Genomic DNA, 103808 nt, shown 5'->3' on the forward strand with positions numbered 1-103808 from the left:
TCGCCAGCCACTCGGTATCAGTGTGGCGGGAGGTTTGATCTTCTCTCAATTTGTAACCCTGATTATTACGCCAGTCATTTACCTATATCTTGATAAATATGCCGGCACTGGCCCCATGGAAATCCCCCCATCTGTTTTAGAAGGCACCTAATGCGTCAAGTTATTCTCGATACTGAAACTACCGGACTGAATCCCGCTACAGGCGACCGCATTATTGAAATCGGGTGCGTTGAAATGGTGGGTCGTCGATTAACCGATCGCACCTTCCATTACTACATTAATCCTGAGCGTGATATCGATGCGGGTGCTTTTGCCGTTCACGGACTCTCCCGTGAATTCTTATCCGACAAACCTGTATTTGCCAATATTGTTGAAGAGTTAATTGAATTCGTTGATGGCGCTGAAGTAGTCATTCATAACGCAGCGTTTGACTTGGGATTCTTGGATAACGAATTTGCTTTGCTTAAGCGCCCTCCTTTTAGGGGTCTTGCATCTAAAGTGACCGATACCCTTTTGGATGCTCGTCAAATGTTTCCAGGTAAGCGCAACTCCCTAGACGCCCTCTGCGAACGATTTGCTATTAGCAATCAACACCGTACTTTGCACGGCGCTTTACTTGATGCCCAGCTATTGGCTGAAGTCTATGTAGCAATGACACGTGGTCAAGAAGATCTCTCGATTGATCTGATTGATTACACCGTTGGCACAGATGCATCCGGCCAAATGAAAGCCCTACCTACGAAGCTCAAACTCATGACAGCTAGCCTAGAAGATTGTGAGCTCCATGAAAAGATTTTGGGTGAAATTGCCAAGGCAAGTAAAAAGGACCCCGTTTGGAGTCCTTCTGCTGTTACCAGTTAAGTTCTAACTAGCTAATGGCGCGGCGGATTTCATCTGCCTTTGGTTTTGAGCCAGTAACAGATTCTGTATCGTGCTCGGTCGTATTTTCAATCGTTTCAATAACCGCCTCTTGCATCCGAATATTGTCTTTCGGGCAAATCGGAGCTCCATAGGTAGCCCACTTCTTTAATAGCGTTACTTCATATCCACACTGACCGCATTTGGCCTTATTGCGACTTGCGTTGCTTGGTCTTGGCGGTGGAAAAACAATAGCTTGATGTGGATATGGGCCAAGCTCTTGACTAATCATCATCAGACGCACCATCAACTCTTCAGTAGCATGTGCCATTCTGGCGGGACCTTCTAGGCCAACAGTCTGAGCAATACCTTTAAAGTCTTCACCATGACCGCTAAAGCAATCATCTACCGCGTGGCATAACTCATGCACTAAGGTATCCAATAGCTGCACGGGATCATCTAACTTGGGCGAAATGAAGATCTCATTAACACCCCCGCCAGAACGCTCGCGAGGCCAGCACTGCCCTAGCGTTGTTCTAGGACTACTGGAAGCTGGAAAGCCACAAGACACTCTCACTGGCGGAATGGCATACCCTGCTTTTGAAAACACAGGCTCTAGATGTCTAACGGCGTCTTCCAGCCAGGATTCTCGTACAGAATGTTGCTTCATGAATGACTCATTTATGTTTTTAGTTCAAAGGCTTGTTGCTGGGTAAGACTCTATTATCGCTGCCCTACTTTGACATCACCAAATATGGCTTGAGCCTCGCGCGGTAAGCAGCGCCAGTAACGCTCATTAGAGGGCACGGTACCACCTAAAGCTGCAGCCGCTTCCCAAGCCCATCTTGGCTTATATAAAAATGCTCGGGCTAAGGCAATTAGATCCGCATCCCCTTTTTGCAAGATATCCTCTGCTTGCTGTGGCTCGGTAATCAAGCCAACTGTCATTGTGGGCAAACCTGACTTGTCTTTTACGATCTTGGCAAATGGCACTTGATAGTTTGGACCTATTGCAATCTTCTGCAATGGTGAAATGCCTCCTGATGAAATGTGAACAAAATTACATCCGAGTGGTTTGAGGCGGGATGCAAAGTCAGCAGTTTCTTCTGGAGTCCAGCCACCCTCAATCCAATCGCTTGCAGAGATCCGAATGCCTAATACGCCTTGATAAGCCTTGCGTACTGCTGCAAATAATTCCAAAGGGAAGCGGATGCGATTTTCATATGAGCCGCCATATTCATCGGTACGTTGATTAGCGATCGGCGATAAGAACTGATGCAGAAGATAGCCATGCGCCCCGTGTAACTCAATACCATCGACACCGACCCGCTTAGAACGCTGCGCTGCAACAACAAATGCGTCAATCAGCTCAAGCAACTCCGCTTTGGAGAGTTCATGCGGTAATCGCTCATCTTTGAGCTGTGGAATAGCTGAAGGAGCAACCGTCTCCCAGCCACCCTGCTCTTTAGACAGTAATTGACCGCCATCCCAAGGGGTCGCGCTGGAGGCCTTCCGACCGGCATGTGCTAATTGGATGAAAACGGGGGTTTCTGGCGCCAACTTACGTGCTCTGCTGAGCTTGTCTTTGAGGGCTGCCTCAGTACGGTCATCCCATAGTCCCAGGCAAGCAGGGGTAATACGACCCTCTGGCGTCACTCCGGTAGCCTCAATAATGAATAGAGCTGCCCCGCTGTTGAGGAGGTTGGCCCAGTGCATTAAATGCCAGTCCTGAGCCTCGCCATTGACAGCTGAGTACTGGCACATTGGGGCCACTACGATGCGATTAGGGAGCGTTAAATCGCCCTTGGGAGAGCTAAGCGTGTAACTAGAGAATAAAAGACTCATGGGGGGCTCTGGGATCCTGAAATGCGTAAAAGTGATGAAAGCGATAAAATAGAAGGAGTAGGATAAACGAGACCATACACTTGTGCGATTCCGTCGCAATACAAGTCTATTGAACCTAAAACTAGACAATTATTATTTAAGCAAAATACTATGAGCGCACCACAAGCCTTTGAATCAAAAGCAGATATTGGCCACTTTGTTGGCGGCAAAGTCGTCAACCCGAAAGACGGCCGTTTCGCCGACGTATTTAATCCCTCTACTGGAGCAGTTGCAAGACGGGTTGCTTTAGCCAGCCGTAAAGAGGTTGATGATGCTGTTGCTGTGGCGCAAACCGCTTTTCAGACTTGGAGTCTGACCCCTCCACTGCGCCGTGCGCGCATCATGTTTAAGTACCTTGAGCTGCTCAATGCCAATAAAGATGAATTAGCTGCCATCATTACTGCCGAACACGGCAAGGTATTTACCGATGCCCAAGGTGAAGTGAGCCGTGGTATCGATATCGTGGAATTTGCTACTGGTATCCCTGAACTTCTCAAAGGTGATTACACCGAGCAAGTATCTACTGACATTGATAACTGGGTCATGCGTCAGCCTTTAGGTGTTGTGGCTGGCGTTACACCATTCAACTTCCCAGTCATGGTTCCAATGTGGATGTTCCCAGTAGCTATTGCCTGTGGCAACACCTTCATTCTTAAGCCAAGCCCAACTGATCCATCAGCATCCCTGTTCATGGCCAAGCTTTTAAAAGAAGCGGGCTTGCCTGATGGCGTATTTAACGTGGTTCAAGGCGACAAAGAAGCTGTTGATGCTTTGATTGAAAACCCAGATGTCAAAGCAGTGAGCTTTGTGGGCTCCACTCCAATTGCAAACTATATCTATGAGCGTTGCGCACACTTTGGTAAGCGCTCCCAAGCCTTAGGTGGCGCCAAGAACCATATGGTAGTCATGCCTGATGCAGATATCGATAAAACAATTGATGCGCTGATTGGTGCTGCTTACGGATCTGCTGGTGAGCGTTGCATGGCGATCTCTGTTGCAGTATTGGTTGGTGACGTTGCAGAAAAAATCATGCCAAAGCTGATTGAGCGCACCAAGACGCTCGTAGTGAAGAACGGCATGGAACTCGATGCAGAAATGGGTCCAATCGTTACGAAAGCCTCTTTAGATCGAATTACCGGCTACATTGAGAGCGGTGTTGCTTCAGGCGCTAAGTTATTGGTAGATGGCCGCGGATTAAAAGTTCCAGGACATGAAGATGGCTTCTTCATCGGAGGCACCCTCTTTGATGGTGTTACTCCTGACATGAAGATCTATCTTGAAGAAATCTTTGGACCAGTCTTATCTTGCTTGCGCGTGGCGAACTTTACTGAGGCATTGGATCTAGTGAATTCCTGTGAGTTTGGTAACGGTGTAGCCTGCTTTACTAGCGACGGCAATATCGCCCGCGAATTTGCTCGCCGCGTTCAAGTTGGAATGGTCGGCATCAACGTACCTATTCCAGTGCCAATGGCTTGGCATGGTTTTGGTGGCTGGAAGAAATCCCTCTTTGGCGATATGCACGCCTACGGCAAAGAAGGTGTTCGCTTCTACACCAAGCAAAAGAGCGTGATGCAGCGTTGGCCTGAGAGTATTGCTAAAGGCGCAGAGTTTGTAATGCCTACCTCCAAGTAATTAGTATTACTAAGCTTCATAAATAAAAATAGCGGCCTTCGGGTCGCTATTTTTTTGTGCTTCAACTAGCAATACTCAAGCAGGAATAAAGTAACGCCTCTCAATGGCTCTGGCGAATAACACAATTACTGATACCAGCGCTAAGTAGACTAAAGCGGCCAATAGATAGGCCTTGAAGAATTGGAAATTCGTTGCGGCCAGCTCCTGCACTCGAGCGAAGAATTCGGTGTACTGAATCAAGAAAGCAACTGAACTATCTTTGAGGTTAGCAATAACTTGATTCGTTAGTGCAGGAATAGAAAGACGAATCACTTGCGGCAAGGTAATCAATTTAAAAATCTGGAGCGGGCTGAAACCTTGAGCGCTAGCTGCCTCCAGTTGACTCTTATCCAAACCATTAAAGGCAGTCTTTAAATAGGCGGCGTTATAAGCTGCTACGTTGAATGTGAATCCAATGAAGGCAACCGTAAATGGTGAGAGTCGAACGCCCCACTGCGGCAATCCGTAATACATCAAGAACAATAAAACGATTAAGGGCATTCCAATAAAGAAGGAGATGTAGCCATTAATTGCGCTGCTGACATACTTGTTTTTACTCAGCGTGAGATAGAACACCACAATTCCTAGCAGCAATCCAGACACGCTAATCAAGCCTGCTAATTGCAGAGTCTTCACAAGCCCAGCTAAGATCAAGGGCATCTGCTCCGTGAGATCACGAATAAAGGATGACCACCCTCCCATTAGAGCTTTTCCTCGGACGCAAAAAAGGCTTTAATTTCTGGATCGGAATGCTTGCTCAACACATCGATGCGATCATCGGCCCGAATCACGCCGCGATCTAAGAACATGACAGTATCCGCAATATTGCGGGCCAAGTTGAGATCATGGGTAACGCAAATCATGGTGATGCCTTCGCTATGCAAGCGATTAATGAGATCAGCTACATCCCTAGACATGACTGGATCGAGTGCAGAGGTTGGCTCATCGAGAACAAGGACTGCTGGATCCATCGCCAGCGCCCGAGCTATAGCAACTCGCTGCTTCTGGCCACCCGAGAGTTGTGAGGGGTATTTATCTTGATGAGGCGTCATCTCAAAATGAGACAACTCCAGTAAGGCCTTCTCTTTAGCCTCAGCCTTACCCATCTTATGCAACTTACGCAGACCCAATGAGACGTTATCCAATACTGTGAGGTGACTATAAAGAGCGAATTGCTGAAAGACAAAACCAATTTGCTTGCGTAACTCACGCACATCAACACCGGGCCCCAATACTTCTTGCCCCCTGAAAATAATTGATCCAGAGGTGGGCTCGACTAGTCGATTGAGACAACGCAATAAAGTGGATTTGCCAGAGCCAGAGGCGCCCATCAATACCCGAACATCACCCTCTTTTAAATCAAGATTAATATTCGACAAGACAGTTTGCCCATCAAACTCTTTGACCAAATCCCGTACTTGAATTAATGCCACGAACTTGCCTCTTTAGATAATGTCATATTGATAATCATGCAGGAGCCATTCCTGGAATTTGATAACGCTTAGTCAGCAGTTGAACGCCGAATAAACAGATTCGGTAAATCACGAAATACAAGATACCCACTGCGAGGTATATCTCTATGCCGCGAAGCGTTGTTGAGGTCAGAGTCATGGCCTGCTTAGTAATCTCTGGGATTCCGACCGTATAGGCAAATGGCGAATACTTTAAAACTGAGGTGAACTCGTTGACCATGCCTGGAATCGAGAATCGCAACATCTGCGGCAACTCAATAAACCGGAGAACCTGTATACGTGTCATGCCCATGGCCTGAGCAGCAATTACTTCCACTGGATCGACAGAGTTAAACGCACCTCGGAATACCTCGGCCAAATAGGCGGATGCTACTAGACCTAAACTGAGTGCCATTGCCATTAGTGGCGGAACCTTGAAACCAACTCCTGGTAAGCCAAAGTAAACCATGAATAGCAAAACCAAAACTGGCACGCCCCTAAAGACATAGGTGTAGAAATCAATTGGCGGGATTAGCCAAGGAATATCGAGGCGACGCAGGCTGGCTAGAGATAAACCCACTACCAAGCCCGTCAGTGAGCAAACCAGCGTTACTAAAACCGTATAAGAAATGCCCTGAGCTAACTGGGCAAGAATATCCAGAAAAGTCACAGGGCAGGCTTTCGACTACAGATCAGTAGGTTTAGTGGTGATTGCTTATTTCATCCACTTATCAAGAATAGCTTTGATTTTTTCTGGTCCAAGCTCATTCAGATATTTATCAAAGTCATCACGTAGCTTGGAACCTTTGGCAAAAGCAAAGCCAAGCTTATCAAAGCCCTTGAAGACATAACTACTCTGAATCGGCAGCTTGAGTTTATTTTCATAATTCAGAAATACAGGCTCTTCAATGAAAGCCAAATCTAAATTGCCATTCTGAAGATCGGTAATCACTTCAGCGTAAGAAGGATAGAGTTTGACTTTGCTTAAGGAGTAATAACCTTTTGGCTCAAGCTCATTCTTAATGAGATCGTCATAAGCCATGCCACGTGGATAGCCAATGGAGTATTTCTTGAGTTGATTCAAATCGGTAATCTGAATATTTTTATTCTTCATGCTCACTAAATGCCAAGCATTGTCATAGTACGGCTGTGAAAAATCCATTACCTCTTTACGCTTATCGGTAATTGAGATTCCTGAGAAGGCAACGTCAGCCTGACCACTAGATACAGCGCCCAACATGCCAGCCCAGTCATACGGCGTTACTTTAAAAGTGCAGCCACGAGATTGGCAGTAGCCCTGAAAGATATCCATATCAGCACCTACGATCTGACCTTTGTCATCAAACAACATTGGAGGAGATGCGGGTGATACGGCAACCTTAATTTCTTTGGTATCAGAGGACTTGGAGCAAGCCACAATGGTGAGTGCCAGAACAGCGGCAAACAATGCCAGAAAAAAGCGTTTCATGGGTATTTCTCCTATCCTAATAACTTAGTCATACCCAGGCTCTGGGTGCACACCAAGTATAGGGGAATTAGAGGAAAGCTGGCTACTGCAGCGTGTTTTTAAAGGCGGGCATCATGGGCATTGCCATGACTTCAATCCCCTCTTCACGCAAAGCTTCAGCCTCATCCAATGTAGTTTGGCCACGAATACTCCGCTCAGGAGATTCCTTATAGTGAATTTTGCGAGCCTCTTCAGCAAAAGAAGTTCCAACATCCTCAGAGCGCCCCATCAACTCACGCATACCCTTTAAAAAGGCCGCCTGTACCTGCGCCTCCAATTGAGAATGATCGCTTCCAGTCAAGGCAACAACATCGCCAGTCAGCCCACCACTCACGCCAGAATTATCCGTTAACGCAGGGCTAGCAACAGTCAACTCAGTTGAAGTTGGAATATCTTTGCTGGAGCTCGATTTAGCAATATGTGGAGCCGATGGCATCCGCGTAATCTCAATACTGTCGCAAATAGGGCACGCCAGCATCCCCTTGTCTTGCTGGGCAAGGCAATCCTCCTCAGAGGCGAACCATCCCTCAAAGCGATGATCCAGTGGGCAAGCGAGGTTATAAACTTTCATAAGACCTATATAGGGGCAAAAATACCAAATTCAATAGCCCTATTTTAATAGGATTACGGAATTAGCCTGGAATGGGCTTAGGACTCACTAAGCCGCGGCGATAGCGGTCCAACCAATAGGCTGCAATTGTTGTTTTGACATCCGTAATTTCGCCCTGCTCTACCCACTCTAGTAATTGATCCAAAGGAGCGGCGAATACATCCAAAAACTCTTCATCATCTAAGTGGCTTTTGCCAGAGACCAGGCCTTCAGCAAGATAGATATCAATAAACTCCGTCGAATACGAAATTACTGGATGGATACGACGGATAAAACTCCACTTACTTGCGGAGTAACCTGTTTCCTCTTCCAATTCTCGCTGAGCGCATACTAGATGATCCTCTTTGGGATCCAACTTCCCTGCAGGAATCTCCAGGCAAGCCTTTGCAACAGGGTATCGATACTGACGCTCCATCAGCACCCTGCCATCATCCAAGATCGCCAAAATGGCAACTGCGCCAGGATGAGTGAGGTATTCACGCACCGCTTGATTGCCATCAGGCAAGCTGACTTGATCGCGCTTCATATTCAGAAAGATTCCGCCGTAGATATCCTCACCTGAGAGACGCTCCTCTCTTAAATGGGCATCACCAATGGGTAGGTCTTTGAATGATTTTTCAGTCATAGCGCTCTTTCATTAATTGAATATCCATCATACAAAACTCAGATGACAGAAAAGAGAAAGGCTCCCATTAGGAGCCTTCATCAAAAGTCAGTAGAGATGCTTACTTATGAGCCCAATAAAGTGCGGCGCATTGCATCAAGGCACACCGCCATCAGCCCGGCCGGGAAAATCCCCAAAGCCAAAACGAATATCGCATTCAAGCTCAATAATCCACGAGCAAATCCTGAGCCAGTGATCTCGGAAGCATGCTCTTCTTTAGGCTCATCAAAGTACATCACCTTAACTACTCTGAGGTAGTAGAAAGCACCAATCAATGAAGCGATCACAGCAATGATGGCCAAGAATGTATGCTCGCCATCGACTAAGGCTTCGAGTACACCTAACTTCGCAGCAAAACCTACTGTTGGTGGAATACCGGCCAAAGAGAACATCATTACCAAGCCAATAAAGGCAAACCATGGGTGGCGCTTATTTAAACCCTTGAGATCATCGATGGTTTCGCAGTCATGACCTTTGCGTGACAACATCATCAAGAGACCGAAGCTTCCCAAGGTAGTCAATACATAAGTGATGGCATAGAACATCGAAGCGCTAAAAGCATGATCATCAAATATAGACAGCATGCCTAACAACACAAAGCCCATCTGCGCAATCGCAGAGTAAGCCAACATACGCTTCATATTCGTTTGCGCAATCGCAGTGACGTTACCAACAACCAATGACAAGACGGCTAACAAGACCAACATCGGCTGCCAGTCACCCAAGAGTGGCAATAGAGTATTAACAAGCAAGCGGAAGAGCAAGGCAAAGGCTGCAATCTTCGGGGCCGCAGCAATCATCAGAGTTACTGCAGTTGGCGCACCTTGATAAACGTCAGGTACCCACATGTGGAATGGCACAACACCCAATTTGAAGGCTAAGCCAGAAACAATGAATACCAAACCAAAAGCCATTACCAAATGATTTACACGAGGATCGGCAACTGTTCTGAAAATTTCGATTAGATCGAGGGAGCCAGTGACGCCGTACAACATGGACATGCCGTAAAGCAGGAAACCAGATGCTAATGCGCCCAGAATGAAGTATTTAATACCCGCTTCAACACTCTTCTCATTGCTATGGCGCATTGCTACCAAAGCATAGGTAGGCAAGGCCATCAACTCCAGACCCAAATACAAAGTCAACAGGTTGGCACCAGAGATCAACACACACTGCCCTAGCAAGGCCAACAAAGCCAAGACAATAAAGTCTGGACGGAACAATGCGCGATCTGTGAGGTATTGCTTTGAATACACCAAGCTCACCAATACAGCGCCGCATGAACACGCCTTCAATAGGTTTGAAATAGGATCTGACTGAAATAAGCCATTCATGGCAACAACAGAAACATCTCCGATGCGCCCGACAAATGCAAAGATCAAGTAGACCAGCAAAATGATGGAGAAAAAGTAAACAAAACCAACACCACGCGGTGTATGGAAAATATCTTGCTCGACACCAGGGGTCGCTGGCTGATGCTCGGGAACATAAACGCTTGCTACCAATAAGAGGCAGGCGGCTAGGAGTAAAACGAGTTCCGGCAGGACGGCGTATAGGTCAAATGCTTGCATTAGCTTTTACTCAGAGTTTGCTAACAGCAACGTGCTGTAGCAGATTAATCACGGCTGGATGAATGATGTCAGTAAAAGGCTTTGGATAAACACCCATACCGATCACACAGATGGACAACACTGCCATCATGAAATACTCACGCGCATTGAGATCTTTTAATTCCTCAACATGCTTGTTAGTAACCGCACCAAAGAACACACGCTTCACCATCCACAGGGAGTAAGCGGCACCAAGGATTAATGCAGTAGCTGCCAAGATGCCGATCACGAAGTCGTAATCAACTGCAGCGAGGATCACCATGAACTCACCAACGAAACCAGAGGTAGCAGGTAAACCGCAGTTAGCCATTGCCATCAAGACTGCAAATGCCGTGAACGCAGGCATACGATGGACAACGCCACCGTAATCAGCGATTTGACGGGTATGCATGCGGTCATACAACACACCAATAGAAAGGAACATCGCACCGGCTACAAAGCCGTGAGAAATCATCTGCACAATACCGCCCTCAATACCCAGAGGGCTAAAGAGGAAGAAGCCAAGAGTTACAAAGCCCATGTGCGCCACTGAAGAGTAAGCAACCAACTTCTTCATGTCTTTCTGAACCAAGGCTACCGCACCGACATAGATAACAGCCACCAAAGATAAGAAGATTACAAATGGGCCTAGATACTGACTTGCATCTGGGGCGATTGGTAATGAGAAGCGTAAGAAGCCATAAGCACCTAACTTCAACATGATTGCAGCCAACACAACTGAGCCGCCGGTTGGCGCTTCAACGTGAACATCTGGCAACCAAGTATGCAAAGGCCACATTGGCACCTTCACAGCAAAGGCCATGAAGAAAGCAAAGAAGAGGAGGATTTGCTCAACGATATCGAGGCGTGCATTGTGCCAAGCCAAGATATCAAAGGTATTCGTTACGTTGTACAGATACAGCATGGCGATCAAAGTGAGTAATGAGCCAAGCAAGGTGTACAAGAAAAACTTAAATGCTGCGTAGATGCGGTTATGACCGCCCCACACACCGATGATGATGTACATCGGAATTAAGGTTGCTTCGAAGAAGACATAGAACAGCAATGCATCTAGAGCAGCGAATACACCAATCATTAATCCAGAAAGGATTAAGAAGGAAGCCATGTACTGCGAAACCTTTTTATCAATCACTTCCCATGCTGCAATCACCACAATAATATTAACGAATGCGGTCAATACGATGAACCATACAGAAATACCGTCGATTCCTAAGTGGTAGTTAATGTCGTAGCGTGGAATCCAGCTGAGTTTTTCAACAAACTGCATACCTGGGTTAGCAATATCAAAGTGAATCACCAGTGGCAGAGTTGCAATGAAGCCAAGAACGGAGCCAACGAGGGCCAACCAACGAACACCGGCAGTCGGCTTCTCCGAACCGTAGAACAAAATAATGATGCCGAAGAAAATCGGGATCCAGATGGCGTAAGAAAGAATCATGATGGCTACTTAAGTAACAAAGGCCTAGCGAACAAAAGGCAGGTAAGCGTACAAAACCCAAGCCAACAATACCGCCAAGCCCGCAATCATTGCGAAGGCATAGTGATAGAGATAGCCGGATTGCAAATGGCGAATAACACCGGAGAAGCGCCCTACTGCATGCGCACTACCGTTCACCAAGAAACCGTCGATAACCTGCTGATCGCCGCGATGCCATAAGACACCACCGATCCACAGCAAGCCCTTAGCGAAAACTGCTTGGTTTAAATCGTCGAGATAGTATTTGTTATCCAATAGCTTCTTGATTGGTGCGAATGCTTGCGCAACAACACCCGGCAACTTCGGTGCCCAGAGGTAACCAATCGCAGCAGTCAATACGCCCAGCACAACTAATAGCAATACTGGGGACGTCAATGAGTGCATTGCCATGGCAATCGGGCCATGGAACTCTTCAGCAAGTTCCTTCATAGCTGGGTGCTTGCCAATATCCACAAAGATCGAATCGCCAAAATAAGTGCCAAACAACAAAGGCGTAATTGTGTAGTAACCGATGATGACGGAAGGAATAGCCAACAAGATCAATGGCAAAGTCACAACAAATGGTGACTCATGTGGTTTTTGACCGGGAGCTAAACCATGATGTGCATGATCGTCGCCCTGCTCCGCATGATCATGGTGGTGATCGTGCGCATGAGCATCATCATGACCCCAGCGTGCTTTACCGTGGAATACATAGAAGTACAGACGGAAAGAATACAAAGCCGTTACAAAGACGCTAGCCATTACTGCAAAGTAAGCAAAGCCTGAGCCAGGAATATGGCTAGCAGCTACCGCTTCGATGATGGAGTCTTTTGAATAGAAGCCTGAGAAGAAAGGTGTTCCGATCAGGGCTAAATTACCTAGCAACATCATGAGGCAAGTAATAGGCATGTATTTCCAGAGACCACCCATCTTGCGCATATCTTGCTCGTGATGCATACCCAAAATCACGCTACCTGCGGCGAGGAATAATAGCGCCTTGAAGAATGCGTGTGTCATCAAATGGAAGATAGCTACTGGATAAGCGGATACACCCAAGGCGACAGTCATGTAACCCAGCTGAGACAGTGTTGAGTAAGCAACCACCCGCTTGATATCGGTTTGGACAATGCCCAAGAAACCCATGAAGAGCGCAGTGATCGAACCAATCACCAAGATGAAGCTTAATGCTGCATCAGACAACTCAAACAATGGTGACATACGTGACACCATGAAGATACCGGCAGTCACCATCGTTGCAGCATGAATCAATGCAGAAATTGGGGTTGGGCCTTCCATTGAATCAGGCAACCAAACATGCAATGGGAATTGGGCTGATTTACCCATCGCACCAATGAATAAACAGATACAAGCAACCGTCACCAGATTCCAACTCGTACCAGGCAATGTTTGCGCAGCAAGTGCTGTGTTCTGGGCAAAGATCACGTCGTAGTTCATGGAGCCAGTGCTGGCTAAAAGCAAGCCAATGCCAAGAATGAAGCCAAAGTCACCAACACGGTTAACTAAGAAGGCTTTCATATTGGCGAATACAGCAGATTGACGCTCAAAGTAGAAGCCAATCAGTAAATAAGAAACCACACCCACCGCTTCCCATCCGAAGAAGAGTTGCAAGAGGTTGTTACTCATTACCAACATCAACATCGCGAAGGTAAAGAGTGAGATGTATGAGAAGAAGCGGTTGTAACCCTCTTCGCCCTGCATGTAACCGATCGTGTAGATATGGACCATCAAAGATACAAAGGTCACCACACACATCATGGTGGCTGTCAGCGGGTCAATTAAGAAGCCAATATCCAGATTGAGTTCACCCAATTGCATCCAGCGATACACGGTACCATTGAAGTAGAAGCCATCCATCACCTGAACAAGCACGAAGCAGGACAAGACGAAAGCGATCATCACACCAAGGATAGTTACGAACTGGCAAGCGCCGTTGCCGATGCGGTTACCACCTAATTTGGTGCCGAAGAATCCAGCAATCGCTGAGCCAAATAATGGCGCCAGCGGAATTGCGCAGAGAACAGGAAGAGTTAAGGTCAATTGCATGACTAGCCTTTTAGGTGGTCAAGGTCTTCAGCATTGATGGTGTCTACCTTACGGAAGAGAACAACCAAAATTGCCAGACCGATTGCTGCCTCAGCAGCAGCCACAGTCAAAATAAAGAATACGAATACTTGACCAGCCATATCACCCAAATAATGAGAGAAGGCTACAAAGTTTATGTTCACCGAGAGGAGCATCAATTCAATTGCCATTAAGAGCACGATGATGTTCTTACGATTCAAGAAGATGCCGATCACGCTAGTCGCAAACAAGATTGCGCCAAGCACTAAGTAGTGAGCCAGAGTAATAGTCATTTCTTCTCTCCGCGTGTATCTTGCTTTGCGGCCATATCTGAACCCATCTTCACGATACGCATGCGATCCGCAGAATTTACGTTCACTTGCTCGTGAATATTCTGGGACTTCGAATCTTTACGATTACGAAGAGTTAAAGCAACGGCAGCAATAATCGCAACCAAGAGAATGACACCGGCAACTTCGAAGGCATACACATAGTCAACGAAGATCAACATACCTAAAGCCTGGGTATTGCTTGTAGCCATCTCTTCGAGCATCGGCTGTACTGGCGCATTGGTACCAATAAAGCTGCGAATTAGGACGATGGACAACTCCAATACGATGACCGCACCCATTAAGAACGCTACAGGTAAGAATTTCTTGAAATCACGACGTAAGTGCTCAAGATCAAGATCAAGCATCATCACTACGAATAAGAAGAGCACCATCACAGCGCCAACATAAACGAGGATCAAGGCCAAACTCAAGAACTCCGCCTTCAACAGCATCCAAAGGCCGGAAGCGCAGAAGAAAGCCAAAACCAAAAACAGTGCGGCGTGCACTGGGTTACGAGCAGTAATCACGCGCAAAGCTGAGAGTACTAAAAGGCCAGCAAAGGCGTAAAAGAAAGCTGCAAATAATGTAGAGGTATCGAATGTCATATGTCTTTGTGCTTTATTCGATTAACGGTAAGGCGCATCAGCTGCGCGGTTAGCGGCAATATCTTTTTCATACTTATCGCCAACTGCCAAAAGCATTTCTTTAGTGAAATACAAATCGCCGCGCTTATCACCGAAATACTCAAAAATATTGGTTTCAACAATCGCGTCAACTGGGCAAGCCTCTTCGCAGAAGCCACAGAAAATGCACTTTGTTAAATCAATGTCGTAGCGGCTGGTGCGACGTGTACCGTCATCACGCTCAGCGGTTTCAATCGTAATTGCGTAAGCAGGACAAACTGCCTCGCATAATTTGCAACCAATACAACGCTCTTCCCCGTTTTCATAACGGCGCAAAGCATGTAAACCACGGAAGCGGACAGACTGAGGAGTCTTCTCTTCAGGGTATTGAACAGTAATTTTTGGTTTGAAGAGATAACGACCGGTAATCGACATACCGACCAAAATATCTCTGAGCATCAAGCTATCGAGGAATTGGGAAATTTTCTTAAACATGATTAATCAACTTATTTCCAAATATTCAATGGGGATACAACCCATGCGCCAACGACAACTACCCAGAATACGGAGATGGGAATAAAGATCTTCCAACCCAAGCGCATGATTTGGTCGTAGCGATAACGTGGCAATGTCGCACGCAACCAGATAACGCAAGACAAGAGGAAGAAGGTTTTAGCAAACAACCAGAAAAAGCCTGGGATATCACGAAGGATTGGCAAATCAACGATAGGCAACCAGCCGCCTAAGAACATAGTAGATGCTAGTGCAGCGATCAAGATCATGTTGGCGTATTCAGCCAAGAAGAACATCGCAAAGGCCATACCGGAGTACTCAACCATGTGACCCGCAACAATCTCAGACTCACCCTCCACCACGTCAAATGGGTGGCGGTTAGTTTCAGCAACGCCAGAGATGAAGTAAATCACGAACATTGGGAGCAATGGCAACCAATTCCAAGAAAGGAAGTTCAATCCCATGCTGGCGAAGTAGCCCTGCTCTTGTGAAGCCACGATCGTGCTCAAGTTCAAAGAGCCAGAAGTCAACAACACAGTAACTAAGGCAAAGCCCATAGCGATCTCATAAGAAATCATTTGGGCTGAAGCGCGCATAGCACCAAGGAATGGGTACTTGGAGTTAGATGACCAACCCGCCAAGATCACGCCATAAACACCAATAGATGAAATTGCCATTACATATAGCAATCCAGCATTGACGTCAGCCAAAACCATTTTGGCCTGGAAAGGAATCACAGCCCAAGCAGCAAATGCCGGCATGATCACCATCACCGGTGCAATGAAATACAGTACTTTGCTTGCTTGAGTTGGGGAGATGATCTCCTTCATCAAGAGCTTCAAGGCATCAGCGATTGGCTGCAGCAAACCTAAAGGGCCAACGCGGTTAGGTCCAAGACGGATATGCATCCAGCCGATTAACTTACGCTCCCAAAGCGTCATATAAGCAACGGCGCCAAACATCGGCAACACGATGATCACAATACGCACCAAAGCCCAAACAAGCGGCCATAGTGAGCCAAAGATGGCCTCACCCTGGGTGGTAACGAGGTTCAAGAAATTATCCATCTCGTCCCTTATGCCTTGCTAACTGTTACAGGACCAAACATCGATCCCAATTTAGCGCTAGCCATAGTGCCCGCAGAAATTCTGACAGCACCCTGAGCTAAGTTCGCCTCTAATGTGACAGGCAAATCTACGGACTGACCACCTTGGGTCACTCGCACAGCATCGCCCTCTTTCAGGCCCAACTCATTAAAGAGTGCCTGACCTAATCCAACTTGATTGCCACGCTTAGCATCACGCGTTAACTGCAAGGCAGATGAACGGCGTACGATTTGATCGCCGGCATAAATGCCAACGTCAGATAAGCGCTCTAAGCCTGCTGATGAAGCTGCGTTGCCATTAGTTAAGCCAGAAGCTGTAGATTGATTTGACAACTTAGTGCAGTAGTTTTCACCCAACGCTTCACCCAATACTTCTTCAGGCATGTTGTAGAGGAAACCATCTAAATTCAATAAACCACCTAGAACACGGAGAACTTTCCATGCTGGACGTGAATCGCCCAAAGGTTTTACAGCTGGCTGAATCGTTTGCGCACGGCCTTCTGAATTAACAAAAGTAGACACTGTCTCTGTGAATGTAGAGATCGGCAGAATCACATCGGCCACCTCAAGGAGATCAGCGCTCTTATAAGCACTTAAGGCAATCACTGTATTAGCCTTAGCCAAAGCAGCACGAGCTTGCGCAGGGTTTGGCAAGTCGGCATCTGGCTCGATATTCATCAAGATCACAGCGCGGCGATCACCGGACAACACGGATTCAACACCAGCACCGTTGGCATTCACCAAGCTAGCACCAACAGCGTTACCGCCAACAGGCAAGAAACCTAAAGTTGCACCAGTTTGCTCGGCAATAAATTGCGCTAAAACATGCAAATCAGATGCTTGTGGATGTGCGATTGCGGCAGAGCCCAACAATACTGAAGCAGATGTACCGGAAAGCAAGTTATCCGCAATCTTTTGCGCAGTAGCGGAAATTGGTAAGTTAGGCGTGCCGGTAGGAGCAGTAGCAGATTTCGCTTTGGCTATAGCCAATGCAACTTCACTCAAAGTATTGAGCCATGCGCTTGGAGTAGCAGCAATACCAGTATTAGGAATTAACCAATCGTCGCCGCCCGCATCAATACGTGAAACCTGTAAGCCACGCTTAGCTGCAGTACGTAGACGCGCAGCAATCAATGGCTGCTCTTTACGCAAGAAGCTACCGATTACCAAAACACGATCCAACTCACTTAATTTGCTAATCGGCATACCCAACCATGGGGCAGAGGCAGCACCCTTCACGTCAGTTTGACGCAAACGAGTCTCAACCTGCTTAGAGCCCAAACCACGAATCATCTTCTGGAGGAGATACAACTCTTCAGTACTAGAGATTGGATGCGCTAAGGCACCAACAGCCTGCGGTCCACTCTCGGAGGAAATAGTTTTAAGTGAATGCGCAACATAATCCATTGCGGACTGCCAATCTGTCTCCAACCACTGACCGCCCTGCTTCACCATTGGTGTAGTTATGCGATCAGCACTATTCAAGCCTTCGTAGGCAAAGCGATCACGGTCACTAATCCAGCACTCATTGACAGCATCATTTTCTAAAGCAACAACACGCATGACTTTGTTAGCTTTGGTTTGAATAGTAGTGTTCGCACCAAGACTGTCGTGCGGACTTACTGAGCGCTTGCGACCCAATTCCCAAGTACGCGCTGCGTAACGGAATGGCTTGCTTGTTAAAGCGCCAACAGGACAAATATCAATCATATTTCCAGATAACTCTGAATCAATGGTTTGACCTGCAAAAGTAGTGATTTCAGAATGCTCGCCACGGTTGACCATACCCAATTCCATGACGCCGGCCACTTCTTGACCAAAGCGTACGCAACGGGTGCAGTGAATACAACGTGTCATCTCTTGCATGGAGATGAGTGGACCTACATTCTTATGAAATACAACACGCTTCTCTTCTTCGTAGCGTGAATTCGATTTACCGTAACCAACTGCTAAATCTTGTAACTGGCACTCACCACCTTGATCGCAAATTGGGCAATCTAAAGGATGGTTAATCAGCAGGAACTCCATAACAGAACGCTGAGCCTCAACTGCTTTAGCAGAATGCGTAAATACCTTCATGCCTTGAGTCACTGGAGTTGCGCAAGCTGGTAAAGGTTTTGGAGCCTTCTCTACTTCCACCAAACACATACGGCAGTTAGCAGCGATAGATAATTTCTTGTGATAGCAGAAGTGAGGGATATAAGTACCGATCTTGTTCGCGGCATGCATCACCATCGAACCTTGCGGAACTTCTACAGCCTTACCATCTAATTCGATTTCAACCATGCTCACTTTAAGATGTCCCGTGCTCAATGTCTTATAAAGGTTTCGCAGAATCTAAGCAGCGCTTATGTTCTACGTGATACGCAAATTCATCCATGTAATGCTTCAACATGCCACGAACTGGCATTGCAGCTGCATCACCCAAGGCGCAAATAGTGCGACCTTGAATATTGGCTGCTACATCATTCAATAGATCCAAATCCTCTGGACGTCCTTCGCCATGCTCAATTCGACTCACAATGCGCCATAACCAGCCAGTACCTTCACGGCATGGGGTGCACTGACCGCAAGATTCTTCGTGATAGAAATAAGACAAACGCTCTAAGGCGCGAACCATGCAGCGTGTTTCATTCATGACGATGACTGCCCCAGATCCCAACATCGAACCTGCTTTCGCAATGCTGTCGTAATCCATTGTGAGAGTCATCATCTCTGCACCAGGAACGACCGGTGAAGAAGATCCGCCAGGAATTACCGCTTTCAATGGAATGCCGTCACGCATACCGCCGGCAAGCTTTAACAACTCAGCAAATGGAGTGCCCAAAGGAATCTCGTAGTTACCTGGATAAGTAACGTCACCGGAGATAGAGAAAATCTTCGTACCGCCATTATTTGGCTTGCCCAACTCTAAATACGCTGGACCGCCAATAGCCATGATGAATGGCACAGCAGCAAATGTTTCAGTGTTATTAATCGTAGTTGGCTTGCCATACAAACCAAAGCTTGCAGGGAATGGTGGCTTAAAGCGTGGCTGCCCCTTCTTACCTTCAAGCGATTCTAAAAGTGCTGTCTCTTCACCGCAGATGTATGCACCCCAACCTGGAGCAGCATGCAACTGGAAGTTGAAATCACTTCCCATGATTTTGTCGCCAAGATATCCAGCAGCACGGGCTTCTTCAAGAGCCTCTTCGAAACGGGAATAAACTTCCCAAATTTCGCCGTGGATATAGTTGTAACCCACAGTGATGCCCATAGTGTAGGCACCAATAATCATGCCTTCAATCAAAGCATGTGGGTTGTAGCGCATGATGTCGCGGTCTTTAAATGTACCCGGCTCACCTTCATCACTATTACAAACTAAATATTTTTGGCCAGGGAATTGACGGGGCATAAAGCTCCACTTCAATCCCGTTGGGAAGCCTGCGCCTCCACGACCACGCAATGATGAAGCTTTTAGTTCAGCAATGATCGCATCTGGCGCGATCTTGTCGTTGATGATGCGACGCAACTGTTGATAGCCACCGCGGCTTTCGTAATCTTTTAAACGCCAGTTCTCGCCATTCAGTCCAGCAAGAATTAAAGGCTTAATGTGTCTATCGTGCAAGCTGGTCATGCTGCTTTCCCTTCTGCACGGAGCTCATTTAAGAGAGCGTCAATCTTTTCATTACTCATGAAGCTACACATGCGCTTGTTGTTCACCAACATCACTGGAGAATCACCGCAAGCACCCATGCACTCACCCTCTTTAAGAGTGAACCTGCCACAAGGCGTTGTCTCGTTATAGCCAATGCCAAGAGTTTCTTTTAAATACGTTGCAGCAGTTTCACCATGCGTTAATTGGCAAGGTAAGTTCGTGCAAATTACCAACTTATATTTGCCAATTTTCTTGGTGTCATACATATTGTAAAAAGTAGCCACTTCATCTACTGCAATCGTTGGCATTTCTAAAATTTGCGCGACTGTTTCAATCACCTCTGGTGAAACCCAGCCTACTTCAGTTTGGGCGGCAATCAATGCAGCCATCACAGCAGATTGCTTTTGTTCTGGCGGGAATTTCGCGACATTGCGCGCAATGTCTGCGAGCGTCTTGTCTGAAAGTTGAAGAGTTGTTGTCATGAATTAATCCTTGGCGCGCTGTATTAGCGGTCAATCTCCCCGAACACGATATCTTGGGTACCAATAATGGTTACAGCATCAGCCAACATGTGGCCACGTGACATCTCATCCATTGCTGATAGATGCACAAAGCCTGGCGCACGAATCTTCATGCGGTATGGCTTATTCGCACCATCAGAAATTAAGTAAATACCAAATTCACCTTTTGGATGCTCAACAGCAGAGTAAGCCTCGCCGTTAGGAACGTGCATACCCTCAGTAAAGAGTTTGAAATGGTGAATCAACTCTTCCATATTGGTCTTCATATCTACACGCTTCGGTGGAGATACTTTGTGGTTGTCACTCATGACAGGACCGTCGTTTGCTTTGAGCCAAGCTACGCACTGTTTAATGATGCGATTGGATTGACGCATTTCTTCCATGCGAACTAAATAACGATCATAAGAGTCGCCATTTACGCCAACTGGAATATCAAAGTCGAGTTTGTCGTAAGTTTCGTAAGGTTGCTTTTTGCGCAAGTCCCACTCAATACCAGACCCACGCAGCATTGGACCAGTGAATCCGAGCTGTAAAGCGCGCTCAGGAGTGACAACACCAATACCCACCAAGCGTTGCTTCCAAATACGGTTATCCGTCAAGAGATTGCAATACTCATCTACGTTAGCGTCAAATCCATTGGCGAATTGCTCAATAAAGTCTAGCAATGTACCGCTACGGTTTTCATTTAAACGCTTGATTGCTGAAGCACTGCGAATCTTCGACTTGGAGTACTGAGCCATCTCTGTTGGCAGGTCACGATAGACGCCACCCGGACGGTAGTAAGCAGCATGCATACGAGCACCAGAAACGGCTTCGTACATATCGAAAATATCTTCACGGTCGCGGAAGGCATACAAGAACACGGCCATAGCACCCACGTCTAGACCGTGGCAACCAATCCACAAGAGGTGATTCAGTAAGCGAGTTAACTCGTCAAACATCACACGAATATATTGCGCGCGCTCTGGTACGTCTACTTGTAGCAATTTCTCAATCGCCATTACGTAAGCATGCTCATTTGCCATCATCGATACATAGTCCAAACGATCCATGTAAGGAACGTTTTGAATCCAAGTACGTGTCTCTGCTAATTTTTCTGTAGCGCGATGCAGTAAACCAATGTGCGGATCTGCGCGTTGAATTACCTCACCATCGAGCTCCAACACTAGACGTAATACGCCGTGGGCCGCAGGATGCTGAGGACCAAAATTGAGGGTGTAGTTTTTAATTTGTGCCATGACTTAAACCGGACCTCCGTACTGCTCTTCGCGCACGATACGCGGCGTGATTTCACGCGCTTCAATCGTGACAGGCTGATACACCACACGCTTTAACTCGGGGTCATAACGCATTTCTACGTTGCCAGAGATTGGGAAATCTTTTCTAAATGGATGACCGATAAAACCGTAATCAGTCAAGATACGACGCAAGTCTTCGTGACCATCAAATAAGATGCCGTACAAGTCAAATGCTTCGCGCTCAAACCAGTTAGCAGCAGCCCAAACCGGTGTTAGTGAAGCAACTACTGGATAAGCATCTTCGGGTGCGAACACGCGCACACGCAAACGCCAGTTGTGGGCCAAAGATAAGAGATGGGTCACAGCAGCAAAGCGCTGACCACCCCACTGCCCCTCGCGGAAATCCTGGTAATCGACACCACACAAATCAATCAGCTGCTCGAAAGCCAATGAAGGCTCATCGCGCAACAAGATGGCGGATTCAAAATAGGTGTCTGCATTAAGAACTGCAGTCACTTCACCCAAAGCAATCTCAATTGATTGCGCGCGCTTACCTAAAACTTTTTCTAGATTGGCGGCGAGTTGAACTAAACGATCTGACATGGTTTAAGCCTTCCGCGCAATCGTGCTGGTGCGAGCGATCTTGGATTGCAACTGAATGATTCCATAGATCAACGCTTCTGCAGTTGGAGGGCAACCAGGAACATAAATATCGACTGGCACAATGCGGTCGCAACCGCGAACTACTGAATACGAGTTATGGTAATAACCACCACCATTGGCACAAGAACCCATTGAGATAACCCAACGTGGCTCAGGCATTTGGTCATAAACCTTGCGGAGCGCTGGGGCCATTTTGTTGCACAAGGTGCCAGCAACAATCATGAGGTCCGACTGACGTGGAGATGGACGGAACACCACACCAAATCGATCTAAGTCATAACGGGATGCGCCTGCATGCATCATCTCTACAGCGCAGCAAGCGAGACCAAACGTCATTGGCCATAAAGAGCCATTACGCGTCCAGTTAATCAACTGGTCTGCAGTAGTGGTAACAAATCCTTCTTTGAGAACGCCTTCTAATGCCATATCTATCACTCCCAGTCGAGAGCGCCCTTTTTCCAGATATATACAAAGCCAACGATGAATTCCAATAAGAAAATCACCATAGAGGCGTAGCCGAACCAGCCGATATCACGAAGAGCCACACCCCATGGGAATAGGAATGCAGTCTCTAAGTCAAACAAGATAAACAGGATGGCGATGAGGTAGTAACGCACGTCGAATTTCATACGCGCATCTTCGAAAGCTTCGAAACCACACTCGTATGGAGACAGTTTTTCAGCGTCTGGCTTCGAAGGAGCCAAGATTTTTCCGAGGAACATGGGGACTAAACCCACCCCAATACCTACGAGGATAAAAAGAAGAACAGGAAAGTAATTAGCGAGATTCAAAATGGCCCTGAGTCGTTCGTCTGGTAAGTCCTAAGAAGCTACAAATTATCAATTATTCCAGCAGATAAATCCTTGATTTACAGCATAAACCTTACAGTTTTTACAATTTGGTGCCGACGGCGAGACTCGAACTCGCACAGCCTAAGCCACTACCCCCTCAAGATAGCGTGTCTACCAATTTCACCACGTCGGCATCTTGTAAAACCTGTCAATTCTACTGCATTGCACCACTTGGCTACCCCAAAAATAGGGGTAGAAAACGCTTAAAACCTACTTTTTTACTTTGGAACCGCTGGCTTCGTTGGGTCTTGAACTGGCGCAGCTGGTGCGGCAGCAGGAGCTGCGGCAGGAGCAACGGTGCCAGACAAAACACCGGGACTAACTTCCTTCTTATTGCCAATCCAGGTAATCCCCAAAGTACAGACAAAGAAAACTGCCGCAAAAATGGCGGTTGTGTGGGACAAGAAGTTAGCTGAGCCGCTGGCGCCAAAAAGGCTACCGGAAGATCCTGAGCCAAACGCAGCGCCCATATCAGCGCCCTTACCCTGCTGAAGCAACACAAGCAAGATCACAGCCAAAGCTGAAATAACCTGCAAAACGATCAATAAAGTCTTAAACCATTCCATGGCTTATCTCCAAATAAAAAATCTAGGCCTGACAAATAGCAAGAAAGTCCTGAGGGTTTAAAGAGGCACCCCCAATCAATCCGCCATCAATATCTGGCATTGCAAACAGTTCAACGGCATTGTCAGGTTTGACGCTACCGCCATACAAAATTCCCACATGGGAAGCTACATCTTCATCAAATTCCGCTAACTGCAAGCGAATTGCTCGGTGCATGTCCTGAGCCATCTGAGCGCTTGCCACCTTTCCCGTGCCAATCGCCCAAATAGGCTCATAAGCAATGAGACAGTCAGCCAAACGATCTTGCAAGACAGCAACCTGTCTTGCAATTTGACCTCTAACTACTTCAACCTCGCGACCTGAGTTGCGTTCATCCGCAGACTCACCAACGCAAATCACCGGAATCATACCGTTATCCAGCACCTGAAGGGCCTTCTCAGCAACCTGCTCATCAGTCTCCTGATGATGTTGACGACGCTCAGAGTGTCCAACAATCACGTAAGTGCAATACAACTCTTTGAGCATGGATGCGGCAACTTCGCCGGTATAGGCACCAGCAGCATAAGCCGATGCATCCTGAGCGCCCAAACTTAAAAAAGCGAGGGAGCAATCTTGAATCAGCTCACCACACTGCGACAAATAAGGCGCTGGAACGCACACTGCATACTTGCGACCTGCAGGCATTCCCTGCTCCATGCCACGGCAAACGGTCTTGACCCAGTCTGCATTGCTTGCAAGACTGCCGTTCATTTTCCAATTGCCGATAACAGTGAGTGGACGCATTAAATCGAACTCAATACTTAAACAGTTAAAACAATCTTGCCAACGTGCTCAGAAGACTCCATCAAACGATGGGCATCAGCAGCTTGGTCCAAGGTAAATGTTTTATAAATCACCGGCTTTAACTTGCCCGCATCTAATAAAGGCCAGATACGCGCATGCAACTGCTGGGTAATTTGTTTCTTAAATGACACTGGACGTGGGCGCAGTGTAGAACCAGTAATAGTTAAACGACGACGCAAAATTTGCCCAGTATTTACTTCCGCCTTCGATCCGCCCATGATCGCAATGATCACGATACGGCCATCATCAGCCAAACAATCAATTTCTTTTTGTACGTAAGCACCAGTGACCATGTCGAGCACTACATTGACGCCTTTACCATCTGTGGCTTTCTTAACTTCTTCCACAAAGTCTTGTGTCTTGTAATTGATCGCCAAGTCAGCACCGAGTGCAACACAAGCTGCGCACTTCTCATCAGTGCCAGCAGTAACAAATACTTTATGACCTAAAGCTTTTGCAATCAAAATGGCAGTGACACCAATACCACTCGAGCCACCTTGCACCAACAAAGTTTCACCTTCAGACAACTCACCACGCATGAAGACGTTGCTCCACACAGTGTAAAAAGTTTCAGGCAATGCAGCCGCTTCTTGATCGCTAAATCCTTTTGGGTAAGGCAAGCATTGCGCAATAGGAGCAGTACACAATTCTGCGTAACCACCACCCTGCACAAGCGCGCACACCTTATCACCAACTTTGAGACCAAACAGATTATCGGCGTGAGCTAAATCACCACCGACAATCTCACCAGCTACTTCGAGACCAGGAATATCAGATGCACCTGCAGGAACTGGGTAATGGCCTTTACGTTGTAAAACGTCTGGGCGATTAATCCCGGCAGCAATTACCTTAATCAAAATCTCACCCGTACCAGCAGCCGGAGCTACTGGATCAGGGCGAGTGGCAGACACCAGCATTTCTGGTGCGCCAAATTCTTTGATTTCCATTACGCGCATATGAACTCCCGCTCGCTGACTTTACTTAAGCAGATTCGCCGGATGCAGGAGCAGCTTCAGCAGTAGCTTCAGCACCCGCCAAAGGAGCAATCGTGCCACCCTCATCAGCCATTGCAGCTTTCAGAGATAAACGCAAACGACCGCGCTCATCAGCAGCCAATAACTTCACGCGAACCACTTGGCCTTCTGCTAAGTAGTCTTTAACTTCTTTTACACGCTCATTAGAAATTTCTGAGATGTGCAAGAGACCGTCTTTACCTGGAAGGATGTTTACCAAAGCGCCAAACTCAAGCAACTTCACTACTGGGCCTTCGTAGATCTTGCCTACTTCAGCTTCAGCAGTAATGCCTTCGATGCGTGCTTTTGCTTCAGCCATGCCTTCAGCAGAAGTAGAAGCAATAGTTACTGTACCGTCGTCTTTAATATCGATACTGCAACCAGTTTCTTTGGTCAAGGCTTGAATTGTTGCGCCGCCCTTACCGATCACTTCACGAATCTTATCTGGATGAATCTTGAAAGAAACCATACGTGGAGCATGTGCAGACAATTCAGTACGAACTGAACCCATTGCTTCTTGCATCTTGCTCAAAATATGCAAACGGCCTTCTTTAGCTTGGGCCAATGCAACTTGCATAATTTCTTTAGTGATGCCTTGAACTTTAATGTCCATTTGCAAAGCAGTAATACCGTTAGCAGTACCCGCTACTTTGAAGTCCATATCGCCTAAGTGATCTTCATCACCCAAGATGTCTGTCAATACAGCAAAACGATTGCCATCCAAGATCAAGCCCATTGCAACACCAGCAACGTGAGCTTTAACTGGAACACCAGCGTCCATCATTGCCAAACAGCCACCGCAAACGGAAGCCATGGATGAAGAACCATTGGACTCAGTGATTTCTGAAACTACACGAATGCTGTACGCGAAATCTTCTGCGCTTGGTAATACTGGAATCAATGCACGTTTAGCCAAACGACCGTGACCAATTTCACGACGCTTAGGGCTACCTACGCGACCAGTTTCGCCAGTGGCGAACGGAGGCATGTTGTAGTGGAACATAAAGCGATCACGGTACTCACCTTCGAGCGCGTCAATGATCTGCTCGTCACGTGCAGTACCTAAAGTAGCTACTACGAGAGCCTGTGTCTCACCACGGGTAAACAATGCTGAACCGTGTGTACGTGGCAATACGCCATTGCGAATTTCGATCGGACGAACAGTACGTGTATCACGACCATCAATACGTGGCTCGCCATTCAAAATTTGGCTACGAACAATCTTCGCTTCGATTTCAAACAAGATGTCGTTAACGGCAACAGCGTCAACATCACCCTCTTCTTGTAACTTAGCTACAACTGTCTTAGTGATTTCTTTGAGCTTGTCTGAACGAGCACCCTTTTGACGAATCTGATAAGCCTCGCGCAATGGCGCTTCAGCTAATGCAGTTACCTTAGCGATGAATGGCTCATCTTTAGGTGCAGCAGTCCAATCCCATTCTGGTTTGCCAGCTTCAGTCACTAATTCGTTAATTGCATTGATTGCAGTTTGCATTTGGTCATGACCATATACAACTGCACCCAACATGATTTCTTCTGACAACTGATTAGCTTCTGACTCAACCATCAATACAGCAGCTTGTGTACCAGCAACAATCAAATCCATCTCGCTAGTAGCTTGCTCTGTACGAGTAGGGTTCAAGAGGTATTGACCGTTAGCGTAACCAACGCGTGCTGCGCCAACTGGGCCAGCGAATGGAATGCCTGAAACAGCCAAAGCTGCAGAAGCGGCGATCAATGCAGGAATATCAGCAGGAACGTCTGGGTTGATAGACAACACATGAACAACAACTTGAACTTCGTTCAAGAAGCCTTCTGGAAATAATGGACGCAATGGACGATCGATCAAACGGGAGATCAATGTCTCGCCTTCTGATGGACGACCTTCACGACGGAAGAAGCCACCAGGAATTTTTCCTGCGGCGTAAGTTTTTTCGAGGTAATCAACAGTCAATGGGAAAAATGACTGGCCTGGCTTGGCTGATTTAGAGGCAACTACTGTGCCCATTACTACTGTGTCATCCACATTAACGATGACAGCACCACCAGATTGACGAGCAATCTCGCCTGTTTCCATTGTTACTTGATGGTTGCCCCATTGAAACGTCTTTACTACTTTTTTAAACATAGTCATTCTGATCTTCTCCAAATTGTTCACGTAAAAGCCACATGGATTTCACGCTTGCCGTGGGATAAAGCAGTGTCACGACAACACTGGAGCGTTTGAAGATCACAAGGGATGCCATTCCAGGGAGACACTGGATTTAATGATCCAGAAACTCATTGGAATGACACGATCCCCTACACAAATAATCTTGAAGCGCTCAAAAAACATGCCATCTGCTTAAGACTGATTCTGTTACGAAACAACCCTAAGAAAGATGGCATTGCAATACCGATAAGAATTACTTACGGAGACCTAATTTCTCGATCAATGCGCGATAGCGACCCAAATCCTTGCCTTTGAGGTAATCCAAAAGGCGGCGACGGCGTGAAACCATCTTCAACAAACCACGACGGCTGTGATGATCTTTAGCGTTAGCTTTGAAATGGGGGGTTAATTCATTGATACGGGCTGTTAGCAATGAAACTTGAACTTCAGGGCTACCTGTATCGTTTGCGCTGCGCGCGTTTTCTTTGACGATTTCCGCCGTTTTAATATCAGCAACTGCCATTTTCATACTCCTTACTTGCGAACACCTGAGCTTTCACCCAATCCGTGTCGTGCATTTATTAATCAAATAAAACAAAAAAGCTTTAAAAATCAAAGCCATCGAATTGTAGCAGATCCACCTTAAATGCTTCACCCTAAGGCTAGACGCCTTGGGGAGCTTTAAGCAGTAAAAATCACCTAAACAATTGATTTAATTGATTATTATCATAAAAATGAGCAAAAATGCCTATTTTTTAGGCAATTCCTCATCAAACCCCCGCTTGTAGCCTGGAGGATACTTTTGCCACTCCTTGCCACTAAGGCCCTGTTTGTAGCCGTAATCAAAAAGAGCCTGCATATAAGCCGTATCAAACTCAGTCTTATGGGGGAATTTGAAGTCTGGACCGATGTAGGCCAAGTTAAAACTGACGCCATCAAGCTGGGTGGTGTGATAGATACGATATAGATCACCCAAGCCTTGAGTCTGAATGAGGCTGGCAATAGCGCGCTGAATGATACTCAAGGTACCCCGCTCCGTCTCTCGCCACTCAGGGTCTAAGCGGGCATTTCGAATAATGTAGGCGTTGCGCTGCTTTTGCAGATTGAGCTTTAAGTCTTTAGCGCGTTGGGACAATGCGCTGGGATACAAAAATACCTGGGTGATGGCCCCGCCATCCACATGCATCTCATGAAAGCTTTGACCAGACACCTCAAAGTCAAACATCACCGGAGAAAATGCACCCGGAATCGACGCAGATGCCAGCATCACTTTTCTAAACAACTCAAGTGCTTCAGGAGTCCCGATACTAGCGATCTTGCCCATATTCCAGACCACTGGCACACCCGCATCCAGGTTGGTGGTGCCAATTAACAACCAACGATTTTTGGTCGTGTACTCGCTTGCCACCTTATTCAAGAAGTCTTGATCAACATATTTAGATATCAATTGAAATAATGGCGTTGTATCGGATAGTCCATCACTCAAAATGCCGGAAATCAATCCACGCTCAATAAAAATGTCTTGAGGTCCTAATTGCGTATAGACCTGGCGTAAGACGGGGTCGTATTCCTTTCCAACAAAGGCAAAAGGAGCAATCAATGCGCCAGTGCTAATCCCAGTTACCAAGTTAAATTGCGGGCGATCGCCACGCTCAGACCAACCGATGAGCAGGCCAGCGCCATAAGCGCCATCGTCACCTCCACCTGAGAGTGATAGATAGTTCGCTGCAGAATTCAATGTCTTCTGATCTCTGACCTTAAATCCCGCCTGAATATCCATGGCCATCTGGTCTACGCTAGCTTGACTAGCCACCATATAGCGCACCCCAGTGAGGCCTGCTATTTGAGCCTGTCCCATCTGCTGGGATGGCACTGCTGCTTTGCGCTGCAAGCTGCCACACCCCGCTAACGAGAGCGCGAGGAGAATGCAGCTGAGACGAATAAGTGAATGCATAGTGGATATCAAGGGGTCAATGAGGCTGATTGGAGTATAAAGATGGAGTTCATTGATTGCGAAAAATAAAGCGAAGGAAAATTCATGCAAGCCAAACTCATTCACGTATTAGCTTATGGTCTATTAGCTCTCTCTCCTGCACTGAGCTATGCACAATTTTCAAATCCCTTTGGCCCACAAAAAACAGTTGCACAACAACGTGAAGACATTCTTAAAACGAGTACTTCTACTCTCAAGGCCCTCTATCAGGTTCAGCCTAAGGCAAAAGAGTTGATCGAGAAATCTGTTGCTTATGCCACTTTTAGTAACTTTGGAATGAAGATTCTGATTGCTGGTGGCGGCACTGGCAGCGGTGTTGTGATTGCAAAAGATGGTGCTAAGCCAATTTACATGAACATGGCTGAAGTTCAAGCTGGTCTAGGTCTAGGAATTAAATCCTTCCAAAACATTTTTGTTTTCCAAACTCAAGCAGCTATGAATGACTTTGTTAATTCCGGTTGGACTTTTGGAGGCCAAGTAACGGCTGCAGCCAAGTATGAAAATAATGGCGATGCTTATCAAGATGCAGTGGTGGTAGCACCTGGTGTACTGATGTACCAATTAACTGACTCAGGCCTTGCCGTAGAAATCACCGGCAAAGGCACCAAGTATTACAAGAGCACAGATCTCAATAAGTAAACCGATTACGCGGATACTGCAGATGTCGCCGAGAACTTCTTAAGGCGTCATCTGCGCATTGAGCTTAGCCTGACTAGGATCATGCAATTTATTCAGTGCAGATAAGTAAGCTTTTGCTGATGCCGCAATGATGTCTGGATCAGTACCAACACCATTGACGATACGCCCACCCTTAGCAAGTCGCACAGTAACCTCACCTTGAGATTGCGTGCCTGAAGTGATCGCATTCACGGAATAGAGCAACTGTTCCGCTCCACTCTTCACAATTTCTTCAATCGCATTCAAGCTAGCATCAACTGGGCCATTACCCTCAGCCTCAGAGCTCGCTTCTTTATCCCCAACTCGGAAAGTGACCTTAGACTTTGGGCGCTCACCCGTTTCAGAATGCTGGCTCAAAGAAATAAATTTATAAAACTCACCCTCTTCCGCTGCTGCAGAGTCTGACATGATGGCAATAATATCTTCATCAAAAATTTCTGATTTTTGATCAGCTAATGCCTTGAAGCGAACGAATGCTTCGTTCAAATCAGCTTCAGCTTCAATTGCAATACCCATCTCTTGTAAGCGCTGCTTAAAGGCATTGCGGCCAGACAACTTGCCCAACACAATCTTATTGGTTGCCCAACCCACATCTTCTGCGCGCATGATTTCATAGGTATCGCGATTCTTCAAGATGCCATCTTGGTGGATACCGGAAGTGTGCGCGAAAGCATTGGCGCCAACGACTGCCTTGTTTGGCTGCACTACGAAACCAGTAATTTGAGAGACCAACTTCGAGGCAGGAACAATTTGGGTAGCATCAATACCGCACACCATATCAAAGTAATCTTTGCGAGTACGTAAAGCCATCACAATCTCTTCTAATGCCGTATTGCCAGCGCGCTCACCCAAGCCATTGATGGTGCACTCAATTTGACGGGCACCACCTATCTTGACACCAGCCAATGAATTGGCAACAGCCATGCCCAAGTCATTATGGCAATGCACGGACCAAACCGCCTTATCTGAATTCGGGACACGGGTGCGTAAGGTCTTGATGAATTCACCGTACAACTCTGGTGTGGCATAACCTACGGTGTCAGGAATATTGATGGTGGTCGCACCTTCGTTGATAACCGCCTCCACCACTCTGCACAAGAAATCCATTTCTGAGCGGTAACCATCTTCCGCAGAGAACTCGATATCCTCAGCTAAGTTTCTGGCAAAGCGGATAGAACGTTTAGCTTGCTCTAAAACTTCTTCTGGAGACATGCGTAATTTCACAGCCATATGCAATGGGCTGGTAGCCAAGAAGGCATGAATGCGTTTTGCGTTAGCCGCTTTCAAGGCATCTGCAGCGCGAGTAATGTCTTTGTCGTTGGCGCGAGCAAGTGAACATACGATGGAATCTTTCACGGCCGCTGCTACAGCTGAGATAGCCTGAAAGTCGCCCTCAGAACTCGCAGCAAAACCAGCCTCGATCACATCAACCTTGAGACGCTCCAACTGGCGAGCAATGCGAACCTTTTCATCCTTGGTCATTGAGGCGCCAGGCGATTGTTCACCATCACGTAAGGTGGTATCAAAAATGATTACTTTGTCACTCATCACTACTCTCCGGTTCAATATTGCTTAATTATGTTTGCTACTCAATTGCGAATCTAGAAACAAAAACCCCAGCAATTTGCTGGGGCTGGTATGTCGTGGCTAATGAATTACTTTAATCTCATTAACTCAGGCCTTACCTGCCCCAAGCTGTAGGCTTAGTGCTAGTAGAAGCAGGTTCGAGATAAGTGAGAAATTCATCAACATGGATTAAATATAACCTAAATATTCCAAATTAGCTAAAACGGCGGCCACTCAGATGCTCCCAAGCCCAAATGACATAGCCTGAGATGGAATACACCACAAAGAGACCAAATAGGGTTAAAGGCGGATTGGAAGAGATCAAAACAAAGGTGAGGATCATTAAGACCATCACGCCAAAAGGTACGCGGTAGCGAACATCCAGGGCTTTGCCGCTGTAGAAGCGTGCATTAGACACCATGGTCAAGCCAGCATAAACGGCAATAAAGAAAGTAATCCAAGGAATTGCAGTGTCACGGACCGGGATCTTATTGTCATCAGCCAGCCAGATAAAACCAGCCATCAAAGAACCGGCCGCAGGGCTTGGTAAACCTTGAAAAAACTTCTTATCAACAACGCCGGTATTGACGTTAAAGCGGGCCAAGCGCAAAGCAGCGCCAGCACAATAAGTAAAGGCAGCCAACCAGCCCCACTTACCTAAATCTTTTAGAGCCCACTCATACGCAACTAAGGCTGGGGCAACACCAAATGACACCATATCGGCCAAAGAGTCATATTGCTCGCCGAAGGCGCTCTGGGTATTAGTCATACGTGCTACGCGACCATCCATACCATCCAAAACCAAGGACGCAAAGATGGCAATAGCGGCCATCTCAAACTGGTGGTTCATCGCATTAACAATGGCGAAGAAGCCGCAGAACAAAGCTGCAGTTGTAAATGCGTTAGGGAGTAAGTAGATTCCTTTGCTGCGTTGACGCGGTTTATCCGCATGCAACTCTTCTACCTCGTAATCAACGTCATCAGCAAGGTCTTCTGCCCACTCATCTTGAGTGCGATCAGTGCGGGTACGCGCTAAGCGACTGCGATCAATACGGCCACGACGACGAAATGTACTCAAAGAATGTTCCCAGTTAAAGCGGCTTAATTAATCTAAGCCGGGTACGCGAGCTAATGCAGTGTTCGTAGCAAAAACTTTATCACCAACACTGACCAAAGGTTCAGCTGTTAATGGCAAATATACATCTACACGGGAGCCAAAGCGAATAAAGCCATAACGCTCACCTGCCTTAAGTCTATCGCCAACATGGATATAGCAAAGAATGCGTCGCGCAATCAGGCCTGCAACCTGCACTAAAGTGACGATTTGGCCGTTGGCATCAATCACAACCGCATTACGCTCATTCTCAGTGGAGGCTTTATCTAAATCGGCATTCACAAACTTGCCAGGGAAATACTGAATCTCTTTTACCAAACCGTTCACTGCGCTGCGGTTGGAGTGAACGTTAAACACGTTCATAAAAACACTAATCTTCAAAGCTTCACGACCGGCATAAGGGTCATTGGCTACTTCCACTACGACGATACGACCATCGGCTGGAGATAAAACTAAATCACGACCAAGAGCGGCAATGCGCTGTGGATCGCGAAAGAACTGCAGAACAAAGATAAAGATGATCCACAAAGGCCATGACCATGCAATGCCACCAAGATAGTGGACTAGCAAAGTAACAGCCCCCACCAATGCCAAATACGGCCAACCTTCTTTCGCAATAATGGGGTGCGGATACATCATCTTTGTTCTGAGCCTTATTTAATGAACTACTTATTTCGTCGATTAACTATCGTCTTGCTTAGTTCTTAGTTTGGTCAACTAACTTGTTCTTCGCAATCCAAGGCATCATGGCGCGCAACTTAGCACCAACCACTTCGATGTCATGCTCAGCATTCAAACGACGACGTGAAATCAAAGTAGGCGCACCTGCTTTGTTTTCCAAGATGAAGCTCTTAGCGTACTCACCAGTCTGAATGTCTTTCAAGCACTGACGCATTGCGTTCTTAGTATCTTCAGTAACAACACGTGGACCAGTCACATACTCACCGTACTCAGCGTTGTTAGAGATAGAGTAGTTCATGTTGGCGATACCACCTTCGTAGATCAAGTCAACAATCAACTTGAGCTCATGCAAGCACTCGAAATAAGCCATTTCAGGAGCGTAACCAGCTTCAACCAAAGTTTCGAAACCAGCTTTGATCAACTCAACCGCGCCACCACAAAGAACAGCCTGCTCACCGAACAAGTCAGTTTCAGTTTCTTCACGGAAGTTAGTTTCAATGATGCCGGCACGACCGCCGCCGTTTGCTGTTGCATATGACAGAGCAACATCACGAGCAGAGCCAGATTTATCTTGGTACACAGCGATCAAATGGGGAACACCGCCACCTTGAGCATAAGTACCACGAACAGTGTGGCCTGGTGCCTTAGGAGCGATCATGATCACATCTAAGTCAGCGCGTGGCTGAACTTGACCGTAGTGAACGTTAAAGCCGTGAGCGAATGCCAATGCAGCGCCCTGCTTAATATTGCCATGAACTTCTTTGCTATATACATCAGCAATTTGCTCATCAGGCAAGAGCATCATCACTACGTCAGCATCTTTAACTGCTTCGCCAACTTCTTTTACTGTCAAGCCAGCATTTGCAGCTTTGCTCCAGGAAGCGCCATCTTTACGCAAACCAACAGTAACGTTGCAGCCTGAATCTTTCAGATTCAATGCGTGTGCGTGACCTTGTGAACCATAACCAATGATGGTTACTTTTTTGCCTTTAATGAGGGACAAATCAGCGTCTTTATCGTAAAAAACTTTCATGCTCTTTCCTTGTTTTGAAAATGTAGTTAATTCAGTAATCAGTTAAAAAAATTAAACCTTGAGGATACGCTCGCCGCGCCCAATACCAGAACCACCCGAACGGACAGTTTCCAGAATCGATGCACGATCAATCGAATCAATAAAGGCGTCTAATTTGGCACCATCACCAGTTAATTCAATGGTGTAACTCTTATCGGTCACATCGATGATGCGACCACGGAAGATATCCGTTGTACGTTTCAACTCTTCACGCTCTTTACCTACAGCGCGAACTTTAATCATCATGAGCTCACGCTCAATATGAGGACCTTCAGTCAAATCAAAAACCTTTACCACTTCAACTAAGCGATTTAAGTGCTTGGTAATTTGCTCAATCACATCCTCAGAACCAATCGTGACAATCGTCATGCGAGAAAGAGATGGATCCTCAGTAGGTGCAACACTTAAGGTTTCAATGTTGTAACCGCGTGCGGAGAATAGGCCAACAACCCGGGACAATGCGCCTGGTTCGTTCTCTATTAATACAGAAATAATATGTCGCATTAGAGATCCTCGCTACCCAAAAGCATTTCAGTAATACCCTTACCTGCTTGAACCATTGGCCAAACGTTTTCTTCGGGGTCAGTCTGGAAATCCATAAACACCGTGCGATCTTTCAAGCGAATTGCTTCTTTAAGGGCGCCTTCAACATCAGACTTCTTCTCAATACGCATACCAACGTGACCAAAAGCCTCAGCCAACTTCACAAAGTCTGGCAATGAATCCATGTACGAGCTGGAATAACGCTTGTTATAAGTCAGCTCTTGCCATTGGCGAACCATACCGAGATAACGGTTGTTCAATGACACGATCTTTACAGGCGTGTTGTACTGCTTACAAGTGGATAGCTCCTGAATACACATCTGAATAGAGCCTTCACCGGTGATAGCAAATACATCTTTATCCGGGAAAGCTTTCTTGATGCCCATGGCGTATGGCAAACCAACACCCATAGTTCCGAGACCACCAGAGTTAATCCAGCGACGTGGCTTATCAAACTTATAGAACTGTGCAGCCCACATTTGATGTTGACCAACGTCGGAAGTAATGAATGCATCACCACCAGTGAGCTCCCACAACTTTTGAACCACATACTGTGGCTTCACAATCTGGGATGCCTCGTCGTACTTTAAGCAATCTTTTTTACGCCACTCATTAATCTGCTCCCACCATGCGGCTAACTTAGCGTCATTCTTGCGTGGGCCAGCAGCTTTAAGCTGAGCTGTCATCTCTTGTAAAACTTCTTTGAGATTGCCAACAATAGGAACGTCTACCTTCACCCGCTTAGAAATCACAGATGGGTCGATATCAATATGAATGATCTTACGTGGATGACTTGCAAAGTGCGCAGTATTACCAATCACGCGGTCATCAAAACGTGCACCAATCGCAATCAACACATCACTGTGCTGCATCGACATATTGGCTTCGTAGGTGCCGTGCATACCAAGCATGCCCACAAACTGTGGACTGGTACCTGGAAAACCGCCAAGGCCCATCAAGGTATTGGTCACTGGGTAACCCAACAAATCAGCAAACTCTTTTAACTCTGGAGCGGCGTCAGCCAAGATCACACCACCACCGGTATAGATGAATGGGCGCTCAGCTTCTTGCAATAAAGAAACCGCTTTACGAATTTGTCCGCTATGCCCTTTTACAACTGGGTTGTATGAGCGCATCTCCAATGTTTCTGGGTAGACGAATGGTCCTTTAGCTGCAGAGACATCCTTAGGGATATCAATCAATACTGGGCCTGGACGACCTGTCTGCGCAATATGAAAGGCCTTCTTAATTACCAAAGGTAGGTCTTTAACATCCTTCACGAGGAAGTTGTGCTTTACCACCGGGCGAGTGATACCAACGGTATCAGCCTCTTGGAAAGCATCTTCACCAATTGCGTATGTCGGCACGTTACCGCTGATGACTACCAGTGGTATGGAATCTGTGTAAGCAGTAGCAATTCCGGTAACCGCATTGGTTACACCTGGACCTGAAGTAACTAGAGCGACACCAACCTTACCGGTTGCACGCGCATAGCCATCGGCCGCATGAACTGCTGCTTGCTCATGACGAACAAGAATGTGCTCAAACTTGTCCTGCTTGAAAATTTCATCATAGATAAAGAGAACAGAACCGCCCGGGTATCCCCAAACGTATTCAACACCCTCTTTGTGCAAAGCCTGTACCAACATCTCGGCGCCAATCATTTCAGGCGCATTCGCTGTGGAATTTGGATTTGCTGTGTCTTGGTTAGCTTTAGAAGCTAAAAATTCGGCGCTGCTTGTATTCATTTTCTTTCGTCCTTTGCAATTTTCGGCAAAAAATTGTTTGGTCTGTTCTGTCTCGTGCTTGTGGCCTGAGTTCGAACGGCGCTGCTACCGGAAAAAACCACTTCTTGAATGAGATTCTAGGTAGTAAGCCCTATATTCTATAGCAATCACCTAAAATAGACGAATTCCATCTGATTCAGGTCTAATCTACTGAATGGCTTCACCCCAAGAACTTTCTGACTTTCTAAGCAGTGTTGAGCAGCGCGCTTTCAAGCAGGCGGTCTATGCTGTGCGGGATGACGATGCTGCCCTGGACATTGTTCAAGATGCCATGATCAAGTTAGCTGAAAAATACGGTGATCGACCCGCAGCTGAATTACCCCTTGTTTTCACCAGAATTCTGCAAAACCGTATTCATGACTGGTTTAGACGTCAAAAAGTCCGCAATACCTGGGTCACCCTATTTTCGAATATGGGCAAGAAATCGGATGAAAACGATGATTTTGACCCTCTGGAGTCACTTTCAGCCCCAGACGACAGTGAAATTCACCAAGATGGTGCGTTTAAGTTGGAACGCAGTCAGTTATTGCAGTCACTGGAGTCAGAAATATCAAAATTGCCTGCCCGTCAACGAGAAGCCTTCCTGATGCGTTATTGGGATGAGCTGAGCATTACTGAAACTGCCCTTGCCATGAGTTGTAGCGAGGGAAGCGTCAAAACCCACTGCTCAAGAGCCACCCAGGCTCTAGCTAAAGCATTGAAATTAAAAGGAATTACGCTGTGAACCGCAATGAAGACATCCTAAGCCCAACAGAAGCAGATCAATTTGGTCTGAGTGCTGCCGCCCTGCTCCGCCAAGGATCCCAATCCTTGCCAACAGGCATTAAAGACCGTCTATATGCAGCGCGCCTCAAGGCTATTTCTGTCAAAAAACCAGAAAAAGTACGTGTTCAGCAGCATGTTTTGGCCAGCCCCACTGGGACCTGGTCTTCAGGCTCACGATCTTTTTGGGATAACGTGGGTTGGGTTGCCCCGCTGGTTGTCCTCGTATTTGGTCTGATTGGTATTGCTCAATGGCAGCAAGACTCCCGCATTAACGATATTGCTGAGCTGGATGTCGCCCTCTTAACGGATGACGTACCTCCAGATGCCTACGCTGACAGCGGCTTTATGGGATTCCTCAAAAATGGTCCTTTAGCTGAATCCGATCAAGATAGCCTTGATTCGGCCAAGTCACCTTCCTAAAGCGAATAACGAATCCTTTAGCGAATGCTGAACCACCCACGATCTTTAAGTGCCCTACTCAGCATCAGCATGATGTTGGTGCTGGGCACATTCGGATCGGTACAGAGTTCAGGCGCGCTTGCTCAAACACCTGCAGGCGCTCATGGAAAAGCCACTGGCATTCCGGAGAAAAAACCGGATGGTACGTGGGAAGGTCTTAAGCCAGAACAACAGAAAATCTTAGCCCCACTGGAAAGTGACTGGGATTACATGCTCCCTGAGAGTCGCAAGAAATGGATTCAGGTTGCCAATCTCTATCCTAAGATGAGTGAGACCGATCAACAGCGACTGCAGTCTCGCATGACTAGCTGGTCCAATCTCTCTCAAAAAGATCGTCGCCTAGCGCGCGAAAATTACCTTAGCAGCCTCAAGTTCCCTGCAGAGAAAAAAGCAGAGGCTTGGAGTGCGTATCAAAAACTGAGTGATGAGCAGAAAAAGAAATTGGCTCAAGCGGAGGTGAATAAGAAAAAGCCAACAGCCGCAAGCGCACCTACATTGCAACAGCACCCCATTACGCAAAAATCAAATCTAGCTCCGACCCTACCGGCAAGTAGCACACCGACTCCAGAATCCTCGACTCCGAGCACAAGCTCGGATACCAGCTCAAACAATCCTTAAGCTGTGATTACTCCCGCTGAATTAAACGCACTACCTGCCCCGCAATTTTGGCGGAGAGTCTCCTGCGGTCTCTACGAGCAATTGGTTCTATTGGGCGTCATCGCACTAACATTCCTAGTTCCCAATTTAGGTCTAGGCATGCTATTTGGATTAGCCCTACCAAGCTGGCTCACTTTTCTTTATCTGTACCTTGTCCTGGGTATTTACTTTGTTTGGTATTGGACCAAGTCTGGTCAGACCCTGGCCATGCAAACATGGCGGGTTCGCATGATTGGTCCTGGTGGTTACAACCTAAACCGCAAGCAGGCAATCTGGCGCTATGTCTATGGATCCCTGTGGCTGATACCTTGCGTCCTACTGCAATGGCTCTTTGAGTTGCAGAAGTGGCAAATTATTGAAATGCTATTTACGGTAGCTTTATTTCTGTGGCCGCTCAGTATTTACTTTGATCGCGTTAGCCCTCTACTACGCCAAAGTCTGCCAGACCGTTTTTCTGGAAGTCGTTTAGTGGAATTGCCAAAGAACTTGGTGACGCTCACGTAAGAGCGGCAGTACGTGAGCCCTAGATCTCGCGCAAGCATTCCATAGCGGTAGCGGTTTGAATTTTTCTCTGAAAACGAAAACCTGCCAAGAGACAAGCAATTACCCCAAAGCAAATTCCCATCGCCAAAGACTGGGCGAATGCATTGAACTCAATCTCCAACACAAAGCGCCCAAGTGCCCATGCGGCGATTCCGGCGGCTAGTCCAGCTAATGCGCCTGCCAGCACCCCAATGATTAAGAGTTCAGCTAAAGCAATCTTCCTCAACAAGGCACGTGATGCACCTACCGCCTTGAGTAAGGCTGCACTTCTAAAGCGCTCGTCTTGCGTCGCTGCAATGGCAGCCACTAGCACCAATATCGCTGCAGCAATCGTGAAAGCAAACAATAGACCCAGCACGGAAGATAGTCGATCCAATACATCTTGTATTTGTCTCAATGAGGTCGCGACATCAACAATGGTCAGATTAGGATAAGTCTGTGCAAGCTGGTAGTCCAATCCCTCAATTGCAGCGCTTTGGTAATAAGAGGTAATCCATGATTGAGGCATTTTCTCAAGCATGGCAGGCGGCATGATGACGAAGAAATTCACCTTCATGGAACTCCAATCCAGCTTACGCAAGGAAGTAATTGGCGCAGTCACTTTTTCACCGGCAAGCTCAAAGGTCATTTGATCGCCCAGCTTTAACTTCAAGGTTTTCGCAATCCCCGCCTCCAAAGAAACCCGTGGTGCGCTACCTTCAATCCATTTTCCAGCAGTAATCCGATTGCCCTCAGGCAATTGCTCGGTATAGGAGAGGTTAAATTCTCGATCCACTAGGCGACGCGCATTTTCATCAACATAATCATTGGGGCCAATGGTCTTTCCATTCACTTCAACCAAGCGTGCACGAACCATAGGACTAAAGCTGGGCTTTGCCACACCCGCATCGAGCAGTGACTGAGTAATGCTTGGCTTTTGATCTTCCTGAACATTAATCATGAAGCGATTGGGGGCATCAACTGGAATGTTTCCCTGCCACGTGGATAGTAAATCCTGCCTAAGCAAGAGAATCAGCAGCAAGGCCATCAAGGCAATACCGAGAGCGGTAATTTGCATAACTGCAAATCCTGCGCGTCGTGCTTGTGCAGTTAATGCAAAACGCAAAGCAAAGTTCTGAGCGCCCCACTTAGAAAACAGAATATTGAGAATTCGTAGCGAGCTCCAGGAGACCAGAGTAAAGAGTGCTACGGCTGCGCCAAAGCTCGCAGCAACCCAAGAGGCTAGCTTCCAGTCTTGCGCTGCAATCGCAATTAAGACGAGACAGGTAATGAGCCCAAAAAGCGCCACCCAGATCACTTTGATACTTACCGAACCCAACTCTTTGCGAATGAGTCGCACCGGTGAAATCATGACCAAACTTATTAGAGGTGGCCCAGCGAAACCTATTAACAAGCATGAGGAAAACAAAACACTCCAGGCCAAAGGCCAGAGGGACAACGAGGGCAAATTGGCAAATACCAGGTTACCCAAAATACGAATCAATACTTCTTGCACACCGTAAGCAATGGTAGCCCCCATGATGGCTGCCAGTAGACACAAAGCACCCAATACTTTGACTTGATTTACCAGAATCATCTTTTGGCTTGCGCCAAGGCATTTCATCACAGCACAAACATCAGCTTGCTTCAAGACATAACGACGTGCCGATAAAGCAATGGCAACTGCAGCTACCATTGCAGTCAGCAAGGCAACCAAAGATAAGAAGCGCTCTGCCCGCTCTAAGGTTTTACGCATCACGGGCTGCGCATTCTCTAAGGTCTCAATGCGCAATCCCCTCAGGCCTTCGGATTCAATCCATTGCGTTGCCCACTTTTCATAATCAGAGATTGCTTGATCCTTGCCCGCTAGCAGCAGACGATAAGTCACGCGACTACCTAGACCAATGAGACCTGTTGCAGGTAAATCATCAAGCGACATCATGACGCGTGGCGCAAAGTTCATGAATCCAGCACCCCGATCGAGCTCACGCTCCAAGACACCGCTAATCAGGAAAGTCTTATCCCCCAATGACATGCGATCGCCCACCTTAGCTTGCAGTGCGTTGAGCATTCCAGGATCTACCCAAACCGAACCAGACGGCGGAGTTCTACTTGCTTGTTGAGGTGATACTTGTAATGAGCCGCGTAAGGGATAGGCACCACTCACCGCCTTCAGAGACGCCAACTTGCTTTGAGTGCCAACAGTGGCCATGCTTGGGAAAATAATAGTTTGAGCTGAACTCAGCTGCAAGCTCTTGGCCTCTTGAATAAAACGTTCAGGCAAAGGCTGATCAGCAACCAGCAATAAGTCCGCGGCCAGAAGTTGGCGAGCATCAAACTGAAAAGCCCGCTGCATTCGGTCCGCCAAGAAGCTTACGCTAGATAAGGCTGCGACAGAGAGCGTCAGCGCAACCAGTAAGGCTACCAACTCACTAGAGCGAAGGTCTCGCCTAGTGGCCCGAAGAAAGCTTGCTAACACGGAGATTAAATTGCCTGAATCTGGCCACCATCAACACGGATCACTGACCCAGTGATAAAGGAAGCGTTTTGACTAGCTAAAAACGTTGCGGTATCACCGTACTCTTGTGGGTCCCCATAACGCCCCATCGGAATCTGCTTCAGGCTGGCCTGCACGACAGAGTCATAGCTGACGCTTTCTCTTTGGGCACGCGCTTCATCTAATTGACGCAAGCGATCTGTTGCCACGCGACCTGGCATGATGACATTGACTGTAATTCCTTCGGCGGCTACTTCTGCTGCTAAGGTTTTAGACCAAGCTAGCAGCGCAGCTCGCAAGGTATTGGAGATCGCCAAGTTTTTGATTGGGGCAATCGCCCCTGAAGTGGTGCTCGTAATGATGCGACCCCATTTACGTTGACGCATTCCTGGAAGGACTCGATCAGTAATGCTGATGAGCGACAAGACCATATCGTTAAAACTCTTTTGCCATAGCGCAGGGTCTTGCCCGGTTGCCAGGGTTGGAGGCGGTCCGCCAGTGTTATTAATCAGAATATCAATCGGTCCGAGCTCTTGCTCTACTTTAGTCACTAACGCATCAATGACCGAGCTGTCCGATAAGTCCCAGCTTAAAGCTAACGCTTTACCGCCAGCCGCCTCAATCAACTCCACTGATTTTTTGAGACCTTCAGCATTACGTCCAGTGACGGCAACCTTCACGCCTTCACGCGCTAATGAAACGGCCATTGCCTGACCTAAACCGCGACTAGATGCCATTACTAAGGCAACCTTACCTTTGAGTCCTAAATCCATGTCTACTCCATTATTTTTATAGGCACTGCAATTTCAATATGACTACTGGCCAAGAGGTGGCGGCAAATTACCAGCGTACTTATAGAGCACTACCTCGTACTCCTTCAGAATTTGCGCCAAGGCCTCTTGCTGACCTAGCACCAAGGCTTGGGGTGTATTGTCTTTAAGAGCAATTCTCTTGGTATAGCGGTTTTTACCAATCACGGGGTTACGTTTTTGAGGATCTGTCGCGGTCAGGAAAAACTCGACAGTGACCACAGCCTCTGGACGAACTCGGTAATCGCCATAAAACTCCTCTACAGAAGCCTGCAGGATGTAATAAGGAAAGAAGCTGTTGCCCTGCCCCACAGTCATGGAGAAGATCTGAGCATTATTGAGCCACTGACGGGTCGCATTGCTCACCATTTCATTGGGTAGCGCAGAATAAATATTATAGAAATCCTTTTCATAACGCTGATCGCCCAAGCGGTAGACCAAAGACTTGCCATCAAAAGGTGGGGTTGTTGAGGCAGGTCCCATCTTGAGCCACAAATCAGTACGAGGCTTATAAGGTGTGCCTGTACGTTCTGGTGCCACCATCCAGCTGGTTGTCTCTAATGCTGGTCTTTTAGGTAAGGAGCAGGCGCTTAATGCGGCCACAACAAATGTGAAGGCAGCGAACTTAATGAGGCGTGAGTTTTTCATCATCTGAATTTTCATTGATGTCATTTCTGAGCTCCATTCATTGGAGGCGTAATGCGTGCAGGCGGGTCACCCCAAATCAAAGTAGACGGTGATTGACTTGCTACGCGAGTGAATTCATTGAGCTGCTCACTAGCCTGACGGATATTCTCCAAGGTGGCAGTGGTATCGCCCTGAACACTTGTAACGGTTTGACGTAAAGACACCATGGTTGCTACCAACTCCCGCATCAGAATATTAAGCTGATCCTTATCGGTCGCCTTAGCAATGCGATCCAGTATGCCGTTCAGATCCTTAACCGAACTAATCAGACCGGCATTATTCTTTCCATCGCCAGCCATCAACTGATTAAGATTGCCTAACAGCGCATCAAATTTCTTTTGAGTTCCATCGACATCTAAGCCGTTTAGGGCGCCAATCAACTTCTGGATACCAGAAATAATTTCATCCGCTTGGTTTGGCATCGACGGTACTACCGGATACTTAGGCGACCATGTATACGCTAAAGGCGAGTACTGACTCGCGCTAGAGTAAAAATCTAACTCAACGTAATTGACGCCCGTAATACCCATAGACTTAATACGAGCACGAAGATTGTCTTTGAGGTAGGTTTGTAAATGATCGAGCTGAACTTTATCGCCAAAAATTTGCATCCTCACCACAACGTATTCATGGCGCTGTGGCATTGGTACTTCGCTTTCGTACACATCACCAGACAAATTAATAGAAGTTACCTGGCCGATCTTGACACCCCTAAAACGCACAGCAGCACCAGCATCTAATCCTGTCACTGATTGCTTGACGTAGGTCTCAATCATGAAAGACTGCTTAAAGAGCTGTCCCGAACCAAATATCAAAATAATGGTGAGCAAGACGCCGATTGCCGCCAAGACAAAAAGGCCTAAGCGGAAATAATTGGGATTGGAGTTATTACTCATGCTGCGTCCTTACTCATGATGCGATTAAAGAATTGATGTACTCGGGGATCTTTGCTAGTGTCTCTTAATACCTTAGGGTCACCCTCAGCAATAATGCCCTTGGCATCCTTGTCTAACATGATCACCTTATCGGCAATGGAATAAATACTCGCTAATTCATGGGAGACGATCACAAAGGTAAATCCCAAGTTTTTAGAGAGATCCAAAATCGTACTATCTAGGTCAGCTGAAGTGATGGGATCCAAGCCTGCTGATGGCTCATCCAAAAATAAGATCTTCGGATCTAGAGCCATGGCGCGGGCAATCGCAGCCCGCTTTTGCATGCCGCCGCTAATCTCGCTCGGCATATAAGTTTCGTATGGGAGTAGCCCTACTAGATCTAATTTGCAGCGAGCCAATAGATTCATTTGATCCCTAGTCAGCTGGGTGTACTCCTCCATAAAGAGTGTCACGTTATCCAGCAAATTCATGGAACCAAATAAGGCGCCCTGCTGATACATCACCCCAAAGCTTGTCATAATTTTTTGACGCTCTGCGCCTTGGGCAGTAGTGATGTTTTGACCTTCGATCAACACATCTCCAGAAAGCGACTGATATAGGCCAAACAAATTCTTTAGGAGGCTCGATTTGCCGCAACCGGATCCACCCAAGATAACAAAGATCTCTCCATTTTTGACAGAGAAATTGAGGTTCTGCAAGAGTACTTTTGAGCCATAGCCCACCGTGAGGTTTTGAACGTCAATTGCGTTATCAACTGTACTCATCAGAAACCCGTCCTGTAAGAGATGTACGCAAAGATGCCGTCTACTAAAACAATCATGACAATACTGCTCACTACCGCGCGGGTTGCTGAGATACCCACTGCTGCTGCACCAGTACCCGTTTGCATACCGCGCAAACAACCCATCGCAGAAACCACCACACCAAATAAAGTGGCCTTCACTAAGCCAGACAAAACATCCTCAACATCCACAGCAGCCAACATGCCGTTGTAGAAATTAATGAATGGGACCCCATAGATTTGCATTGTCAGCATCGAAGAAAAGATACTGACGACATCAGCAAACAAGGTCAAGATTGGAGCTACCAAGATTCCCGCCAATACTCTGGGCACCACCAAGAATCGAATTGGACTTAATCCGCCGGTAACCAATGCATCGACTTCGCTATTGACTGTCATGGTGCCAATCTCGGCAGCAAACGCAGCTGATGAGCGACCAGCGAGCAAGATCGCCGTAATGAGTGGTCCCATCTCGCGCACGATCCCCAGGGCAGCGAGTGGCCCAACAAATGAAACAGCGCCAAACTGCTGCATACCAATGGCTGCTTGGAACGACAGAATCACACCAATCAAAAAAGCAACCAGGCCAACAATTGGTAGTGCAGAGATGCCTGCCTCGACTGCGGCGTTCACAAAATCACCCCAACGCACTTGCTTAATATTCCGCATTGACCAAACTAAATCAGAAGATAGATGGCCGATAAAAGTAATGAGTCCACGACCATCATCGATAAGATCTTGGGCGGCCATTCCAGTGCTCACCACAAAGTTAGGTTTTTGCTTTTGACCTGGAACTGGAAAGAGATTTGTAATTGGATCGAATTCATGCAAGAGCGGCTGATATTTCGGATCTAGCCCCTGAATATCAAACTGTCCACCTGCTTTTTTCTGAGATTCTTCGACATCAATCAAGAATGCAAAAGCAGATCCATCCAGAGAGACTACTTTAGATGCATCAAAAACTAATGAGTGAGCTTGAGCATTCCCCGGCCCGAGCCAAAGGCTTTGTTTTTGTCGAATATCACTCCACACACCCGCCAAGGAATACACATTGACGACACCACTCAGAGTCACTTGCGCATGCGTTGCGTCAGTTTGCGACCAAATAGCGACCGGAGCTGGTGAATTCGTGGAATTAGCGTCTGAAATGCCCATAGGCAAACTATAAGGGATTCGTATGAAACCGCCATGAAACGGCTAAAAAAAGAAAAAGGGCCCAGTTTTTCAACTAGGCCCTGAATGGGTTGGTGCGGCTGGCAGGAATTGAACCCACGACCCCTTGGTTCGTAGCCCCTACATCTGAGTGACACTTTATCTATATAAATCAATGAGTTACAGACTTGAGATTGTGCAATAGAATTGAGTACTGATCGCTTGTAACCCCTTGTTTATATTGGTTTAGCATAAGTTCTATTGCACAAATTTAGGGTCGAATTTTCTCACTGCCTTCGAGTAAGTGATTGCCGGATTTAAGAATAATTTTCAGCTTCAATCTCGCCATTAATCTCTTCGACAAATCACAGGTGCGCTGGACTCCTTTGAGGCTCAAAGCAGTCTGTCGCCCTACTTGATCACGGATGACTGAGCCCGACCCATAAGAGACAATTGATGACAAAGAAAAACCACCCGAAGGTGGTTCAAAATAAATAATAGCAAGCGTTAATGCCCAAAAGGCTCAAGATCTCCTGGCTTACGAAGCATCTTATTTACCTCATCCAAATGTAGCTCCTCTTGGACAATCATCTCTCTTGCGTACTCTTCCAGCAATATCGAATGAGTTTCTTCGGCAACTTTAAGTAGTTCATAGTACGCAGACAAAGCTACTTTTTCATGCGCAAGGCTCTCACGCAATATGTCGCCGATGTCGTGCTGCTCTGTTTCCAGCAAGGATCCAATCTTAAGGGATGGATGCCCACCCAATAAAGTAACCAACTCTCCCGCCTTGTGCGCATGAACAAGACTCTCGTCAGCATTTCCTTTTAACCAAGAAACAATAGGAATGCGGTTGTAGCCATAAACCATTAGGGAGTAGTGGGTGTATTTAACGACTCCCGCCAATTCAAGCTCCATGATTTTATTTAAAGCTTTGATAGATATTTCGTTGCTCATATTCACTCCTTAGTTGTTTGAGATCTCAATACGTTTTTTGGGTGGAACTACCCAATTTTTGTCTAAATGCCCATTTTTATCAAATTATTCTAAATAAGAACATTTCTCATTTATGATATATTAATGCAAATGATTCTCAATAACTTTTAGACAATATCCATCAATTTATGAAGTTCACCATCAAAAAAGCAGTCTTTGTTTTAGTCCTGCTAGCTACTGCACCCTACTATTCCTTGGCGAATGCAGGAGAAGGTGCATTTGGCTGGATCTACACCCTAGATCTTCAGCCCAAAGGAGAGCTAGAGTTCGAGCAACGACTCCAATTAACAAAACAACAAGCCGCAGGATCCTATAACGCTTGGGTCTCAAGATCTGAGCTGGAGTATGGGGTCACCAATGACTTTCAGGTAGCGGGATATCTGAATGCTTATTACGTCAATGCAAATCAGAACTACACTAACCCAGAGGCGTGTGGTGATAGTCCTACTTGCACCGGGGGGCAACCGGTTCCAGCGAGCCATAATCCAGCAACACCTTACAGAAGAAGTGGTGTCGAAGGCGGATCACTGGAGGCAATTTACCGCATAACCAATCCAGTAACCTCCCCTGTTGGAGTTGGCCTTTATTTTGAGCCAACTATTGGTGTAAATAAAAATGAACTTGAGGCTAGGTTGCTACTTCAATCAAATTTTATTGACGATAAGCTTATCTTAGCTGGCAACGTTGTTGTCGCAAACGAGCAATTGAAATTTGTAGGTAATGGCAATGTCCCAGAATCCATGATGGATTTTTTAGTTGGGGCAAGCTATCGATTTGCACCCAAATGGTTTGGGGGAGTTGAAGCGCGGTTTCATAATGATTACTCAAGCTATAACCTGCAAAACCAAACCCAAAAAGCCACCTTTGTTGGCCCAAATTTACATTACGCAGCTAAAGATTGGTGGTTTACCGCTGCATGGCGCTATCAACTTAAAGGCAATTCCTGCATGGGAGATGGAACAGCAGAATGCTCCAATGCCCGCGTTTGGGACTCCCATGGGCTTAATGAGTTTATGTTCAAGTTTGGCTTTCCGCTAACTAAGCTATAAATCTCACAATATTCTAAGGACATCAAATGGAATCGCAAAATTTATTAATTGCAGCATTGACCTATATGGTCAGATTTCAAGCTACGCATTGTGAAACCGCAAAAGAAAGAGCGCTAATAATGTTTGATGCACTAGCGGAATTAAAGGGCTGCAGTCCGGAGCTTGAGTTCTTATGTAATGAAGCAAATCAGCTATTAATAAGTTAAACCTACTGTAGCTGAAGGAAATAATAATCATGAATTGGAAGCCAAATCCTCTTTTAGTGCTAACTAGCATAGCGCTTACAAGCGCTCCACTAGTCGCATATTCCAAGATATACGTTAGCACTGAGCAAGCGCAGCAGCTTATTTTCCCAGGCAAAAAATTTATATCAGCACCTATGGTCATCACTGATGACCTTCAAAACAAAATGAAATCCGCTTCTAGTGTCAGTGAGCCCCTACAAGGAAATCGAATTTATAAAGCTGCCGATGGAAGCTGGCTCATCGTTGATGAAGTCGTTGGTAAACACGAAATGATTACTTATGCGATTGGAATCTCACCAAGTGGCGCAGTCCAAGGCATAGAAATCATGGAATACAGAGAATCCTATGGCTATGAGGTAGCAGATCTTAGCTGGCGTAAACAGTTCTTTGGCAAAACAGCCGCTGACCCTATAAAACTAAACAAGGATATTGAAAATATCTCTGGCGCCACCCTATCAAGCAAGCATTTAACTGATGGTGTAAAGCGTGTTCTAGTGTTTTATGACTTAGCCCTGAAGAGTAACAATCAAAAATGATTCGCTGCAAACCCTTACTTGGAACTTATGTTGAGATCTCTGTTGATCAGGGCTCGAACGAAGCTATTGAGAATGCGTTTATTGCTATTAAACGAGTTGAGTCTTTAATGAGCTTTCATAACCCAAATTCTGAGTTAAGTCAGATTAATGCCCGTTCCCATTTTGAGGCTGTAGAAATTCATGATTGGACTTTCGAAGTGCTATCGATTGCAAAGGATATCCATCAAGCATCTAACGGCTTATTTGACTGTGGTGTGGGTGCCAAATTACAAACTGCCGGCCTATTACCGAACCATCATGACAATGAGTCCACCGAGTATGGCGGCTTAGAGGATCTAATCTTAATTAAACCAAACATAGTTAGCTCAAAAAAACCTCTTCAGCTAGATCTTGGTGGTATTGCAAAAGGTTTTGCGGTTGATAAAGCCGTTGAAACACTTCAAGCGGCTGGCGTGAACTCAGGCTCAGTTAATGCAGGTGGAGATTTAAGGGTATTTGGCTCGATACCACAAGCAGTTACAGTTCGCCATCCGAGTAATTCTAAAGAGCTTGTAAATGCAGGCACGCTTGAAAATGGCGCGATCGCTAGTAGCGGCCTCTATTACACACATTCTCATCTAAGCCACATCATCAACCCTGCTGACATGCAACATATTCAATTTGGTGAGTCGTATTCAGTTGTAGCTCCGCAATGTGTACATGCAGATGCTTTAACTAAGGTGATTGCGATTTCGCGCAACATGGAACATTCCTGCCTTACTCAATTCTCTGCTCAAGCACTAAGGATTGCCGCATGAGAAAACATGGGCTTGGGAAAATGCCAATATGGCAGCGCTGGTTCACAATCACCAGCCTTAGCATTTGCTCCTTATCTGGAATTGCATTTTTAGTTGGGCATGAATTCCGTATTTCAAAGGCAATGCTGGGGGATCATTCGGTATTGGCTCTACATGGAATCGCAGCAGCCTTCGCGCTCATGGCCTTTGGAACAGTGATGCCGTTTCATATTAAGGCCGGCCTTAAGGCTCGCAAGAACTTGATAAGCGGAATTTCGCAATTAGCTATCTTGGCTATATTAGTGACTACCGCTCTTTTACTTTATTACGGCCCAGAAGAATGGCATGAAGGCAGTGAGCTTACCCACTGGGTGCTTGGTCTGGCCTTCTTTGGCTTCTTTGTATTTCACATCATTAGCCGACCACCAAAACAGTAGCCGAAATGGAACCCTGAATAAGAGGCTATTAAGGTCGCTTATTGGCCGCTCTCTGCCAGTCAGAATCAATAAGGAGAGGCCTTTTGAGTGGCCGCAATAGGCATGTAAGCAGTCAAATGTAATGATGCTTGCAGAGCACAACAACCCAATTAAGTGATGGTGATGTGATTGCGAAGAGTCAGACTAATGACAAAAGAACGAATTAACTCTATTGCACAAGCTAAAAATGCGGGCTAAAAGGTAGGCCCTTATTCTATATGGCTCTGATGGCGGTAAATTTGGATAAATAACGATAAAAACCTGATTCTATTGCACAAATACAGTTCTATTGCACAAATAAAAAGGGCCTCCCTGACGGGAGACCCTTATGTAGCTTGGTGCGGCTGGCAGGAATTGAACCCACGACCCCTTGGTTCGTAGCCAAGTACTCTATCCAGCTGAGCTACAGCCGCAACAGCCATAATTATGCCATGGAAGAGAAGAACTACATCACACCCGCTGGTCACGAGCGTATCAAAAGTGAGCTTTTACAGCTCCTGAACCTTGATCGGCCTGAGGTTGTCAAGGTTGTTCACTGGGCGGCATCCAATGGCGACCGCTCAGAAAATGGGGACTATATCTATGGAAAAAAGCGACTTCGGGAGATAGATCGCCGGATTCGCTTCCTAAATCAGCGCCTCGAATTTGCCGTAGTAGTCGATAACCAAGCCCGAAAATCGGGGGATGCTGATGCCGAGCAGGTCTTTTTTGGGGCTACTGTCACCTATGCCAGTCTAGAGGGGCCTGAGGCAGGTAAAGAGACAACTATCACGATTGTGGGAGTTGATGAGGTCGATTTGGACTTAGGTCACGTCAGCTGGGTCTCGCCAATTGCCAAAGCGTTAATCAAGGCGCGCTTGGGTGATTGCGTCAAAATCCAAACCCCTACCGGCCCTAGCGAAATTGAAATCCTAGACGTCCAGTACCAGTAATTGCACTGAAAGGAATTTAGCCGACCCGCACCCGGGTCACGCGCATCACATCATGATTGGTGCGCAAGCTACGCATCACCTTGGAAAGGTGCAAGCGATCTGATACTTGGATCGTAAAGCGAATAGTGACGGCATCTTCTTTGTAGCGATCATCCATCGACACGTTCATGATGTTGGAGTCAGCAGCAGTCACACTACTGGCCACTCTAGCCAATACACCTTTACCTTGGCGCGTATCGATTGCGAGATCAACTTCAAATTCTCGATTAACCTCTTTGCCCCACTCAACCTCTACCCACTTATCACTATCCTTGGAGAGCATTCTGAGGGCTACTGGGCAGTCATTAGTGTGGACCTGTAGGCCTTCACCCTTTCCGAGGTAACCAATAATATTGTCTCCCGGAATCGGATGACAGCACGTTTGGAAACTAATTGAGTTACCTTCGCGTCCATCGACCAAGATAGCCTGACGCTGATGATGGTGCGAGGCAATTTCTTGTTGAGGAGATACCCAGTCTGCCGCGCCCAAGCGCATTTGCTCTGCGCCGCCCTCATCATCAATCAAAATCTTCAAACGAATTGCCAACTCCTGAGCGGATCGACGACCCAAAGCAATATTGACACAGGCTTCTTCACGCGTTTTATCGCCAGTCCAATGCAATAACTTTTCCCAGATCTCTGGGGATAGCAGTCCAGCATCAACGCCCTGCTGTCTCAAAGCATTAGCTAAGAGACGCTCGCCCAATTGCAGAGACTCAGCGTAGTGTTTGGTCTTGAGTGAATGGCGAATGGAGGCACGCGCTTTACCAGTTCTTACAAATGCTAACCAGCCGGGATTAGGCTGAGAGTTAGATGAAGTCACAACCTCGACAATGTCGCTATTTTTTAATTCGCTACGCAGAGGTAATTGCATGCCGTTGATCTTCACGGCTACACAGGTATTACCTAAATCACTATGGATGGAGTATGCGAAGTCCAAGGCAGTGGCGCCACGCGGCAAAGCTCTGATCTGACCCTTCGGTGTAAAGACATAAACCGCATCCGGGAACAAATCAATCTTGACGTGCTCTAAGAATTCTTGCGAATCTCCACTGCTATCCTGGATATCAATCAAAGATTGCAACCATTGATGCGCGCGGTTTTGCACCTCGCTCATATCTGGAGTGCCATCCTTATAAGCCCAGTGTGCAGCAACGCCTGCCTCAGCAACTGCGTGCATATCACTCGTACGAATCTGAAACTCTACCGGCACACCGGATGGACCTAATAGTGTGGTGTGCAGCGATTGATAGCCATTGAGCTTAGGAATCGCAATGTAATCCTTAAACTTACCAGGCATTGGTTTATAGAGTGCATGCAAAATTCCGAGAGCGCGATAGCACTCGTCAATCGAATGTACCGTGACCCTGAATGCATAGACATCTAGCACCTGAGAAAAACTCAAATGCTTGCTGCGCATTTTGCTGTAAATACTGAAGAGGGTTTTTTCTCGGCCTTGCAGATCAACTCCGAGATTGGCTTTTGCAAATGCCATCCGCGCATTCTGCAAAATCTTCTCGACCATTTCTTTGCGATTACCACGCGCCCGCTTCACTGCACCCTCAATGACTCTGAAGCGCATTGGCATGGAGTAACGGAAACTCAAATCTTGTAAGTCGCGATAAATAATGTTCAGGCCGAGACGGTGTGCGATGGGGGCGTAGATCTCAATCGTTTCAGCGGCTACCCTGCGACGCTTCTCCATTGGGACAGCATCCAGCGTCCGCATATTGTGCGTACGATCAGCCAACTTCACCAAAATGACGCGCACATCTCGCGCCATCGCCATAAACATCTTGCGGAAGCTTTCAGCCTGCGCCTCGGCATGGCTTTGGAATTCCAACTTATCGAGCTTGGTTAGTCCCTCAACGAGCTCTGCTACTTTGCTACCAAACTTACCAACTAGGTCTGCTTGAGTACAACCCGTATCTTCAATCACATCATGCAATAAGGCCGCCATGATGGAGGAAGCATCTAAACGCCAAGTGGCGCAGAGTTCAGCTACTGCTACGGGATGGGTAATGTAAGGCTCGCCACTATGCCGGTACTGACCAAGGTGAGCAGCATCAGCAAAATGAAAGGCCTGCTTAATGAGATTAACCTCATCAGACTTGAGATAGCCTAATTTAGAAATGAGGCCATCAATAGAAACAACTTGATGCTTTAAAGGTAATGTTGGCGCAGAGGTGGGGCCAAATAAATGTCGGCTCGACTGAGCCAACAAGGTGGCGATGATGGAAGACTTATCGCTCTTAGCAGTCTCTTTAGGCGAGACCTGACCTTTGGATTCCGAAGTGTTTGGGTCGCCTAAGGGGAGCTCCACAACGGAACCCCTGAATTACAAAGGTACTTTGGTCAACATGTCACGGTCAGTTACACCAGCAGCAACTTCACGCAACGCAACAACAGTTGCTTTATCTCTGGACTCAACACGTGGGGAGTGACCTTGAACCAATTGACGTGCGCGATAAGTCGCGGCCAATACCAGCTCAAAACGATTTGGAATAGTTTTTAGACAATCTTCTACAGTAATACGGGCCATGCTGAACTCACTTAAATTTAGCTTCAATACCTATAGGATAACTGATTAGACCCCAAGACGCCTTAAAAGCGCAGGGTTGCGAGCCATAATCGGCCCTGAGCGCAGGCGGCTGGCTGCAACCACGTGGCGTAAATCAATTAATGCTTGCTCAAAATCGTCATTGATAACAATGAAATCCGCCTCATGGGCATGCTGAAGCTCTAAATGGGCTGCAGCTAACCTTCTCTGAATGGTTGCCTCGTCATCCTGCCCTCGTTTGCGCAAGCGCTCTTCTAGAGCCTCAAACGATGGTGGGAAGATAAAGATCCACTGCACTTCCGGAATGATTTGGCGAATCTGCTGAGCACCCTGCCAGTCGATCTCTAACATGACATCGCGCCCGGTTTTCATCTGGGTTTCGATCCAAGCTTTGGAAGTGCCGTAAAAATTACCGTGCACTTCTGCATGCTCCAAGAAATTACCTTGGTCGCGTTCAACTATAAATTCTTCTCTTTTGATAAAGCGATAGTCCTTGCCATCAACCTCACCCGGCCTTGGTGCACGCGTTGTAGTTGAAAGAGAAAGTTTGAGTGCTGCATCTTCTTGCAATAAAGCATTCACCAAAGAAGATTTGCCAGCGCCTGATGGGGCAACAATCATCAACATGCTGCCTTGGTAGGCAGGGGATAAGTTAGCTTTAGGTTTGGGACTGGCCATAATAATTTGTGTGAATATCAGTTACTCTAAATTTTGTACTTGCTCACGCATCTGCTCAATCAAGAGCTTAAGCTCTAAAGCAGCTTGTGTGCATTCCTCTGAAACCGATTTGGAGCTTAAGGTATTGGCTTCACGGTTCAACTCCTGCATCAAGAAATCCAAACGCTTACCTACTGGTCCTTTGCCTGCAAGCGCAGTGTCTACTACCTGCAGATGGGTCTTTAGGCGTGCAAACTCTTCCGCGACATCAATACGAACTGCATAGAGCACAACTTCTTGACGAATACGCTCCATCAACTCAGTACCAGATCCACTGCTACCTTTGCCTTGCTCTTGAGCAGCCAATGCTTCCGCCAGACGCTCAGTCAGCTTCTCTTGATACTGGGCGACATAGACAGGAACCTTAGGCTCAATCACCTTAACAATCTCACGCATCTTGGCAGTGATGTTGGTAAGTACCGTAACCAAGGCTTTACCTTCTGCATGGCGACTATCCATGAGGGCGGCTAAAGCAGCACGACCTGCTTCTACTGTGGCAGCAATCCAGCCTTCTTCTTCGCCTCTGGGCTCAGAAACAATTCCGGGCCAGCGCAAAATATCAGCGATACGTAATGCTTCAGCATTCGGAAACGCGACTTGAGCATGTTCCTGAAGGGTGTAGAGAGCATCTAGGCGATCTTTGTTTAAGGCGCCTAAGGCATGGGGGTTAGCTTTAGCAGCCCCAGCAGCACCCGAATTAACACGCCAGGCAGCCCGAAACTCGACCTTACCCCGAGAAAGGCTTTGGGTAGCCATCTCTCGTAAGGCAGGCTCAGCCCCGCGACACTCGTCCGGAAGACGAAAGCCCAAATCCAGAAAGCGGCTGTTAACAGCCCGACATTCCACTTGCAGATCAGCTACAACGCCAGCTCCTAGGGAGACTTGGCGAGAAGCGCTGCCATAACCAGTCATGCTCGATATCATATGGACATTGTAGATCTTTAGGACCACAGCCCATGACTCAGCACAACATCACCCGCCCTAGTGGCCGCACCCCCACTGAATTACGCCCTGTGAGCATCAGCCGCGCCTTTACCAAGCATGCGGAAGGCTCAGTCCTGATTGCCTTTGGTGACACCAAGGTGCTCTGTACGGCCAGCGTTCTGGAAAAAGTGCCGCCGCATAAAAAAGGCTCTGGCGAAGGTTGGGTTACTGCTGAATACGGCATGCTCCCCCGCTCCACCCATACCCGTAGCGATCGTGAAGCGGCTCGCGGCAAACAATCTGGACGCACACAAGAGATTCAGCGCTTGATCGGTCGCGCGATGCGCAGCGTCTTTGATCTAAAAGTCTTGGGTGAAAGAACTATTCATTTAGATTGCGATGTCTTACAGGCTGATGGCGGAACAAGAACCGCATCGATTACTGGCGCCTATGTAGCAGCGCGCGATGCAATTAATACCCTCTTGCAAAGTGGTGCACTTAAAGCCGATCCGATTATTGATAGTGTTGCAGCGATTTCTGTTGGCATCTATCAAGGCGTCCCTGTACTTGATTTAGATTACCCGGAAGATTCTTCTTGCGATACCGATATGAATGTCGTTATGACAGGTAAAGGCGGCATGATTGAAGTGCAAGGTACCGCTGAAGGCGCTGCCTTTTCCCGCACTGAATTAAATGCACTACTCGATTTAGCAGAACAAGGCATTGCGGATTTAACTCAACTACAAAAAGAAGCGTTTAAATAAAAGATTAAAGGTAGATGGTGCAAAAACTCGTTCTCGCCTCTAACAATGCCGGTAAGGTTCGGGAGTTTCAGGAACTCTTGGCGCCTTTTCGCTTTCAGGTTATCCCTCAAGGCGAGTTAGGCATTCCATCGGCAGAAGAGCCGCACCATACCTTTGTTGAGAACGCGCTGGCTAAGGCACGTCATGCCAGCGCTGCCAGTGGCTTACCCGCACTTGCCGATGACTCAGGAATTTGTGCTCATGCATTAGATGGCGCTCCAGGAGTCTACTCAGCTCGTTATGCAGGTCTTGATGGAGACAGTGCGGCTAATAATCAAAAGCTGATTGCATCATTACAAGGTAAAGCGGATCGTGGAGCGCATTATGTCTGCGCACTCGTCATGGTCAATAGCGCTAATGATCCAGAGCCGCTGATTGTGCAAACCCGCTGGTATGGCCAAATCATTGATGACGCCAAAGGCAGCCATGGTTTTGGTTATGACCCCCACTTCTTTTTACCTGAAATAGGGACTACCGCTGCTGAACTAGAGCCTTCCGAGAAAAATCTCATCAGCCATCGTGGCCAAGCATTGCGCGAACTGATCGCCGAACTTCAAAGCCGTGCTCAATCCGCTTAATCCGGTTTTGGCGACACAGCCAAAACTCACCGCCCTTCCTCCGCTATCTTTGTATATTCACTTTCCGTGGTGTGAAAAGAAGTGCCCTTACTGCGACTTCAACTCGCATCAAATTAAAGATACGGCCGAAGGTGGGAAAGTTTCTCAAGGATTTGATGAGGCGCGCTATATCAACGCCCTCATTGCTGATCTTGAGACAGAATTACCTCGTACCTGGGGTCGTCAAGTACATAGCATCTTTATTGGTGGTGGCACTCCAAGCTTGATGTCCGCTAATGGCATGAATGAACTCCTCTCAGCCATTCGAGCACGTGTGAACTTAGAGCCTGATTGTGAAATCACCATGGAAGCTAATCCCGGTTCAGTCGAAGCAGAAAAGTTTGCTGGCTTTGCTAAAGCAGGTATCAATCGAGTCTCTTTAGGTATTCAGAGTTTTCAGGATCAGCAGCTCAAGGCCTTGGGACGCATTCATAACGGTGAAGAAGCCAAGCGCGCGATTGCGATTGCCTTGCAGCACTTTAAATCTGTCAATCTGGATTTGATGTTCGGTTTACCGAACCAAACTTTGGAAGCTGCTAAAGCGGATATTGAAACCGCCCTCTCGTTTAAGACTCCACACCTATCCTTTTACAACCTCACACTAGAGCCCAATACTTACTTTGCGAACTTTCCTCCGAAGCTTCCAAATGAAGATGAGATTGATGCAATCTTTGAACAGAACTTGGCACTATTAGAAGCAGCAGGTTATCGGCGCTATGAGGTATCTGCTTATGCTAAAAAAGATCAGGAGTGCAAACACAATCTCAACTACTGGCGCTTTGGGGATTACATTGGGATTGGCGCAGGTGCACACGGAAAGATTTCCTTCCCAGACAAAATCACCCGCCAAGTGCGAGAGCGTCATCCAGAAACCTATATGCAGGCAATGGAAAATAAAGGCAATGCCCTAATTGAAGCAAGAGAGATTCCAGCTAAAGATCTTCCATTTGAATTCATGCTCAATACATTGCGCCTGACGGACGGCGTGGATACCGTTACCTTTAGCGAGCGTACTGGCTTGCCACTGAACGTGGTTTCAAAAGGATTGGAAGAAGCTAGTAAGAAAGGTTTGTTAGATCCCAATCCAAACAAACTCAAGGCCACTGAACAAGGTTTGCGCTATCTCAACAATCTGCAAGAGATGTTCTTATAAGTCTAAAGATTGTGTTTGCGGGCCAGGGTTACTTTCCAGCCCAGACAGGTGGCTGGCCATCCAAGAATGCAGAAACACCATTCTTAAAATCTTCACTGCCATAGCATTCCCGAATGAGATCGCTGCAGTCTGGTAAATTATTTTTAATCAATCTAGCTAAAGTCAACTTGGTCGATTTTTGTGTAATGGGCGCTAATTTTATTAAGCGCTCAGCCAATTGATTAGCCTCAGCCTCAAGATTCTCAGCTGGATAAGTCGCCAAGAGATAACCTTGTTTAAGCAACTCAGGCGCAGTAACTAGCTCGGCCAATAACAACATACGCTTAACGATATTGATGCCTAGATGCGTAACGAGCCAAGCAACGTTACCGGCAGATAGGCAATTGCCGAGTGTCTTTGCAATCGGAACTCCAAAGCGAGCATCTGATGAAGAGATCCTGAAATCACAACAACTGGCGATTGCTAGGCCCCCACCGACTGCCATGCCATCAATCACCGCAATCGTCGGGATAGGCAATGTTGCCAGGGGAGCTAAATATTGATCGATACCCTCTTCATACGAAATCCCGTCCTCACCAGAAGTAAAGCTAGAGAACTGAGCGATATCACTTCCAGAGACAAAAGACTTCCCACCAGCACCACGCAAGATAGCAACTTTGGCCTTAGAGTTCTTGGCTAAATCTTCACAAATGGATTTCAGGCTCTGATACATCCCTACTGTCATTGCATTACGAGCAGCAACGTGATCAAAAGTGATGTACGCAATATGATTGCGAAGCTCTAAGCGAACTTCAGCAATACGTTCTGGAGTGGAGTTATTTTCTGCTGTCATGAAATAAAAACCCCCCCTCATTCAAGAGAGAGGGTCTGTAAATACTATAACTGAATAAGCCGATTCTAGAAATTATTCAGACTTGATGTTCAGACTCTTTACCAAGCGCTGATACTTTGCCAACTCACCCGCCAAGAACAAGCTGAAAGCAGCTGGTGTTGTTGGGCCTTCAGGCTGTAGACCCTGAGCATCCAAAGTTTTCTTAATCTCTGGATCATTCGTAGCTGCTTTAACTGCTTGGTCAATCTTATTGACTACAGCTGGATCCATGCCTTTTGGCCCCATTACGGAGTACCAATTAGTCACATCAAATCCAACGATGCCTACCTCGTTAAATGTAGGTACGTTTGGTAGTAGTGCCAAACGCTTTGGTGTTGAAATTGCTAATGCCTTCAAGTTACCCTGCTTAATTTGCTGCAAATTGGGTGGCAAGGTATCAAAGTTCATAGTGATTTGACCACCTAGTAAGTCCACAATCGCTTGACCACTCCCCTTGTAAGGCACGTGATTCATTTCTACACCAGCAATCTTGGAGAACAGGGCACCAGCGAGATGCTGCGTACTACCAATACCGGATGAGCCATAAGTCATCTGACCTGGATTCTGCTTGGCCAAAGAAATTAATTGCGCTACCGAGTTCACTGGAAGTGTAGATTTAACAACCAAGACGTTTGGCACATAACCCAAATAGGTGATTGGCGTAAAGTCTGTTGCTGGGTTGTAAGGAACGTTCTTCAGAACATAAGGCGAGATTGCATTGGAGTTGGAATGCCCCATCAATAATGTGTAGCCATCTGGATTGGATTTAGCAACGAGGTCTGCGCCAATAGTTCCCGCAGCACCAGATTTATTTTCAATGATGACGCTTTGACCCAAAATCTCGCCCATCTTTGGAGAGATAGCGCGAGCCACAATATCGGTACCGCCACCAGGAGCAAATCCGACAATTAAACGAATAGGTTTAGTTGGGAAGGCCTGTTGCGCGCTCGCAGAAAATGGCAAGGCACTACAAATACCTAGGGCCAAAAAAGCGAATCTACGCAAAATCCTTTTAGGGGATTGATTGGTCATACGGTCTCCATTTTTTGTTTTATATTCAAGGCTAGTATTTAGCAGATCAATATAAACATATAAAAACAATTGAGACAATGATGAAAACACCTACCGGCAAGCCTTTACCCCTGGCTGGCGTCCGAGTTCTTGACGTGAGTCAAGTAATGGCCGGACCCTACTGCTGCATGTTGCTTGCGGACTTGGGTGCTGATGTCATCAAAATCGAACCTCCTGGTACTGGAGACCAGACTCGTGGCGCAATGGGATTCAAGATGAAAGGTTCAGACAGCATGGGCTTTCTGAATATGAATCGCAATAAGCGCAGCGTGACGCTCAACCTCAAAACTGAAGCTGGAAAAAAGGTATTTTTTGAGCTGGTTAAAACTGCGGATATTTTGGTTGAAAACTATCGCCCAGGTGTCATGAAAAAACTGGGCATTGATTACCACTCATTAAAAGAGATTAATCCAGGGTTGGTCTATGCCAGCATCTCTGGATTTGGGCAAACGGGTCCATGGGCAGATCGCCCTGGTTTTGATTTGATGGCACAAGCGATGTCTGGCGTCATGAGCGTGACAGGCTATCCGGATGGTCCTCCTGTAAAAGCGGGTGTTCCAGTAGCCGATATTGGTTGCGCCCTCTTCGCAGTCTATGGAATTTTGTCAGCCTATATTGGTAAAACCAAATCCGGCGAAGGTCAATTTATTGATGCATCCCTATTTGATTCCGCCTTGGCTTTCTCCATATGGGATACAGCGCAATATTGGGGCACAGGTGTTGAGCCATACAAACTTGGTACAGCCAATCACATGAGCGCCCCCTATCAGGCCATGAAAGCCTCTGATGGTTACTTTGTAATGGGAGCCACCAATCAAAAGCTCTGGAAACTCCTCTGCGACAAGATTGGTCGCCCAGAATTATTTGAAGATCCGCTGTTTATCACCAATCCACTTCGCTTAGCCAATCGCTTAATGTTGGCAAGCGAACTTGAAAAGACCTTCGTTACCAAAACTAGTGATGAATGGGTTGATCTCCTCTTGGCGGCAGGTATCCCGGCTGGGCCAATCAATACCTACCCCGAAGCTTTTGATAGCGAGCATGGTCAGTACCGGAAGATGCGCATGGAGATTGATCATCCAATCGAGGGCAAGGTTCCCAATATTGGCTTTGCAGTCAAGATGATGGGTACACCACAACAAGTATCTCGCCACCCTCCTTTGCTTGGTGAGCACACTGATGAGGTGCTTCAGGAATTAGGTATCGCCGGCGCTGAACTCAAGGCATTAGAAGAAGGCGGGGCCTTTAATCCCTAGAGGAAAATTCTCAGTTTCCGTGCAAAGAAAAAGGACTCCGTAGAGTCCTTTTTCTTTGCAGGTAATTTACTTACTCACCAGCTGTAATAGCCAACTCCTGCGCCTCGAATGGATCTCTATTGGGCTTAACAGGTGCAGCCTTTTTAGACTTTGTACCAGGCATTAATTCAAAGTCTGGGGTAAAGACAGTCAAAGTGCCTCGCAACTGTTCAAATACTTTGCGATCACCGTCAAACTTAACCTTACCTTCAGCCTGCAATTTATCAAATGTTGTTTGACCACCCATGACCTGCTCAAGATCGCTGCGATTTAATGTAACAGTCAGGTTTGGATTTTTTGCCTGCTGACCTTTGATATTGGTCAAAGCAGAGTTACTCATCTCCACTACAAACTTCTCACCATTGTCTGGGGTAACAAGGTTGATAGTGAATTTCATATCCGCCGCTTTTTTGCTATCCATACTGATTGCCAGCGCATTGAGCCAAAGCTCAGTTGTCATGCCTTTGATCATGTCAGGACCATTTGACTTTGGAGAAGCGCCTGAGGGCATGCCATGACGAAGCTCATAAGCCGCGCCCAAGAAACTATTGCGCATACTTGGACTTTCTTTTTGATAGCCAATCTGCTCAAAAATATCTGCCAATAAATCTTTTGCAGCGGTGTTATTTGGCTGGGCATATACAAGCTTATTCACAATCTCCATCGCCTCACGGTATTTACCCTGCTGATAGAGCTGCTTACCTTTGGCCATGATCTTGGCAGAACCACCCATCATCTCAACATATAAGGGAGCCGAATCTTTCGGAGATAAGGGAGCCAGAGTTGCTGGATTTGCATCCCAATAACCTAGATAGCGATTGATGACCGCGCGGCTATTGTGCTCTTCAGAACCGTGATAGCTGTGCGCAGCCCATTGCTTTTTCAAGCTCTCAGGTTGTTTATAGACGTTCTGAATTTCATTAATGGTGACGCCATTGTTAGCTAAATGCAGAACTTCATTATGTAAATGCGCATAACTATCGCGTTGAGTGCGCATCACCTCTTGAATACGTTCATTACCCCAACGTGGCCAAGTATGAGACGCAAACATCACTTCACTTTCATTGCCATAACGATACAAAGCATTATTAATATTCTTTGACCAAGCCAAAGAGTCGCGCACTAAAGCGCCGCGCAATGTGTAAATGTTGTGAATCGTTCCGGTAATGTTCTCTGCTGCCCAGAAAGCCTTGAACTGCGGGAAATAGGTATTCATTTCAGCAGGCGCTTCAGTACCCGGTGTATTTTGGAACTCCATTTCAACACCATCTACTGTCATCTTTTCGAACGGCTGATTGATGTAGACGTTAGGCTCGATCAAGCCTAGGTTACCTGCTGCAGTATTTTTACCAATCGATTGGTCTACGTGACCAAATGGGCTGCGCGGCAGGAGCACGCCATATTGGAAGTACATACGACGGGTCATAGCATTACCAGCATAGACGTTTTCAGCAATCGCATGATCCATAAAGCCCGCAGGTGCGATTATTTTTACTTTGCCACTCTTTACATCGGCCTCGTCCACGACCCCGCGCACACCACCGAAGTGGTCGCCATGGGAATGGGAATACACCACCGCTACCACTGGACGCTTTCCTAGCTTCTCGTTCACCAACTCAAGTGCTGCACGAGCTGTCTCTTTTGCCGTTAATGGGTCAAACACAATCCATCCAGTATTGGTTTTGACGAAGCTAATATTGGCTAAGTCAAAGCCACGCACTTGATAGATCTTTCCCGGTACAACCTCATAGAGGCCATAACCCATATTAAGAATCGCTTGGCGTTGCAGGGATGGGTGAACGCTATCAAAGTCTTTACCCTGCAATAGGAACTCGTAACTACCCATATCCCAGGCAACGTTACCTGCATCAGCCATGATGGTCTTATAAGCAGGGGCAGCGATAAATCCTTTTTTAGCCTCTTCAAAGTCACGCTTATCTTCAAACGGCAGGGTTTTGCGCAAACCGTTTTGTAACTCTACCGTATAGGTGGATGGTGACTTACCCTTAGCGTCAAAGTGCTTGCCTTGCATTGCACCTGGATCAGCAACTACTCCCCCGCCTCCAGCAGCTAAAGCAGAATTGCTAGAAAGGAGTGCAATGGAGATTGCAATGAGCGTAAGTTGGGTTTTCATAGAAGCCTTAAAGTGTTGCGAGTATTAGTAAAACAGCTACTTTACGAATTTAAAGAGAGGGTTACCTTTGGGCAATTAGCCTTAGGGCTAATATTTAACTAATGAATAGAGGGTAAAAAGATGGCAAATTGCGCACCGCTACCCGGCGCATCCTCATACCGAATGCTCCCACCATGACGAGCAATGATGTGCTGGCAGAGCCATAAGCCCAAGCCCATGCCCGATTTTTTATTACTGCCAGCAAGCAATTCAAATAGATGGGATTGAGTTTCCACCGGAATACCCAAACCATTATCGGTAATCAGCATTTCAACTCCTTCTACAACATCATGACTTTCAATCTTCAAAGTTTTTGCGGTAGATGGCGATTCAGCAAGGGCTTGAATGGCATTGTTAATTAAATTCAGAAGGACTTGCTGAATCTCAGTTCGATTGACATTCACCAAAACGCTCGATGAGAGACTTAGAACAACTTGGATATTTTTTGACTGAATTTCAGGTTTAGTAATCTTGAGAACGGATTCAATTAACTCGCCAAGCTCTACTTGTTCGGCGCCAATCTTTCCATCTGAAAAGATTGATCTGAGTGATCGAATAATATTTGCAGCTCTCTGATTGTCTGACAACAAAGCCGATAAGACCTCCTGGCTCTGCTCAACACTTAAACTGCCCTCCGCAAGCTTCTTCTGCAAAAATTGAATATTTAAGAAAGAGGCGCCTAAGGGTTGGTTCAGCTCATGAGCAATCGAGGCTGATAAGGCTCCAGTAGCAACGGTTTTATTAGCCTTTAGAAGTCCAGATATCAAACTCTCCCGCTCCGATAGGAGTGCCTTAATTTCCTCATTCTCACTTTTTGATTTTGCGTTTGCCAAGGCGACTCTTTCCGCCCAATAACCACCTAAGGCAATATAAGAGAGTGTATTAATAACTAACTGCCCAATAGTCAGCAATATCAACAGTTGCGGGATTTGCTCTACCTGACTAATGGTGAAACCATTTGAGGCCAATACCCCTAGACGACCCAAGGCAAAGAACAGTTCGACTGCAGTCGCATATTGCAAATACATTAATTGCTGTGAAGGCTCTGAACTTCTTTTACGCCTAAGCATCCCAATTTGCCACGAGAAAAATATAAGAGAGATTACACACATAAATGTCGTGCGAATTTCGTAGTTTCCGTAAATACGAAGAAACTCAAAAGTTGGCACAAAAATAATGACGGAGAGTGCGAATCCATATTTAAAACGTTTGCTAATGGGACTAATTAGGGATTTGCAAAAGAGGAGCTGAAAGACGGCAGCAATATAAAACAGTGAATTAGCAACAGTGAAATTAAATTCAGGCTTTTGCAAGCCCTGAATCACTAGTATTCCACCACCAAAAACAAGCAAGGCAAGGATATTCACTATCAATGAACTCATCCAGTATTGATTTGGCCTGAGCTCGCCTTGAGAGCGGTGATAGTGATAAAGACCCAATAGCAGGCCTAACTGAATCGTGGCCAGAATAAAGAAATACAGGGCAATCAGGAGCTTCATGCTATCTATCGTACAACGAGGAACAATGCCTGGGAACTACATCCCCATCAGGTGAGGCATTTACTGTGTCAAGCTGGGTAAGCCACCACTCAAGGTTAGATAAAAGAAGTAGATAGCACCTAGAAAAATCAAAGATCCAATCAGGTACTGGGGATATCGAATGCCCTGCTCTGGCATTCCGAGCTTTTTCCCATTGACCATGGACTTCACCAGATTTTGCCGCTCCAATACGCTCATCAGAATAGCGGCGCAAATATGAAGAATCACCAGAGCCAAAGCTAAGCTAGCAACTGCTTCATGCATCTCAGATGCAAAATTACCGAAGAATTCCTTAACTGTCAGGTAACCAGTAAATCCGATCAAGAGAATCAGGAGCATCAGCACAAACATCACTAAGCCACCTGCTGGATTGTGACCAACATCATGATGGGGGCGCCCTCGCAACATCGCCATGAAATGCTCCATGACTGCCTTAGGGCTTTTAAGAAACTGGCTGAATCTGGCATAGCGGGTACCAATGACACCCCACACCAATCGAATGAGCACAAGCAAGCCTGCGGTATAGCCAAATGCATAGTGAATCATGGCCAAGCGCTCGCTCTCTGAAGTGAGCCAAGCGCCAGCAAAACAAATTACCAATAGCCAATGAAATACTCTCACTGGCATATCCCACACCAAAATGGATTGCCTCAACTTCCCAGTCGCACCAATTGTGTCGTTTACAGATGTATTCATTTCGCAGGGATCCTAATATTATTTTCGCTAAAGACACCCTTAGCGGCATCAATATGACATGCTCCACAGTTAGCAGGACTCTTAACCCCCGCCCTCTTCCAGATATCCGGCCTCACCTCATCATGCTTCCGAATAAACCAAGATGTTTTGGTGATGCGATTTTCTGGGGCAGTCTCGCTATATTTTTGACGAGTAGCAGCATTCTTAATTAACCAGCTCGTGATCTCAGCCTGAGTCTTTGCATCCACGCTGGCATCGGTCCCAAAGTGTTTCGAGAGACTAGACATCACATTTTTCCAGCTTTGCTCGCTTAATAGTCCTGGCGGATAGGCCATATGGCAACTTGCGCACTCCGCCTCATAAGAAGTTGGTGCATCGGCAGGCATCGACATCTTGGCGGCAAAGCTAGCAGACGCGAAGAAACATAAGCAAAGGGAAAGGTAAAACGTGTGGTGGATTTTCATAGGGATTTATTTGACTGTCATTAACCAGGAGAGGACATCCGCTTTTTCTTGCGCGCTACAGTCCCTGCCAAGTACATCATTGCAATTACTCTTAAACCACTTATCGGCTTTAGCTTCATCAGTGAATCGCGCAGGATTGGCGCTAGGTGCTAATGGCTTAATTACCTTGCCAGTAACAATATGTTTGGTGTCGTGATTGGGGGGATTCTCATGGCAGGAGGCACAGCTCCACTCTTTGCCATGTTTGGCATTAAAGAACTGCTCTCCACGAGCTGGCGATGCCTTACCGGATTGAGCCTCATAGGACTTCAGCAAATCAGATGGCGTTGCGGCACTGACAGCAAGCGCCAGAACCATCAAGACCATTCCAGAAAAGTACTTCAAAAACATATTTACCCCTTATAAATTTCATTGATACCCTATAACTAGTATGCGCCTTTGATATGACAGTGCTTTTTGATAGATAAGCAAAATAGTCAAGTATTTCAAGGGGATTGGGTCGATTTAGACCTGCAATCATTCCGATAACTAATATGAGTAATACAATCATCACAATTGCTATAAATAGCTTTTACCAATTAGCCCATGAATTTTTTAGAAGGGCTGTGCATTAACCCACTTAAGGACCAAAACCATTATGAAAAAAATCATCATTGCCATTGTTATTGCTGCTATCGCAGTTGGCGCATACCTTTTCCTCACTAAGCCAAAAGCACCTATCGCTGGTGTAGCTGCTCAAGAAGCTGCCCTCATTTATGACGGCGAAGTAACTAAGATTGATGCTGCTACTCGCACTGTTACTTTAAAAAATAAAGACGGTGAAACTTCTATCGTTGCTGGTCCAGAAGTAAAGAACTTTGCTGAAATCAAAGTTGGTGACCGTTTTGACGTCGTTTACGAACTCGCTGTTGCTATTGAGTTGGTTAAAGTAAAAAATCCAGGCACAACTAGCGAGCAAGTTACTACTAGCACGACTACTGCTCCACAAGGCGACAAGCCAGGCATGATCACTACTAACACTGTTACTGCTACTGCCAGTGTTGAAGCGATTGATACAACTAAGAACATCGTTTCTTTAAAAGGCCCACAAGGCAACATCTTCAAAGTTAAAGTTCAGAACCCTGACTTGATGAAAGATATTGCTGTAAACGACCAAGTTAAAGTGGTTTACACAGAAGCTATTGCTGCAGTAGTAAGCGCACCAGCTGCTAAGAAGTAATGCAATAACGCTTTCTAGCTACTAGAAAGACAAAACCCCAGCAAGTGATTGCTGGGGTTTTTTTAATTTTAAGCGAGTCGTTCTCAGACTTATCTCGAATAATTCACTTAAATAATTCCAATGGATTTAATTAGGCTCCCAGCATCAATTGGTGCCCATTTAGTACCAATGCTCTGTATATGGACTATTCCCTCAACCAAAAATATGTATACTGTCTACTACTACTCCTCCCTAACCAGGTCATTTAGTTGACTCCGGTCTGGGACGAAAAAGCCGCTCTAGGGCGGTTTTTTCATTTCTAAAAGCGATTCTTATAGGGAAACATGCAAGAAACGTCGCAGGCCTTGAGAACCGCTATCTATATCGATGGTTATAACCTCTACTATGGACGTCTTCGCGATACTCAATACAAATGGCTTGATGTAGTAGCGCTTTTTAGTCAAATTACCCGGTCCATAGAGCCACACTCGCAAATCATTTCCGTGAAATTTTTTACGGCGCCCGCACTCCCAAAATTTTCCAGGCATGGAGAGGAATCGATGCGCGCTCAGAATGACTATCACCGAGCACTCGAAGCCAAGTACCCAGATAAATTTGAGAAAGTTCTTGGTTCACACGTTTATGAAAAGGATGGGACCAGGATGCCTTTATATGTTGAAGGCAAACCCTTTGATAAAGGTAATACAGTTCGGGTATGGCGTCTAGTTGAGAAAAAAAACGGATGTTAATCTTGCATTGTCGATGTATCGAGATGTCAACAGAGGATCTTTGGATCAAGTTGTTCTCATTTCAAACGACACCGATACCGAACCAGTCATTAATGCGCTCATAGAAGACTTTCCCGCTTTAAAGATTGGAATGATCATGCCCAGAGGCCCTCAAAGTAGCGGCAAAAAGGGGCGTCCTCCAAGTAGCAGCCTGATAAACCTTGCCCACTGGTCACGGTCTTATATAAATGATGAAGAGCTCATTGCTGCGCAACTACCTGAGCAGGTGTCCACGAAAAAGAGGCCAGCCAAAAAACCGATCCACTGGTAGTAGAACATTTTGCATTCGATTGAATGTCGAATACCAACCACTGGCTGAGCGCTTCTTATGTGTATCAACCCATACTTAGTCGCATCCCAGGCATGATCTTCGGTATCAGTATCCACGTCTCCAAGGCAATGTTTTGGTAGTGGGTGGATCGGTGGCCAAAAAAGCTCCAAAAAAAAGAGCCCCGTAAATAGGGGCTCTGCTTTTATATATGGCGGAAGAGGTGTCTAGATTTTGCCCCTCCAATAAACTCTACCATTATCCATAAGCCCATGAATTATATGGCTTTAAAGGGTAGCCCTACTCCCATGTAAACCACCTAAATCCACCTGAGACTATGTCTTGCTGATGGGTGAGAAACGGGAAAAAATCATCGTTAGCGCATAAGGGAGTTGCGACTGCCGAGCACTTAAAAAAAGGTGTGCTTTTTAAGATTTTTTTATCTGTTTTAAGTTTTTTTTATTTTCATGGTGGGTACAAAGGGGGGTTCAAACTCCATCATTAGACCCATCATTAATATGGCTTCCATGTAACCATGCTCCCGTGTAACCCATTGAGATTCAATAAAATATGTTGATTAAAAATGAGTTCAAAAGGGTTAATTTTTGCTTGAGTTTAGGATGCCGAATGTCGAATAAATTTAGCCTTACGGCACGTCGTATTGCCAATCTCTCTGAGCCTGGTTTTTACCACGACTCAGAATCTAGAGGGCTGTATCTTCAGGTGATGACGGGGGTAAATAAAATCATGCGAAGTTGGATATTTCGCTATACCAGCCCTACTTCATTTAAACGTAGAGATATGGGTTTAGGCCCACTTGAGGTCCGCTCACTTGCTGATGCTAGACGGAAAACGCTTGAGCTTCGTAAATTAATTCTAGATGGTGTTGATCCGATAGATCAGCGCAATAGGGTTCGGACCGAAGCTCTAGCCGCCACAGAGGATGGAATTACCTTCTCAATTGCAGCAGAGCGTTGTATTGCAGCTAAACGATCAGAATGGAAAAATGCGAAGCATGCTGATCAATGGGTAAACACCATGGCTACTTTTGTTAATCCAAAAATTGGGAAGATGCGGGTTGATCAAATCAATACCGGTCATATCGCCAAACTTCTAGAACAAGAAATCAAGAAGAAGTCTGGTGAAGTTGAAGGCCCCTTCTGGAATGTTCGCACCGAAACAGCTACTCGTGTACGACAACGAATTGAAGTGATCCTTGATTGGTGCAAAGCTCATGAATACATCAAGGGAGACAATCCAGCGCGCCTTAAAGGCGCCCTAGCCCATCTCTTACCTAAAGCCAACAAGATCCAGAAGAAGAGTCACCATCCCGCCCTGCCATTTCAACAAATCGGTGAGTTCGTGCGAGAGCTGCGAACTAAGAGCGGATTCTCTGTGCTTGCCCTTGAGTTCTTAATTCTTACGTCTACACGTACGGGTGAAGTACTTAATGCCAAATGGGATGAGTTTGATGTTGAAAATAAGGTTTGGACTATTCCTGCCGAAAGGATGAAAGCTGGTAAGGCGCATCGCGTGCCATTAAATTCGAGGGCCTTAGAGATATTTGAATACCTCTCTAAACATCGCGTAAATGAATCCTTATTTCCAAGCAAGCGTTACAACAAAGAGAATATGTCCAATATGTCTCTAATTGCCATCATGAAGAGAATGCCGGCATACTGCCAATATGTTCCACATGGCTTTAGATCTACATTTAGGGATTGGGCAGCAGAAACTACCGACTATCCGAATGAGACCGTAGAGCTTGCTTTGGCTCACACTATTAAGAATAAGTCTGAGGCGGCGTATAGAAGGCAGGATCAGTTAGAAAAACGAATTTTATTAATGGAAGATTGGAGAAGATACATCGAATTTGATAAATAAAGCACTATGGACGAACCGTAAGTCCTGATAACCACTTATCAACCTCCGTTATGCATAGGCACTCATCATTTCCATCCGCCTGTGTAGCCCCCTCTTGAGCAATCCCTATAACCCTAAAGGATGAGTCAATTAATGGTCCACCGCTATACCCCTTTCTAATGGCGCCGGAAATTTCTATTCGATTAAATAACGATCGAAAAAATCGTATCACGACGGACACGGGCAACAGGTTAACTCCCCGCCCCACTGTCCAATTTGGAAAGCCGACTAAAGTACATTGCTCATTTCGCAATATTGGCCTTTCGGCGCTAGAAAAGTACCTATTTCCCACCACACCATCAACAAACTCCAAGACTGCGAGATCAAGATGTCGGTCCCGATGAATAACTCGAACCGGTAAGCTTTTGGCCAACAAAGGATTGCAAACATAAAGTTTCTTATTCAAAATCCTATCTGAATCAATGTCTACAGAAACGTCAACTCCGCCTATCCGCAACATCGAGCTAAGAACGTGGTCACAAGTTATTAGACCAAAATCCTTATATATAAACGCAGTACCCTGTGCACCAACAACCTCAGTATGCTCAGGTGAAGCCTCATTCAATATGTAATCTCCGCTCCACTCCAAAACAAAGACGGCGGACTCGATATCATTTGCATTTCTTACTATGGGTTCAATTGGAAGTTTTGGGGCAAAAATGAATCCTTTGCCGCTTTCTTTCGCACATAAAGTATTATATTTTTCAGCCAATCGTGTGTAGATGGGATCGCCTCTGGAACGAATCATTTTTAGATGCAACAACTTACCCCACAAATAATTTTTAAGCTGTGGGGCATACAAATTCCTGGTTTGACGAACCTTAACTGCTACATTATTTTTTTCTATCCACCGCTTTTGAGCCGCCTCATACCCATGCACATCCCAGGCATGAATGGCGCCCCGAATTTGATCGACATAATTACGACGCACATTGGGGAATTCATTAATAGTAAGCCCAGTAACCTCAAGTCTGTGTTTTCGAGAGCTAATACGACTCTTCTTTTCATTCAATTTAAAACTATTTTTCTCAATAATTGAAAGCAGTTCATTGCCGATATGTAAATTTCCACCATCAAATTCACAAATATTTTTTGGTAATCCAAGTGGGGTGCGAGCTGAAAAAGAAAAGGTTAAATCATCCGCATATCTTGTATACATGCCTCGATGGGATTTTGCCAAGCGCATCAACTCTCCATCCAGTGAGCGACATATTAAATTGGATAGAAAAGGTGATGTTGGGGCTCCTTGAGGTAAACGCCCATTGAAAGTTGAAAGCTGAGCTAGAACCGTTGAAATTTCGTAAGAAAAGTTATAAGGCTCACCCTGAAAAACACCTCTTATTCGATAAAAAGTGATGCTGTGGAAAAAATTTTCAATATCAACGTTAAGCAGATAACTCGTTTTAGAGCTGCAGTGTACCCGTGCATTCGAAAGAATGCTTCGCTCCTTTATAAATCCATGAACACAGACTTTGGGAGTTGAAGAGTTTCTAGATAGGTAATCTAAAAGCTTGTACTGTAATCGTTTTAATTTTCTGAAAGGCTCTTCAATTACCCTGGGCGTTCCGTCGCGCTTAGATATAACAAAAGCTTTGTATCTTGGGGAAGGGTATATTAATTTGGCTAAATCAGCATAGGACGTGGAGAAAATATGCTTGGACATATAGTCAACATCGCAACGAATAAGTATTTCATGAAAATTCACAGTCAATGAAGTGCCCAATATTTATTTATGCAAATTGTCACCCCGAACTCTTTTACCAATACATTTAGCGCGCAATATTACGTAAGACTATAGCGGCCATAATCGGGGTTACTATCCTACAAGGTTCACGTTAACGTAGACCAGATTAAGTTTTTTTCGGGGTGACACCTAATTCTACCTCCACCCTCTCAAAATGCGGCACATCAACAAACCCCTTAAAATTCCCTCCCCACCGATTCTTGGGACTTAGGCTCTCCCAGTATTCCCCAACGGTTCGGATGAGCTCTTTATCCCAGACCAGCTTTCCATTCCAGAAAAAATTGAGATCAATTGCGCAGCGCCTTAAGTGGTTGCTATTCATAGTTTTTGATCTACCGCTTTTGAAGTAGATTTCCTGCTGCTCCGGTGAACGCCAAAGCTCTCCTCCAGTGATAACCCACCCTTCTGCCGTCGCAAACTGAATAAGCCTACTGACGTCAATCAAAAATGCTGCTTGCTCCGTTACTAGACCGCTCATTACTCTTCTTTTTTATTTAAGCCATGCATACGCATCTCAAAGATCTTCTCGACTGATCTACCGCCAAAGTAGGCCAGCATGACTAACTGCCCCCATTCGCCGAGGAGCTTCACATAGGCCTCATTGATATCAATACCCATAGCCGAGAGTAATGCAAATAATAGATAGGCTGTGAGGATATAAACCAGCGTTCCTGGACGAATATTCTTTGATAGCTTGGAGTCACTGCCCATATCGGATTGCCAGCGATTGGTAGCGTTGCCCTGTGAGGCTCGATGCATCTCAGCTAGAAGCTTTGATTCTTCTATCTCGAGCTCTTTTTGTTTAAGAGTGTATTGCAGTAGTAACTGCTCTTGCTCGATCTCAAGCTGTTTAAGCTTGATGAGATCTTCTTGACTGGGGTTATCTGGAATGCGCGCCCCAATCTTGCTCTCAATAAATTCCTTACCCTTAGCTTGAACCGCGCCCGCAAGTAAGCCAAGGCCATTGACGGCCAAGGTTTGTACTAGAGAGGTAATTATTGGAAGCATGTAATAAGTTCTTTTCTTGATGCTTGGAATATGGAAGTCCACCGCCCCACTACCGCCTAGGCTTTTAATTGGTGTTGGCAGTGGGGCGCAGTTACGCGCGCCCACACACCATGGTTACTTCAACACCCGCAGCCGCACCCAAATACCTGCTGCTAGCGGTGGCCTTCCCTTCTGCTAGCGTTTCTTGGCTCCTTTGGTTTCTGATGGCTCTTGCGCAAGAGTTCCTTCTAATGCCTTCTCTTGAGCTGGGAGTTGACCTTCTTTCATCAAGCCTTCTACGATCTCCATTAGCCGATCACCATCATCCTCACCAAAGACTTTGGCTACGACCTCATGGCCATACTTTGCACAGAGGCGGTCGTACTCTTGTTCTGGCGTAATGGTGGTTTTATTGGGTCTCTCAAATACCGTGACGTTCTCGCGTCCAAAGAGGTTTCGGAGGATGTTGGTCTCATAAGGCGGTACATGCACATGGATGGTTGTGAACGCATCCCTGCGCACCACTGCTTCTACTTCTCGTATTTGATAATCACTATGTACTAGCTCCTTATGGCTTATTTGATTGTTTTGCATGTCTTCCTCCTTATTGAATAGCTAATACCGCATGGGCATTAGCTCTTGAGATGGATAAAGCACAACGTAAGTTCACCATGGCGTACATAGCCAAGGTATCGTGCGGACGTATTGGGGCAACGATGTCTAAGTCATCATCACGCAGCTTCATAAAGCGGGTGTTGAGGAAATAGCAACGCTTACTCCACTCCACCGTACGATTAGCCATGGCATCGAGTTCATCAAACTGGGGATCCCAAATGATCTCTACCCCCTTGAAGGCTAAGCCAGTGTTAACACCAGCACCTACGCCTGCATCGATGTACTTGGTCTCGCCTGATCCAGCGATATGGGTCACCGTCACTTGCTTGCGATAGGTATCAATAAACTTACCACCAGCGATGATGAAATCCGGGCTACCGCCATGTTTAATACATTGGCGCCATGCGGTCTCCATCTCACCTACTAAGTTACCTGGCGATGTTGAGGCAATATCTTTGACGGCATAGTTACGCCAGTAGCTTGCTTTGGCTCGATCGATGCCACCCACAGTGCCAGCATCAGGGGCTAAGCTCACCAAACTATCTAGACCTACTACCGCATCTGCGCCGTGTGAGCCGTCACGGTGTAGTTCTAGGTCTAACTTATTCAGAAAGCCCTCCCTCAAGACTTCAAGTTGCTCATCCAAGAGGTTGATGAGTTGTACACGCTCGTTGTATTCGAGCTGAAAACCTCGAGCCCCGCCTTCACGCACTTTGATGCCATTGCTAAATAGGCGGTCATAGTCAATATAGAGGCCATCGACTGCTCTACGCCATGGGAAGGAAGCTTGCTCGGTTGTATTACGTTTATTGAACTTGACCGTCTCTTCTCCAAACGCCCAGCTAAAGTTACTGCCATGCTCTTTACGGATGTTCTCGACTACGTTCTGTTTTGCGCCTAATAGGCTTTTGCGCCCTTCCATGAGTTTTTTAAGGAAAGGTCGCTCTACCGCGATTTGGTCGACTGGTAGATTGCGCAAGTACTCATCTAAGGAAACCTTAGCTAGCTCTTGCAAGTCTGTATTTGAAATTGGCATATGCCACCCCATCAATAGTTATTTAAGAAATTGGTGGCTTCAATACCTGGTGATGGAGCGTGAACCCATCCATTGCTACGCTACTAGGCGCGACTCTAGCTTTAACGCATTGGTCTGAAGCAGTAGTTAGAGTATTTAGCTCTCACTACATGAATTGATTATTGGGGCGGTTTGTGTAGGGTTTGAATATTTCTGGGGTTTTTGTTGTTCGCGAGTTGTCTTTATGCCCAATGTGTCTTTCTGCCACCTTGGGCATAAAAGAGCGTTTCTTTACCTCTGGCCGTCAAGGGTTCGCAAGCCACCCCTTTGGGGTGCCCTTGACGGAAATAGGCTCCCTCAGTGCGGGGATTGCACACTAGAAACATTGAATTTCCTCAAGAATTTCAATCTATGAGACAATATTCATACCAATTTATTAGATTACTAATATACATATAAAACAATAGGTTATGAAATAAATGGACGATTTAATTATATCTTCAGAAGAATTCGCCCAGATTGCGAGGCTGGCAATTGGCGGCCAACAGGATGATGCGCGCCTATTTGTTGCAAAGATGGTTCGGAAGCACCGGATTGACAGCCCAGACTTTGCTAAACGACTGGAAGATCTGCTTAAAAGTCTACGTACAGCTCGCTCCAGCCCACTGCTACGAAAAGAAAGCATCACCAAGCCTCAAGCCCCCCTGCCCGTTGACGATGAGTCACGCCTATCGCTATTTAGGCGGTATGAAGATCAAATAGAGCAGCTACACCCTTTATTGAGCGCAAATCTAGAGCAATCTTTCTTTCAGTTAATACAAGAGCGCCAACAAGTGCAGCGCCTATCCGAACTCGGCTTACGTCCAACTAAATCAGCTTTTTTTCTTGGGCCGCCAGGCGTAGGAAAGACGCTAACGGCGCGGTGGCTAGCCGCCCAATTAAATGTGCCATTACTAGTTCTTGATTTAACAACAGTTATGAGCAGCCTACTAGGTAAAACTGGCGCCAATTTACGTGCAGCCCTTGACTACGCAAAGAGCACCCCTTCAGTCTTACTTCTCGATGAAATCGATGCGATAGCAAAACGAAGAAGTGATGACTCTGACATTGGCGAACTCAAAAGGCTGGTTACTGTAATGCTGCAAGAAGTAGATGATTGGCCCTCCTCCGGCCTCCTATTGGCAGCCACCAATCATCCTGAACTAATTGACCCTGCACTTTGGCGCCGCTTTGATCTTGTATTGGAATTCACGCTTCCAGAAGCAAAACAGATTAAAAAAGCCATTGAACGCTTCGCGGGCGACGAAATGCCTTACATGGAAAGATGGTTGGAAGTGCTTACCTATGGATTCCAAGGCTCTTCATTTAGCGATATTGAGCGAACATTGCAACGCTTTAGACGCGCCATGGCGCTTGGCAGGTCCCGACTTGATGAGTTGGTGGAGGACTTTGTTCGCACTTGCGTGCCGAAATTAGACAAAGATCAACGCAAGGCATTCGCTGTTATTTTGGCTGATAAAACAAAGCTGTCCCAGCGCACAATTTCAGAAATCACGGGCCTAGCGAGAGATACGATTAGAAGAGCACGTCCAACTCAATAGACATCATCAGGGAGGAAAAATGGCGCAAATGAATTTTTTAATCGGACGGGGCGAGTTGCTAGCTCAAGACATTGTCATCAAAAAAGGTGGTGCTACAAAAAAAGATTCGTACACCCTCCTAGAGGCACGTCAAGCACTGGCGCCACAAATCACAGCTACTTCAGAATCACTTTCTCAGCTACCCGATGAAGCATGCCCTAATGATATGGCCGTTGCAAGGCTCACACTTCATCCAGAATATATTGCCAAATCCTATTTCCCCGTGGGATTTTTAAGAGCAAATGCGTTACGTTCCGTTGGTAGTCGCACAGTCACAATAACACCCGAAAAATGGAGCAGAAAAGGAGCGCCTCGGGCCGTCACCACTACTGAACTATTTATAGCTGGTGCTCGAGATAGCTTCAAGGATTTAAATCATTGGGTGCTAAATAACCCAGACAATGAACCAGCAACTAACGAAATACTCAGAATAGAGCGATTCAATAGTTTTGAGCCAGAAAATCGCTATAAAACTCTCGGCTCTGACTCGCTGCGCTTCTTTGAAGTTGGCATTCATTTACTCGTGAATGAAGAATCTAACTTTATTCAATCCGCCTTCACCGAATATGCCAATACACTCAAAATAAAAGTTCATGAGCAATTGGCGATGCGGGCAGGAAGCCTTTGGTTTGTTCCTGTAGAAGGGTCATCCACGGCCATGAAAAAACTTGCAGCTTTTTCGTTCATTCGCGTGTTGCGCCCCATGCCACTATTGCGCGGCATTCGACCGGTTAGTAGAAGCTCACCCATTTCTATGGGCTGTCAATTGCCAAATGAAATGCCAATTTCAAACGAGCCCCGAGTTGCTATTCTTGATGGCGGCTTACCAGAGCATCACCCTCTCTCGCCAATGTGGCTTAACTCTTACAAAATCAGTGACCCTGCAGCAAAAGACCAAATAGATGCTCTCGAGCACGGACTAGCCGTATCTTCAGCATTTTTATTTGGGCCGCTCACGCCCGGTGGTGTAGCTCCGCGACCTTATGCACCTATTAATCATGTTCGAATCTTGGATGATCATGCCAACACAGAAGACCCCCTTCAGCTATATAGAACTCTAGGTCACATAGAAGAAGTATTAATGTCTCGTCAGTATGATTTTATTAATTTAAGTCTTGGACCAGACCTACCAATAGAGGATGAGGATGTTCACTCGTGGACCTCGGTCATCGATGATTTGCTTTGCGATGGCGACACTTTCATGACGGTGGCTGCAGGCAACAACGGCGAAGGCGATCACCTACTAAAATACAACCGGATACAGGTACCCTCGGACTGTGTCAATGCGGTAGCTGTTGGTAGCGCCAGCGATATTGGTACCACATGGAATAGAGCCAGATATAGCGCAATTGGACCCGGTCGAAGACCGGGAGTTGTCAAGCCAGATGTCCTCGCTTTTGGCGGGGATGCTGCAACTCGCTATTTTCATGCACTATACCCAGGAAAAGAAGCTACCCTAACCCCGCTTCAAGGCACAAGCTTTGCCGCCCCACTTTTATTACGCAATGCAGTCGGCATACGTGCTGTATTAGGTCAAGATCTAACCCCTTTAGCCATTAAAGCACTGCTTGTACATAGCGCAAAACAAAATGGCAATGACAAAAATGAGGTTGGCTGGGGCAAAGTACCTGAATCTCTTAATGAAATCATTACGTCACCCCCTGGTGTGGCTCGCATTGTTTATCAAGGGGAGCTAAAACCAGGAAAATATCTCCGAGCCTCTATTCCCATCCCTAAATCAGGGCTAACTGGACGCGTAAAACTCAAGGCAACTTTTTGCTACGCATCACCGGTGGATCCCCAGGAAGCCTCTTGCTATACCCAGGCCGGATTAGAAGTTACCTTCAGGCCAAACCTATCAAAATTCAGCAATGATAAGACCACTGGAAAGGCTAAATCACAGCCTGATACCTCCTCTTTCTTTGAAACAAATAGTTATGCAACTGAAGAAGAGAGGCGCGCTGATTGGGGAAAGTGGGAAACCACGCTTCATGCGGAACAAGGCTTTCTTGGAACTACACTCAACGCACCAGTGTTTGATATTCACTACAATGCTCGTGAATCAGGAGCTCCAACAGTAGGGGCGGGGAAAATTAAGTACGCTCTTGTAATTACTGTCGAAGCATCAAAGCACCAAGATCTCTATAACGAAATCTTGCAAAGCTACGCATCAATACTTATCCCAATACAGCCAAAAGTTACCATTCCAATTAATGTCTGAATAAGGCGCCCTTGACTTTTATGCCCAACGTGTCTTTCTGCCACCTTGGGCATAAAAGAGCGTTGCTTTAATCGTGGCCGTCAAGGGTTCGCAAGCCACCCCTTTGGGGTGCCCTTGACAGAATTACTCTGGGGATTTTTGAATCAGCCCACTACCTTCGCATATTCAACCTCAATAGCATTAAATATTTCTTCAGGTACTGTTGTTGTAAATTTCTTACGACGGTTAGCCGATAGTTTTCCGTTTTGCTCCATGCAAGCCAGAATTAATGAATTGAGATCTTTGCCTCTGATGTCGTACTGCCCATCAATAGCGCGGTAAATGAGGTCGTACTTTGCCAAGAACTCAGTCTCTTCTCTTAAGTCCTTTTCTAGCGCCTGCTTGGCCATCTCCAATCCAAACTCAACGCAGGCAGTGGCATTCCAATAGCGATATAAGGAATCATCTGATTTGAAGGTCATTTGATATTCATCACCATCAATCCAAATGACTTCCCAGCGCTTGCGAGCAGGCTCAGAAAAGCTCTTTAGAGCTGCTAGGTATGCGTCTTCATTGCGCTTCATCGCAATGGATACTGGCAGCAGTAATCCCCTCTGCAGCAAGCCAGACTGGCACAACGCATGATGAAATAAGAATCGAGATAAACGTCCATTGCCATCCATAAATGGGTGGATAAAAACAAATCCGAATGAAACAATCGCAGCAGCAATTAAAGGATCGATCTGCTTTGGTGCGGTATTGGCAAAATCTACCAACCCCTTCATCAAGTCATTAACGATTTCAGGTGGCGGTGGAATATACGTTACGCCAGCAGCACCACGCAATGGACTGCTTAACCAGTTTTGTTGGTGGCGATAGTTAACTGCTCTATCCAAAGGATTGGTAATGGCGGTATTCTGCAAGCCAACTAAGTACTCTTCATCTAGCTGGGTAGTCAGATGAGCTTTTTTAAGAAGCTCTACAAATGCCTCTGCTTTTGTGGCGCTTGGTGTCTCATGCTCAATTTCAAAAGAACTTTTGGTCTCACTTAAATAAGCCCAAGACATTGCCCTATCGGATGCGGCCCCACCTAGTTCTGATAGAAATTCATTTGCTTTCTGGAGGATATTAGATTCAAGCAGGCTATTAATACGTGTGGTTCGCTCAACAGTTACGCAGTAATCCAAAGAACCCAAGCCATTGAAGTTAACTCGCCATTTGGCATTGCGTATGCTTGGTCCTGTAATGTATTTTTTGGGGTCAAATAAATTAACCATTGGCCCCGTAATTACTGGTACGCCCTTTAACTCTTGCTTATTAAAGGCTTCCCACAAAAAACAAGCCGTACGAATGTAAACGCCTGTTGGCGATTCGCTAATTGCGGCCAGCATCTCTTGGGCTGGGATTTTTCTTAAGGCCTGCGATAACAATTGGAGATTAACTCCTTCATGCTTTAGCGCAAACAACAGGTGGCTTAGTGGGCGATCATCTTTGGGAGCCACCTTTGCGGGTATCAACAACTCGCCCTGGGTGGGCGTTACACTGGTTACCGAGGCAAGGCGTGCGGGTACAAGTGGGTCAAAAGCACTGAGATCAAGCTGACTTTTTACTTGTGAATAGCCTATATCGCCCATATTTCCCTCAAGCCCCACTTTTTCGTTCGAATGGCTATTTTCCCACACTTTTTCTTACATATACACACTTTTTCTTACGATTACACATATTTACACACTTTTTCTTACATATTTCAATAGATTCCTACATTTTTAAACATATCCTCACTTTTTCTTACGAAATAGCAGTTTGAATGTTTTTTGCTGACTAGCTTCAAAAGCTAAATTCACTTGGAATAGGCAGATTTATAGACAATAACTGCGATTATTAGCAGTTTTATTGACATTCCAGGGCAATTTAGCCAGAAATATGCAGCTTTATTGAAATGTCACCCATTAGGAGCGACATGTCAAAAAACACCTTAAATTCCCATATTGCCTAAGTGTTGCGCAATCCGATCCATGGGATTACCTGCACTAGCTAACGGCGCTCCTAATGCTGAAGTTCGCGCCCGAATCGGTTGAGGGCTATGGATTGCCATAGGTTTAACACTTGCAAAGCTTGGCTCCGGCCTTCCTATTGCCTCATAGATAGACTCAATCATGGTCTGCCACTGCTCTTGCTGATTGCTCTGCACGAAGACTTGCATGTAGAAAGGGTCTGACATGTATTTGTTAAAGCAGATCGCCTTATCGGTGTGATCAATTTCATCTGAGCGGGTATTTAAGAACTTGAGCATTTGCAGCTTTGCTTCCGAAACCAATTCAGAAGGCTTTTTCTGGCTATCGGCGAGAGTCATCACATTGCTGACAAGCTTGCTTTCTATTTCATATTTACGAACCGCATCCTGAAGTGTGGCCACCATAGATTGCAAATCTATAACCTGCTTTTCTAGGTCGCGTTTTTCGTTAATCACTTTCTGAATACGTTCACACCCTCGCTTTGATTTGATGCCACTAGAGGATTCTGTATTAACACTAGGCTCGGCATCGGGACTGAAATCCGTGGGCCCAGGGTTCAAAGCCCGCTTCATTAGCTCTTCAGCCGTTTCGGTTTGAATTTCGGCTTTCGGAAGTGTATCGACGGTAATGGCGACTGGTGCAGGCAATATTTCACCCAGGTCATGGGCTTGTGGTGCTGTCTTAAGTTCTGAAGTAGGCATAAAGGCTGGTACATGCACCTCGCCCTTTACAGGCGTAAATATAGACTCAGGCTCTAGAGCTTCCGACTCTTCTTCTAATACTTCGCCCTCATCAATGTCCTCGGATAATTTCGCAAGAGATGCATTAGGGGTCTTACTTAAATCATCTAGTAAGTTGGTTGCTTGGCTCAGACTCTGACTCTTACGTTCTGCCTTTTGTGTTTGTTGTATCTGAGCGCTACGCTCCTTATCCAATTGAGCTTCTGCCTGCCTAGCCTTTGCTTGCGCTATCAATTCAAGCGCGCGCTCTTCCCTTGCCTTATTACGCCTGGCGGCGCTCTCGGCGGCGTGCTTTTCATAGGCTTCTTTTTCAAGCCGCTCGCGCTCTTTCTTGGCCTCTCTATCCTGCACCCTCTGAATTGAGCCACCCTTGCTTAGTACCTCCGATTTAAAACCTTCCACTTCATTTGCTACTTGCGTCATTACCTGTCTCCTCTTTTAATAAATTGCTGCCGTAATTCATTTCAGCGTTTGTCTTTTGCTTTCGTTCCGAAAACCAATTCATTCCTAAGTTTGGGTCGTCATCGCGTAACCATCCCTCCGCTTGCTTTTCTACATTCGGTATAAATAGATTTGAATCGATACGATCGTCATATCGCAAGAGGGTCTCGTGTAGGAGATTACGGATATGCTCGTAATCCATTCCTCTGGCTTGTAGGTTTTGTATCTGAATTGATAGATTCGTAATCATGGGTAAAACCTTGAGCCAGCTCTCTTTGTCTTCTATCCCGTCTGGTGCGCCGGTAGTACCTGCACGTATTCGTAGATCAACCATGTCAAAGATTCGGTCTTTGGTGAGTTCTGGCCAGTCATAGGTTTTCTCCATAGTCATGACTAGTTCGCCATTGACCATGGTGGTCTTAGTACTTGGTGGCCCCATGTAGCGCTCTACTTGCTCTTTGGCCAGTTCTTGTAAAAGTACCTGGGCGCTATATTGCGCGATCTCTTGTAGCCAATCTTCTATCTGGTCTTTGAATTCAAATACGCGCCCTGATAGCGCTCTTTGTAAGATGTTCGCTTCTGTGGCCGTCTTGGGTCTGACTACTGTTGAGCGCGCAGCGTCTTGCAGTCCGGTAACCTGCTCCCAGTCATAACGCACCGCACTGGTGTCATACACAACTGGGTCGATCTTGGGATGCCCCCTGGGAATAATGACTTGATTAAGCGGCTTGCCTTCGGTATCGACAATGGTGATTTCGCCGAATCTTGAATCCGAGCGCTTCTTAATAGTCTTTTCATTAATATCAGCTGATGCTACCCACCCAGGGATACATAGGTCTCGATGTTGATTGAATCGATCCCTTGCTTCGTTGTGCTCGTCTTGTAGACGCTCGGTTAGGTCTACCAAACTTGGACCAACAAACTGGCCATCTACTACCTGATATGGCAATAGAAAGAATGGATACCAGCGTTCTCCTGCTCTTGGAGGTGAGTAGGGTTCACGTAGCCATTCAGTCGCACCCTCCACCATGGTGTAAACACGCTGGGTAGCTCTGTCCCAGATCTCTAGCACTGCTATTTGCTGATCATCAGTCACTGGAGCCGATCCCGCATCCATCTGCATTGAGGCTAAGCGTTTGGCTTTCTTATATGATGGCTCGCCTTGCCCGGGTTGGTAGATCTTGGCATTGGCTAAGTTCTTTTTATAGAGGGCTTCTGCTTGACCACGCTTCATCGGGATGATTTGGCAGATCCAATCGGCATCGGTGTAGTCCCAGAACTCGCAGATAGATGGATCGATGAGGAGATTTTCCGTGAGAACTCTATCGATTACTAAGCCTTCGGCAGATTGCACTTCTGATTGCTCTTGTAGTGACTTGATGAGCTCTTCTAGCTCTGCCCTCTTGGCATCATGATGATGGACTTGATCATTGTCATGAAGGTCCCTCTCTAGTTCATGAATAGCCAGGAGGTTTTCTTGGACATCGTTAATACGACCTTGGATATATCCATCCTTACTTGGGTCTCGTTGATACATCACTTTCAGAATTCCAAAGCTACAGGTCAGCGCCGCCCTTACAGTGGACTTGGCTCGATTCTTAAGCTGAGCGTGCTCTAGCGCCCTATTGGTGACCTTCTCCAATGTTTTACAGAAGAGCTTGATATCCGCGCCCGAGTGTGTGGGTGTTGTCGATATTTCTGGGTTGCGTGCATACACATTAGGTAACACTGCGGAGATGGTGCCGTGTATAAGGTTGGCTCTCAGGCTGTAGAAATCTTTGCCAGTAGGATCAGCATTCCAATTAAAGCCGGCTACTGTATTGCGGTTGTGCCTTACGCGCTTATGAAATGTTGCCCAGTGAGCGCGCGCATGCGTGATGCGGGCGGTCCATTTTTGTTGGAGGGCTTGAGAGTCTTGGGGCACCCATTAGTTATATAGCTAGGTTAAGACTAAGAAGAATTTATTTTGAATTTGAATTACTGAAGGCAATCATAGGCCTCTATCAAATAGATCATCAATTTCATCAATGGAAATTTTGACCGGCCCCTCATACTCATGATCGCAATCATCATATGCGTTCATAAGATATTTCTCAAACTCATAGGGTATATCCACTGTTTCAATGATTTGATTGACATCCTCACCCGTGAATTCAAGACCTATATTACTTAGCTCCCTTTCAACAATTTGAGCCAAAGAGTCCTCGGCCTCCTCATCACCACCATCCCGGGCATTAGAGAAGGCCTCATTTAAATCAATAAACTCTGAAAAATTATCCGCAATTTGCTCTATGCTGCTTATTTTTACAAGTTCAAAAATTTTAGAATAATTAGGTTCAGAGTTTGGAATGCTTGCCAAGAGTGACTGGACTGTCTTCATTTGCGTATACGAATAAATCGAATTCGCTGAACTCTCAATAAAACTAAGCGTTGCCATAGGTTCTATGATGCCCCGCTTAAGACCCCACTCAACCACCTCAAATGAATGATCCGTGATTTCTGCGCCATTGTTTAGAATGTATAACAAGGTGCAGCTTATCTCATCGATGATCTTGCTATCTTCGCGCAAGCAATCTTTATATAAAGCGCATAGCGCTGATATATATTCAGAATCCACATTACCAAATTGGTCTTTTTCGAGATCTTTAATAAGCTTCTCGCAAATATTATGTACATCATCTTGAGATAAATATTTATCAGCCCATAGACTACGGATCGTTATCACGGAACGCAATGTCAGCAAGCTCTGAAAACAACGTTGAAAGGTGTCAACATCTCCAGAATAACGTTTAAGAATGTAATCCCCAATAGATGGATTAAATAAGTCAATAAGCGACCTTCCATCCGACAAAACTGTCCGATTAAAAAATGACCCCGTTAACAAACGTATGCTGGATTGAAACTCATGCCTACCTTTAAAGTTGCGACACCTGGGTAAAAGCAAAAATCTATGATAGGCCTCAGAAAGAATTTTTTCCTCGATTGGCCCGCCGTTTAAGACCATTAGAAGTATTAATAGACGACCATAATCATCTTGCTGCGCATTAAATGGGTTTTCCCAAACTTGGGATGGATTTGATAGGGACTGAGAAATGAATTGCCAGTAATTAGCAGCAGAATTTGATTCCAGCCTTGTGGCATCAGTAATATAGCTAATTAGACGAGGATTAAAATTTTTGTGCGCAATCACATCTCTGTATCTTTTATTAAGATATAACTCTTCTATATATGAATCATCTAAATTTGAATACCAGATATGGTTATATAAAATATGAGCTTTATCGATATCTTTAAGAGATTTGATGCGTAACTCATATTCATTTTTTTGTGTATTTCCGTGATCAAAGTTATCGATCAAGAATTTTCCTTGATTTAATATGGTGCTTCTTGAAGTCAAAACAAATCTTTTATTTTTATTTGATGCAACACGTCTCATAAACATTGTTATTTGATTTCCCTCATGACCCCCCAAGGCTTCTAGATAATTTCTACCTAAAAAATCGTCAAAATAAAATACTTGCTTGCTTTCAGAATCAAAGGCGGACTCTGCCTCGCGAATATCGTTGACTACCCTGAAGTAGGCAAACCCTTTGGCAACATAGTGAAGGCATAAATGGTCCGCGAGGGTAGTTTTTCCTACGCCGGGCTCACCCGCAATAATCACCACCCCCAATCGATCTAAGATCTGCAACGCTGCCTCGTGGTTTGTAGTCACAACATAACGCGAGCTAGATGCAATAATTTCCTCAAGGGAATGTGCACTTCTTCCCAATATTGCATTGTTATAAATTTGCTCTAGGACTGCAGTACTATGCATCCAGAGCTTATAGTGTCGCTTCTCAATTTTAGGTCTAGCGCGAAGAAGATCATTAAGATCCTCCATGCCCAAGATATCGCTTTCCGCCTGAATATACGGCGCCAGTAAATCTGAAATTTGTTTTTTATTGTGTCTCGATAGTGGGTGTGAGATTGCTAACAGATAACGTTTTGGCTTTAGCTTATCAAGCTTGATCTTTTCATCGCTACCAAGCTTTTTGATAAGCTGGGCTAAAGATGTGCCAAGCTGATGCTTGCATTGCAGAATTACCTCATCCCCATCTGAACTAAAATATCGCCCATCTACTCCGCCATCTTTACCAGGTTTAAATCTCTCAAAACGTTGGCCATGAGAGTCCCCAATCAAATCAGAGCAAAAAATCTCAAATTCTTTATCGTTAAGCGATCTAAAATCATAGTCGGACATAGGCACCATCTCAAAATTAAGTGCGGGTTACCATAGGGGCCCGTTCGTATTTAAGTGTATTACAGTAGTACAACTGCGCTACACATAGCCTTGTCTGCTATTAGAGAATGCTTTCCTAAAAATAAGCCCGGTCACCGCGCGCAATAAATATATATCAACCCCCTTCAGTCAATGACCGCCGCCTCATTAACCCATACCTAGTGGCATCCCAAGCATGGTCTTCGGCATCGGTATCCACATCTTCGGGGTTTAGTGAATCTGGCGGTAACTGAGGGATAGTTCTAAGCCAATGCTTGCAATTGTTAAATACCTTTAACCTTCCTTCAGCCAATAGGCGGATGATTTCTTGTGCGCCGTTGACTCTGCTTCTGGGAGCGTTATAGGCCTCAGTCCATTTCACACCCTTATCTCTGAAGATTTGTCCGATGGATCGCTCCGCTCCAATCTTAGAAAAGATGGATGGGTCAGCTAGGTTCATGCGGTATTCGTAACCAAGTCGTTGATCATGAATTTCGATCTTCTTGATCTTCTCGGCTACTACCGTTGCGTCTTCCCTGGTGCCCGCATTTTCTTTATCTCCATATCCATAGAGTTCTCTCCATAGGTAATAGACTCCATCATTAGATAAGGCAAACCAATAGACGGCATACGGCCTGGCATAGCCCCAATCCATGGAGCGCCATACCTTCCATGTCGGCGGTATAGCAAAGGGCTCTACAACATGTTTAGAGGGCTTCCATACACCTTCCAAGAAACTTCCCACGTGGATATCCCAATCACCTTCTAACCAGGCTCTGCGCCTGTTTGGATCGCTTAGTGACTCTAGACTCATCAGGTAGTTCGGGTCGTTTTTTAGGAGATGGGTATTCTCATAAATCGTTGAATGAATTCTCACCCTTGGGAGCGCACCCTCCTGCCTAATGATTTGTCCAGCAGGAATGGCTCCAATCTGAAATCGCTCCTTAACTGATGCATGCCCCACTCCAAATGGATTGCATGTTGCCCTCACCATCCTAGGCATTCCAGGGTGCGATGACCTGCAGGTGGAATGCATTGCTTCGTAAAAAGATAGGTTGCGCCAGTTGGTGAGCTCTTCAAACCCTAACCAGGGATACTCGTGACCGTGGTAATTCCAGTAGTCACCCTCATTAGCCCCATATCTGAAATACAGCATCTCTCCTGTTGGCCACTTCCAGACGTAGTCTGATTCATTGAACTTGGCGCCTGGGAAGATTTGATAGAACCAGCGCTTACTCTTTGCCACTACGTCAGCTAGTTGGGGATAGGTCAATCGAAAGAGTGTGCCGCGCCAATGATCCCCGAAGCCTCTTCCTACGTGTTGGGCATAGCTCATGAGTAAGGTATCAGTCTTACCCCCTCCTCTGGTACCTTCAAGCAATACCTCATATACAGGGCATGTCAGGAATAAGGTCTGGCTACCAGGCAATGGTGCCCAGATGGTTTTCATGGGCTAGTGTTTTGGCTGGGCAGCTTGCTCCCACTCATCCATACTCATGGCACCAGGTACCACCAAGACCCCGCTTTGTAATGGCGCCCCATCTTTGCCTGTGTGCTCAATAGCCGATAAGCGAGGATGTACATAGGGCGCAGCATGTCTGGCGATGGTGGCGGCCATGTTCAGCAACTTTATGCGGTTCTCAGTGATCATGGTGCCATGACCATCATCATGTTCGTTAGTCTTATCACCATGGTCATGATGATCGCGACTGCAATTACCCGCCTCTTTGTAGAGCTCCATCATCGTGCTCATCATGACTTCTAAGGGGGTGATGCCCTGAGCAGCAGCTACCTCAGCAATCTCACGAGTACGCTTGCTTAGACTGCCCTCCTTGCGGCCAGCTCCAGGTCTTGCCCCTCCCTTGCTTTTGCTTGGTGCTGGTTTCTTTGATTTCTTTTGATTGATTTCAATCATGGGTTTTTGATCAACCGTAAAAGATGGGGTTGCAGCGCTACCGAATCCCCAAGAGGTTCATCAAATTCAATGATGATTCTTTGGAATAGGTCATGGCGGCTTTGGGCTCCACGATGTTTGACCACGGTACCTACGCGCCCACTTGGGGTCTTTACCTTTGATCCTATGGGGAAGTCTTCCATGTCTAGGCGATCAATGACTCCAGCTATGGCGTGATTAGTTTGCATTGGGTTTCTCCATCGCTTCTGCGCGCTCTTTTCGCTTATGTAGTTCGGCAAAGATTCGGGTTTTAAAGGATTCGTAGCTTTCGGAGCCTTGAGCCTTCATCGACAACTCCCTGCCTTTGGCGTCTATGCCCTCATTGGTCTTCCACCAGGCCTCTTCTTCTGCGCTAGCAGCTTCTGCCTTCTTGCGCGCTCCTTTGAGTATTGCCAAGACATAACCTGCATTGATGGGGGTTGGGTTTGAGACTTTTATTCGGGTTTCCTTGGCTGTGGCAATCGCCTCTGCCACCTCAGCTTCGGTAACCCCGAGATTGACGATGTCCCGTATCCGGTAGTCGTCTACGGCTATAGCTCTACCCTCCTTGCTGATCATGGCTGCGAAGCTTTTATATTTTTCGATACGCTCTTGAAAAACTTTTTCTTCATCGGATGGCTTTGTTGGCTCTTGGGGAATTTTTTCCTTTTCACCCCCATTGTTTTGTTTGCCTGGTGTATGGAGATTGGTTACTGGTGACTGGTGTTTGGTGTCTGGTGAGCAATGCGTTCGCATTGCGGTCGCATTGCGAACGCATCCATTGTTTGATGGATTTTCTGCTGATGAATCATCATTTGGAAATGATTGCCACCTGCCTTCTGCGCTCCGCCTGGCTTTGAGTTGCTTATCTTTGAAGCGGGCTATTTCATGATCACAGCGCTCTTGTCTCCAGCCATCATCAGTGAGAGTAAAAAATTCATTAAGGACTGAGACCACTGCATTTTTTTCCTCTTTAGATCGTGCGTTGATCAATCGTTGCACTAGTTTGATTTCGATAGGTAGCGGTTTTTCTGTGGCGTAGTACTTTCTGATGAGACGGCTGTAAGTTGCATCCTCTATGAATGTAAGATGCGCGGTTGCTTCGGCGTAATCTCCAATGTGATGCTCGTAGTAGTTCATTAATACTGTCTCCGTGTAGTTCTTTTTCTTGCGAGTAATCTTTTTTGCAAGAGATGAATCTAACAATCGGAAAGCGTATCGTCAAACGTGTTTTTTCTGAATTTTTCTTTAATTTATTTATTCATCATTTATCTGTAATCCATGTTTGAGATATTCGTGAGAATGATTTTCTTTGTCTGAAGTGTTTATTGATCTACGCGTGTCCACCAACCTCTTTGTGCTATCAGAAACTTCTGACAAGTCTGTAGCCATTTATTTATATGGCTTGTGACACTTCTATGAATAAATATTTTTTTGTAGTCAAAAATTAATATGCGTCTTCAAAGTGGGTATTGACATTTGATTGACCACCAAAATTTCATTGACTACATTGCACTTCAGCAGCAGACAAAATGATGCAAAACAAAACACAATAGGAGATTAAATTAAATGGTGGCATTTCGTTTGTATAGCTTGTATCGATCTTATGGATACACAAAAATGAGTTCTGCAAAGATGGCGTTGCAGGTTTATCGTAAAAATGTAAAACGCGCCCGCTAAGGAGATGGTGATGAGTCAATCCAGCCCTCAAATCCCACCAATCACCTTGATGAGAATTCCTCAAATATTGAAGGTGATGCCAGTTTCTAAATCTAAGTTTTGGTTAATGGTTCAGAAAGGTGAGTTTCCCAAACCAATCAAGATTGGAAGATCTTCGTTTTGGACGATTGAACAGGTTCAGGCTTTTATTAGAGAAAGGAGTGGTCAATCCACCAATTGAAACATGGACATCTCCTGAGCTTATGCTATCTATCCTACGGAAAAATCAGGAGATGATTATGCATGCAGTGAATTTATCCAAACCACTTAGCGTTGAGGTCTTTGACCATAACCGCCCCATGGATCAGAGCGCCTGGATTCAAATTGGGGATTACGAGGATCTTACAGATGCTGTGGATGCATGCAGGAGAGTAATTGATCGGGTCTTATGCAAACCGCGATATTCATCTCTCGCTAGACACGCTTTGATGCAAGAGTATTTAAATTATGGTCCGGTCCCATGCATTCGTGGGGCTGATAATCTGGATGCCTTTAACCCTTATGAGTATCTCGAAAGTAAAGCCAAGTTAGGCAGGCAACAGCACCACGAAAATGTTCTAGGCCTTGGTCTTTAAATAACGGACAACAGTCTCCCAATCGGGAAACTCAGGGGTAGCAAAGTGAATATGCTCACCCTTAAACCTATCTACTCCATTCTTAAGACGATCATCCACCAAGAAATCTCCATCATTCAGATTCTTATGGTGACTTAGGATTAAGCGTTTATATGCTGGCTTACCTAGATAGTCTTTTACCCACAGCAATTTATCCGACCAAGCGCTTGGATTGCCCCATGGGGCTGTTGAAAGGATATAGGTGTCGAACATGGTAGCCAACTCTTCATAGGCGGCAATTGCCCCTGGAATTGGATCCATTAAATAGAAGATGCCTGGAACTTCATCCAATCGGTCTTCATACTGGTCTTGTATATGCTCAGGGGTTCTTGCTATTCCTGATGGGAAATCCACCAATACGTTATCCATATCTATGTAGAGTGTTTTCATATCTGGTCTAGTAATTTCATTCAAATTAGGTAAAAGTCACACTAATACTCGATTTAGCATTAGATGCCATTAGCCCATGCCCTCTATAAACGTATCAATAAATCGGGCAATCGCATCCCCAACCCTTACTAAAGTTGATTTACGCTCCAAAATTTTGGGCTTTTGCTCCAGGACTTCAATTAACTCCTCCGACCTTGGGGCTTGGTTTGTAAATTCATAGCCTTCTAGTAAAGCTTGAAGTTTCTTTCCATCAATCTTCTCGGACTGACATAGCGCATCAAAGGCAGCCTTCTTCTTCTTGGCCCAAAACACTTCAAATTCTTCTGCAACCCCATCAGGAGATAGGCCACTGAGGCTTTCTTCAATAAACTGCTCAATCAGGACTCTCTTAGAGCGCAATTGAATCTCACCAGATAGATAGTCATCAATCTGCTTTTTGATTCCCTCGCCCTTTTTACCATTGCCACCATTCTTTAACCATTCGGTTAACAGCAAGATGATGTACGCAACATTAATTTGATCTCGATGAATGAGAACAATCTCAAAGTCCACGTCATTCAGAATGGAATCTTTCTCTTTGGCATTCTCATGCTTGACGCGTTCATAGATATCGAGGTACTTAGACTTGTAATCTTCAAAACCTTGCTCAGTAAGAGCCAGATCCCCCTCCTTGTAGTCAGTAAACGAAGTGATTACATTCTTTAACTTAAGAAGCTCTCTAAAGCGCGTTACAAACAGTAGCTGCTCATTCTCATCCTGTAAATCATCCACCGATGAAACGGTTGGAGTTAAGGCAAGGAGTGCTTCAACCGCTAGGTTATATTTTTCAACGTAATTCTCATAAGGCTCTAGCAGCACTGTTTCCTTAGCATCCTTATTGGAGAATAAGGCAATCGCTTCATCCGTCTTTTCCTTTAGATTTCTAAAGCAAATGATATTGCCCTGTGATTTCTTATCGTTCAGAATGCGGTTGGTTCTAGAGAACGCCTGAATTAGGCCGTGGTACTTTAAGTTCTTATCAACGTAAAGCGTATTGAGTCTTGGACTATCAAAACCAGTTAGGAACATATTGACTACCAATAGGATGTCCACTTGCCCCTGGCGTACGCGCTTAGCAATATCTTTGTAGTAGTTGTAATAGTCCTGGCTATCTTTAGTCGAGAACTTAGTACCAAACATCTCGTTATAGTCATTGATGTATTGATCTAGCTTGTCTCGGCTATAGGTCACCTTTTCAGGAGTTACGCCATCATCTTCAGGAATTACGCCACCAGTACCATCAGCCTCAGGATTAGCCTCATTCTGCTGATAGCTAAAGATGGTGGCAATCTTTAAGTCTGAGCCCGTTTCTGCGATTTTCTGTTTGAATAAGTCGTAGTACCGAATCAATGAATCTACACTGTCAACGCAGAACATCGCAGTGAAATCTGGATGCTTTGTCTTTTGACGATGATGGTCAATGATGTAATCAGTGATCTTATTAAGCCGGTCGTCAGCCTCCATCAACTCCTTGGTATCGATTGACTCGACGTCGATATCCAGGTGGCTACCATATTCTTTTTTCTTGTATCGCCCGACATATTCAACAGAGAAGCGAAGGACGTTCTCATCCCGTATTGCATCAACAATAAGATATTTATGCAGACAAGTACCAAACAGATCGGCGGTTGTTTGCTTGCGCCCACCATGGGAAGATGCGTTCTTCTCCAGAATCGGCGTTCCAGTAAAGCCAAACATTTGGCAGTTACTGAAATACTGCTTAATGTTTTTATGGTTCTCGCCAAACTGGCTACGATGGCACTCATCAAAGATGAAGATCACCCTCTTGTCTTTTAGACCGTCCATCTTGATGGCATGCCTATCACGGGTGATCGCGTTATTTAACTTCTGAATCGTTGTTAGAACTATCTTTGAAGTTGGGTCATTGAGCTTCTTGACCAACTCCGAGGTATTGGGTGCGCTATCGACTGAACCCTCTTCGAAATGGTTGAATTCCCTCTCCGTTTGATAGTCCAAGTCTTTTCTGTCCACGACGAAGACAACCTTATCAACTTCTGGTAATTCAGCAACGATTTGACTGGTCTTAAACGAAGTTAAGGTTTTGCCTGAGCCGGTTGTATGCCAGATATAAGCATTGGACTTACTGGTTTTTACCTTTTCAATTAGGGCCTCTACTGCGTAATACTGGTAAGGGCGCATTACTAAAAGCAACTTGTCTACTGTCAGAACCATGTAGCGAGAAATCATCTTCGCTATATGGCAAGGCTTTAGGAATTCAGCACTAAAGTCATGCAGGTCTGAGATGCGCTTATTTTCTTTGGTAGACCAGAAGAAGGTCTGCTTGAAGGTGAACTCTTTAATGCTCTTATTGTTAGAGAAATACTTGGTATTGACGCCATTGCTAATGACAAAGAGCTGAACATACTGAAATAAGCCATAGCCCGCATCATAGGACTCATGCTTGTAGCGAATAATCTGGTCAAAAGCGACCTTTAGATCCATACCGCGACGTTTGAGCTCGATCTGGACTAAAGGCAGGCCATTAATCAGAATCGTGACGTCATAGCGATTCTTACGCTTACCTTCTGTTGATATTTGGTTGGTGACTTGGAACTCATTCTGGCACCAGTCAACATGGTTTAAGAAGGTGATCCAGATAACATCCCCGTTGTCACGCTTTAAGGCAAATTTATCTCGAAGGATTTCTGCGCGGTCAAAGACATTACCGGTGTTTAGCTTATTAAGGATCTGCTCATATTCCTTATCGCTAAAGCGAAGATTGGGAATATGGTGAGTGTTTTCGTTGTGGAGCTCAAGTTGGCGCCTCAAGTTAGCCAACATGGCAGACTCATCCAGAATCTCTACGCGGGAGTACTCCATTGACTGGAGTTGTTTAATTAGCGCTTCTTCTAGCGCGGCTTCAGATTGGATGGTCATGTTAGATAAACATCTGCTGGAGTAGGCCTTGTTTATATTGCTTGGTTAGCTCAAGTTTGGATTTAATGATTTCAATTTTTTTATCAATCCCAACCGAAAACTCTAATATTTTTATTTGCTCATCATGATGGGGTAACGGTATTGTGATTTTTGAATACTGTGATATCCAATAACGCTTATGCTCATCACCCCCTTGAAAATCAATTCGACACATTGCTTCATAGATATACCTAAGACAGTTATCTGAATTGATATTTTTTAGCATCTTCATTGCGGATGACTTAGCCTTAAATGGAAAATCAACAAATTTAAATGCCGTGGTGAAGTCATCGAATATGATGACTGGTAAATCTGTATAAATACCGTTAATTTCGTCCGTGTAGCCCAATAAAAATGTCTTACCTGCTGTTAGAACGGGAGTATCAAAGCCATCAGAATATTCAGTGGATGAAACAAGATAGCGGCCCGGCTGTTCATAATCCAGCACTTCCTCTAACGGCACATATTCCCAGCCTGGAAAATCTTTTCCTGCGCTATCTTTAAATCGAATTTCCTGATTAAAGATTTTCTGCATGACGCCATTTTTGTATTGAATAAGCAGCTCATGCTTCTTGGTTAAACCAGATATTTTCTGGTCAATTTTTGACAAAAATAGGCCGACTTTTTGCTGCTCCTCAATAACTGGTGCGGCAACCTTTAAAGGTCTCAAAACTTGAAGATTTATATTTTTCTGAGCATTTTGAGTGGCCTTTGAATCTAACTCACCCTTTCTTGTATCCAAAAAATACTTTAACCAAAAAGGGTCTGCTTTATTTGAGTAGGTTTTGATGGCTACTACACTATCAGTACAGGCAACAGGCTCTTTTGCGATTGCTGTATCCCCAATATTTGCAGCGATCGTTATAAACACAGTACAAGCAGGAAATTGCTTGCTTACAGCCAAACCTTCCTCATTAAGAAATTGAGTATATTTCTCCACATACAAGGGTGCATTAACAATATCTCCTGTTTGGACAAAAGGAATATTTCCCCCAATAAAATATTTCGGATCATTTCTTGGGCGGGGAGTAAATCGCCCCCGCTGAATCTCACCCAAGCTCGCTAACTCACATTCTTGATATTGTTGATGGAAGGATTTGAATCTCAACTTAGGCGCAGTCATTATTTTCGACCTTCCCCGAATGGCAGCTTGATACCAAGCTCCCCACAAAAGATCCCTATCTCTTTGTCAATGCTAGCCATCTCTTCGTCTAGGCTAGTCAGCTGAAGCGATAGTTCAGCAAGATCAATTTTATCTACCACCTTAAAGCTATCAACATATCCTGGAATATTCAAATTCCAGTCATTTTCTTTAATTTTCTCGATTGAGGCTGTGGCACTGTATTTCTCCTCAACTTTACGTGCCTTGTAGGTCTGAACGATCTTATTGATGTGTTCAGGGCGCATTACGTTTGTAGTTTTTACCTTCTCAAAATTCTTACTTGCATCGATAAAAAGGATGCTGTCATTCTTCTTGCGGCATTTACGCATCACTAAAATACAAGCCGGAATAGCGGCACCATAAAACATATTTGAAGGTAGGCCAATGACTGCATCTAAGCAGTTCATTTTCTCAATCAGGTATTGACGAATATGACCTTCTGCCCCTCCCCGGAATAGAGCTCCATGAGGTAATAGGACTGCCATAGTGCCCTCTTCAGATAGGTGGTAAACCATGTGCTGCACGAAGGCTAGGTCAGCTTTGCTGCTTGGCGCTAGTTTGCCGTATGAGCTAAAGCGGTCATCACTCATAAACATCGGATTGGCAGACCATTGCGTTGAAAATGGTGGATTGGCCACAATCGCATCAAACTTCATTTCTAGATGCTGAGGTTTTTCTAGTGTGTCCTCATTCTTGATATCAAACTTACTAAAGTGCACGTCATGCAAGATCATGTTCATGCGTGCTAAGTTGTAAGTGGTTGGATTTCTTTCTTGCCCATAGATGTGCCCAACAAACTCTGCTTGTCGTTTTACGCGTAGCAGGAGTGAGCCGGACCCACACGTTGGGTCATAGACATTTCTGAGTTTTGGATTATTCAGAGTTACCAGTTCAGCAAGAAGTTGTGAGACTGGTTGTGGGGTATAAAACTCCCCCGCCTTTTTTCCTGCGCCACTGGCAAATTGACCAATTAGGTACTCATAGGCATCGCCAAGAACATCAGCCGTAGCATCGCGCAATTGGAAATTAATTTCATTTAGATGAACCAGCACCTTGGCAATAAGATCGTTTTTCTCATCCTCTGACTTGCCTAGCTTGGCCGAGGTGAGGTCTATATCGTCAAATAGGTGCTCAAACTCTTCAGCACTCTCGGTTCCCAAAGTGCTTTGCTCAATATTTTTGAGGACCTTTGTTAAGTCACCGAGAATGAAGGTGTTGGAGCCTAGCTCCCCGTTGCCTTTTTTAGCCAGATGATCAAACATTTCGCTGGGTGCAAGGTAGTAGCCAAGCTCTTCTTTACAGGCCCCTTCGATCGCTTCTAGGTATTTTTTACCTTCAGCAGACTTTTCATCAAGACTTTCAAACGTTAGCTCTTCACCCTCTAATTGATCATTAGCAAAGTTGGCAATTTTTTCTGATAGGTACTTGTAGAAGATAAATCCAAGGATGTAATCCCGGAAGTCGTCTGCGGACATCTTGCCTCGCAATGTATTGGCAATATTCCATAGCTGTTGCTGTAATTGACGACGCTGCTCTTCTGACATCTATTTCCCTTGATTTGGGGCTTAAAGCTCCAGATAACTAAATTACCAAAATGCTATTACTAGCGCTAATAATGATATTTTTTAGTTTAACTTAGCCCCAACCTTCCTCAGGTCAGCGTTATTTAGCCCGGGTGAGGAATTGATTCTGATTTGCTTAAAAATCTGCAAGGCTAGGCCTTTAAGCATGATTTCTATCCAAGATGACCTTCTCTGATCCATGCAAGGGAATAAGCTCAGACAATGTTTTGGTGGTGGGTAGAACGGTGGGTAGAAGAGCCCCAAAAACAAAGAGCCCCATGGTTAGGGGCTCTGCTGTCGTATATGGCGGAAGAGGTGAGATTCGAACTCACGGAGGACTTTCATCCTCGCCAGTTTTCAAGACTGGTGCATTCAACCGCTCTGCCACTCTTCCTTGCGATTTGAGTCCTAGATTATAAAGAACTTTTGATTTGCGCCTCTAAATGCTGGGCAATCGCCAAACAGGAGGTGAGGCCTGGGGACTCAAAGCCATAGAGATTGAATAAGCCCTGGAGTTGATGCTGCTGGGGTCCCTCAAAGTAAAAGTCTCCTGCTGGGGCGTTTGGCGGGACGATTTTGGCTCTCACGCCAGAGTAATCGGCCTGCAATGCGCCGTCTTTTAGGCCGGGCCAGTACTGCCTGACTGCCGCATAAAAGCCCTCTCCCCGCTTTGCATCAACCGTGTAGTTAATCTGGCTTTCCTCGTTAATATCTAGCCACTCCACATCTGGACCAAACTTGGCCTGACCACCCATATCGAGAGTTAGATGAACGCCCAGTCCACCCGGTTCCGGGATGGGGTAAATCAAATGGCTAAATGGTGATTTGCCAGATAAGGAGAAATAGTTACCTTTAGCGAAGTAGGCTTTGGGTATGAGGTCTTTTGAAAGCCCTTCAATTTTTTGAGCCAGTGCTGGGGCGCTCAGTCCCGCGCAATTAATCAGCAACTTCGTCTGAATGGTCATACCGTCAGCGCCACCAATGGTGAGCTCAAAGCCACCTTCAGAATTTGCACCGATTGGTTTAGCGCCAAGCAAGGGAGATTGATAGGCAACCATACCGCCCGCATCTTCAAAGCCGCCAAGCAATGACAACATTAATCCGTGGCTATCCACTACCCCTGTTGAACTTGAAAGCACTGCAGCTTCACATTGCAACTGTGGCTCCATCGCCTTAGCCTGCGCCCCTGAAATCATCTTGATATCGGGGACTTGATTATTTTGGGCTTTATACAAAATACCCTGAAGATCATCCAACTGATTAGTGTCAGTCGCCACAATGAGTTTGCCGTAAGCCTGTGTACTCACTTGATGGCTGCGGCAATATTCATAGAGGAGGCGATTGCCTGCTACGCAGAGTTTGGCCTTGAGAGAATCCTTTGGGTAATAAATTCCTGCATGAATGACTTCACTATTGCGAGCACTACTAATGGTTCCAAAGGAATCCTCGCGCTCGAGCAAAATAGTTTCTCGGCCTTGTAATGCCATCTCGCGAGCAACCGCCAAACCAACGACCCCAGCGCCCACTACTACGCAATCAACCTGCTCCATTCGGCTTTTCCTGACCTGATTTCAGATATGTCTCAATTTTGTAATGACTTTTGCCTAAGCTAAAGCCTTTATATTGCTGAAATCGTAACATTTTCAGTGTTTTAAGGGGATTTTGATGACCTTATTGATAAAATCTAGACATGTCTGTGCAAGCCCAATTAGCTAACCAAAGTATTCATTCAGCCCTTGATATGGTGCTGGATACCGCCTATCAAGGAATTGATGTGGCCAATTGGAAAAAGCTCTTTGCCGGCGCACGTCAATCGCAGTTAGAGCAATTCATTGTGGATATGTTTGCTGGTAAGCACATCAACAATAGTGAAGATCGCCCTGCCCTCCATTCTGCACTTCGCAATCTGAGCAAAACGCCAGTGTTGATCGATGGTAAAGATGTCATGCCAGCTGTATCTGAAGTTTGGCATCGCATTGATGCGCTTTGTAATAAATGGGTTGGCGTAACTGACGTCATTCATATTGGTATTGGTGGATCTGATTTTGGCCCTCGCCTTGCTATTGAAGCCTTAGCCCATGTTCCCGGTATTGAAAGCCGTGGCATGCGTATGCATTTCTTGGCCAATATTGATACTGCTGAACTTGCTCGTATCTTGGCTCGCGCTCAGCCCCATAGCACTCGTGTGATTGTGGTCTCGAAGTCATTCACCACCCTTGAAACGTCCATGAATGCCAAAGCAGTTGTTGCTTGGCTTAAAGATAGTGGTTGTACTCACAGTCAAATTGAGCATGCTTTATATGCTGTGACCGCCAACATTACTGCCGCCAAAGACTTTGGTGTCAGCGAAGACAACATCTTCCCATTCTGGGATTGGGTTGGTGGTCGTTACTCAGTCTGGTCAGCAGTAGGTCTACCAATAGCCCTGCAATACGGCTTTGAGACATTCAAACAGTTTCTAGCTGGTGCTGAAGCGATGGATTTGCATTTTAAGAATGCACCTCTAGAAGAAAACCTACCCGTCATCATGGCACTCTCTTTGCTGTTTCAGCAAGAGAAACATGGCATCAAAGCCTATGCAGCTATTCCGTATGCGGATGCCTTGGATTGGTTTCCGAAGTGGTTACAGCAGCTTGATATGGAAAGCAATGGCAAGAGCGTGGATCGTGATGGCAAGCCAGTGAAGCATTCTTCCCCAGTAGTCTTTGGTAGTGCTGGCAGTAATGCGCAGCACTCTTACTTCCAACTCTTTCACCAGGGTACCGAGATCATTCCGATTGATTTCATCGCCGTACGTGAGCCCATGAGTGATCGGCCTGAGGCTGTAGCGCATCACCGAATTCTGCTTTCCAATTGCTTGGCACAAGCGCAGGCATTAGCAAATGGCAAGACTGCCAGCAATCCGAATGATGTTTATCCCGGCAAGCGCCCAAGCAATCTTTTGTTGCTGCCAAAACTCAATGCTTTTTATCTTGGCGCCCTACTCGCTTTGTATGAGAACCGCACTGCGACATTAGGCGCCCTGTGGAATATCAATAGCTTTGACCAGCCCGGTGTCGAATACGGCAAAGTTCTGGCCAAGCCGATTGAGAAAGCCCTTGCAAGCCATCAAAATAATATTGCTGCCAGTGCAGATATTGATGCCGTTACTGCTACCCGCATTAATCTATTAAATTCAAATAACTAGTTACCACCCAAGCAATTCTTGGGCATCTTTACTGAAGGATCTGTAATGCAATTGTCTCCATCCATTTTTAAAGCATATGACATCCGCGGCATTATTGATGAGACATTAGATCCCTCTATCGCCAAACTGATTGGTCAAGCATTTGGCACCGAGATGCGTGAGCTTGGTGAAACCGATATCGTCATCGGTCGCGATGGCCGCTTATCTGGCCCTAGCTTGATTGAGGCTTTGACAGAAGGCCTGCTCTCCACAGGCATTAATGTGATTGATCTAGGCATGGTGGCAACACCTATGGTGTACTTTGCTGCTAACCACACCATTGATGGCAAGACTCCGAAGTCCGGCATCATGATTACTGGTAGCCACAATCCCCCGAACTACAACGGCTTCAAAATGGTCCTGGGTACATCGGCTATTTATGGTCAACAGATTCAGGATTTGCGTAAGCGCATTGAAGCCAAGAAGTTTGCTACCGGCCAAGGAACAAGAAGTACTTTTGATATTTTCCCGATGTACATCAACTATATCGTTGGAGATGTGAAACTGGCTCGCCCCATGAAGATTGCGGTAGATTGCGGCAATGGCGTTGGCGGCGCATTTGCAGGCAAGTTATTTAGAGCTTTGGGTTGTGAAGTCCAAGAGTTGTTCTGCGAAGTTGATGGTCATTTTCCAAATCACCATCCCGATCCAGCGCATATTGAGAACTTACAAGACCTCATCAAGAACCTGCAGACTACCGATAATGAATTAGGCCTCGCCTTTGATGGCGATGCCGATCGTTTGGGTGTTGTTACTAAAGATGGTCAGGTGATTTTCCCCGACCGTCAAATAATGCTGTTTGCCAAAGATGTACTCTCCCGCAATCCGGGTGGACAGATTATTTATGACGTGAAGTGCACTCGTAATCTAGCGACCTATGTCAAAGAGCATGGTGGCGAACCCATCATGTGGAAAACAGGCCATTCTTTAGTGAAAGCTAAGCTCAAAGAAACTGGTGCCCCACTCGCTGGTGAGATGAGTGGTCACATCTTCTTTAAGGATCGCTGGTTTGGGTTTGATGATGGCCTCTATACCGGCGCGCGCTTGCTCGAGATTCTCAGCAAGGAAAAGAATCCGAGCGACACCCTCAACAACTTACCGAATGCGATATGCACTCCAGAGTTGCAGCTGGCTTGTGCTGAAGGTGAACCTTTTTCATTGCTTGAAACCATCAAGGCTAACGCCAAGTTCCCAACATCAGAATCAATCAACACCATTGATGGTGTGCGCGTGGAATATGCTGATGGCTTTGGTCTGGCTAGACCATCTAATACCACTCCAGTCGTAGTAATGCGTTTTGAGGCTGATAGCGAAGAGGCTATTAAACGTATTCAGGCAGAGTTTAAGGCGGTGTTGTTGGCTGCTAAGCCAGAAGCAATGCTACCCTTTTAGTGGACGGAGGGTTTCCTGCCCTCATTCACACCCTCAGCAGATTCACCAGCCTCAATGACCCGAGGTACATCACCCCAAGCAGCATACTCTCGCAATTGATTTAGCAAAGCGCACATAGCTTGCAATGTTGGCCCTGCCATCTGGAGATTGATATTTGCGCCACCCGGCAATACAAGATCTAAGGAGAGTGCTTCTTCTGCGCCCTCCTTCTTCAAGGTGCATTTAGCATCCATCACCAGCAATGGGTCTGCACCCAGCGGGTAGTTCTCTGCAGGTTGATACGTGCTGACCTGAGAAACACCTAGGATATCGGGATTAACCTGCATTGTCGCTTTACTAAACTCAGCAATTGCCTTGGCGGCTTGAGGTGAATGGACTTGCTCTAGATTTTTAACAATAAGATGCTGGGTCGCAGCCAGAATGAATAAGGTTACTCGGCGAGTAAACCAGAAACGGAACTCGGCATTCTCGAGTGTATTGAAACGAAACAGCAAACGATCGTCAGGTGCAATATAAGTAGCGTTGAATTGCTTAATTGTCATGGTGATTTAAATTAAAGACACTCAGGTTGATCCTCATCTTTACCACAAGCATTGGCACTCTGTTTGCGATCCTCATCACGAACATTCTCATCCATAATGACATTAACGCTCGACTCATCAGATATATCTCGACTCATCCCAAACTGTTTACCAAATTGAGCGGTGGCAGTTAGATTTCCGCCACCCGCTGCTGCAGCAGCAGCAGCGGCAGCAGCTGCCTCTTGAATTGGGAACCCAACCGCAGTCAATCCAACTCCCGTACCAGTAAAGTTAGTCAAGCCATCAATTACTACACGAGTAACCCCAGTTGCTGAACCTAAATTCATTTGGCCACCAACCATACTCAGGTCAAAGTTAATTGTTCCAGGTTGAGAAGATCTAAAGGTTGCTATAGGGTTATTTGAATCCAGGCTCACAGTCATTGCATCTGTGCTGTAGCTCTGTGTAGCAATAGTCTTCACACCCATGGTGCTAATTTTTCCTGCCAACATAAATAGATCTCCAGCTTGCAATGTCTGGAAGTTAGTTGAATAGAATGGGTTGATGTTTCCTACCAAACCATCAAAAATGATTCTTGGCTCTTTGCTAGCGTCGCCATTGACAAATCCACCATAGATCGCAGCAACCACAAGTGAATATGTGCCCGCCGCATCAGGATTCACTGTTCCCACAAAGCGAACCATAGGATCAGTAGAAATAAAGGTGCGGGTATAAATCGGGCTTTGTACGGCAAATGTAGTAACTGGGCGGGTCTTTCTAATAAATTCAGAATATAAGAAGCCGGCTGCACCATTGCTACCTATATTGATGGCACCAACATAGGTTTGCTCTTGATTTGTTAAGACATCCGCTAAGAGCTTGATACTGCCGCCAACAACATATAGATTCTGCAAAGGTGTTATTGAGCCAATGCTATTTCCAATAGTTGCGGTGCCAGTACCTGCGTCAATTTTTAGCGAAGCACTCTTAGCAGCAATTGCATCGATAGTGCTATTGAAGGTGATGGCGCTATTAAGCGAGCTTAGCTTGATACCTGCAGCTGTATAAGATGCGCCCGCATAATTTTCCATATCCACGGTTACGCCAGTAGCTGGAGCGATGGTTACTGCGCCATCGTAGATCTGTGCTCCAGATGTCTTAATGTGGTTCGTAATGGTAACCGGGCCAGTCACATGCAGACTGGAGAGAATGATTCCATCAGCCAATTGCAAGTTACCGCCACTTGAAACAACAGTGCTAGAACCTAGTGAATTGGCATTATTTAAAATTAACTGCGAAGCATTCAGGATGGTACTGCCTGTATAGGTGCTGCTACCAGCCAAGGTCATAGCTGCAGTACCAGTCTTGATCAATGAACCACCGCCAGCAAATGTCCCGTCAAATGCAAACGCATTATTGCCACTACCCACAGTTAGATTCGCGCCTAGAACTACAGAACCATTACCAGTCACGGTACTAATCACATCTGCATTTCCAATAATGTAGGTAGCTCCACTATTAACGATGATATTTGCTGAATCGACCATGGTTCCTGTGGAGTTAATAGCTCCAGCAGAAACGGTTGTTGTACCGGTGTAAGTATTATTTCCACCCAATACCAAGGTACCTGCCCCACTCTTAGTCAGATCACCTGTGCCGGCAATGATGCCGTTATAAGTCAATGTGGTTGCGCCATCCACATTGATGTTGCCGTTACCAGTCATGGCAATGCCACGATTAGCATTTAAGGCAAAGGTAGCAGTGGTATTGAGGGTTCCGCCGTTAAATACGATAGAGCCTGGTGTAGCAGATCCTGGCACAGCGCCTAACTGATTATCTGCAGAGATGGATAAGGTGCCACCGCTAATCGTCGTTGTTCCGCTATAAGTGCTGGCGCCTGACAGAGTCGTTGTACCGCTACCAGCTTGAGTCAGGTTTACGCTACCTGCCAAGATGGCTGATACTGTTGCACTGGTAGTGTTGTTAAAGGTGTAGCTTGAACCGGTGAGTACGCCAGTAGTACTGGTGATAGAACTG

99 protein-coding genes and 3 tRNA genes (1 of these 102 only partly in view) are annotated in these 103808 nt (G+C 45.9%); 27 read left to right on the plus strand and 75 right to left on the minus strand.

Annotated elements, in window-relative coordinates; translation table 11 throughout:
• Window positions 1-151 carry the final stretch of an efflux RND transporter permease subunit gene (locus ICN14_RS03505; protein ID WP_216224796.1) on the plus strand. It extends 2948 nt beyond the left edge of the window, so 151 of the gene's 3099 nt are visible here — the last part of the coding sequence; the start codon falls outside the window, past its left edge; it ends in the stop codon at window positions 149-151.
• On the plus strand, window positions 151-861 hold the full coding sequence (gene dnaQ, locus ICN14_RS03510; RefSeq protein ID WP_216224798.1) for a DNA polymerase III subunit epsilon: 711 nt from the start codon (window positions 151-153) through the stop codon (window positions 859-861). Before ICN14_RS03505 ends, dnaQ begins: the two co-directional genes overlap by 1 nt.
• Before the next feature lie 7 nt (window positions 862-868).
• On the opposite strand, the gene ICN14_RS03515 is transcribed toward dnaQ, so the two are convergent.
• Window positions 869-1528: a SprT family zinc-dependent metalloprotease gene (locus ICN14_RS03515; protein WP_216224800.1), complete on the minus strand. Its 660-nt coding sequence runs from the start codon at window positions 1526-1528 to the stop codon at window positions 869-871.
• Window positions 1529-1581: 53 nt separating this feature from the next.
• Window positions 1582-2703 (minus strand): NADH:flavin oxidoreductase/NADH oxidase, encoded by a 1122-nt coding sequence (locus ICN14_RS03520; protein WP_216224802.1) that lies wholly within the window; start codon window positions 2701-2703, stop codon window positions 1582-1584.
• A 150-nt stretch (window positions 2704-2853) separates the two neighbouring features.
• On the opposite strand from ICN14_RS03520, the gene ICN14_RS03525 reads away from it, so the two are divergent.
• Window positions 2854-4374, plus strand: a complete 1521-nt coding sequence (locus tag ICN14_RS03525) for a CoA-acylating methylmalonate-semialdehyde dehydrogenase (protein WP_216224804.1) — start codon at window positions 2854-2856, stop codon at window positions 4372-4374.
• 75 nt (window positions 4375-4449) lie between these two features.
• Here ICN14_RS03525 and ICN14_RS03530 read toward each other — a convergent pair whose 3' ends face one another.
• The 27 genes from ICN14_RS03530 to ICN14_RS03660 form a co-directional block, all read right to left on the minus strand.
• A complete protein-coding gene (locus ICN14_RS03530; RefSeq protein WP_216224805.1) occupies window positions 4450-5073 on the minus strand; it encodes an amino acid ABC transporter permease in 624 nt (207 codons plus the stop codon).
• A 41-nt stretch (window positions 5074-5114) separates the two neighbouring features.
• Entirely contained in the window at window positions 5115-5846 is a 732-nt protein-coding gene (locus ICN14_RS03535) for an amino acid ABC transporter ATP-binding protein (protein ID WP_216224807.1), read from the minus strand.
• 34 nt (window positions 5847-5880) lie between these two features.
• Window positions 5881-6534, minus strand: a complete 654-nt coding sequence (locus tag ICN14_RS03540; RefSeq protein WP_216224808.1) for an amino acid ABC transporter permease — start codon at window positions 6532-6534, stop codon at window positions 5881-5883.
• A gap of 45 nt (window positions 6535-6579) precedes the next feature.
• Entirely contained in the window at window positions 6580-7332 is a 753-nt protein-coding gene (locus ICN14_RS03545; protein WP_216224809.1) for a transporter substrate-binding domain-containing protein, read from the minus strand.
• Window positions 7333-7414: 82 nt separating this feature from the next.
• Window positions 7415-7942, minus strand: a complete 528-nt coding sequence (locus tag ICN14_RS03550) for a DUF1178 family protein (protein ID WP_216224810.1) — start codon at window positions 7940-7942, stop codon at window positions 7415-7417.
• A 61-nt stretch (window positions 7943-8003) separates the two neighbouring features.
• Entirely contained in the window at window positions 8004-8606 is a 603-nt protein-coding gene (locus tag ICN14_RS03555) for an NUDIX domain-containing protein (RefSeq protein WP_216224811.1), read from the minus strand.
• A gap of 104 nt (window positions 8607-8710) precedes the next feature.
• Window positions 8711-10216, minus strand: a complete 1506-nt coding sequence (nuoN, locus tag ICN14_RS03560) for an NADH-quinone oxidoreductase subunit NuoN (RefSeq protein ID WP_216224812.1) — start codon at window positions 10214-10216, stop codon at window positions 8711-8713.
• 10 nt (window positions 10217-10226) lie between these two features.
• Window positions 10227-11693: an NADH-quinone oxidoreductase subunit M gene (locus ICN14_RS03565; RefSeq protein WP_216224814.1), complete on the minus strand. Its 1467-nt coding sequence runs from the start codon at window positions 11691-11693 to the stop codon at window positions 10227-10229.
• A 24-nt stretch (window positions 11694-11717) separates the two neighbouring features.
• Window positions 11718-13778, minus strand: coding sequence for an NADH-quinone oxidoreductase subunit L (gene nuoL / locus ICN14_RS03570; protein WP_216224817.1), 2061 nt, complete (start codon window positions 13776-13778; stop codon window positions 11718-11720).
• Between the two features lie 2 nt (window positions 13779-13780).
• On the minus strand, window positions 13781-14089 hold the full coding sequence (gene nuoK, locus ICN14_RS03575; protein WP_216224818.1) for an NADH-quinone oxidoreductase subunit NuoK: 309 nt from the start codon (window positions 14087-14089) through the stop codon (window positions 13781-13783).
• Window positions 14086-14733 (minus strand): NADH-quinone oxidoreductase subunit J, encoded by a 648-nt coding sequence (locus tag ICN14_RS03580; protein ID WP_216181908.1) that lies wholly within the window; start codon window positions 14731-14733, stop codon window positions 14086-14088. Before ICN14_RS03580 ends, nuoK begins: the two co-directional genes overlap by 4 nt.
• 21 nt (window positions 14734-14754) lie before the next feature.
• The gene (nuoI, locus tag ICN14_RS03585; RefSeq protein ID WP_216224821.1) at window positions 14755-15246 is read right to left on the minus strand and encodes an NADH-quinone oxidoreductase subunit NuoI; all 492 of its coding nucleotides are present in this window, start codon (window positions 15244-15246) and stop codon (window positions 14755-14757) included.
• A gap of 11 nt (window positions 15247-15257) precedes the next feature.
• Window positions 15258-16331: an NADH-quinone oxidoreductase subunit NuoH gene (gene nuoH, locus ICN14_RS03590; protein ID WP_216224823.1), complete on the minus strand. Its 1074-nt coding sequence runs from the start codon at window positions 16329-16331 to the stop codon at window positions 15258-15260.
• Window positions 16332-16339: 8 nt separating this feature from the next.
• A complete protein-coding gene (gene nuoG / locus ICN14_RS03595; protein WP_216224825.1) occupies window positions 16340-18655 on the minus strand; it encodes an NADH-quinone oxidoreductase subunit NuoG in 2316 nt (771 codons plus the stop codon).
• Window positions 18656-18686: 31 nt separating this feature from the next.
• Entirely contained in the window at window positions 18687-19985 is a 1299-nt protein-coding gene (nuoF, locus tag ICN14_RS03600) for an NADH-quinone oxidoreductase subunit NuoF (RefSeq protein ID WP_216224827.1), read from the minus strand.
• Complete coding sequence (gene nuoE / locus ICN14_RS03605) at window positions 19982-20488, minus strand: NADH-quinone oxidoreductase subunit NuoE (protein WP_216224829.1); 507 nt, start codon at window positions 20486-20488, stop codon at window positions 19982-19984. The genes nuoF and nuoE overlap by 4 nt, the downstream gene beginning before the upstream one ends.
• Before the next feature lie 23 nt (window positions 20489-20511).
• A complete protein-coding gene (locus ICN14_RS03610) occupies window positions 20512-21765 on the minus strand; it encodes an NADH-quinone oxidoreductase subunit D (protein WP_216224831.1) in 1254 nt (417 codons plus the stop codon).
• Between the two features lie 3 nt (window positions 21766-21768).
• On the minus strand, window positions 21769-22368 hold the full coding sequence (locus ICN14_RS03615) for an NADH-quinone oxidoreductase subunit C (protein ID WP_216224833.1): 600 nt from the start codon (window positions 22366-22368) through the stop codon (window positions 21769-21771).
• 3 nt (window positions 22369-22371) lie between these two features.
• Entirely contained in the window at window positions 22372-22854 is a 483-nt protein-coding gene (locus tag ICN14_RS03620) for an NADH-quinone oxidoreductase subunit B family protein (RefSeq protein ID WP_011902891.1), read from the minus strand.
• A 5-nt stretch (window positions 22855-22859) separates the two neighbouring features.
• Window positions 22860-23219, minus strand: a complete 360-nt coding sequence (locus tag ICN14_RS03625) for an NADH-quinone oxidoreductase subunit A (protein WP_011902892.1) — start codon at window positions 23217-23219, stop codon at window positions 22860-22862.
• A gap of 108 nt (window positions 23220-23327) precedes the next feature.
• Window positions 23328-23412, minus strand: a tRNA-Leu gene (locus tag ICN14_RS03630).
• 85 nt (window positions 23413-23497) lie between these two features.
• On the minus strand, window positions 23498-23845 hold the full coding sequence (secG, locus tag ICN14_RS03635) for a preprotein translocase subunit SecG (protein WP_216224835.1): 348 nt from the start codon (window positions 23843-23845) through the stop codon (window positions 23498-23500).
• A 22-nt stretch (window positions 23846-23867) separates the two neighbouring features.
• Window positions 23868-24626, minus strand: a complete 759-nt coding sequence (gene tpiA, locus ICN14_RS03640) for a triose-phosphate isomerase (protein ID WP_216224838.1) — start codon at window positions 24624-24626, stop codon at window positions 23868-23870.
• Window positions 24627-24643: 17 nt separating this feature from the next.
• Window positions 24644-25642 (minus strand): NAD(P)H-quinone oxidoreductase, encoded by a 999-nt coding sequence (locus ICN14_RS03645; RefSeq protein ID WP_216224840.1) that lies wholly within the window; start codon window positions 25640-25642, stop codon window positions 24644-24646.
• Window positions 25643-25667: 25 nt separating this feature from the next.
• Complete coding sequence (pnp, locus tag ICN14_RS03650) at window positions 25668-27833, minus strand: polyribonucleotide nucleotidyltransferase (protein WP_216224842.1); 2166 nt, start codon at window positions 27831-27833, stop codon at window positions 25668-25670.
• A gap of 271 nt (window positions 27834-28104) precedes the next feature.
• A complete protein-coding gene (gene rpsO / locus ICN14_RS03655) occupies window positions 28105-28374 on the minus strand; it encodes a 30S ribosomal protein S15 (protein ID WP_015420915.1) in 270 nt (89 codons plus the stop codon).
• A gap of 225 nt (window positions 28375-28599) precedes the next feature.
• A complete protein-coding gene (locus ICN14_RS03660; protein WP_216224844.1) occupies window positions 28600-29805 on the minus strand; it encodes a patatin-like phospholipase family protein in 1206 nt (401 codons plus the stop codon).
• 84 nt (window positions 29806-29889) lie between these two features.
• Between ICN14_RS03660 and ICN14_RS03665 the strand changes: the two genes are divergently transcribed.
• The gene (locus ICN14_RS03665; protein WP_216224846.1) at window positions 29890-30483 is read left to right on the plus strand and encodes a YSC84-related protein; all 594 of its coding nucleotides are present in this window, start codon (window positions 29890-29892) and stop codon (window positions 30481-30483) included.
• 39 nt (window positions 30484-30522) lie between these two features.
• Here the strand turns inward: ICN14_RS03665 and ICN14_RS03670 are convergent, their stop codons facing one another.
• The 6 genes from ICN14_RS03670 to ICN14_RS03695 all read right to left on the minus strand — a co-directional run bounded on the left by ICN14_RS03670 (window position 30523) and on the right by ICN14_RS03695 (window position 37246).
• Window positions 30523-32070: a 2-isopropylmalate synthase gene (locus tag ICN14_RS03670; RefSeq protein WP_216224848.1), complete on the minus strand. Its 1548-nt coding sequence runs from the start codon at window positions 32068-32070 to the stop codon at window positions 30523-30525.
• 232 nt (window positions 32071-32302) lie between these two features.
• Complete coding sequence (gene pssA, locus ICN14_RS03675; RefSeq protein WP_216224849.1) at window positions 32303-33166, minus strand: CDP-diacylglycerol--serine O-phosphatidyltransferase; 864 nt, start codon at window positions 33164-33166, stop codon at window positions 32303-32305.
• A 27-nt stretch (window positions 33167-33193) separates the two neighbouring features.
• A complete protein-coding gene (locus ICN14_RS03680; RefSeq protein WP_215377556.1) occupies window positions 33194-33841 on the minus strand; it encodes a phosphatidylserine decarboxylase in 648 nt (215 codons plus the stop codon).
• A 58-nt stretch (window positions 33842-33899) separates the two neighbouring features.
• Window positions 33900-34916 carry a ketol-acid reductoisomerase gene (ilvC, locus tag ICN14_RS03685; RefSeq protein ID WP_046329933.1) on the minus strand — a complete coding sequence of 339 codons (1017 nt, stop codon included), beginning with the start codon at window positions 34914-34916 and terminating at the stop codon, window positions 33900-33902.
• Window positions 34917-34967: 51 nt separating this feature from the next.
• The gene (ilvN, locus tag ICN14_RS03690) at window positions 34968-35459 is read right to left on the minus strand and encodes an acetolactate synthase small subunit (protein WP_015420909.1); all 492 of its coding nucleotides are present in this window, start codon (window positions 35457-35459) and stop codon (window positions 34968-34970) included.
• Window positions 35459-37246 (minus strand): acetolactate synthase 3 catalytic subunit, encoded by a 1788-nt coding sequence (locus tag ICN14_RS03695; protein ID WP_216224851.1) that lies wholly within the window; start codon window positions 37244-37246, stop codon window positions 35459-35461. The genes ilvN and ICN14_RS03695 overlap by 1 nt, the downstream gene beginning before the upstream one ends.
• A 193-nt stretch (window positions 37247-37439) precedes the next feature.
• Between ICN14_RS03695 and ICN14_RS03700 the strand changes: the two genes are divergently transcribed.
• Genes ICN14_RS03700 through ICN14_RS03715 form a run of 4 tightly spaced genes read left to right on the plus strand, consistent with a single transcriptional unit; the run spans window position 37440 to window position 39670 of the window.
• Entirely contained in the window at window positions 37440-38009 is a 570-nt protein-coding gene (locus ICN14_RS03700; RefSeq protein WP_215326823.1) for an RNA polymerase sigma factor, read from the plus strand.
• Window positions 38006-38470: a DUF3619 family protein gene (locus ICN14_RS03705; RefSeq protein WP_216224853.1), complete on the plus strand. Its 465-nt coding sequence runs from the start codon at window positions 38006-38008 to the stop codon at window positions 38468-38470. Before ICN14_RS03700 ends, ICN14_RS03705 begins: the two co-directional genes overlap by 4 nt.
• A 24-nt stretch (window positions 38471-38494) precedes the next feature.
• Window positions 38495-39127, plus strand: a complete 633-nt coding sequence (locus ICN14_RS03710; protein ID WP_216224855.1) for a DUF3106 domain-containing protein — start codon at window positions 38495-38497, stop codon at window positions 39125-39127.
• A gap of 3 nt (window positions 39128-39130) precedes the next feature.
• Entirely contained in the window at window positions 39131-39670 is a 540-nt protein-coding gene (locus tag ICN14_RS03715; protein ID WP_370624803.1) for an RDD family protein, read from the plus strand.
• A 19-nt stretch (window positions 39671-39689) separates the two neighbouring features.
• On the opposite strand, the gene ICN14_RS03720 is transcribed toward ICN14_RS03715, so the two are convergent.
• The 7 genes from ICN14_RS03720 to ICN14_RS03750 form a co-directional block, all read right to left on the minus strand.
• Window positions 39690-42167: an ABC transporter permease gene (locus ICN14_RS03720; protein WP_370624804.1), complete on the minus strand. Its 2478-nt coding sequence runs from the start codon at window positions 42165-42167 to the stop codon at window positions 39690-39692.
• A gap of 5 nt (window positions 42168-42172) precedes the next feature.
• Window positions 42173-42958: an SDR family oxidoreductase gene (locus ICN14_RS03725; protein WP_216224856.1), complete on the minus strand. Its 786-nt coding sequence runs from the start codon at window positions 42956-42958 to the stop codon at window positions 42173-42175.
• Window positions 42959-43000: 42 nt separating this feature from the next.
• The gene (locus tag ICN14_RS03730) at window positions 43001-43666 is read right to left on the minus strand and encodes a membrane integrity-associated transporter subunit PqiC (RefSeq protein WP_255535941.1); all 666 of its coding nucleotides are present in this window, start codon (window positions 43664-43666) and stop codon (window positions 43001-43003) included.
• Window positions 43663-44577 carry an MlaD family protein gene (locus ICN14_RS03735; protein ID WP_216224858.1) on the minus strand — a complete coding sequence of 305 codons (915 nt, stop codon included), beginning with the start codon at window positions 44575-44577 and terminating at the stop codon, window positions 43663-43665. The genes ICN14_RS03730 and ICN14_RS03735 overlap by 4 nt, the downstream gene beginning before the upstream one ends.
• A complete protein-coding gene (locus ICN14_RS03740) occupies window positions 44574-45341 on the minus strand; it encodes an ABC transporter ATP-binding protein (protein ID WP_216224859.1) in 768 nt (255 codons plus the stop codon). The genes ICN14_RS03735 and ICN14_RS03740 overlap by 4 nt, the downstream gene beginning before the upstream one ends.
• Window positions 45341-46513: an ABC transporter permease gene (locus ICN14_RS03745; protein ID WP_216224860.1), complete on the minus strand. Its 1173-nt coding sequence runs from the start codon at window positions 46511-46513 to the stop codon at window positions 45341-45343. Before ICN14_RS03745 ends, ICN14_RS03740 begins: the two co-directional genes overlap by 1 nt.
• A gap of 504 nt (window positions 46514-47017) precedes the next feature.
• Window positions 47018-47467 carry a bacterioferritin gene (locus ICN14_RS03750; protein WP_216224861.1) on the minus strand — a complete coding sequence of 150 codons (450 nt, stop codon included), beginning with the start codon at window positions 47465-47467 and terminating at the stop codon, window positions 47018-47020.
• A gap of 167 nt (window positions 47468-47634) precedes the next feature.
• Between ICN14_RS03750 and ICN14_RS03755 the strand changes: the two genes are divergently transcribed.
• The 5 genes from ICN14_RS03755 to ICN14_RS03775 are packed head-to-tail and all read left to right on the plus strand — an operon-like array spanning window position 47635 to window position 50549.
• On the plus strand, window positions 47635-48555 hold the full coding sequence (locus ICN14_RS03755; protein ID WP_216224862.1) for a DUF6662 family protein: 921 nt from the start codon (window positions 47635-47637) through the stop codon (window positions 48553-48555).
• A gap of 26 nt (window positions 48556-48581) precedes the next feature.
• Window positions 48582-48761, plus strand: a complete 180-nt coding sequence (locus tag ICN14_RS03760; RefSeq protein WP_216224863.1) for a hypothetical protein — start codon at window positions 48582-48584, stop codon at window positions 48759-48761.
• Window positions 48762-48790: 29 nt separating this feature from the next.
• Window positions 48791-49336 carry an FMN-binding protein gene (locus ICN14_RS03765; protein ID WP_216224864.1) on the plus strand — a complete coding sequence of 182 codons (546 nt, stop codon included), beginning with the start codon at window positions 48791-48793 and terminating at the stop codon, window positions 49334-49336.
• Window positions 49333-50133, plus strand: coding sequence for an FAD:protein FMN transferase (locus tag ICN14_RS03770; RefSeq protein WP_216224866.1), 801 nt, complete (start codon window positions 49333-49335; stop codon window positions 50131-50133). The genes ICN14_RS03765 and ICN14_RS03770 overlap by 4 nt, the downstream gene beginning before the upstream one ends.
• Complete coding sequence (locus ICN14_RS03775) at window positions 50130-50549, plus strand: hypothetical protein (protein WP_216224868.1); 420 nt, start codon at window positions 50130-50132, stop codon at window positions 50547-50549. Before ICN14_RS03770 ends, ICN14_RS03775 begins: the two co-directional genes overlap by 4 nt.
• 375 nt (window positions 50550-50924) lie before the next feature.
• Here the strand turns inward: ICN14_RS03775 and ICN14_RS03780 are convergent.
• A tRNA-Arg gene (locus ICN14_RS03780) sits at window positions 50925-51001 on the minus strand.
• A gap of 18 nt (window positions 51002-51019) precedes the next feature.
• Here ICN14_RS03780 and greB point away from each other — a divergent pair.
• Window positions 51020-51520, plus strand: a complete 501-nt coding sequence (gene greB, locus ICN14_RS03785) for a transcription elongation factor GreB (protein ID WP_216224869.1) — start codon at window positions 51020-51022, stop codon at window positions 51518-51520.
• Between the two features lie 16 nt (window positions 51521-51536).
• Here the strand turns inward: greB and ICN14_RS03790 are convergent, their stop codons facing one another.
• Genes ICN14_RS03790 through ICN14_RS03805 form a run of 4 tightly spaced genes read right to left on the minus strand, consistent with a single transcriptional unit; the run spans window position 51537 to window position 55760 of the window.
• Window positions 51537-53882 carry a bifunctional (p)ppGpp synthetase/guanosine-3',5'-bis(diphosphate) 3'-pyrophosphohydrolase gene (locus ICN14_RS03790; RefSeq protein ID WP_370624805.1) on the minus strand — a complete coding sequence of 782 codons (2346 nt, stop codon included), beginning with the start codon at window positions 53880-53882 and terminating at the stop codon, window positions 51537-51539.
• 15 nt (window positions 53883-53897) lie between these two features.
• Window positions 53898-54101, minus strand: coding sequence for a DNA-directed RNA polymerase subunit omega (gene rpoZ, locus ICN14_RS03795; protein ID WP_011902918.1), 204 nt, complete (start codon window positions 54099-54101; stop codon window positions 53898-53900).
• Between the two features lie 45 nt (window positions 54102-54146).
• Window positions 54147-54797, minus strand: coding sequence for a guanylate kinase (gene gmk / locus ICN14_RS03800; protein WP_216224870.1), 651 nt, complete (start codon window positions 54795-54797; stop codon window positions 54147-54149).
• A gap of 21 nt (window positions 54798-54818) precedes the next feature.
• Window positions 54819-55760 carry a YicC/YloC family endoribonuclease gene (locus tag ICN14_RS03805; RefSeq protein ID WP_216224871.1) on the minus strand — a complete coding sequence of 314 codons (942 nt, stop codon included), beginning with the start codon at window positions 55758-55760 and terminating at the stop codon, window positions 54819-54821.
• A 32-nt stretch (window positions 55761-55792) separates the two neighbouring features.
• Here ICN14_RS03805 and rph point away from each other — a divergent pair, with 32 nt between their 5' ends.
• The 3 genes from rph to hemW are packed head-to-tail and all read left to right on the plus strand — an operon-like array spanning window position 55793 to window position 58333.
• Entirely contained in the window at window positions 55793-56524 is a 732-nt protein-coding gene (gene rph, locus ICN14_RS03810; RefSeq protein WP_216182014.1) for a ribonuclease PH, read from the plus strand.
• Between the two features lie 17 nt (window positions 56525-56541).
• Complete coding sequence (gene rdgB, locus ICN14_RS03815) at window positions 56542-57141, plus strand: RdgB/HAM1 family non-canonical purine NTP pyrophosphatase (RefSeq protein WP_216224873.1); 600 nt, start codon at window positions 56542-56544, stop codon at window positions 57139-57141.
• A 7-nt stretch (window positions 57142-57148) separates the two neighbouring features.
• On the plus strand, window positions 57149-58333 hold the full coding sequence (hemW, locus tag ICN14_RS03820) for a radical SAM family heme chaperone HemW (protein ID WP_216863206.1): 1185 nt from the start codon (window positions 57149-57151) through the stop codon (window positions 58331-58333).
• Window positions 58334-58361: 28 nt separating this feature from the next.
• Here hemW and ICN14_RS03825 read toward each other — a convergent pair whose 3' ends face one another.
• Together ICN14_RS03825 and ICN14_RS03830 are read right to left on the minus strand one after the other, a co-directional pair.
• Window positions 58362-59165: an enoyl-CoA hydratase/isomerase family protein gene (locus ICN14_RS03825; protein WP_216224876.1), complete on the minus strand. Its 804-nt coding sequence runs from the start codon at window positions 59163-59165 to the stop codon at window positions 58362-58364.
• Between the two features lie 72 nt (window positions 59166-59237).
• The gene (locus ICN14_RS03830; protein WP_216224877.1) at window positions 59238-60236 is read right to left on the minus strand and encodes a tripartite tricarboxylate transporter substrate binding protein; all 999 of its coding nucleotides are present in this window, start codon (window positions 60234-60236) and stop codon (window positions 59238-59240) included.
• 80 nt (window positions 60237-60316) lie between these two features.
• Here ICN14_RS03830 and ICN14_RS03835 point away from each other — a divergent pair, with 80 nt between their 5' ends.
• On the plus strand, window positions 60317-61531 hold the full coding sequence (locus ICN14_RS03835) for a CaiB/BaiF CoA-transferase family protein (RefSeq protein ID WP_255535942.1): 1215 nt from the start codon (window positions 60317-60319) through the stop codon (window positions 61529-61531).
• Window positions 61532-61601: 70 nt separating this feature from the next.
• On the opposite strand, the gene ICN14_RS03840 is transcribed toward ICN14_RS03835, so the two are convergent.
• The 5 genes from ICN14_RS03840 to ICN14_RS03860 form a co-directional block, all read right to left on the minus strand.
• Window positions 61602-63704, minus strand: coding sequence for an alkyl/aryl-sulfatase (locus tag ICN14_RS03840; RefSeq protein ID WP_216224879.1), 2103 nt, complete (start codon window positions 63702-63704; stop codon window positions 61602-61604).
• A gap of 98 nt (window positions 63705-63802) precedes the next feature.
• Entirely contained in the window at window positions 63803-65242 is a 1440-nt protein-coding gene (locus ICN14_RS03845) for a sensor histidine kinase (RefSeq protein ID WP_216224880.1), read from the minus strand.
• A gap of 60 nt (window positions 65243-65302) precedes the next feature.
• Window positions 65303-65977, minus strand: coding sequence for a cytochrome b/b6 domain-containing protein (locus ICN14_RS03850; protein ID WP_216224881.1), 675 nt, complete (start codon window positions 65975-65977; stop codon window positions 65303-65305).
• Entirely contained in the window at window positions 65974-66441 is a 468-nt protein-coding gene (locus ICN14_RS03855) for a diheme cytochrome c (RefSeq protein ID WP_255535943.1), read from the minus strand. The genes ICN14_RS03850 and ICN14_RS03855 overlap by 4 nt, the downstream gene beginning before the upstream one ends.
• 6 nt (window positions 66442-66447) lie before the next feature.
• Window positions 66448-66831, minus strand: a complete 384-nt coding sequence (locus tag ICN14_RS03860; protein WP_216224882.1) for a DUF1924 domain-containing protein — start codon at window positions 66829-66831, stop codon at window positions 66448-66450.
• 247 nt (window positions 66832-67078) lie between these two features.
• Between ICN14_RS03860 and ICN14_RS03865 the strand changes: the two genes are divergently transcribed.
• From ICN14_RS03865 to ICN14_RS03875, 3 genes are all read left to right on the plus strand, one after another.
• The gene (locus ICN14_RS03865; protein ID WP_216224885.1) at window positions 67079-67660 is read left to right on the plus strand and encodes a hypothetical protein; all 582 of its coding nucleotides are present in this window, start codon (window positions 67079-67081) and stop codon (window positions 67658-67660) included.
• A gap of 323 nt (window positions 67661-67983) precedes the next feature.
• The gene (locus tag ICN14_RS03870) at window positions 67984-68388 is read left to right on the plus strand and encodes an NYN domain-containing protein (RefSeq protein WP_216224887.1); all 405 of its coding nucleotides are present in this window, start codon (window positions 67984-67986) and stop codon (window positions 68386-68388) included.
• 934 nt (window positions 68389-69322) lie between these two features.
• Complete coding sequence (locus ICN14_RS03875; RefSeq protein ID WP_216224889.1) at window positions 69323-70579, plus strand: site-specific integrase; 1257 nt, start codon at window positions 69323-69325, stop codon at window positions 70577-70579.
• A 4-nt stretch (window positions 70580-70583) separates the two neighbouring features.
• Here the strand turns inward: ICN14_RS03875 and ICN14_RS03880 are convergent, their stop codons facing one another.
• The 5 genes from ICN14_RS03880 to ICN14_RS03900 form a co-directional block, all read right to left on the minus strand.
• A complete protein-coding gene (locus ICN14_RS03880; RefSeq protein WP_370624811.1) occupies window positions 70584-72323 on the minus strand; it encodes a reverse transcriptase domain-containing protein in 1740 nt (579 codons plus the stop codon).
• Window positions 72324-72468: 145 nt separating this feature from the next.
• Window positions 72469-72840 carry a M15 family metallopeptidase gene (locus ICN14_RS03885; protein ID WP_216224891.1) on the minus strand — a complete coding sequence of 124 codons (372 nt, stop codon included), beginning with the start codon at window positions 72838-72840 and terminating at the stop codon, window positions 72469-72471.
• A complete protein-coding gene (locus ICN14_RS03890) occupies window positions 72840-73475 on the minus strand; it encodes a hypothetical protein (RefSeq protein ID WP_216224892.1) in 636 nt (211 codons plus the stop codon). The genes ICN14_RS03885 and ICN14_RS03890 overlap by 1 nt, the downstream gene beginning before the upstream one ends.
• 69 nt (window positions 73476-73544) lie before the next feature.
• The gene (locus ICN14_RS03895; protein WP_216224893.1) at window positions 73545-73943 is read right to left on the minus strand and encodes a hypothetical protein; all 399 of its coding nucleotides are present in this window, start codon (window positions 73941-73943) and stop codon (window positions 73545-73547) included.
• 10 nt (window positions 73944-73953) lie between these two features.
• Window positions 73954-75000 (minus strand): phage major capsid protein, encoded by a 1047-nt coding sequence (locus ICN14_RS03900; RefSeq protein WP_071461894.1) that lies wholly within the window; start codon window positions 74998-75000, stop codon window positions 73954-73956.
• A gap of 458 nt (window positions 75001-75458) precedes the next feature.
• Here ICN14_RS03900 and ICN14_RS03905 point away from each other — a divergent pair, with 458 nt between their 5' ends.
• A complete protein-coding gene (locus ICN14_RS03905; protein WP_216224894.1) occupies window positions 75459-76580 on the plus strand; it encodes an AAA family ATPase in 1122 nt (373 codons plus the stop codon).
• A 19-nt stretch (window positions 76581-76599) separates the two neighbouring features.
• Window positions 76600-78840: a S8 family peptidase gene (locus ICN14_RS03910; protein WP_216224895.1), complete on the plus strand. Its 2241-nt coding sequence runs from the start codon at window positions 76600-76602 to the stop codon at window positions 78838-78840.
• Window positions 78841-78983: 143 nt separating this feature from the next.
• Here the strand turns inward: ICN14_RS03910 and ICN14_RS03915 are convergent, their stop codons facing one another.
• The 8 genes from ICN14_RS03915 to ICN14_RS03950 all read right to left on the minus strand — a co-directional run bounded on the left by ICN14_RS03915 (window position 78984) and on the right by ICN14_RS03950 (window position 89415).
• Window positions 78984-80453, minus strand: a complete 1470-nt coding sequence (locus tag ICN14_RS03915; protein ID WP_216224896.1) for a Fic family protein — start codon at window positions 80451-80453, stop codon at window positions 78984-78986.
• Between the two features lie 341 nt (window positions 80454-80794).
• On the minus strand, window positions 80795-81997 hold the full coding sequence (locus tag ICN14_RS03920) for a hypothetical protein (protein ID WP_216224897.1): 1203 nt from the start codon (window positions 81995-81997) through the stop codon (window positions 80795-80797).
• Window positions 81978-83939, minus strand: coding sequence for a hypothetical protein (locus tag ICN14_RS03925; protein WP_216224899.1), 1962 nt, complete (start codon window positions 83937-83939; stop codon window positions 81978-81980). The genes ICN14_RS03920 and ICN14_RS03925 overlap by 20 nt, the downstream gene beginning before the upstream one ends.
• A gap of 66 nt (window positions 83940-84005) precedes the next feature.
• A complete protein-coding gene (locus ICN14_RS03930) occupies window positions 84006-86258 on the minus strand; it encodes a restriction endonuclease (RefSeq protein WP_216224901.1) in 2253 nt (750 codons plus the stop codon).
• Between the two features lie 154 nt (window positions 86259-86412).
• Window positions 86413-87726 carry a terminase family protein gene (locus ICN14_RS03935; protein ID WP_216224902.1) on the minus strand — a complete coding sequence of 438 codons (1314 nt, stop codon included), beginning with the start codon at window positions 87724-87726 and terminating at the stop codon, window positions 86413-86415.
• A gap of 3 nt (window positions 87727-87729) precedes the next feature.
• Entirely contained in the window at window positions 87730-88191 is a 462-nt protein-coding gene (locus tag ICN14_RS03940) for a hypothetical protein (RefSeq protein WP_216224903.1), read from the minus strand.
• Complete coding sequence (locus ICN14_RS03945; RefSeq protein WP_216224904.1) at window positions 88188-88418, minus strand: hypothetical protein; 231 nt, start codon at window positions 88416-88418, stop codon at window positions 88188-88190. The genes ICN14_RS03940 and ICN14_RS03945 overlap by 4 nt, the downstream gene beginning before the upstream one ends.
• On the minus strand, window positions 88408-89415 hold the full coding sequence (locus ICN14_RS03950) for a YdaU family protein (protein ID WP_216224905.1): 1008 nt from the start codon (window positions 89413-89415) through the stop codon (window positions 88408-88410). The genes ICN14_RS03945 and ICN14_RS03950 overlap by 11 nt, the downstream gene beginning before the upstream one ends.
• 484 nt (window positions 89416-89899) lie before the next feature.
• Between ICN14_RS03950 and ICN14_RS03955 the strand changes: the two genes are divergently transcribed.
• Together ICN14_RS03955 and ICN14_RS03960 are read left to right on the plus strand one after the other, a co-directional pair.
• Window positions 89900-90109, plus strand: coding sequence for an AlpA family transcriptional regulator (locus ICN14_RS03955; RefSeq protein WP_216224906.1), 210 nt, complete (start codon window positions 89900-89902; stop codon window positions 90107-90109).
• Between the two features lie 58 nt (window positions 90110-90167).
• Window positions 90168-90503 (plus strand): hypothetical protein, encoded by a 336-nt coding sequence (locus ICN14_RS03960; protein ID WP_216224907.1) that lies wholly within the window; start codon window positions 90168-90170, stop codon window positions 90501-90503.
• On the opposite strand, the gene ICN14_RS03965 is transcribed toward ICN14_RS03960, so the two are convergent.
• The 6 genes from ICN14_RS03965 to ICN14_RS03990 all read right to left on the minus strand — a co-directional run bounded on the left by ICN14_RS03965 (window position 90486) and on the right by ICN14_RS03990 (window position 98182).
• On the minus strand, window positions 90486-90932 hold the full coding sequence (locus tag ICN14_RS03965; protein ID WP_216224908.1) for a hypothetical protein: 447 nt from the start codon (window positions 90930-90932) through the stop codon (window positions 90486-90488). The genes ICN14_RS03960 and ICN14_RS03965 overlap by 18 nt on opposite strands.
• Window positions 90933-91001: 69 nt before the next feature.
• On the minus strand, window positions 91002-93869 hold the full coding sequence (locus ICN14_RS03970) for a type I restriction endonuclease subunit R (protein WP_216224910.1): 2868 nt from the start codon (window positions 93867-93869) through the stop codon (window positions 91002-91004).
• A gap of 1 nt (window position 93870) precedes the next feature.
• A complete protein-coding gene (locus ICN14_RS03975; RefSeq protein ID WP_216224912.1) occupies window positions 93871-95031 on the minus strand; it encodes a restriction endonuclease subunit S in 1161 nt (386 codons plus the stop codon).
• Complete coding sequence (locus tag ICN14_RS03980; protein ID WP_216224913.1) at window positions 95031-96614, minus strand: type I restriction-modification system subunit M; 1584 nt, start codon at window positions 96612-96614, stop codon at window positions 95031-95033. Before ICN14_RS03980 ends, ICN14_RS03975 begins: the two co-directional genes overlap by 1 nt.
• Window positions 96615-96936: 322 nt before the next feature.
• A tRNA-Ser gene (locus tag ICN14_RS03985) sits at window positions 96937-97026 on the minus strand.
• A gap of 19 nt (window positions 97027-97045) precedes the next feature.
• The gene (locus ICN14_RS03990) at window positions 97046-98182 is read right to left on the minus strand and encodes an NAD(P)/FAD-dependent oxidoreductase (RefSeq protein ID WP_216224915.1); all 1137 of its coding nucleotides are present in this window, start codon (window positions 98180-98182) and stop codon (window positions 97046-97048) included.
• Between the two features lie 140 nt (window positions 98183-98322).
• Here ICN14_RS03990 and pgi point away from each other — a divergent pair, with 140 nt between their 5' ends.
• Window positions 98323-99819 (plus strand): glucose-6-phosphate isomerase, encoded by a 1497-nt coding sequence (gene pgi / locus ICN14_RS03995; protein ID WP_216224917.1) that lies wholly within the window; start codon window positions 98323-98325, stop codon window positions 99817-99819.
• A 45-nt stretch (window positions 99820-99864) separates the two neighbouring features.
• On the plus strand, window positions 99865-101250 hold the full coding sequence (locus ICN14_RS04000) for a phosphomannomutase/phosphoglucomutase (RefSeq protein WP_216224919.1): 1386 nt from the start codon (window positions 99865-99867) through the stop codon (window positions 101248-101250).
• Here the strand turns inward: ICN14_RS04000 and ICN14_RS04005 are convergent.
• Window positions 101247-101792 (minus strand): hypothetical protein, encoded by a 546-nt coding sequence (locus ICN14_RS04005; protein WP_216224921.1) that lies wholly within the window; start codon window positions 101790-101792, stop codon window positions 101247-101249. The two genes, ICN14_RS04000 and ICN14_RS04005, sit on opposite strands and share 4 nt — an antisense overlap.
• Before the next feature lie 11 nt (window positions 101793-101803).
• Window positions 101804-103808: autotransporter-associated beta strand repeat-containing protein (locus tag ICN14_RS04010; RefSeq protein WP_216224923.1), on the minus strand; the 2005-nt coding region annotated here is incomplete at its 5' end.

Source organism: Polynucleobacter sp. MG-27-Goln-C1 (assembly GCF_018881905.1).
In the GTDB taxonomy this organism is placed as follows: Bacteria; Pseudomonadota; Gammaproteobacteria; order Burkholderiales; family Burkholderiaceae; genus Polynucleobacter.

Excerpts from the sequence above, each read along its gene's own strand:
- ICN14_RS03755 (WP_216224862.1), top strand. The coding sequence starts at position 47,635 with ATGAAGTTCACCATCAAAAAAGCAGTCTTTGTTTTAGTCCTGCTAGCT.
- nuoE (WP_216224829.1), bottom strand. The coding sequence starts at position 20,488 with ATGACAACAACTCTTCAACTTTCAGACAAGACGCTCGCAGACATTGCG.
- gmk (WP_216224870.1), bottom strand. The coding sequence starts at position 54,797 with ATGGCCAGTCCCAAACCTAAAGCTAACTTATCCCCTGCCTACCAAGGC.
- ICN14_RS03695 (WP_216224851.1), bottom strand. The coding sequence starts at position 37,246 with ATGAATACAAGCAGCGCCGAATTTTTAGCTTCTAAAGCTAACCAAGAC.
- ICN14_RS03860 (WP_216224882.1), bottom strand. The coding sequence starts at position 66,831 with ATGTTTTTGAAGTACTTTTCTGGAATGGTCTTGATGGTTCTGGCGCTT.
- ICN14_RS03660 (WP_216224844.1), bottom strand. The coding sequence starts at position 29,805 with ATGCATTCACTTATTCGTCTCAGCTGCATTCTCCTCGCGCTCTCGTTA.
- ICN14_RS04000 (WP_216224919.1), top strand. The coding sequence starts at position 99,865 with ATGCAATTGTCTCCATCCATTTTTAAAGCATATGACATCCGCGGCATT.
- ICN14_RS03875 (WP_216224889.1), top strand. The coding sequence starts at position 69,323 with ATGTCGAATAAATTTAGCCTTACGGCACGTCGTATTGCCAATCTCTCT.
- ICN14_RS03740 (WP_216224859.1), bottom strand. The coding sequence starts at position 45,341 with ATGAGTACAGTTGATAACGCAATTGACGTTCAAAACCTCACGGTGGGC.
- ICN14_RS03915 (WP_216224896.1), bottom strand. The coding sequence starts at position 80,453 with ATGGGCGATATAGGCTATTCACAAGTAAAAAGTCAGCTTGATCTCAGT.
- pnp (WP_216224842.1), bottom strand. The coding sequence starts at position 27,833 with ATGACTATGTTTAAAAAAGTAGTAAAGACGTTTCAATGGGGCAACCAT.
- ICN14_RS03805 (WP_216224871.1), bottom strand. The coding sequence starts at position 55,760 with ATGATATCGAGCATGACTGGTTATGGCAGCGCTTCTCGCCAAGTCTCC.
- ICN14_RS03750 (WP_216224861.1), bottom strand. The coding sequence starts at position 47,467 with ATGAGCAACGAAATATCTATCAAAGCTTTAAATAAAATCATGGAGCTT.
- ICN14_RS03940 (WP_216224903.1), bottom strand. The coding sequence starts at position 88,191 with ATGATTGAAATCAATCAAAAGAAATCAAAGAAACCAGCACCAAGCAAA.
- ICN14_RS03865 (WP_216224885.1), top strand. The coding sequence starts at position 67,079 with ATGAAAAAAATCATCATTGCCATTGTTATTGCTGCTATCGCAGTTGGC.
- ICN14_RS03700 (WP_215326823.1), top strand. The coding sequence starts at position 37,440 with ATGGCTTCACCCCAAGAACTTTCTGACTTTCTAAGCAGTGTTGAGCAG.
- ICN14_RS03730 (WP_255535941.1), bottom strand. The coding sequence starts at position 43,666 with ATGACATCAATGAAAATTCAGATGATGAAAAACTCACGCCTCATTAAG.
- dnaQ (WP_216224798.1), top strand. The coding sequence starts at position 151 with ATGCGTCAAGTTATTCTCGATACTGAAACTACCGGACTGAATCCCGCT.
- ICN14_RS03760 (WP_216224863.1), top strand. The coding sequence starts at position 48,582 with ATGGAATCGCAAAATTTATTAATTGCAGCATTGACCTATATGGTCAGA.
- ICN14_RS03680 (WP_215377556.1), bottom strand. The coding sequence starts at position 33,841 with ATGATGTATCCGCACCCCATTATTGCGAAAGAAGGTTGGCCGTATTTG.
- ICN14_RS03745 (WP_216224860.1), bottom strand. The coding sequence starts at position 46,513 with ATGGGCATTTCAGACGCTAATTCCACGAATTCACCAGCTCCGGTCGCT.
- nuoH (WP_216224823.1), bottom strand. The coding sequence starts at position 16,331 with ATGGATAATTTCTTGAACCTCGTTACCACCCAGGGTGAGGCCATCTTT.
- ICN14_RS03920 (WP_216224897.1), bottom strand. The coding sequence starts at position 81,997 with ATGACGCAAGTAGCAAATGAAGTGGAAGGTTTTAAATCGGAGGTACTA.
- ICN14_RS03975 (WP_216224912.1), bottom strand. The coding sequence starts at position 95,031 with ATGACTGCGCCTAAGTTGAGATTCAAATCCTTCCATCAACAATATCAA.
- ICN14_RS03945 (WP_216224904.1), bottom strand. The coding sequence starts at position 88,418 with ATGCAAACTAATCACGCCATAGCTGGAGTCATTGATCGCCTAGACATG.
- ICN14_RS03845 (WP_216224880.1), bottom strand. The coding sequence starts at position 65,242 with ATGAAGCTCCTGATTGCCCTGTATTTCTTTATTCTGGCCACGATTCAG.
- ICN14_RS03550 (WP_216224810.1), bottom strand. The coding sequence starts at position 7,942 with ATGAAAGTTTATAACCTCGCTTGCCCACTGGATCATCGCTTTGAGGGA.
- ICN14_RS03930 (WP_216224901.1), bottom strand. The coding sequence starts at position 86,258 with ATGTCCGACTATGATTTTAGATCGCTTAACGATAAAGAATTTGAGATT.
- greB (WP_216224869.1), top strand. The coding sequence starts at position 51,020 with ATGGAAGAGAAGAACTACATCACACCCGCTGGTCACGAGCGTATCAAA.
- ICN14_RS03965 (WP_216224908.1), bottom strand. The coding sequence starts at position 90,932 with ATGAAAACACTCTACATAGATATGGATAACGTATTGGTGGATTTCCCA.
- ICN14_RS03960 (WP_216224907.1), top strand. The coding sequence starts at position 90,168 with ATGCATGCAGTGAATTTATCCAAACCACTTAGCGTTGAGGTCTTTGAC.
- ilvC (WP_046329933.1), bottom strand. The coding sequence starts at position 34,916 with ATGAAAGTTTTTTACGATAAAGACGCTGATTTGTCCCTCATTAAAGGC.
- ICN14_RS03665 (WP_216224846.1), top strand. The coding sequence starts at position 29,890 with ATGCAAGCCAAACTCATTCACGTATTAGCTTATGGTCTATTAGCTCTC.
- rph (WP_216182014.1), top strand. The coding sequence starts at position 55,793 with ATGACTCAGCACAACATCACCCGCCCTAGTGGCCGCACCCCCACTGAA.
- ICN14_RS03620 (WP_011902891.1), bottom strand. The coding sequence starts at position 22,854 with ATGGCATTAGAAGGCGTTCTCAAAGAAGGATTTGTTACCACTACTGCA.
- ICN14_RS03670 (WP_216224848.1), bottom strand. The coding sequence starts at position 32,070 with ATGAGTGACAAAGTAATCATTTTTGATACCACCTTACGTGATGGTGAA.
- ICN14_RS03710 (WP_216224855.1), top strand. The coding sequence starts at position 38,495 with ATGCTGAACCACCCACGATCTTTAAGTGCCCTACTCAGCATCAGCATG.
- nuoL (WP_216224817.1), bottom strand. The coding sequence starts at position 13,778 with ATGCAATTGACCTTAACTCTTCCTGTTCTCTGCGCAATTCCGCTGGCG.
- ICN14_RS03850 (WP_216224881.1), bottom strand. The coding sequence starts at position 65,977 with ATGAATACATCTGTAAACGACACAATTGGTGCGACTGGGAAGTTGAGG.
- nuoF (WP_216224827.1), bottom strand. The coding sequence starts at position 19,985 with ATGACCAGCTTGCACGATAGACACATTAAGCCTTTAATTCTTGCTGGA.
- ICN14_RS03610 (WP_216224831.1), bottom strand. The coding sequence starts at position 21,765 with ATGGCACAAATTAAAAACTACACCCTCAATTTTGGTCCTCAGCATCCT.
- ICN14_RS03900 (WP_071461894.1), bottom strand. The coding sequence starts at position 75,000 with ATGCCAATTTCAAATACAGACTTGCAAGAGCTAGCTAAGGTTTCCTTA.
- ICN14_RS03935 (WP_216224902.1), bottom strand. The coding sequence starts at position 87,726 with ATGAAAACCATCTGGGCACCATTGCCTGGTAGCCAGACCTTATTCCTG.
- tpiA (WP_216224838.1), bottom strand. The coding sequence starts at position 24,626 with ATGCGTCCACTCACTGTTATCGGCAATTGGAAAATGAACGGCAGTCTT.
- secG (WP_216224835.1), bottom strand. The coding sequence starts at position 23,845 with ATGGAATGGTTTAAGACTTTATTGATCGTTTTGCAGGTTATTTCAGCT.
- ICN14_RS03725 (WP_216224856.1), bottom strand. The coding sequence starts at position 42,958 with ATGGATTTAGGACTCAAAGGTAAGGTTGCCTTAGTAATGGCATCTAGT.
- rpoZ (WP_011902918.1), bottom strand. The coding sequence starts at position 54,101 with ATGGCCCGTATTACTGTAGAAGATTGTCTAAAAACTATTCCAAATCGT.
- pgi (WP_216224917.1), top strand. The coding sequence starts at position 98,323 with ATGTCTGTGCAAGCCCAATTAGCTAACCAAAGTATTCATTCAGCCCTT.
- ICN14_RS03770 (WP_216224866.1), top strand. The coding sequence starts at position 49,333 with ATGATTCGCTGCAAACCCTTACTTGGAACTTATGTTGAGATCTCTGTT.
- ICN14_RS03520 (WP_216224802.1), bottom strand. The coding sequence starts at position 2,703 with ATGAGTCTTTTATTCTCTAGTTACACGCTTAGCTCTCCCAAGGGCGAT.
- ICN14_RS03980 (WP_216224913.1), bottom strand. The coding sequence starts at position 96,614 with ATGTCAGAAGAGCAGCGTCGTCAATTACAGCAACAGCTATGGAATATT.
- ICN14_RS03735 (WP_216224858.1), bottom strand. The coding sequence starts at position 44,577 with ATGAGTAATAACTCCAATCCCAATTATTTCCGCTTAGGCCTTTTTGTC.
- ICN14_RS03855 (WP_255535943.1), bottom strand. The coding sequence starts at position 66,441 with ATGAAAATCCACCACACGTTTTACCTTTCCCTTTGCTTATGTTTCTTC.
- nuoN (WP_216224812.1), bottom strand. The coding sequence starts at position 10,216 with ATGCAAGCATTTGACCTATACGCCGTCCTGCCGGAACTCGTTTTACTC.
- ilvN (WP_015420909.1), bottom strand. The coding sequence starts at position 35,459 with ATGCGACATATTATTTCTGTATTAATAGAGAACGAACCAGGCGCATTG.
- ICN14_RS03895 (WP_216224893.1), bottom strand. The coding sequence starts at position 73,943 with ATGCAAAACAATCAAATAAGCCATAAGGAGCTAGTACATAGTGATTAT.
- ICN14_RS03645 (WP_216224840.1), bottom strand. The coding sequence starts at position 25,642 with ATGCGCGTAATGGAAATCAAAGAATTTGGCGCACCAGAAATGCTGGTG.
- ICN14_RS03885 (WP_216224891.1), bottom strand. The coding sequence starts at position 72,840 with ATGAGCGGTCTAGTAACGGAGCAAGCAGCATTTTTGATTGACGTCAGT.
- ICN14_RS03615 (WP_216224833.1), bottom strand. The coding sequence starts at position 22,368 with ATGTCAGATCGTTTAGTTCAACTCGCCGCCAATCTAGAAAAAGTTTTA.
- ICN14_RS03990 (WP_216224915.1), bottom strand. The coding sequence starts at position 98,182 with ATGGAGCAGGTTGATTGCGTAGTAGTGGGCGCTGGGGTCGTTGGTTTG.
- ICN14_RS03840 (WP_216224879.1), bottom strand. The coding sequence starts at position 63,704 with ATGAAAACCCAACTTACGCTCATTGCAATCTCCATTGCACTCCTTTCT.
- ICN14_RS03565 (WP_216224814.1), bottom strand. The coding sequence starts at position 11,693 with ATGATTCTTTCTTACGCCATCTGGATCCCGATTTTCTTCGGCATCATT.
- ICN14_RS03825 (WP_216224876.1), bottom strand. The coding sequence starts at position 59,165 with ATGACAGCAGAAAATAACTCCACTCCAGAACGTATTGCTGAAGTTCGC.
- nuoI (WP_216224821.1), bottom strand. The coding sequence starts at position 15,246 with ATGTTTAAGAAAATTTCCCAATTCCTCGATAGCTTGATGCTCAGAGAT.
- ICN14_RS03525 (WP_216224804.1), top strand. The coding sequence starts at position 2,854 with ATGAGCGCACCACAAGCCTTTGAATCAAAAGCAGATATTGGCCACTTT.
- ICN14_RS03545 (WP_216224809.1), bottom strand. The coding sequence starts at position 7,332 with ATGAAACGCTTTTTTCTGGCATTGTTTGCCGCTGTTCTGGCACTCACC.
- ICN14_RS03515 (WP_216224800.1), bottom strand. The coding sequence starts at position 1,528 with ATGAAGCAACATTCTGTACGAGAATCCTGGCTGGAAGACGCCGTTAGA.
- ICN14_RS03835 (WP_255535942.1), top strand. The coding sequence starts at position 60,317 with ATGAAAACACCTACCGGCAAGCCTTTACCCCTGGCTGGCGTCCGAGTT.
- ICN14_RS03580 (WP_216181908.1), bottom strand. The coding sequence starts at position 14,733 with ATGACATTCGATACCTCTACATTATTTGCAGCTTTCTTTTACGCCTTT.
- ICN14_RS03765 (WP_216224864.1), top strand. The coding sequence starts at position 48,791 with ATGAATTGGAAGCCAAATCCTCTTTTAGTGCTAACTAGCATAGCGCTT.
- ICN14_RS03955 (WP_216224906.1), top strand. The coding sequence starts at position 89,900 with ATGAGTCAATCCAGCCCTCAAATCCCACCAATCACCTTGATGAGAATT.
- ICN14_RS03775 (WP_216224868.1), top strand. The coding sequence starts at position 50,130 with ATGAGAAAACATGGGCTTGGGAAAATGCCAATATGGCAGCGCTGGTTC.
- nuoK (WP_216224818.1), bottom strand. The coding sequence starts at position 14,089 with ATGACTATTACTCTGGCTCACTACTTAGTGCTTGGCGCAATCTTGTTT.
- ICN14_RS03910 (WP_216224895.1), top strand. The coding sequence starts at position 76,600 with ATGGCGCAAATGAATTTTTTAATCGGACGGGGCGAGTTGCTAGCTCAA.
- ICN14_RS04005 (WP_216224921.1), bottom strand. The coding sequence starts at position 101,792 with ATGACAATTAAGCAATTCAACGCTACTTATATTGCACCTGACGATCGT.
- ICN14_RS03830 (WP_216224877.1), bottom strand. The coding sequence starts at position 60,236 with ATGACCAATCAATCCCCTAAAAGGATTTTGCGTAGATTCGCTTTTTTG.
- ICN14_RS03530 (WP_216224805.1), bottom strand. The coding sequence starts at position 5,073 with ATGCCCTTGATCTTAGCTGGGCTTGTGAAGACTCTGCAATTAGCAGGC.
- ICN14_RS03970 (WP_216224910.1), bottom strand. The coding sequence starts at position 93,869 with ATGACCATCCAATCTGAAGCCGCGCTAGAAGAAGCGCTAATTAAACAA.
- ICN14_RS03555 (WP_216224811.1), bottom strand. The coding sequence starts at position 8,606 with ATGACTGAAAAATCATTCAAAGACCTACCCATTGGTGATGCCCATTTA.
- ICN14_RS03870 (WP_216224887.1), top strand. The coding sequence starts at position 67,984 with ATGCAAGAAACGTCGCAGGCCTTGAGAACCGCTATCTATATCGATGGT.
- ICN14_RS03905 (WP_216224894.1), top strand. The coding sequence starts at position 75,459 with ATGGACGATTTAATTATATCTTCAGAAGAATTCGCCCAGATTGCGAGG.
- nuoG (WP_216224825.1), bottom strand. The coding sequence starts at position 18,655 with ATGGTTGAAATCGAATTAGATGGTAAGGCTGTAGAAGTTCCGCAAGGT.
- rpsO (WP_015420915.1), bottom strand. The coding sequence starts at position 28,374 with ATGGCAGTTGCTGATATTAAAACGGCGGAAATCGTCAAAGAAAACGCG.